The sequence below is a fragment of the Amycolatopsis sp. VC5-11 genome, assembly GCF_037034185.1.
GTDB classification, from domain to species: Bacteria; Actinomycetota; Actinomycetes; order Mycobacteriales; family Pseudonocardiaceae; genus Amycolatopsis; species Amycolatopsis nivea.
Genome location: NZ_JBAGKF010000013.1, coordinates 1 through 115343, shown reverse-complemented (window position 1 = coordinate 115343; position 115343 = coordinate 1). Strand labels below are relative to the sequence as shown.

At 70.2% G+C, this 115343-nt stretch carries 100 protein-coding genes and 2 tRNA genes (1 of these 102 running past the window's edge); 61 read left to right on the top strand and 41 right to left on the bottom strand.

Annotation, left to right across the window (positions count from 1 at the left end):
• Both WA670_RS31375 and WA670_RS31370 read left to right on the top strand, forming a co-directional pair.
• On the top strand, positions 1-366 hold the end of the coding sequence (locus WA670_RS31375) for a fumarylacetoacetate hydrolase family protein (RefSeq protein WP_336159716.1). It extends 555 nt beyond the left edge of the window; 366 of the gene's 921 nt are visible here — the last part of the coding sequence; its start codon lies off the left edge, out of view; the stop codon is at positions 364-366.
• A 174-nt stretch (positions 367-540) separates the two neighbouring features.
• Positions 541-1317: a PE-PPE domain-containing protein gene (locus WA670_RS31370; protein ID WP_336159715.1), complete on the top strand. Its 777-nt coding sequence runs from the start codon at positions 541-543 to the stop codon at positions 1315-1317.
• Between the two features lie 57 nt (positions 1318-1374).
• Here the strand turns inward: WA670_RS31370 and rox are convergent, their stop codons facing one another.
• The 4 genes from rox to WA670_RS31350 form a co-directional block, all read right to left on the bottom strand.
• The gene (gene rox, locus WA670_RS31365; protein ID WP_336159714.1) at positions 1375-2802 is read right to left on the bottom strand and encodes a rifampin monooxygenase; all 1428 of its coding nucleotides are present in this window, start codon (positions 2800-2802) and stop codon (positions 1375-1377) included.
• 176 nt (positions 2803-2978) lie between these two features.
• On the bottom strand, positions 2979-3623 hold the full coding sequence (locus WA670_RS31360; protein WP_336159713.1) for a class I SAM-dependent DNA methyltransferase: 645 nt from the start codon (positions 3621-3623) through the stop codon (positions 2979-2981).
• 52 nt (positions 3624-3675) lie between these two features.
• On the bottom strand, positions 3676-5292 hold the full coding sequence (locus WA670_RS31355; protein WP_336159712.1) for an acyl-CoA dehydrogenase family protein: 1617 nt from the start codon (positions 5290-5292) through the stop codon (positions 3676-3678).
• Positions 5276-5881 carry a TetR/AcrR family transcriptional regulator gene (locus WA670_RS31350; RefSeq protein ID WP_336159711.1) on the bottom strand — a complete coding sequence of 202 codons (606 nt, stop codon included), beginning with the start codon at positions 5879-5881 and terminating at the stop codon, positions 5276-5278. The genes WA670_RS31355 and WA670_RS31350 overlap by 17 nt, the downstream gene beginning before the upstream one ends.
• A gap of 244 nt (positions 5882-6125) precedes the next feature.
• Here WA670_RS31350 and WA670_RS31345 point away from each other — a divergent pair, with 244 nt between their 5' ends.
• Entirely contained in the window at positions 6126-6992 is an 867-nt protein-coding gene (locus WA670_RS31345; RefSeq protein WP_336159710.1) for an LLM class flavin-dependent oxidoreductase, read from the top strand.
• Here WA670_RS31345 and WA670_RS31340 read toward each other — a convergent pair.
• Entirely contained in the window at positions 6989-7582 is a 594-nt protein-coding gene (locus WA670_RS31340) for a hypothetical protein (protein ID WP_205669889.1), read from the bottom strand. The two genes, WA670_RS31345 and WA670_RS31340, sit on opposite strands and share 4 nt — an antisense overlap.
• A 61-nt stretch (positions 7583-7643) precedes the next feature.
• Between WA670_RS31340 and WA670_RS31335 the strand changes: the two genes are divergently transcribed.
• The 3 genes from WA670_RS31335 to WA670_RS31325 all read left to right on the top strand — a co-directional run bounded on the left by WA670_RS31335 (position 7644) and on the right by WA670_RS31325 (position 10567).
• Positions 7644-8354 (top strand): SDR family NAD(P)-dependent oxidoreductase, encoded by a 711-nt coding sequence (locus WA670_RS31335; protein WP_134662723.1) that lies wholly within the window; start codon positions 7644-7646, stop codon positions 8352-8354.
• Positions 8355-9075: 721 nt separating this feature from the next.
• Complete coding sequence (locus tag WA670_RS31330; RefSeq protein WP_134728300.1) at positions 9076-10101, top strand: tyrosine-type recombinase/integrase; 1026 nt, start codon at positions 9076-9078, stop codon at positions 10099-10101.
• 4 nt (positions 10102-10105) lie between these two features.
• Entirely contained in the window at positions 10106-10567 is a 462-nt protein-coding gene (locus WA670_RS31325) for an SRPBCC family protein (protein WP_336159709.1), read from the top strand.
• A 238-nt stretch (positions 10568-10805) separates the two neighbouring features.
• Here the strand turns inward: WA670_RS31325 and WA670_RS31320 are convergent, their stop codons facing one another.
• The 3 genes from WA670_RS31320 to WA670_RS31310 all read right to left on the bottom strand — a co-directional run bounded on the left by WA670_RS31320 (position 10806) and on the right by WA670_RS31310 (position 13056).
• The gene (locus WA670_RS31320) at positions 10806-11714 is read right to left on the bottom strand and encodes a helix-turn-helix domain-containing protein (RefSeq protein WP_336159708.1); all 909 of its coding nucleotides are present in this window, start codon (positions 11712-11714) and stop codon (positions 10806-10808) included.
• A gap of 44 nt (positions 11715-11758) precedes the next feature.
• A complete protein-coding gene (locus WA670_RS31315; protein WP_336159707.1) occupies positions 11759-12580 on the bottom strand; it encodes a hypothetical protein in 822 nt (273 codons plus the stop codon).
• Between the two features lie 95 nt (positions 12581-12675).
• Positions 12676-13056: a hypothetical protein gene (locus tag WA670_RS31310; protein ID WP_051173084.1), complete on the bottom strand. Its 381-nt coding sequence runs from the start codon at positions 13054-13056 to the stop codon at positions 12676-12678.
• A gap of 66 nt (positions 13057-13122) precedes the next feature.
• Here WA670_RS31310 and WA670_RS31305 point away from each other — a divergent pair, with 66 nt between their 5' ends.
• Entirely contained in the window at positions 13123-13899 is a 777-nt protein-coding gene (locus WA670_RS31305) for a glycerophosphodiester phosphodiesterase family protein (RefSeq protein WP_037806670.1), read from the top strand.
• A 40-nt stretch (positions 13900-13939) separates the two neighbouring features.
• On the top strand, positions 13940-14938 hold the full coding sequence (locus WA670_RS31300; protein WP_336159706.1) for a helix-turn-helix transcriptional regulator: 999 nt from the start codon (positions 13940-13942) through the stop codon (positions 14936-14938).
• Here WA670_RS31300 and WA670_RS31295 read toward each other — a convergent pair.
• Positions 14871-15575 (bottom strand): transglycosylase family protein, encoded by a 705-nt coding sequence (locus WA670_RS31295; RefSeq protein ID WP_336159705.1) that lies wholly within the window; start codon positions 15573-15575, stop codon positions 14871-14873. The genes WA670_RS31300 and WA670_RS31295 overlap by 68 nt on opposite strands.
• A 250-nt stretch (positions 15576-15825) precedes the next feature.
• On the opposite strand from WA670_RS31295, the gene WA670_RS31290 reads away from it, so the two are divergent.
• The 3 genes from WA670_RS31290 to WA670_RS31280 all read left to right on the top strand — a co-directional run bounded on the left by WA670_RS31290 (position 15826) and on the right by WA670_RS31280 (position 18584).
• Positions 15826-17226 carry an MFS transporter gene (locus WA670_RS31290; protein ID WP_037806184.1) on the top strand — a complete coding sequence of 467 codons (1401 nt, stop codon included), beginning with the start codon at positions 15826-15828 and terminating at the stop codon, positions 17224-17226.
• A gap of 22 nt (positions 17227-17248) precedes the next feature.
• Positions 17249-18010, top strand: a complete 762-nt coding sequence (locus tag WA670_RS31285) for a thymidine kinase (RefSeq protein ID WP_037806185.1) — start codon at positions 17249-17251, stop codon at positions 18008-18010.
• A gap of 226 nt (positions 18011-18236) precedes the next feature.
• The gene (locus tag WA670_RS31280) at positions 18237-18584 is read left to right on the top strand and encodes an RNA polymerase-binding protein RbpA (protein WP_009078445.1); all 348 of its coding nucleotides are present in this window, start codon (positions 18237-18239) and stop codon (positions 18582-18584) included.
• A 129-nt stretch (positions 18585-18713) separates the two neighbouring features.
• On the opposite strand, the gene WA670_RS31275 is transcribed toward WA670_RS31280, so the two are convergent.
• On the bottom strand, positions 18714-19202 hold the full coding sequence (locus WA670_RS31275; protein WP_336159704.1) for a cupin domain-containing protein: 489 nt from the start codon (positions 19200-19202) through the stop codon (positions 18714-18716).
• A gap of 117 nt (positions 19203-19319) precedes the next feature.
• On the opposite strand from WA670_RS31275, the gene WA670_RS31270 reads away from it, so the two are divergent.
• The gene (locus WA670_RS31270) at positions 19320-20204 is read left to right on the top strand and encodes a LysR family transcriptional regulator (protein ID WP_238606408.1); all 885 of its coding nucleotides are present in this window, start codon (positions 19320-19322) and stop codon (positions 20202-20204) included.
• Here the strand turns inward: WA670_RS31270 and WA670_RS31265 are convergent.
• Positions 20164-21336, bottom strand: coding sequence for an MFS transporter (locus WA670_RS31265; protein WP_336159703.1), 1173 nt, complete (start codon positions 21334-21336; stop codon positions 20164-20166). The two genes, WA670_RS31270 and WA670_RS31265, sit on opposite strands and share 41 nt — an antisense overlap.
• 49 nt (positions 21337-21385) lie before the next feature.
• Between WA670_RS31265 and WA670_RS31260 the strand changes: the two genes are divergently transcribed.
• The 3 genes from WA670_RS31260 to WA670_RS31250 all read left to right on the top strand — a co-directional run bounded on the left by WA670_RS31260 (position 21386) and on the right by WA670_RS31250 (position 23788).
• Positions 21386-21862: a winged helix-turn-helix transcriptional regulator gene (locus WA670_RS31260; RefSeq protein ID WP_336159702.1), complete on the top strand. Its 477-nt coding sequence runs from the start codon at positions 21386-21388 to the stop codon at positions 21860-21862.
• Positions 21863-22364: 502 nt separating this feature from the next.
• Positions 22365-22709: an ArsR/SmtB family transcription factor gene (locus WA670_RS31255; protein WP_037806190.1), complete on the top strand. Its 345-nt coding sequence runs from the start codon at positions 22365-22367 to the stop codon at positions 22707-22709.
• Positions 22706-23788 carry an SRPBCC domain-containing protein gene (locus WA670_RS31250; RefSeq protein ID WP_336159701.1) on the top strand — a complete coding sequence of 361 codons (1083 nt, stop codon included), beginning with the start codon at positions 22706-22708 and terminating at the stop codon, positions 23786-23788. Before WA670_RS31255 ends, WA670_RS31250 begins: the two co-directional genes overlap by 4 nt.
• 7 nt (positions 23789-23795) lie before the next feature.
• On the opposite strand, the gene WA670_RS31245 is transcribed toward WA670_RS31250, so the two are convergent.
• The 3 genes from WA670_RS31245 to WA670_RS31235 are packed head-to-tail and all read right to left on the bottom strand — an operon-like array spanning position 23796 to position 27827.
• On the bottom strand, positions 23796-24563 hold the full coding sequence (locus WA670_RS31245; RefSeq protein WP_037806192.1) for a polyprenol monophosphomannose synthase: 768 nt from the start codon (positions 24561-24563) through the stop codon (positions 23796-23798).
• Positions 24564-24586: 23 nt separating this feature from the next.
• Positions 24587-26215, bottom strand: coding sequence for an apolipoprotein N-acyltransferase (lnt, locus tag WA670_RS31240; protein ID WP_134728292.1), 1629 nt, complete (start codon positions 26213-26215; stop codon positions 24587-24589).
• Positions 26216-26225: 10 nt separating this feature from the next.
• Entirely contained in the window at positions 26226-27827 is a 1602-nt protein-coding gene (locus WA670_RS31235; protein ID WP_336159700.1) for an amidohydrolase, read from the bottom strand.
• A gap of 121 nt (positions 27828-27948) precedes the next feature.
• Here WA670_RS31235 and WA670_RS31230 point away from each other — a divergent pair, with 121 nt between their 5' ends.
• From WA670_RS31230 to WA670_RS31220, 3 genes are all read left to right on the top strand, one after another.
• On the top strand, positions 27949-29340 hold the full coding sequence (locus tag WA670_RS31230; protein WP_037806195.1) for a KamA family radical SAM protein: 1392 nt from the start codon (positions 27949-27951) through the stop codon (positions 29338-29340).
• 858 nt (positions 29341-30198) lie between these two features.
• Entirely contained in the window at positions 30199-31026 is an 828-nt protein-coding gene (gene uppS, locus WA670_RS31225) for a polyprenyl diphosphate synthase (protein ID WP_199817156.1), read from the top strand.
• Between the two features lie 43 nt (positions 31027-31069).
• Positions 31070-31366, top strand: a complete 297-nt coding sequence (locus WA670_RS31220) for a DUF1905 domain-containing protein (RefSeq protein ID WP_336159699.1) — start codon at positions 31070-31072, stop codon at positions 31364-31366.
• A gap of 205 nt (positions 31367-31571) precedes the next feature.
• Here WA670_RS31220 and WA670_RS31215 read toward each other — a convergent pair whose 3' ends face one another.
• From WA670_RS31215 to WA670_RS31195, 5 genes are all read right to left on the bottom strand, one after another.
• The gene (locus WA670_RS31215; protein ID WP_336159698.1) at positions 31572-32348 is read right to left on the bottom strand and encodes a hypothetical protein; all 777 of its coding nucleotides are present in this window, start codon (positions 32346-32348) and stop codon (positions 31572-31574) included.
• A gap of 7 nt (positions 32349-32355) precedes the next feature.
• On the bottom strand, positions 32356-32628 hold the full coding sequence (locus WA670_RS31210; protein WP_134728252.1) for an acyl carrier protein: 273 nt from the start codon (positions 32626-32628) through the stop codon (positions 32356-32358).
• Positions 32629-32651: 23 nt separating this feature from the next.
• Positions 32652-34355, bottom strand: coding sequence for a fatty acyl-AMP ligase (locus tag WA670_RS31205; RefSeq protein ID WP_336159697.1), 1704 nt, complete (start codon positions 34353-34355; stop codon positions 32652-32654).
• 70 nt (positions 34356-34425) lie between these two features.
• Positions 34426-35220 carry a hypothetical protein gene (locus tag WA670_RS31200; RefSeq protein WP_037806263.1) on the bottom strand — a complete coding sequence of 265 codons (795 nt, stop codon included), beginning with the start codon at positions 35218-35220 and terminating at the stop codon, positions 34426-34428.
• 614 nt (positions 35221-35834) lie between these two features.
• Entirely contained in the window at positions 35835-40214 is a 4380-nt protein-coding gene (locus WA670_RS31195) for an RHS repeat-associated core domain-containing protein (RefSeq protein ID WP_336159696.1), read from the bottom strand.
• A gap of 262 nt (positions 40215-40476) precedes the next feature.
• On the opposite strand from WA670_RS31195, the gene WA670_RS31190 reads away from it, so the two are divergent.
• From WA670_RS31190 to WA670_RS31180, 3 genes are all read left to right on the top strand, one after another.
• A complete protein-coding gene (locus tag WA670_RS31190; RefSeq protein ID WP_336159695.1) occupies positions 40477-41301 on the top strand; it encodes a hypothetical protein in 825 nt (274 codons plus the stop codon).
• Positions 41302-41330: 29 nt separating this feature from the next.
• On the top strand, positions 41331-44396 hold the full coding sequence (locus WA670_RS31185) for a BTAD domain-containing putative transcriptional regulator (RefSeq protein WP_336159694.1): 3066 nt from the start codon (positions 41331-41333) through the stop codon (positions 44394-44396).
• An 82-nt stretch (positions 44397-44478) separates the two neighbouring features.
• A complete protein-coding gene (locus tag WA670_RS31180) occupies positions 44479-45693 on the top strand; it encodes a cytochrome P450 (RefSeq protein WP_336159693.1) in 1215 nt (404 codons plus the stop codon).
• Positions 45694-45724: 31 nt separating this feature from the next.
• On the opposite strand, the gene WA670_RS31175 is transcribed toward WA670_RS31180, so the two are convergent.
• From WA670_RS31175 to WA670_RS31155, 5 genes are all read right to left on the bottom strand, one after another.
• Complete coding sequence (locus WA670_RS31175; protein ID WP_134662812.1) at positions 45725-46324, bottom strand: TetR/AcrR family transcriptional regulator; 600 nt, start codon at positions 46322-46324, stop codon at positions 45725-45727.
• Positions 46325-46353: 29 nt separating this feature from the next.
• Complete coding sequence (locus WA670_RS31170; protein ID WP_336159692.1) at positions 46354-47451, bottom strand: hypothetical protein; 1098 nt, start codon at positions 47449-47451, stop codon at positions 46354-46356.
• The gene (locus WA670_RS31165) at positions 47448-48908 is read right to left on the bottom strand and encodes an FAD-dependent oxidoreductase (RefSeq protein ID WP_336159691.1); all 1461 of its coding nucleotides are present in this window, start codon (positions 48906-48908) and stop codon (positions 47448-47450) included. Before WA670_RS31165 ends, WA670_RS31170 begins: the two co-directional genes overlap by 4 nt.
• Positions 48909-49003: 95 nt before the next feature.
• Positions 49004-50212 carry a metal-dependent hydrolase family protein gene (locus WA670_RS31160; RefSeq protein WP_336159690.1) on the bottom strand — a complete coding sequence of 403 codons (1209 nt, stop codon included), beginning with the start codon at positions 50210-50212 and terminating at the stop codon, positions 49004-49006.
• Positions 50209-51711, bottom strand: a complete 1503-nt coding sequence (locus WA670_RS31155) for a peptide MFS transporter (protein WP_238606474.1) — start codon at positions 51709-51711, stop codon at positions 50209-50211. The genes WA670_RS31160 and WA670_RS31155 overlap by 4 nt, the downstream gene beginning before the upstream one ends.
• Before the next feature lie 180 nt (positions 51712-51891).
• Here WA670_RS31155 and WA670_RS31150 point away from each other — a divergent pair, with 180 nt between their 5' ends.
• Positions 51892-52830, top strand: a complete 939-nt coding sequence (locus tag WA670_RS31150; protein WP_275290984.1) for an Lrp/AsnC family transcriptional regulator — start codon at positions 51892-51894, stop codon at positions 52828-52830.
• 47 nt (positions 52831-52877) lie between these two features.
• Here WA670_RS31150 and WA670_RS31145 read toward each other — a convergent pair whose 3' ends face one another.
• Both WA670_RS31145 and WA670_RS31140 read right to left on the bottom strand, forming a co-directional pair.
• Positions 52878-54329: an amidase gene (locus WA670_RS31145; protein WP_238606476.1), complete on the bottom strand. Its 1452-nt coding sequence runs from the start codon at positions 54327-54329 to the stop codon at positions 52878-52880.
• A 57-nt stretch (positions 54330-54386) separates the two neighbouring features.
• A complete protein-coding gene (locus WA670_RS31140) occupies positions 54387-55064 on the bottom strand; it encodes a GntR family transcriptional regulator (protein WP_051728574.1) in 678 nt (225 codons plus the stop codon).
• 227 nt (positions 55065-55291) lie between these two features.
• Between WA670_RS31140 and WA670_RS31135 the strand changes: the two genes are divergently transcribed.
• The 15 genes from WA670_RS31135 to WA670_RS31065 all read left to right on the top strand — a co-directional run bounded on the left by WA670_RS31135 (position 55292) and on the right by WA670_RS31065 (position 69335).
• Positions 55292-56461 (top strand): acyl-CoA dehydrogenase family protein, encoded by a 1170-nt coding sequence (locus WA670_RS31135; protein WP_037806283.1) that lies wholly within the window; start codon positions 55292-55294, stop codon positions 56459-56461.
• The gene (locus WA670_RS31130) at positions 56458-57285 is read left to right on the top strand and encodes an HpcH/HpaI aldolase/citrate lyase family protein (protein ID WP_336159689.1); all 828 of its coding nucleotides are present in this window, start codon (positions 56458-56460) and stop codon (positions 57283-57285) included. The genes WA670_RS31135 and WA670_RS31130 overlap by 4 nt, the downstream gene beginning before the upstream one ends.
• The gene (locus WA670_RS31125; RefSeq protein ID WP_134662821.1) at positions 57282-58430 is read left to right on the top strand and encodes an acyl-CoA dehydrogenase family protein; all 1149 of its coding nucleotides are present in this window, start codon (positions 57282-57284) and stop codon (positions 58428-58430) included. Before WA670_RS31130 ends, WA670_RS31125 begins: the two co-directional genes overlap by 4 nt.
• A 9-nt stretch (positions 58431-58439) precedes the next feature.
• The gene (gene fabG, locus WA670_RS31120) at positions 58440-59174 is read left to right on the top strand and encodes a 3-oxoacyl-ACP reductase FabG (protein ID WP_134662822.1); all 735 of its coding nucleotides are present in this window, start codon (positions 58440-58442) and stop codon (positions 59172-59174) included.
• Positions 59171-60037 (top strand): FAS1-like dehydratase domain-containing protein, encoded by an 867-nt coding sequence (locus WA670_RS31115; RefSeq protein WP_336159688.1) that lies wholly within the window; start codon positions 59171-59173, stop codon positions 60035-60037. The genes fabG and WA670_RS31115 overlap by 4 nt, the downstream gene beginning before the upstream one ends.
• On the top strand, positions 60030-61244 hold the full coding sequence (locus WA670_RS31110) for an acetyl-CoA C-acetyltransferase (protein WP_134728237.1): 1215 nt from the start codon (positions 60030-60032) through the stop codon (positions 61242-61244). The genes WA670_RS31115 and WA670_RS31110 overlap by 8 nt, the downstream gene beginning before the upstream one ends.
• The gene (locus WA670_RS31105) at positions 61241-61693 is read left to right on the top strand and encodes a MaoC family dehydratase (protein ID WP_336159687.1); all 453 of its coding nucleotides are present in this window, start codon (positions 61241-61243) and stop codon (positions 61691-61693) included. The genes WA670_RS31110 and WA670_RS31105 overlap by 4 nt, the downstream gene beginning before the upstream one ends.
• The gene (locus tag WA670_RS31100) at positions 61693-63381 is read left to right on the top strand and encodes a CoA-transferase (protein WP_336159686.1); all 1689 of its coding nucleotides are present in this window, start codon (positions 61693-61695) and stop codon (positions 63379-63381) included. Before WA670_RS31105 ends, WA670_RS31100 begins: the two co-directional genes overlap by 1 nt.
• A complete protein-coding gene (locus tag WA670_RS31095; RefSeq protein ID WP_037806292.1) occupies positions 63378-64190 on the top strand; it encodes an enoyl-CoA hydratase/isomerase family protein in 813 nt (270 codons plus the stop codon). The genes WA670_RS31100 and WA670_RS31095 overlap by 4 nt, the downstream gene beginning before the upstream one ends.
• Positions 64187-65335: a CoA transferase gene (locus WA670_RS31090; protein ID WP_336159685.1), complete on the top strand. Its 1149-nt coding sequence runs from the start codon at positions 64187-64189 to the stop codon at positions 65333-65335. Before WA670_RS31095 ends, WA670_RS31090 begins: the two co-directional genes overlap by 4 nt.
• Positions 65336-65445: 110 nt before the next feature.
• Entirely contained in the window at positions 65446-65667 is a 222-nt protein-coding gene (locus WA670_RS31085) for a DUF6480 family protein (protein ID WP_037806294.1), read from the top strand.
• Positions 65668-65724: 57 nt separating this feature from the next.
• Complete coding sequence (gene cpt, locus WA670_RS31080) at positions 65725-66258, top strand: chloramphenicol phosphotransferase CPT (RefSeq protein ID WP_336159684.1); 534 nt, start codon at positions 65725-65727, stop codon at positions 66256-66258.
• A gap of 68 nt (positions 66259-66326) precedes the next feature.
• Entirely contained in the window at positions 66327-67757 is a 1431-nt protein-coding gene (locus tag WA670_RS31075) for an MFS transporter (protein ID WP_336159683.1), read from the top strand.
• On the top strand, positions 67754-68971 hold the full coding sequence (locus WA670_RS31070; protein ID WP_336159682.1) for an AI-2E family transporter: 1218 nt from the start codon (positions 67754-67756) through the stop codon (positions 68969-68971). The genes WA670_RS31075 and WA670_RS31070 overlap by 4 nt, the downstream gene beginning before the upstream one ends.
• Positions 68952-69335: a hypothetical protein gene (locus WA670_RS31065; RefSeq protein WP_336159681.1), complete on the top strand. Its 384-nt coding sequence runs from the start codon at positions 68952-68954 to the stop codon at positions 69333-69335. The genes WA670_RS31070 and WA670_RS31065 overlap by 20 nt, the downstream gene beginning before the upstream one ends.
• Here the strand turns inward: WA670_RS31065 and WA670_RS31060 are convergent.
• The gene (locus WA670_RS31060) at positions 69332-70090 is read right to left on the bottom strand and encodes an IclR family transcriptional regulator (protein WP_336159680.1); all 759 of its coding nucleotides are present in this window, start codon (positions 70088-70090) and stop codon (positions 69332-69334) included. The genes WA670_RS31065 and WA670_RS31060 overlap by 4 nt on opposite strands.
• 66 nt (positions 70091-70156) lie before the next feature.
• Between WA670_RS31060 and WA670_RS31055 the strand changes: the two genes are divergently transcribed.
• Genes WA670_RS31055 through WA670_RS31040 form a run of 4 tightly spaced genes read left to right on the top strand, consistent with a single transcriptional unit; the run spans position 70157 to position 73964 of the window.
• Complete coding sequence (locus WA670_RS31055) at positions 70157-71299, top strand: cupin domain-containing protein (protein ID WP_336159679.1); 1143 nt, start codon at positions 70157-70159, stop codon at positions 71297-71299.
• Complete coding sequence (locus WA670_RS31050; protein WP_336159678.1) at positions 71296-72126, top strand: fumarylacetoacetate hydrolase family protein; 831 nt, start codon at positions 71296-71298, stop codon at positions 72124-72126. The genes WA670_RS31055 and WA670_RS31050 overlap by 4 nt, the downstream gene beginning before the upstream one ends.
• Entirely contained in the window at positions 72126-72728 is a 603-nt protein-coding gene (locus WA670_RS31045; RefSeq protein WP_336159677.1) for a maleylpyruvate isomerase family mycothiol-dependent enzyme, read from the top strand. Before WA670_RS31050 ends, WA670_RS31045 begins: the two co-directional genes overlap by 1 nt.
• 9 nt (positions 72729-72737) lie before the next feature.
• A complete protein-coding gene (locus WA670_RS31040; RefSeq protein WP_336159676.1) occupies positions 72738-73964 on the top strand; it encodes an FAD-dependent oxidoreductase in 1227 nt (408 codons plus the stop codon).
• Positions 73965-74007: 43 nt separating this feature from the next.
• Here the strand turns inward: WA670_RS31040 and WA670_RS31035 are convergent, their stop codons facing one another.
• Positions 74008-74799 carry an IclR family transcriptional regulator gene (locus WA670_RS31035; RefSeq protein WP_063697846.1) on the bottom strand — a complete coding sequence of 264 codons (792 nt, stop codon included), beginning with the start codon at positions 74797-74799 and terminating at the stop codon, positions 74008-74010.
• 183 nt (positions 74800-74982) lie between these two features.
• Between WA670_RS31035 and WA670_RS31030 the strand changes: the two genes are divergently transcribed.
• The 8 genes from WA670_RS31030 to WA670_RS30995 all read left to right on the top strand — a co-directional run bounded on the left by WA670_RS31030 (position 74983) and on the right by WA670_RS30995 (position 84509).
• Positions 74983-76464: an aldehyde dehydrogenase family protein gene (locus WA670_RS31030; protein ID WP_336159675.1), complete on the top strand. Its 1482-nt coding sequence runs from the start codon at positions 74983-74985 to the stop codon at positions 76462-76464.
• Between the two features lie 23 nt (positions 76465-76487).
• Positions 76488-78599, top strand: a complete 2112-nt coding sequence (locus tag WA670_RS31025; protein ID WP_336159674.1) for a hydantoinase/oxoprolinase family protein — start codon at positions 76488-76490, stop codon at positions 78597-78599.
• Positions 78599-80572: a hydantoinase B/oxoprolinase family protein gene (locus WA670_RS31020; protein WP_336159673.1), complete on the top strand. Its 1974-nt coding sequence runs from the start codon at positions 78599-78601 to the stop codon at positions 80570-80572. Before WA670_RS31025 ends, WA670_RS31020 begins: the two co-directional genes overlap by 1 nt.
• On the top strand, positions 80569-80853 hold the full coding sequence (locus WA670_RS31015; protein WP_134662835.1) for an acetone carboxylase subunit gamma: 285 nt from the start codon (positions 80569-80571) through the stop codon (positions 80851-80853). Before WA670_RS31020 ends, WA670_RS31015 begins: the two co-directional genes overlap by 4 nt.
• A complete protein-coding gene (locus WA670_RS31010; protein WP_336159672.1) occupies positions 80850-81611 on the top strand; it encodes an SDR family NAD(P)-dependent oxidoreductase in 762 nt (253 codons plus the stop codon). Before WA670_RS31015 ends, WA670_RS31010 begins: the two co-directional genes overlap by 4 nt.
• The gene (locus WA670_RS31005) at positions 81608-82291 is read left to right on the top strand and encodes a class II aldolase/adducin family protein (RefSeq protein WP_336159671.1); all 684 of its coding nucleotides are present in this window, start codon (positions 81608-81610) and stop codon (positions 82289-82291) included. The genes WA670_RS31010 and WA670_RS31005 overlap by 4 nt, the downstream gene beginning before the upstream one ends.
• 164 nt (positions 82292-82455) lie before the next feature.
• On the top strand, positions 82456-83136 hold the full coding sequence (locus WA670_RS31000) for a response regulator transcription factor (protein WP_336159670.1): 681 nt from the start codon (positions 82456-82458) through the stop codon (positions 83134-83136).
• Positions 83133-84509 (top strand): sensor histidine kinase, encoded by a 1377-nt coding sequence (locus WA670_RS30995; protein WP_336159669.1) that lies wholly within the window; start codon positions 83133-83135, stop codon positions 84507-84509. Before WA670_RS31000 ends, WA670_RS30995 begins: the two co-directional genes overlap by 4 nt.
• A 129-nt stretch (positions 84510-84638) precedes the next feature.
• Here WA670_RS30995 and WA670_RS30990 read toward each other — a convergent pair whose 3' ends face one another.
• From WA670_RS30990 to WA670_RS30965, 6 genes are all read right to left on the bottom strand, one after another.
• Positions 84639-85136 carry a MarR family winged helix-turn-helix transcriptional regulator gene (locus tag WA670_RS30990; RefSeq protein ID WP_162836055.1) on the bottom strand — a complete coding sequence of 166 codons (498 nt, stop codon included), beginning with the start codon at positions 85134-85136 and terminating at the stop codon, positions 84639-84641.
• 43 nt (positions 85137-85179) lie between these two features.
• The gene (locus WA670_RS30985) at positions 85180-86460 is read right to left on the bottom strand and encodes an MFS transporter (protein ID WP_238606496.1); all 1281 of its coding nucleotides are present in this window, start codon (positions 86458-86460) and stop codon (positions 85180-85182) included.
• Positions 86461-87091: 631 nt separating this feature from the next.
• Entirely contained in the window at positions 87092-87826 is a 735-nt protein-coding gene (pepE, locus tag WA670_RS30980; RefSeq protein WP_336159668.1) for a dipeptidase PepE, read from the bottom strand.
• A gap of 29 nt (positions 87827-87855) precedes the next feature.
• Positions 87856-89145 (bottom strand): M20/M25/M40 family metallo-hydrolase, encoded by a 1290-nt coding sequence (locus WA670_RS30975; RefSeq protein WP_336159667.1) that lies wholly within the window; start codon positions 89143-89145, stop codon positions 87856-87858.
• Positions 89142-90482: a cytosine permease gene (locus tag WA670_RS30970; protein ID WP_336159666.1), complete on the bottom strand. Its 1341-nt coding sequence runs from the start codon at positions 90480-90482 to the stop codon at positions 89142-89144. Before WA670_RS30970 ends, WA670_RS30975 begins: the two co-directional genes overlap by 4 nt.
• Complete coding sequence (locus WA670_RS30965; RefSeq protein ID WP_336159665.1) at positions 90479-91429, bottom strand: DUF1177 domain-containing protein; 951 nt, start codon at positions 91427-91429, stop codon at positions 90479-90481. Before WA670_RS30965 ends, WA670_RS30970 begins: the two co-directional genes overlap by 4 nt.
• Before the next feature lie 104 nt (positions 91430-91533).
• Here WA670_RS30965 and WA670_RS30960 point away from each other — a divergent pair, with 104 nt between their 5' ends.
• The 8 genes from WA670_RS30960 (at position 91534) to mmsB (ending at position 101323) form a co-directional block, all read left to right on the top strand.
• Positions 91534-92328: an IclR family transcriptional regulator gene (locus WA670_RS30960; protein WP_037806323.1), complete on the top strand. Its 795-nt coding sequence runs from the start codon at positions 91534-91536 to the stop codon at positions 92326-92328.
• A gap of 117 nt (positions 92329-92445) precedes the next feature.
• On the top strand, positions 92446-93462 hold the full coding sequence (locus WA670_RS30955) for a LacI family DNA-binding transcriptional regulator (RefSeq protein WP_336159664.1): 1017 nt from the start codon (positions 92446-92448) through the stop codon (positions 93460-93462).
• Between the two features lie 108 nt (positions 93463-93570).
• Positions 93571-95241, top strand: coding sequence for a ribulokinase (araB, locus tag WA670_RS30950; RefSeq protein WP_336159663.1), 1671 nt, complete (start codon positions 93571-93573; stop codon positions 95239-95241).
• On the top strand, positions 95241-95918 hold the full coding sequence (locus tag WA670_RS30945) for an L-ribulose-5-phosphate 4-epimerase (protein WP_037806329.1): 678 nt from the start codon (positions 95241-95243) through the stop codon (positions 95916-95918). Before araB ends, WA670_RS30945 begins: the two co-directional genes overlap by 1 nt.
• Positions 95919-95944: 26 nt before the next feature.
• On the top strand, positions 95945-97450 hold the full coding sequence (araA, locus tag WA670_RS30940; protein WP_037806331.1) for an L-arabinose isomerase: 1506 nt from the start codon (positions 95945-95947) through the stop codon (positions 97448-97450).
• A gap of 17 nt (positions 97451-97467) precedes the next feature.
• Positions 97468-98574: a multiple monosaccharide ABC transporter substrate-binding protein gene (chvE, locus tag WA670_RS30935; RefSeq protein WP_037806333.1), complete on the top strand. Its 1107-nt coding sequence runs from the start codon at positions 97468-97470 to the stop codon at positions 98572-98574.
• Positions 98571-100091: a multiple monosaccharide ABC transporter ATP-binding protein gene (mmsA, locus tag WA670_RS30930; protein WP_336159662.1), complete on the top strand. Its 1521-nt coding sequence runs from the start codon at positions 98571-98573 to the stop codon at positions 100089-100091. The genes chvE and mmsA overlap by 4 nt, the downstream gene beginning before the upstream one ends.
• Positions 100088-101323, top strand: a complete 1236-nt coding sequence (mmsB, locus tag WA670_RS30925; RefSeq protein WP_336159661.1) for a multiple monosaccharide ABC transporter permease — start codon at positions 100088-100090, stop codon at positions 101321-101323. The genes mmsA and mmsB overlap by 4 nt, the downstream gene beginning before the upstream one ends.
• A 44-nt stretch (positions 101324-101367) precedes the next feature.
• On the opposite strand, the gene aztD is transcribed toward mmsB, so the two are convergent.
• Genes aztD through aztB form a run of 4 tightly spaced genes read right to left on the bottom strand, consistent with a single transcriptional unit; the run spans position 101368 to position 105512 of the window.
• Entirely contained in the window at positions 101368-102531 is a 1164-nt protein-coding gene (aztD, locus tag WA670_RS30920; RefSeq protein ID WP_336159660.1) for a zinc metallochaperone AztD, read from the bottom strand.
• A gap of 42 nt (positions 102532-102573) precedes the next feature.
• Complete coding sequence (gene aztC, locus WA670_RS30915) at positions 102574-103473, bottom strand: zinc ABC transporter substrate-binding protein AztC (protein WP_037806341.1); 900 nt, start codon at positions 103471-103473, stop codon at positions 102574-102576.
• Entirely contained in the window at positions 103470-104654 is a 1185-nt protein-coding gene (locus WA670_RS30910) for a hypothetical protein (protein WP_336159659.1), read from the bottom strand. Before WA670_RS30910 ends, aztC begins: the two co-directional genes overlap by 4 nt.
• Before the next feature lie 36 nt (positions 104655-104690).
• Positions 104691-105512 carry a zinc ABC transporter permease AztB gene (aztB, locus tag WA670_RS30905; RefSeq protein ID WP_336159658.1) on the bottom strand — a complete coding sequence of 274 codons (822 nt, stop codon included), beginning with the start codon at positions 105510-105512 and terminating at the stop codon, positions 104691-104693.
• 48 nt (positions 105513-105560) lie between these two features.
• Here aztB and aztA point away from each other — a divergent pair, with 48 nt between their 5' ends.
• The 4 genes from aztA to WA670_RS30885 all read left to right on the top strand — a co-directional run bounded on the left by aztA (position 105561) and on the right by WA670_RS30885 (position 108804).
• Complete coding sequence (aztA, locus tag WA670_RS30900) at positions 105561-106283, top strand: zinc ABC transporter ATP-binding protein AztA (RefSeq protein ID WP_336159657.1); 723 nt, start codon at positions 105561-105563, stop codon at positions 106281-106283.
• A 61-nt stretch (positions 106284-106344) separates the two neighbouring features.
• Positions 106345-106419 (top strand) — tRNA-Thr (locus tag WA670_RS30895).
• A 10-nt stretch (positions 106420-106429) separates the two neighbouring features.
• A tRNA-Asn gene (locus tag WA670_RS30890) sits at positions 106430-106502 on the top strand.
• Between the two features lie 22 nt (positions 106503-106524).
• Positions 106525-108804, top strand: a complete 2280-nt coding sequence (locus WA670_RS30885) for a hypothetical protein (protein ID WP_336159656.1) — start codon at positions 106525-106527, stop codon at positions 108802-108804.
• Positions 108805-108863: 59 nt separating this feature from the next.
• Here the strand turns inward: WA670_RS30885 and WA670_RS30880 are convergent, their stop codons facing one another.
• From WA670_RS30880 to WA670_RS30870, 3 genes are all read right to left on the bottom strand, one after another.
• On the bottom strand, positions 108864-113336 hold the full coding sequence (locus tag WA670_RS30880) for a cation-translocating P-type ATPase (protein WP_336159655.1): 4473 nt from the start codon (positions 113334-113336) through the stop codon (positions 108864-108866).
• Between the two features lie 131 nt (positions 113337-113467).
• On the bottom strand, positions 113468-114331 hold the full coding sequence (locus WA670_RS30875; RefSeq protein ID WP_037806350.1) for an alpha/beta fold hydrolase: 864 nt from the start codon (positions 114329-114331) through the stop codon (positions 113468-113470).
• A gap of 63 nt (positions 114332-114394) precedes the next feature.
• The gene (locus WA670_RS30870) at positions 114395-115330 is read right to left on the bottom strand and encodes an AraC family transcriptional regulator (RefSeq protein WP_037806352.1); all 936 of its coding nucleotides are present in this window, start codon (positions 115328-115330) and stop codon (positions 114395-114397) included.
• Positions 115331-115343 lie beyond the last annotated feature (13 nt).

Here is a 115343-nt window from a genome sequence, read left to right as displayed (position 1 = left end):
CTGGTCACCCCGGACGAACTGGCCGATCGCGACGGCCGGTACGACCTCGCGATGGAGGTCTTCGTCAACGACACCCGCATCGGCGGCGACACGCTCGCCAACATGGCCTGGACGTTCGCCGAGCTGATCTCCTACGCCAGCCGGGGCACCTGGGTCCGGCCGGGCGACGTGCTCGGCTCCGGAACCTGTGGCAGCGGCTGCCTCGCCGAACTGTGGGGATGGCGCGGCGACCGGCAACCGCCGCCGCTGCGCATCGGCGACACCGTCCGCATGACCGTGGAGGAGATCGGCACCGTCCACAACACCGTGGTCGCCGGTCCGCCCCTGCACGACGTGCCCGCCGCCCGGCGCCGAAGCCCGGCTTGAGACGGGTCACTCGATCCGGTGGACTCGGATCCGGCTCCGGTACCGCCTGACCAGCGGCATCGGCGAACGCCCCGGCTCGCGGGCGATCATGATGTCAGCAGGATTTCATTGCTCCTCCGTAGCTTTCCGAACACGTTCAGCAACATGCTGACCATTCGACGCGGAGGGGACCCGATGGGGAAGAAAACCAGGAGGATCGCGCTGATCGGCGCGGTCGTCGCCACGCTCGGCGCGGGATTCGCCAGCGCCACACCGGCGTACGCCGACGACGCGCACTACTACATCCTGATCGGCGGCACCTGCGACGGGAAGGCGTCGGTCTACCGTCCGGAGTGGCTGCAGGGCGGCATCGCGCGGGTCGTCGACTATCCCGCCGGGGCCGCCGGCGCGCCCAACTGCGACCAGACCCCGATGGACCAGAGCGTCGCGATCGGGCACGACCGCGGCCGCCAGGTCGTCCAGGACGCCTACCACGAGAACCCGAACGCCGAGTTCACCGTCGTCGGCTACTCCCAGGGCGCGATCGTGGCGAACCTGGTCCTCAACGACATCGCCGACGACCAGCTCGGCGTCGACAAGGCGAAGTTCAGCGCGAAGCTCTTCGCCGACCCGATGCAGCCGCCCGGCCCGGCCGGAACCGGGATCAGCGCGACGCTCCCGCCGGGCACCGGCCTGCCCTCGCCGTTCGGCGGATACGTGTCGTTCGGCGCGGGCCGCCCGGACTTCACCGGCGTCCGCTCCATCCGCTACTGCATCCAGACCGACGGCATCTGCGATTTCGACCCGATCCAGGCGGCGGGCGGCTACTTCGCCCAGCACTGGTGCTACCAGTGGCCGCGCCCGGCCGACCAGCGGTCGATCATGCAGGACAGCATCGCCGACGGCGTCTACACCAACACGTCGGTGCGGCTGGGCAAACAGGACTGCTGGGGCGGTCCGGTCCATCCGTGACCGCGGCGGGTTTCCCGGCACCCCCAGGGAAGCCGGGAAACCCGCCCCGCTACGTCCTCATCGCTTCGCGCCGAACCATTGCAACAGGTGCTTCTCCAACTCGCCCTGATCCTCGCCGGTCCAGACCACGTGCCCGTCCGGACGCAGCAGCGCGGCGGGCACGTCGAGGTCCTCGCTCACGTCCACGACGCGGTCGACCCGGTCCGCCCAGCCTTCCGCCGACAGCTGCCCGTTCTGGTCCAGCAACAGCCCGCGGCCCTGGTGCATCAGCTCGTACAGCCGCCCTCGCTTGAGCGCCAGGTCCGGCATCCGCCGCCCGAGCAGCGGATGCCCTTCGCCGAAGTCGTAGCGGATGTCGAGCGCGAGCACCTTCTCCAGCAGCAGCCGGTTGACCTCCTCGAAGGCCATCAGCTCGGTCAGCAACCGCCGCATCGCGCGCCCGTCCGGATCGGGCGACATCACCACGGCCTGCGCCCGGACGTTGTCCAGCACCGCGTCCGCGACCGGGTGCCGTTCGGCCTCGTAGGTGTCGAGCAGTCCCTCCGGAGCCCAGCCGTTGACCTCGGCGGCGAGTTTCCAGCCGAGGTTGAACGCGTCCTGGAGGCCGAGGTTGAGCCCCTGCCCGCCCAGCGGCGGGTGCACGTGCGCCGCGTCCCCGGCGAGCAGCACCCGGCCGACGCGGTAGTGCTCGGCCTGCCGGGTCGCGTCCCCGAACCGCGAGAGCCAGCGAGGGGAGTGGACGCCGAAATCCGTTCCGGCGTACTCGCGCAGCTGCTGTTTGACCTCGTCCAGCGTCGGCGTCCGCTCCTCCCGGTCCTCGACCACCCCGGCCGCGGGCACGACCATGCGGAACATCCCGTCGCGCAGCGGCCCGACCCCGAACCACAGCTGCGTCTTGCGGATTTCCATCACCCGCGCGGTGATTTCGGCGGGATCCGCGGTCGCCTCCATCTCGCCCAGCAGCACTTGGCGACGCGCGGGCTCGCCCGGGAACGCGACGCCGAGCGCCTTGCGCACCGTGCTCCGCCCGCCGTCGCAGCCGACCAGATACCGCGCCCGCAGTTCGCTGCCGTCGGCCAGCGAAACGCTTACCCCGTCGTCGTCCTGGCTCAGCCCGACGACTTCGCACCCGCGCCGGATCTCCGCGCCCGCCTCGACCGCGTGCTCGGCCAGCAACCGGTCGGTGATGGGCTGCGGAAGCCCCAGCACGTACGGATGCGACGTGTCCAGCCGCTCCGGCGCGGGCCGCGCGATCCCCGCGAAGAAACCCCCGGCCGGATGCGTCGACCCCTCGGCGAGGAACGGCTCCAGCATCCCGCGCTGGTCCAGGACCTCCATGCTGCGCGAGTGCATCCCCAGCGCGCGCACGTACTTCGGCGGTTCCGCGTCCTTTTCCAGCACGACCACGCGCACCCCGTGCAGCCGCAGCTCCGCGGCCAGCATGACGCCCGCCGGCCCGGCCCCCACCACGATCACGTCCACCATGAACTTTGCGTCCCCTGTACCGGAGCCGCTTCCCGCCCGCGGTATTTCCGCAGGCAGTGGCTCCGGCGGACGATTGTGGAGCACCACCCGGGCCTTGCCGCAAGCCCCGGGGTGCGCTATATGTTGAAGGGGACAGGGAGAAGTCCCTGCCCCCTTCTGTCCCCAGCGGACGTTCCTCAGCCCTCCTTGCGGGCCATCACGTACGCCTGATCGGTCGCCTCGTAGCTCGGGCCCGGCTTGCGCACCAGCCGCGCGTCCACCACGAAACCGGCGTCAGTGAGCAGCTGCGCGACGAAATCCGGATCCAGCCGGTACGCGTCCGCCGCGATGTCGTGGCCGTAGGCGTTTTCGATGCGGCGACGCTGGTTGTCGCCCACCTGGAACGCGGTCAGCAGCCAGCCGCCGGGACGCAGCACCCGCGCGAGTTCCTTGGCCAGCACCGGAAGCTCCTCGGGCGGCGTGTGGATCAGCGAATACCACGCGAGCGCCCCGGCGAGCGAGCCGTCAGCGACATCCAAAGCAGCGAGCGAGCCGACCTCGAAGCGCAGGCTCGGATGCGTCCGGCGGGCGACCTCGACCATCGTGGGGGACAGGTCGACGCCGAAGACGTCCAAGCCCAGCGACGCGAGGTACCCGGTGAGACGGCCGGGCCCACAGCCCAGATCGCCCACCGGCCCCTCGCCGGTCAGCTCCGCGAACGCGCCGAGCATCGTCCGGTCCCACGTGCTCGACTCGAGGAAATCCTTCAGCAGTTCGGCGTACGACTCGGCGACGGTGTCGTACGCGGTCCGCGTCTCGGTTACGTAAACAGGTTCGGTCACGGGCAGGGACAGTAGCCCCCGCCGCCGCGCCCCGTCCGGCGAAACACGCGGACTAGACGCGAGCGCGGGCGATGATCGCGGAAGTGTCGGTTCCAGCGGGCAAAGTACCGAAAGCCAGCCCCCAGTCGCCGCCGAACCGCGTGCCGCAGAACGCGTCCGCCACCGCGCGCGGCGCGTGCCGCACGAGCAGCGAACCCTGCAGCACCAACGCCATCGACTCGACCACCCGCCGCGCCCTGAACTCCAGATCGTCCACATCGGACAGATCCTTCTTGAGCCGGTCGACCGCGTCGTCGAGCCGCGCGTCCCCGCCCGCGGCCTGCTCGACCTCGGCGAAGAACGCGGCCACCGACTCCGGCTGCCGTCCCATCGCGCGCAACGCGTCCAGCGCCGCGACGTTGCCCGACCCCTCCCAGATCGACATCAGCGGGGCCTCCCGGTACAGCCGCGGCATGCCCGACTCCTCGACATACCCGTTGCCGCCAAAGCATTCCAGCGCCTCGGCCGCGTGCATCGGCGCCCGCTTGCACACCCAGTACTTGGTCACCGCGAGCCCGAGCCGCCGGAACGCCTGCTCCTGCTCGTCGTCGCGCCGGTCGCCCGCGGCCGCGAGCCGCATCGACGCCGCCACCGCCGCTTCCGCCTCGATCACCAGGTCCGCCAGCACGTTCGCCATCAACGGCTGGTCCACGAGCGCCTTGCCGAACGCGTACCGGTGCGTCGCGTGGTGCACCGCGCGGACCGCGCCCAGCCGCATCCCCGACGAACTGCCGAGCGCGCAGTCGAGCCGCGTGTTGTTGACCATCTCGATGATCGTGCGGACCCCGCGGCCCTCCTCGCCGACGAGCCAGCCCACCGCGTCGTCGTACTCGATCTCCGACGACGCGTTCGACCGGTTGCCGAGCTTGTCCTTCAAGCGCTGCAACCGGATCGGGTTCCGGCTGCCGTCCGGGAGCACCCGGGGGAGCAGGAAGCAGGACAGCCCGCCGGGCGCCTGCGCGAGCGTGAGGAACATGTCCGACATCGGCGCGCTGGTGAACCACTTGTGCCCGACCAGCCGATAGCTGCCGTCGCCCGCGGGCCGCGCCGCGGTGGTGTTGGCGCGGACGTCCGAACCGCCCTGCTTCTCGGTCATCGACATGCCCGCGATCAGCCCGCGCTTCGTGCCCGGCTCGCGCAACCCGAAGTCGTACTCGGTCGACGCCAGCAACGGCTCGTACTTCTCGGTCAGCTCAGGATTGGCGCGCAACGCCGGAACCGCCGCGTACGTCATCGAAATCGGGCAGGTGTGCCCGGCCTCGGACTGGCTCCAGACATAGAACTTCGCCGCCCGCGCAGCGTGCGCCCCCGGCCGCTCGTCCCGCCACGGCGCGGCCTGCAGCCCGTGCGACACCGCGACCTTCATCAGGTCGTGCCAATGCGGATGGAATTCGACCTCGTCGATCCGGTGCCCGAACCGGTCGTGCGTGCGCAGCACCGGCTCGTTCTCGTTGACCAGCCGGCTCCACTCCTGCACCTGCTCACTGCCGGCGAGCCGCCCGAGCTCGTGCAGCTCGTCGACGACCCACTCCGCCTCGGTGCGCCCGACCGCCTCCGCCAGCGCCGGATCCGCGGCGGTGTCGTGCTCCAGCGGCGGAACCTGATTGACGACCTCATGCGTTGCGGGCATCCGAACCTCCCAGTGACCGCACGACAAACGTGCTCAACTCGCTGACCTCCGCCGACCCGCCGCTGGTCAGCGGGCCGATCAACACCTCCGCCGCGGCGCCGACCAACGCCGCCGCACTGACCGCCGCGTCCTGCGCGGGCAACACCCCGGCGCGGACCCCTTCGGCGACATGCTCGGCGACGACGTCCCGGAAAACCCGCCGGAACTCGAGCCGCTCCGCGTCGATCACCGCGTCCACCGGCTCGGCCAGCAGCGCATACGCCAGCCGCGGCGCCTTCAACGCCCGCAACGCGAAGGTCTCGAACACCGCCACGACGCGCGCGACCGGATCGACCGGGCCCGCCGCCGCGGACCGCACGGCCTCGACCTCGCGCGAGACGACCTGCCGGAAGACCCGCACGACCAGGTCTGCCTTGGTGGGGAAGTGCCGGTACACCGTCCCGACCGCGACCCCGGCCCGCTCAGCGACGGCGGCTACCGAGCAGCCGGAGTACCCGTGTTCGGCGAGCTGCTGCACTGTCGCGTCCAGGATGGTCTCCCGGAGCGCGTCGAGGCGCTCCTGGACTTTGGGCGTTCTGCGGTAGGCCACGGGAAGAAGTGAACCATCGATTCACAACTTGCGTCAACGGTCTCGGGTCGAGCGTCGCGGTCGGCTGCGCGGGAGAGGGGAGAGGTCTGCAGGGAGCACGACCTCGCCGGGGACCCCGAGCCGACCGTCAGGCTCGAACCACGAGGCCACCCGGCACAGCGACGATCCTGCCACCCCCGAACACCCGCCGGACCGGGCTTAATTCGCTTGCCCCGCCAGCACTTTCGCCGGGACCATGCCCGGCATGCGGTTCTCGATCAACATCCCGAACTTCGGCGACTTCGCCGATGCCCGGACCGTGGCGAGAGTGGCGGCAGCGGCCGAACAAGAAGGCTGGGACGCGCTGTTCCTCTGGGACCACGTGGTCCACGACAAGGAACTCCGCCGCGGCCAGCCGTTCGGCGATCCCTGGATGCTGCTGACCGCGGCCGCGCTCGCGACTTCCACGCTCAAGATCGGCACGCTCGTCACCGCGGTGCCTCGCCGCCGTCCTGAGCACCTCGCCCGCCAGGTCGCCACTCTCGACGCGCTCAGCGGCGGACGCGTCATCTTCGGCGCCGGCCTCGGCGGACCGATCCAGGACGAGTTCGGCAGCTTCGGCGAACCCACCGACCCAGTCGTCCTCGCTGAACATCTCGACGAAAGCCTCGGCCTCCTCGACCGCTACTGGTCCGGAAACCCCGTCGACCACGACGGCAAGCACTACCAAGTCCGCACCGTCACCCTCCGGCCCGCCACCGTCCAGCAACCGCGCCCGCCGGTCTGGCTGGCCGCCGTCTGGCCCAACCGCAAGCCCGTCCGCCGCGCCGCGCGCTGGGACGGCGTCGCCCCGCTGTTCAAAAACGCCACCCACGGCGTCGCCCCGGCCGCGGAAGACGTCCGCGACGTCGTGGCCTACGCCCGAAAACACGGCGCGGGGGAGACGTTCGAGTTCGTCGTCGGCGGCGCCTCCCCGGGCGACCCGGCCCGCGCCCGCGACCTGATCGCCCCGCTGGCCGAAGCCGGCGCGACCTGGTGGGACGAACGGCAGCTGATCACCACCAGCGACCTCGACCGTCTCGAACCCACCTTGCGCCGCATCAGCCAAGGCCCGCCAAGGGGAGTGGACTAGACCTCGACCACCAGCACCCGGCTCAACCGCTCCGCCAACGGCCGCACCGACTCCGCCGACACCTCGCCGCCCAGCCCATCAGCCGGAAGGAAACGCACAGTCGTTCCGGTCGTCCCGTCCGACGGCACCGCAACCAGTTCGTCCGCTGGAACGCCGTGGCGATACCGCTGCGTCCACGCGCCCTCGGCCCGCCGGTTCGTGTGCACCAACCACTCGCTCAACGCCGCGACCACCGACATCCCGTACCGCGGATGCCCGTCCGGGAGGGGAGTGGCTGGTGGGGAATCGAAGTACCGGAAGTCTTTCGTCGCCATCACCGGCTTCCGCACCGGCCGCCCGTCGTCGCCTACCGCCATCTGCGTCCCGCGACCGTCGTCCGAAACGGAAACCGAACCGTCCGGGTGAAATTCGACGACCGCCCGGCCCGCGCCGCGATCCTCGGCCTCGTCCGCGGCGTAAGCGAGCACCTCCAGAATCAGATGACACATTCCGGTCGGCGCGTACCGCATGGGGTTCTCCCGGATCAACCGCAAGTGGTCAGGATCGTGATCACGGGACCAGTCGTGCGTCGTCGGCTCAGGCAGCGGCATCTTCCCATCCTGCCACCGGACGGTTGACCTGGTTCGCGCTCCAGCACATACGTTCGCCGCCATGACCACAACACTCATCACCGGTGCCACCAAAGGACTCGGCTACGAAACCGCCCGCCGCTTGGTCGCTGCCGGACACACCGTCTACGTCGGCGCCCGCGACGCCGCCCGCGGCGAACGAGCCGCGGAAGAACTCGGCGCGCGAACCGTCCAGCTCGACGTCACCGACGAAGCATCGGTCCTCGCCGCAGCGAAAACCATCGAGGCGGACGGGGGACTGGACGTCCTCGTCAACAACGCAGGCATCGCCGTCGAACTGAAGAGCGATGGGGAATCGGTCGGAGCAGCGGAAACCACCGCCGACCTGATGCGGGAAACGTTCGAGACCAACGTCTTCGGCGTCGTGCGGGTGTTGCACGCGTTTCTGCCGCTCCTGCAACGATCGTCCGCGCCGGTGGTGGTGAACGTCAGCAGCGCGCTCGGATCGCTGGGCAGGATGACGGACGAGGCAACACACCAGTACGCGTACCCCGGCGTCGCATACCCGGCGTCGAAGGCTGCGGTGAACATGGTGACCGTCCAGTACGCCAAGGCGTTTCCCGGGATCCGCATCAACGCCGTCGAGCCTGGCTACACGCAGACGGACATCAACGGACGCCGCGGAGGACAGCCGGTCGAGCAAGGTGCGGAGATCATCGTCCGGATGGCGCAGATCGGCACCAGCGGACCGACCGGCACCTACACGGACATCAACGGTCCGCTGGTGTGGTGAGCGTCAGTCGGCTTGGCCGACGTCCAGCTGTCAGCACCGCGGTTGCTCGCGAAAGTCATCGGGCACTGACGTACGTACGGGCGAGTGGCGTCGGACGCCGTCTCACCGCTTACTTGACATAATGTACATTATCGGCGTTTCGCTGACCTGCAGATGAGCAGGTTGAGGAGAGGTTTTCTGAGGGCTCTGATGCGCTCGTACGACTTGTCCCTGAACGCATCGACGCGGCGTTCGGGCGCTCGTTGGCTCAGCGGCCTCCTCAGCGCACGTCGCTGAGGAGCTCTCTGGGCCAGACCCGAGGCGAGTCCGCCGGAGGGCAACCCGAGATCCCCGACGGGAACTGCCGTCTCAGTCGCACTTAATTCGTCACCGTGACGAATTAAGTGCGACTGGCAGGACGTTGAGGTTGGAGCACAACAACTTTTCCGAACGCGCTGACGCTGACTCAGGCAGCCGGAAGATCCACTCGACCAGATGAACACGTCGCCGGTCCAGTCCGACGTCAGGCTCAGCCAAGCCGCCGAAGCCAGCCTCAACAGCGAGATTCTGGAGCACGCAGGGCGCTCCGGGACTCGAACGGGCTGATCGGAAAGCGCTGTCCCCCAAGGGGATTCAGCCCCTTCTCAAGCCCGGCAGAACCCCTCCCGCAGCCATGTTTCATGCATAATCGCTATTATGCATCATATATCAGACAACGGGTAGCGTCGAAATTGTCGGTGCTGTGCGGTACAAGATCACTATGCTCGTTTCCGAGGCACAGCAAGCGTTCTTCGCGGCACGGCGGCCGCGCAAGGACTCGCCGCACACCACTGCCGCCTATCGGCGGGACCTCGCCGGGATCACCGCTCTCCTGCTGGCGGAGCTGGGGCGCGACGAGGTGGACGTCGAAGAGCTGACAGCGCCGGTGCTGCGTGCTGCTTTCGGCGCGTTTGCCGATAATCACGCGAAAAGCTCGGTGCTGCGGGCGTGGTCGACGTGGAATCAGTTCCTCACCTTCTGCGTCTCGGACGGACTGCTCCCCGGCAATCCCATGGGAGCGGTCGCGCGGCCCAAGACTCCCCCGCTCACGCCGAAACCGTTGCGGGGCGAGGAAACTCCCGAGCAGCTGCTCACCGCGGCGGCCGACGGTGCCCGGCGCGCGCGGGATCCTTGGCCGGAGAGGGACGTGCTGGTCCTGGCGTTGGGGCTGGTCGCGGGCCTGCGAGCAGCGGAAATGCGTGCGCTCACGCCGCGGTCGGTGGTCGGGCGAGATGGCGAACTGCGGTTGCACGTCCACGGCAAGGGCAGCCGGGACCGGTCGATCCCGGTGCAACCGGCGATGGCGAAACTGATCGAGGACTATCAGGCTTCGTGCCGCCGGCGGTTCACCCGGCAACGATTCCCGGCGAGCGAGCCGCTGCTGCGGGACCGGGCGGGCGAACCGATCGGCCGCGGTGCGCTCGAGTACCTGGTGAAGTCGTGCTACCGATGGGCGGGCCTGCATGACAGGGTGCCGACGGGCGCGAATCTGCACGCTCTGCGGCACACCTTCGCCACGCGGCTGGCCGAAGACGGTGCCACCGCGTCGGAGATCATGTCGTTGCTGGGGCACGCGAGCTTGGCGACGAGCCAGAACTACATCGAAGCGACCGGACGCGAACAGCGAGCGGCCGCCGCGAGCAACCGGACCTATCGGGCGCTCAACGGATTGGCTCGGGACGATGCTCCGCAAGAAGGCACTGTGCGGGAGGCCGATGTGATTGCATGAGCGCGTGACTGACGAACCCTCGCGCGTCGTGCGCGCCAGCCGTGAGATCGAGGCCCCCGCCGAGCGGATTTTCGAGCTGATCGCCGACCCCTCGCAGCAGCCGAGCTGGGACGGCAACGACAACCTGGCCGAGTCGAAGCCGGGCCAGCGCGTCCACGCGGTCGGCGACGTGTTCGCCACGACGCTCACGAACGGCTGGGTCCGGGAGAACCACGTCGTGGAGTTCGAGGAGGCGCGCCGGGTGGCGTGGCGTCCGTCGGAACCGGGCAAGCAGCCCCCGGGGCATCTGTGGCGCTGGGAACTGAACCCGCTCGGCGAGACGCGTACGGAGGTGACGCACACCTACGACTGGTCGAACCTCGACCCGGACGACGCGATGCGGAACGCCCGTGCCCGCACCATTACGGCGGAGAAGCTGTCGGCGTCGCTGGAGAACCTGGCGAAAGCGGCGGAACTTCCGCAGTAATAGGCGGGGTGTCTGGGGCTGCAAGCGAGCCGAGCCCGGAACGGTGGCCCGTCGGCAGTGAGTCGGGCGCATGCTGGCTCGGCTCACTGCCGGGTTGCTGTGCCTAGGAGTAAGGGGGGCGAGGCCAATGATCAGCCTCTCCCCCATGCCCGACACCGCTGACCAGGAGATCCGGCAGCGATCACCGAGAGCTCTCGTAGCTCCTGTGTCAGTGCGTGTTGTCGCGGCTGCCGCTGCACTATCGGTGTGCGCGCAAGGCCGCAGCGAGCCAAGCGAACGCAGGTACGCTACGCGGCTCCGGCGAGCGGTTGTTGATCAGGCTCACCAGCTCCCAGTAGCGTTCGACGCGCGGCTGGGCGACCAGGTCGAGCCATTCGAGCAGCGCCCGCGACTCGCTGGCGCCGAGATCGGAGGGCACGATGCGGTCGAGAATCGCCCGTCCGGCCTCTGATCCCGCTGCGATCCCCTTCTCGACCGCCGGGCCGGCGTGCTTGCGGATCAAGGGCCGGACGTTGAGGCCGAACTCGATGCGGTTGTCGGATGCTCCGCTCAGCACCATCTGGCGCGTGGTGTGCTGGAAGGCGTCGTCGGAGACGAGTTCAGCCAGTTCTATCCAGGCGTCTACCTGAGCGGAAGTCGGGTCGGCGGGCAGCCGCGGCGGCAGCTCTCGCATGAACTCGGCGATGACCAGAGCGTCCGGGTCGTCGACGCCCGCGAAGACGGTGTCGATGAAGCCGTCGATGAGCTGTTGCCGTTCGCGGGCCGGCAGTCGGGCGAGTTCGTGCATCAGGGCGAGCCCTTCGGGTTTGTCGTCCCGGCTGAGGGCGTTGCGCAGGACCGCGCGGTTCAGCCGCAGGAGCTGGATCTGGGCTTCGAGAGCCTCGACGTGGCTCGCGGCGACTTCGGCCAGGGTGGACTGGCGGTCGAGCACGTCCCGTACCGAGTCGAGGCCCAGGCCGAGTTCGCGGAGTGTCTTGACCAGGTGCAGGCGACTTACCGCGTCGGCGGTGTAGAGCCGGTAGCCGCCCGCGGACCGGTCCGCGGGCGGCAGGATTCCGTTGTCGGACCAGAACCGGATCGTGCGGGCGGACAGGCCGGTGCGGCGAGCAACCTCCCCGATGGTGTAGCGGTCGGTCGCCTCGTCCATGGCCTCAATCTGCACCTTCCACCCGCTGGAAGGTCAACTCGAATTCAGGCCGCGGCCGCGCTCCGGGGAAAGTCCTTGCGCTTGATCTTCGCCCTTCGCCCGTCCGGGTGGTGGAACACGATCCCCTCCGCGAGGTGTCCCGGCGAGAATTTGCTGTCCAAAGTGGTCAGGAACTCGCGCAGTCCCTGGTAGCTGCGCGGGACGTCGAGCACCGTGGGCGCTTGGAAGTCGAACGGCACGCACAGGTGGTCCGGCAGCGCCAGCGGGTTGCCCTGGATGCGCGGTCCGAGCGCTTCGCACGGGTGCTCGCCGTCCGGCCAGTGCGAGACGTCGGTGTTTCCCGCGGCGGCGAGGATCCACTTGTCGTCGGCGGACGTTTCGTCGGTGTCGACGTACCAGCCGTCGACGATTCCTTGCTGTTTCTGGGTTTTGCTGGGGTTTCGGCGCTTTTCGACGCGGACCAGGAGGCCGGAGCGGACGGTCAGGCGGACGTTGGTGCCGTCGAGTTTCTCGGTCCCCACTCCGGCTCCGTCGAAGACCCACGCGCATTCGGCGCGGGGCCGGTCGACCACCTGGAAACGCTCGTCGCGTTCGAAGAGCGTGGGGATTTTCTCCATGACTTGGTTGCCTCTCCTGATGTGCCCCAGTAGTTCCTCATGGCTGATGACGCCCTCGGCCAGTCCGCTCGCCAGCGACCGGACGAGGTCTGCCACTGACACGTCCGCTTCGACGGCGACGTGTTTCAGTGCCTTCTTCTCCTCCGGGGAGATCCAGGCGACGAGGCGCGACCAGCCTTCCGGGGGCGTCCAGCGGGCCGGGGCCGCGGGGTTTTTGCGGGGCCTGCCTCGCCCTCGGGGTTCGTCCATGGCGGGAACGCTAGAGCACCGGCGGAGCTTGTGTCAATTGGCATAACAGAAAATAGACAGCAGGTCAGGAGGCACTTTTCAGCTCTAGAACAAGATCAGCGGAGCTGTTCGAGATCCTTCGCCGCCGCGGCGATGTCCTCCGCGAGCTGCCGCAGCTCGCCCGCTGACGCGCCGTCTTGAGCAGCCGTCACGATGTCCTCCGCGGCGCAGCGCAGCTGGAAGAGGCGGTCCTGCAGGGCGGCGATCTCGGTGTCCGACAGCACGACGGCGTCCTCGGGCAGGCCGCTGCGCTGCAGGGCGGTCCGGCGTTCGTAGGCGCGCTGTCGGCAGGACTGCCCGCAGTAGCGCCTGCGGCGTCCGACGTTGCCTGCTTCGGGCAGGCGGCGTCCGCACCAGCCGCAGTGTTTCGGGGCGTTCGTGCGGCGCGGCACGACGCGTTCGTCGCCGGTCAGGGCGTGTTCGGCCAGTTCCCTCACCCGCCGGACTCTAGCTGTCCATCACGTTCTCACGACGGGGCCACACCGATGGCGCAGACTGGAACCATGCGCCCACCGTTTCCGTACCTCGCCGACTCGCTCCCCCGCGCCTTCGCCCACCGCGGCTGGCACATCGGCGACCTGGAGGGGCTGGAGAACTCGCTGCCGGCGTTCCAGCGCGCGGCCGCCGAGGGGTACCGCTATCTCGAGACCGACGTGCACGCCACGTCGGACGGGGTGGTGGTCGTCCATCACGACGCGACGCTCGACCGCACGACCGACGGGCGCGGGGCGATCGCGACCCAGACCTGGGCGCAGCTCAAGGACGTCAAGATCGACGGGCGGGCGCCGTTGTCGCGGCTGGAGGATCTCCTCGAAGAGCTGCCGGAGGCGTTTTTCAACATCGACGTGAAGGCCGACAGCGCGGTGGTCCCGTTCGTGCGGACGCTGCAGCGGACCGGTGCGGTCGGGCGGGTCGCGGCGGCGTCCTTTTCGGACTCCCGGCTGGCTCGGCTGCGGCGGCTGGCCGGGCCGGAACTGCTGACCGCGATGGGGCCGCGGTCGGCGTTCCTGCTGTGGGCGAACGGCTGGGTGCCGCTGCTGCAGATCAGCCGGTTCTCGGCGGGCTGGCTCGCGCAGGTTCCGGTGCGGCAGGGGCCGTTGAAGGTGGTCGACGAGGCGTTCGTGAAGTCGGCGGTGCGGCGCGGGTTCGAGGTGCACACGTGGACGATCGACGACGCGGACGAGATGCGGACGCTGCTGGACCTCGGCGTGCACGGGATCGTGACGGATCGGCCGGATCTGCTGCGCGAGGTGCTGCGGGAGCGGGGTGCGTGGAAGTAGCGGACAGGAGCTGACCGCTACTTGAGGCAGGATCGAGGACGTGCCGAAGACCTCCGCGCGGCTGTTGTCGCTGCTCTCGTTGCTTCAGGCTCGGCGGGACTGGCCGGGTGCGCTGTTGGCCGAGCGGCTGGAGGTCAGTCCGCGCACGGTGCGCCGGGACGTGGATCGGTTGCGGGAGCTCGGTTATCCGATCGTCACGACGAAGGGGCCGGACGGCGGTTACCGGCTGGATGCCGGTGCGCGGCTTCCGCCGTTGCTGTTCGACGACGACCAGGCGGTCGCGCTGGCGATCGCGTTGCAGGCGGCGACCGGGGCGGGGATCGAGGAGGCGGCCAGGCGGGCGTTGCAGACCGTGCGGCAAGTGATGCCCGCGCGGCTCCGGCACCGGGTGGACGCCTTGAGCTTCACCGCCGTCGAACGTCCGGCGCCGAGCGCGGATCCGCACACGCTCATGGCGTTGAGCGCCGCTGTGCGCGCCCGGGAGGTGCTGCGGTTCGATTACGCGCCAACGGATACGCCGCCCCGGCGCGTCGAGCCGCATCATCTCGTCACGTGGGGTCAGCGCTGGTATCTGGTCGCGTGGGATCTCGATCGCGAGGACTGGCGGATCTTCCGGGCGGACCGGATCACGCCGCGCACGCCCACGGGGCCGAAGTTCGCCGAGCGCGGGCTGTCCGATGTCGCGGCGTTCGTGGCCGCGCGGTTCCGCGGGACGGATCTGTCCGGCGAATGGCCCTGCCGCGGCGAGGTGATCCTGCGGCTCCCGGCGACGGAAGCGGCGAGCTACCTGGCCGACGGCGTCATCGAGGCGCTCGGGCCGGACCGGTGCCGGGTGAGCCTCGGCGCCTGGTCGTGGCGCGGGCTGGCCGCCTCGTTCGGCCGGGTCGACGCCGACGTCGAGGTCGTCGGCCCGGCCGAACTGAAGGAAGCGTTCCGGCAGCTCGCCGCGCGCTACGCGGAAGCGGGGCGGGTCAGCGCGGAGCCTTGCCTTCCCACGCGGCCTTCCACGTCTTCGGACCCAGCCGGCCCGAGTCGTTGATGCCGTTGGCGCGCTGCAGGTCCAGCACCGCGGTGCGGGTCTTGTCGTAGTAGCAGCCGGTGCCGGTGAAGCCGTAGCCGAAGGCGTTCATCCGCAGCTGGAACGTGCGCAGTGCGGGCGCGCAGTCGCCGTAGGCGTAGACGAGGCCGGGCCACGCGGGCGTCGCGCCGGGCGGTCCCGGCGGCGGGGCGGGCTGCGGCTTGGGCGCGGGCGGGGTCGGCAGTCCGCCGCCGCCGATGTACGCGGCTTCTTCCCAGGCGGGGACGCGCTTGCTGCGGGCGTCGCCGTCGTTGGACAAGCCGAGCATGCCGCCGCATTCCCAGGGCTGCCAGCCGCGCATCCGGTACAGGTAGAGCGCGCGGTAGTCCTGCTCGCGGGGGCTGGCCTGGTCGGGGCGGCCCTGGCCGCCGACGCTGCGCCAGGTGGGGAGGTCGAACTGGTAGGCGCCGTAGTAGCCGTTGCCGGTGTTGATCGAGTAGCGGCCGCTCGACTCGCACATGCGGAGCTTGGCCCAGGTGCCCGAGGCGGGGTCCGCGGAGGCGGCGCCGGTGACGACGAGTTCCATGCCGAGGACGGCGACGACGAGCAGCAAGGCTCTGGCGGCGGCCCGTCTGGCAGTGCGAACGCGGTTGGTCATGCCACGCACACTAAGCACGTGACCCATCGACCACAAGAGTCACACCACGCTCAGCAGTCTCACATGACACGCCCGGAAATCCCGGCAGCGACACGCCCGGCCCGGCGTGTCGCGCGTTCCGCCGCGCGGCGTGGCGCAAACCGGAAGCGACGAACCGGACACGGTTTGCCCCCTTCGGCGGTACCGGTCGCCCTCGCGGCAGTAATGTCCGGCGCGACCTGGAGATTCGCACCGATTCGAGGAGTCGTGGATGACGCTGGCCGAGACCCGGGACAGCAAGCGGGAACGGTGGGGCTGGTACTTCTACGACTGGGCCAACTCGCCGTTCTATTCGTCGGTCACGACGGTGTTCGGGGCGCTGTACATGAGCACCGTCGCGGCCGCGGACGCGAAGCAGAACATCACCCTTAACGGGGACAGGGCTTGTCTCAACGCGTCCGGGGCGGACGACAAGCTCAACCACTGCGACGTGTCGCTGTTCGGCCTCCACTTCCCCGCCGGTTCGCTGTGGGGCTACCTGCTGTCGGTGGCGACGATCGTGCAAGTCCTGGTGCTGCCGATCGCGGGCGCGGTGGCAGACCGCAGCCGCAACAAGCGCAAGATCCTCGGCGGGTTCGCCGTGCTGGGCGCGGTGGCGTCGGCGCTGATGTTCTTCATGGCCGGTTCGGACTGGCAGCTGGGCGCGGCGCTGTTCATCCTCGCCAACATCGGGTACGGCGGTTCGCTGGTCGTCTACTACTCGTTCCTGGTGGACATCGCGACGCCGGACGAGCGCGACGACGTTTCGGCCAAGGGCTGGGCGTTCGGCTATCTCGGCGGCGGGCTCGCGCTCGCGCTGCAGCTCGCCTTCTACCTCAGCCGCGAATCCCTCGGCATCGACACCGGCCTCGCGGTGCGGATCTGCTTCCTGACCTCGGGGATCTGGTGGGCCCTCTTCACCATCCCGACCCTGCGCCGGCTCCCCCGCGTCCACGTCCCGACCGCGACCGCGCGCGGCGTCTCGGTGCTGCGCGCCGGTTTCCGCGAACTGCGCCAGACGCTCGGCGAGGCGAAGGCGTATCCGCTCACGCTCGCCTTCCTCGGCAGCTACCTGCTCTTCGCGGACGGGATCAACACCGTCGTCACGGTCTCGGCGCAGTACGGGAAGGACGAGCTGCGGTTCTCCGACGAGGTGTTGATCGTCACGGTCCTGGTGATCCAGTTCCTCGCCTACGCGGGCGGCGTCCTGCACGGCCTGCTCGCGCGCCGCCTCGGCGCGAAGCGGACGATCCTGGTCAGTCTCGTGCTGTGGGTCGTGGTGCTGGGCGGGGCGTACTTCGTGCAGCCGAGGCAGCCGTTGCAGTTCTTCGCCGTCGCGATCGGCATCGGGCTCGTGCTCGGCGGGACGAACGCGCTGGCCAGGTCGCTGTTCAGCCAGATGATCCCGGCCGGGAAGGACGCGCAGTACTACTCCCTCTACGTCGTCGGCGAGAAGGGCACGTCGTGGCTCGGCCCGCTGGTGTTCGCCGGCGTCGGGCAGGCGACCGGGTCGTTCCGGCTGGCGATCATCGCGCTCGTGGTGTTCTTCGTGCTCGGCTTCGTGTTCGTCGCGCTGGTGCCGGTGCGGCGCGCGATCGCGGCCGCCGGCAACCGTCCGCCGGAGGTGCTGTGAGGCCCAGATAGGGTCGGTCGTCGTGACCGCTGCAGACGACGTTGTGCTCGACGACCCCACCGACGCGCTTTCCGCGGCCCCGCCCGCCGGGGCCCGGCGCAACGGTCCGGCCCGGGGACGGCTGAAGTTCTGCTACGGCCCGATGGACTGCGGGAAGTCGACGCTCGCGCTGCAGATCGACCACAACCACGCGCGCCAGGGCAGGCGCGGTCTCGTCCTGGTCCGCCACGACCGGTCCGGCGCGCCGCAGATCACCAGCCGGATCGGCATCGCGCGGCGGGCGACCGAGGTCGCGACCGGCACCGACCTGCGGGATCTGGTGCGCGAGCAGTGGGCGAGCGGGCAGCACGTGGACTACGTGATCGTGGACGAGGCGCAGTTCCTCTCCCCCGCGCAGGTCGACCAGCTCGCCGAACTCGCCGACGAGGCGGGCATCGACGTCTACTGCTTCGGCATCGCGACCGATTTCCGCAGCAGGCTGTTCCCCGGGGCCGGCCGGCTGTTCGAGATCGCCGACGAGCTCCAGCCGGTCCAGGTCGAGGTGCTCTGCTGGTGCGGGCTGCCCGGCCGGTTCAACGCGCGGGTCCGCGACGACGTGATTCTCCGTGACGGAGACACCGTTGTGGTGGCAGATACCGAACACTCCGTAGTTGAACCTTCAGCTTCAGCACGGTCTGATGCCGAAACGGTCACGGTCCGTTATCAGGTACTGTGCCGTCGCCACTTCCGCTCGGGGGATCTGGGACCCGCCGCTGCCCAGCACGGTCAGTTACGGTTGTCCTAGAGCTAACCTAACTAGCCCGACTGGGGGATATCCGCACTAAGAAGGCGGTATCCGCGTCACGTCAGAGGGCGAAAAGACTCCCTCTGGAGGAAGCTGAAGACCACGGGTGACGCAGCTCATCGTGAGCAGCGACATGGCGTGCCGGGAATCCCCCGGACGCCTCGTTCGTTGCATAGGGTGAGCATCACCCTGGCTCCACCCGGAGCTGACTGAAAGGAATCCCACTATGGCCGACCGTGTTCTCCGTGGAAGCCGGCTGGGAGCGGTCAGCTACGAGACCGACCGCAATCACGACCTCGCTCCGCGCCGTACCGTGCGCTACTCCTGCCCCAAGAACCACGAGTTCGAGGTGCCGTTCTCCGACGACGCCGAGATCCCGACGGTGTGGGAGTGCCGCCTGCACGGCAGCGAATCCGAGATCGTCGACGGCGGGCAGCCCGAGCAAAAAAAGGTCAAGCCCCCCAGGACCCACTGGGACATGCTGCTGGAGCGCCGCTCCATCCCCGAGCTCGAGGACCTGCTGAACGAACGTCTCGCCGAGCTCAAGGGACGCCGGACCAGCCGGTCCGCTTGAGCCTCGGCCAGTAGCTGGCTCCCACCACCGAACAGGAACGGCCCCCGCGACCTCCCCCCGCGGGGGCCGTTCCGCGTCCGCGGCACCTCTCCGGCGGTGCACGCGTCTCGCCGGTCCGCGCCGCGCGGATCAGGCCGCCGCGTCGGCGCGGGCTTGCCGCCACCGGGGGCTGTCGACGTAGTGGTTGTCGTACTGCTCGGCGGAAGCGGCGATCTCCTTCGGGTCCGCCTCGCCGCGGGCGACGCGGTCGAGCAGCCGGTAGTAGCCGAAGCGGTCCATCCCGGGGGTGAAGGCCACCAGGACGTCGGCGCCGGAGCCCGCGGCCGGGCCGAAGGCGTGCGGGACGGTCGGCGGCACCGCGAGGAAATCGCCGGTTTCCAGGGTGTGCAGTTCGTCGCCGGCCAGGACCTGCAGGGCGCCGCCGAGGACGTAGAAGAACTCGGTCGCGCGGGTGTGGAAGTGCGCGGGCGTGCCGAAGACGCCCTCGTCCAGGGTGGCGCGGTTGGCGGTGAACCGGTTGCCGGTGGCGCCGGAGTCGGCCAGCAGGGCGATCAGGCTGCCGGGAGCATCCGACAGGACTTCGGCCTCGGCGGCGCGGATCAGGGTGGGGTGCGACATCGGTTCCTCCGGGGCAGAGCGGGCTGGACAAGGTCTACTTTTCCGGCGCTGAGCTGGGCGAACAACGGAGAAGTCCGGATCGGTTGATAAGCTCTGGGTTATCGATCGGAGGCGCGGGTGGAACACCGGGACATCGAGGTCTTCCTCGCGCTCGCCGAGGAACTGCACTTCGGCCGGACCGCGGAACGGCTGCGGGTGTCGCAGGCGCGGGTCAGCCAGTCGGTCAAGACGATGGAGCGCCGGATCGGGGCCCGGTTGTTCGACCGCACGAGCAGGCGGGTCTCCCTGACCCCGATCGGCCGCACGCTGGAGGCCGACATCCGGCCCGCCTACCGGCAACTGCTGGCCGGGATCGAGCGCGCGGTCGCGGCGGGACGCGGTGTCGAAGGCGTCCTGCGGCTCGCCTTCGAGGCTCCGGCGGTGGCGAATCTGATCTCCAGCGTCACGGCCGCCTTCCGGGCTCGGTATCCGGGCTGCGAGGTCGACATCAGCGAGGCTCCGTTCGAGGACCCGCTCGCCACGCTCCGTTCCGGCGAAGCCGACCTGGCCGTGGTGCTGCTGCCGGTCGCCGAGCCGTCGATCACGACGGGACCGGTCGTGCACACCGAGCCGATGGTGCTCGCCGTCGCGTCCGGGCATCCGTTCGCGCGCCGGGAGTTCGTCACGCTCGAGGACCTCGGCCGCGACACGGTCCTGCGCGCCGCGCACCCGCCGCCCGCCTACTGGCGGGAGCCGCCCGAGCCGTGGACGACGCCCGCGGGCGTTCCGATCGCCCGCGGGCGCGCCTATCGCACGTTTCAGGAACTTCTTCTGGTCATCGGCGCGGGCGAAGGGATCTGCCCGCTCGCCGCGCACGCCGCGGAGTACTTCGCCCGGCCGGGCATCGCGTTCGTGCCCTTCCGCGACACCCCGCCTGCCCGGTGGGGGCTGATGTGGCGCAGCGCCGGGGAAACCGCGCTGGTCAAGGCGTTCGCGTCGACAGCCGCCGATCACCGGCCCTAGCCCAGGCCCACACCGCGAACGCGAACGCGGCGAACGCCGCGCCCAGCACGGCGGAGCCGGTCCAGCCCGCCGCGGCGAACGCGGTGGTCGTCGCGGTCGCGCCCAGTGCGGAGCCGAGCGAGTAGAAGATCATGTACCCGCCGATGACGCTGCTGGTGCGGTCCGGATGCGCCGCGGTGAGCAGGTGCTGATTGCTGACATGCACTGCCTGCACAGCGAAATCGAGCACCAGCACGCCCAGCCCCAGCAACCACAGCGACGGCTGCCCGACCGCGAGCCAGGACACCGCCAGCAGGACCAGCGCTCCGCCGGTGACCAGGCTCGCGCGTCCCCGGTCGGCCCAGCGTCCGGCGCGGGCGGCCCCGAGCGCGCCTGCCAAGCCGACGAGTCCGAACAGGCCGATCTGCGCGGTGCTCAGGTTCCACGGGTCCGCGGCGAGCGGCAGCGACAGACCGCTCCACAGCGCGCCGAACGACGCGAACAGGAAGAACGCGATCAACCCCCGCGAGAGGAACAGCGGTTCCCGGAACAGCCCGCCGAGCGAGCTCAACACCTGCCGATACGTCGTGTCGGCGCGGCGCGGATCCGGCGGCATCGTCTTCAGCACGAGACCGGCGAGCGCCACCAGCAGCACCGCGAGAGCGACGTAGACGCTGCGCCACCCCCACAGTTCGGCCAGTGCTCCGGCGGCGACGCGGGCGCCGAGAATGCCGATGACGACCCCGGACGTCACGACGCCGAGAGTGCGGCCGCGTTCGTCCGGAGTGGACAGTGCGGCGGCGTAGGCGACCGTCGTCTGCACGACCACCGCGAACAGTCCCGCGAGCACCAGACTTGCCAGCAGCAGCCAGGTTTGGCTTGCTGCGGCGGCCACTCCGGCTCCGACGGCGGTCAGCAGCAGGTGCGCGGCGATGAGTGTGCGCCGGTCGACGAGGTCGCCCAGCGGGACGAGCGCGGCGAGACCGGCGAGGTAGCCGAGCTGTCCGGCGGCGACGATCCAGCCCAGGCCGGCGTCCGGCACGCCCAGGTCCGCGCCGATCTCGGCCAGCACCGGCTGAGCGGCGTAAATGCTCGCGACGGCGACCGCGCACACCGCGGCGAACACCGTCCGGCGGCCCGTGGTCAGGCCCATGAGTCCCCCAATCAGTAGCGAATTGCAACTAATCGCACCGTACGGCAGAATGGTTTCAAAGAGCAACCCATCAAGGAGGCGCGCGAGCGTGGACGGCACCCCGGCCTGGACCGACCCGTCGTGTCCGGTGGCCCGCACCCTCGACCTCGTCGGCGACCGGTGGAGCCTGCTGATCGTCCGCGACGCGATGGACGGCGCGCGGGCGTTCACCGACTTCCAGCAGCGCACCGGCATCGCCCGCAACATCCTCACCGACCGGCTGCGCCGCCTGGTCGAACGTGGCGTCCTCGACCGGCAGACCGCGGAATCCGGCAAACGGCAGGTCTACTCGCTCACGCCGGCCGGCCGCGACCTGTTCACCGTCGTCGTCGCGCTCCGGCAGTGGGGCGAGCGGCACGCCTTCTCCCCCGGCGAAGACCACTCCGTGCTGGTCGACAACGCCGGGCAGCCGATCCCACTGCTCGTGCCGGTCGCCGCGAACGGCGAGGCGGTCGACGTCGAGACGACCTCGGTGCGCAAGAGCTGAATCCCCTGTCAGGAACTTAAGGCTGCGTTGCGTCGGGGCAGCCGAGGCGGGTCTGCCCAGTTCGGAGGTGCTCAGCGGGTGTTGGCGGGCGCCTGGCGGTACGTGAGGGCCTCCCTGAGGGAATCTGATTCCCTCAGGGAGGCCCTCACGTACCTTGAGAAACCGATATGCAGCCGGAAAGCGGGCGTTTCGACGGCTGTTGTGTCTCTTGTGGACGGTCGGCCAGCCGAATCGACGCGGCTGACGTTGCCGGCATGGGGACTTGGCGTCCGTCAAGGACTTTCGGGAGCGTCCTGCTGCCGCTCCCGGCGACCGCCGACCCCGACCAGCCCGTCGATGCGGGCACCGCGCCTCGGCTGCCCCCGGCAATGTCGCCTTAAGCCCCTTGGTATCGGAACCAGATTCCCTCAGAGGTCCCGCACGGACCGCCAGACCCCTTGACCCGGTGCCGCAACGGACTTATTGTCAACGTACTGCTTGATAAAGAGATCGGTTGATAAAGATGTCCGTTGACAACGTCGAGGACCGGCTGGACCGGGCCTTCACCGCGTTGGGCGACCCCATCCGGCGCGCGTTGATCGCCCGGCTGTCGCGCGGCGAGGCGACGGTGAACGAGCTGGCCGAGCCGTTTCCGGTGACGAAGCAAGCCGTGTCGCGGCACGTCCAGGTGCTGGAGGCGGCGGGGCTCATCACGCGCAGCCGCGACGGCCAGCGCCGCCCGTGCCACCTCAACGCCGCCGCTCTCGAAGAGCTGACCAGCTGGATCGACACCTACCGGCTCACCCGCGAACGCGAGTTCCGCCGCCTCGACAGCCTTCTCGAAGAGACCAAGGAGCAGGACCGATGAACCCGACCACCATCACCGCCCAGCCCGGCAGCCCGTTCGTCGAGGTCGTCCGCGAGTTCGACGCGACGCCCGCGCGGCTCTTCCGCGCCTACACCGACCCCGACCTGATCACCCGCTGGCTCGGTCCGCGCGACGTCGAGATGCGGCTCCTCGAGTTCGACCCGCATTCCGGCGGGGCGTACCGCTACGCGCATGTCGATACCGACGGCAGCGAGCACCTCTTCCGCGGCGTCTTCCATTCCGTGGAGAGAGCCGAGCGGATAGTGCAGACTTTCGAGTACGAGGGCGCGCCCGGCCAGGTCAGCCTGGAGACCCTGATCTTCGAGGAACTCGACGGCCGGACGCGGCTGCGAGCCCGGTCGGTGTTCCCGAGCGTCGAGGCCCGCGACGCCATGGTCGCGAGCGGGATGGAACGCGGGATCCGCGATTCGATGGACCGGCTCGGCGAACTCGCGCGCGACGCGGAGCAGCCAGGCACGAGCCGGGTGGTCGTGGACATCTCGATGTCGCTGGACGGCTACGTCACCGGGCCAGGAGCCGATCCCGAACACGGTCTCGGCGTCGGCGGCGAACCGCTGCACGCCTGGGTGTCCGAGCCGACGCCGCGCGATTCGGAGATCCTGCACCGGTCGTTCACCGAAACCGGAGCCGTGGTGATGGGCCGCAGCACCTTCGACGTCGTCGACGGGCCGCAGGGCTGGAACGACGAGATCGGCTACGGCTACGACGAAGACCAGACCGTCGCCCCGCCGGTCTTCGTCGTCACCCACGCACGGCCCCGCGAGGTGCGCCTCGGCGAGCGGTTCCGGTTCGTCACCGACGGCGTCGAGCAGGCGGTCGAGCAGGCGCGCGCGGCCTCGGGCGACAAGGACGTCGTCGTGATGGGCGGCGGGTCGATCGCGTCGCAGGTCCTGTACGCCGGACTGGCGGACGTGCTGCGGATCCACCTCGCGCCGATCGTCCTCGGCGGCGGAACCCCGTTGTTCCCCCAGGGAAATCCCGGGCCGGTGCGGCTGGAGCCGCTCGGTGCGGTGTCGACGCCGGGCGCCGAACACCTCACCTACCGCGTCCTGAAGTAGCCGCCGCTCAGCCCCGGCCCAGCAGCTTCTTCAGCTGGGCCAGGCGGCGCTGCACGCCCCACTCCGCGACCCGGAAGAACGCCTCGGACATGATGCCGCCGCTCATCTTCGACACGCCGATCTCCCGGTCGGTGAAGGTGATCGGCACCTCGACGATGTCGAACCCGGCGTCCGCGGTGCGGCGCGTGAGGTCGATCTGGAAGCAGTAGCCGTGCGAGGCGACCTCGTTCAGCGCCAGCTTCTCCAGCACCGGGCGCCGGTACGCGCGGAACCCGGCGGTCATGTCCGCGACCTTGATCCCCAGCGCGATCCGCGAGTACAGGTTCGCCCCGCGCGAGAGCAGCGTCCGGCGCAGCGGCCAGTTCACCGTGCTGCCGCCGGGCACGTACCGCGACCCGATCGACAGGTCCGCGTCGCCGACCGCGTCCAGCAGCCGCGGCAGGTCCTCCGGCGCGTGCGAACCGTCGGCGTCCATCTCCACGAACGTCGCGTAGCCGCGCTCCATCCCCCAATGGAACCCGGCGATGTAGGCCTTGCCGAGGCCTTCCTTCGCGGTGCGGTGCAGCACGTGCACCCGCTTGTCCGCGGCCGCGCGCTCGTCGGCCAGCTCGCCGGTGCCGTCCGGGCTGCCGTCGTCGACGACGAGCACGTCGACGTCCGGGAGTGCCTTGTGGAGCCGGTCCAGCACCGGGCCGAGGTTGTCCCGCTCGTTGTAGGTCGGGATCACCACCAGCACCGGTTCGATCGTTTCGGCCCCCCGCGGCGCCTGCGCCATCCGTCTCCTCCGCATCCGGCGAGTCAGCCCGCCGCTTCCCCTGCTGTGGTCCCCGTCTTCGCGGCCGTCGCTGCCTCGCCGCGCCGGGTGCGAAAACGGAGCACGAACCCGCCGGCGACACCCGCGATCGCCAACGCCAGCAGTCCGTACTCCGTCCACGCACCGATTCGATCCGACAGCGTAGTCTGCGTGCGCAGCGGCACGCGCCCGACCAGGGCATCCGCCGTGAAAAGCCCGGTCGAGCTGGTGATCGTCCCGTCCGGGGCGACCAGCGCGCTCACCCCGGACACCGCCGACACCACCACCGCGCGCCCGTGCTCGACCGCGCGCAGCCGCGCCATCGCCAGCTGCTGGTAGCTCATCTCCCCCGGCCCGTACCACGCGTTGTTGGTCGGCACGACGAGCAGTTCGCCGCCCGCGTCGGTCGCGTCGCGAGCGGGGCCGTCGAAGGCCGATTCGTAGCAGATGAACACGCCGATCTTGGTGCCCGCGACCGACAGGGCGGCGTTGGAGCCGTCGCCGGGACGCATGTCGCGGGTGTCGTCGATGAACGGCGTCACCAGCCGCGCGACGGCGCGCGCGGGCACGTACTCGCCGAAGGGCACCAGATCCTGTTTGACGTACCGCTGCCCCGGCCCGGTGTTCGGGTCCCAGACGACCGCGGAGTTCTCCGCCGCCCCGTCCGGGGTGCGCACGAGCGCGCCGATGATCGCCGGGGCCCCGAACGCCGACACCACCTGGTCGACGCCCGGGTCGTCGCCGTCGAGCGGGGTCGAGGTTTCCGGCCACAGCAGCAGATCCGGCTTCGGCGCCTGTCCTGATTGGACTTTCTGCAGCAGCCGCGCGCTCTCGGCGAGGGCGTTGGCGCGCAGCACCCCGCGCTGGCCCTGCAGAGCCAGGCCGATGTCCGGCGCGTTGCCCTGCACGGAGCCGACGGTGAGCGAGCCGTCCTGGGCCTCGGTGCCGATCGTCGGCCACACCGCGAGCCCGGCCGCGGCGGGAAGGACGGTGAACACGGCGGGCCAGACCAGTGCGCGGTCCCAGGCTTTGCGCGTGCGCCAGAGCCTGCCGAGCACCGCGGCGAGACCGAAACCGGTGAGCACGACGGCGAAACCGACCAGCGGCGCGCCGCCGACCGACGCGAGCGACAGGAACGCGCCCTCGGGCTGGCTGAACGCGACCCGGCCCCACGGGAACCCGCCGAACGGGAACCACGTGCGCGGCGTCTCCAGCGCGACGAACACCAGCGCGCCCCACAGCGGCGCCAGCGGCAGCCGCGCCACGACCCGGATCAGCCATCCGGCGAGTCCGAAGTAGAGCGACAGCGCGAACGACAGCGCCAGCCACGGCAGCGGCCCGAAGTCGCGGCCGAGGAAGTCCTGCAGCCACACCAGCAGCGGCACGAAGAACGCCATGCCGAACACGAAGCCGTACCCGAACGCGCCGCGGAACGACCGTCCGCGAAGGAGCAGCGCGAACGCGGCGAACGCGATCGGGGCCAGCCACCACAGCGGGCGCGGCGCGAAGCTGAGGTAGTAGCCGTAGCCGGTCGCCGCCGTCGCCGCGACGCGCGCCAGCCAGGGCTTCCACGCCCGCTTTCGCTTGGTCTTGTGCGGAACGCCCGAATCGGCGTCCGCCACGCTCACTGCCACACCCGGAACTCTAAGCGGCCGGTGTGAACTCGTCGTAGATGACCGTGCCGCCGCGGACCGTGCGCAGGCAGCGCGGCAGCGGAGTGCCCGGCTCCAGCCTCGGCAGCGGCGGCACGCCCGAACGCGGATCGGTGGACCAGCGCTGCACTCGGCTGTCGGCGGTGGCGACGACGAGGTCGGCCGCGTCCCAGATCGCGTAGTGCGCGGGCGCGCCCGGGACGAGGCTGCCGGTCACGCCGTCGTTGACGCCCGCCGCGCGGTGTCCGGCGCGCGTGTGGGCGGTGAACGCGGCGCGGGCGGACAGGCGCGCTTCGGGCGTGTGATGGTGCACGGCCGCGCGTACGGAAGCCCACGGGTCGACCGCGCACACCGGGGCGTCGCTGCCGAAGGCGAGCATGACTCCCTCAGCGGCGAGCTGGGCGAAGGGGTTCAGCGCTGCCGCCCGGTCGCCGAGCCGTTCGGAGTACATGCCGGAGGTGCCGCCCCAGGCTTCGTCGAAGAGCGGCTGCACGGACGCGACGACGCCCCATCCGGCGAGTGCGCGCGCCTGCTCCGCGGTGACCATCTCCAGGTGCTCGACCCGGTGGTGCCGCGCCGCGAGGGGACGCTGGCCGACCTGCTTCTCGGCGAGCCGGAACCCTTCGACCACCTCGCCGACGGCGGCGTCGCCGATGACGTGGAAGCCCGCCTGCAGCCCGGCTTCGGTGCAGGCCACGAGATGGTCGGCGATGACCCCGGCGTCGGCGTAGAGGGAGCCGGAGGTGCCGGGCTCGTCGGAGTACGGCGAGGTGAGGGCCGCGGTGCGGGAGCCGAGCGCGCCGTCCACGAAGAGGTCTCCGGCTACGCCGTGCGCGCCCAGGCGGCGGGCGGTGCCGAGGCCGTTCAGCTGGCCCCAGTAGCCGACGACCTCGGGCAGCGTCGGGCCGGCCAGCGCGAGGAGGTCGGCGAAGTCCTCCTCGCCGGAGATGTCCGGACCCGCGCATTCGTGCACCGAGACGATCCCGCGCGCGGCAGCCGTCGTCAGGAACGCGCGCTGGGCGGCCTGCCGCTGCGCTCGGGTGATCGCGTCGCGGGCGGCTCCGCGGACGAGGTGGTGGGCGTCGCGGGTGAGCGGGCCGTCGGCGGACCATCCCGCCTTGGACTCGACGCCCGGCGCGAGTTTCGCGAGCGCGCTCGAGACCAGCGCGGAGTGGACGTCGACCCGGCTCAGGTAGACGGGCGTGTCCCCGGCGGCGTCGTCCAGCTCGGCGCGGCTCGGCAGCCGCTGCTCGGTCCAGGACGACTCGTCCCAGCCGTGCGCGAGCAGGACCTGCCCGGGAACGACGGCGTCGCGCACCGCGGCGAGGAGTTCGGCGGAGCTGCGGACGGCGGTCAGGTCGAGACCGGTCAGGTGCAGGCCCGTCGAGGTGGCGTGTACGTGCGCGTCCACGAACGCCGGCGCGACGAACGCCCCGCCCAGGTCGACGACCTCGGCGTCCGGGTGCAGCGCGCGGGCAGGCGCGTCCTGGCCGACCCACACCACGGTGCCGCCGGAAACCGCCATCGCGGTCGCGTCGGGCGAGGACGGGGTGTAGACGCGGCCGCCGAGCAGGAGCGTGGTGCTGTCGTTCACTCCCCGAGTCTCCCGCCTGGTCCCCCGAGCAGGGCAGACCGGGTCATCGTGCAGAAAGATTTACGGTCGACTAACGTTATGGCAGGATATTTTCACGCGTTCCCGACGACTAGGAGTACAGATGACTGCGATCCAGGAACCTGTGCCGACTGCCGCCGCCTTCGACCAGCCGTACGAGTACGTCCGCGCCGAGTTGGCCGAACCCGACTGGCGCCGCTTCCCCGGCTGGCACGACGTGACCGAAGCAGAGTGGCGGGACGCCCAGTGGCAGCGCGTGCACTGCGTGCGCAACGTCAAGCAGCTGCGTGCCCTCATGGGCGATCTGCTGGAGGACCGGTTCTACGAGGACCTGATCGCCGACCAGCGCGAGATGGCCACGATGTCGATGCTGCTGCCGCCGCAGATGATCAACACGATGGCCCCGCACGCGGGCACCGACCCGGCGAAGGTCACCGAGGCGTTCTACGCCGACCCGATCCGCCGCTACATGCTTCCCGTGCGCAGCGACCGGCACCCGGCGTGGCCCAGCCACCCGCACGCCGAACGCGACTCCCTGCACGAGGCCGAGATGTGGGTGGTCGAGGGGCTCACCCACCGCTACCCGACGAAGGTGCTGGCCGAGATGATCTCGACCTGCCCGCAGTACTGCGGCCACTGCACCCGGATGGACCTCGTCGGCAACTCGACCGAGCAGGTGGAGAAGCACAAGCTCGCGCTCAAGCCGGTGGACCGCCAGGACGCCATGATCGACTACCTGAAGCGCACCCCCGGCGTCCGGGACGTGGTGGTGTCGGGCGGCGACGTGGCGAACGTGCCGTGGCCGCAGTTGGAGTCGTTCCTGATGCGCCTGATGGACATCGAGACGGTGCGCGACATCCGCCTGGCGACGAAGGCCCTCGCGGCGCTCCCGCAGCACTGGCTGCAGCCCAAGGTGACCGAGGGCCTGCAGCGGGTCGCGTTGACAGCGCAGGCGCGCGGGGTGAACCTGGCTATCCACACGCACGTGAACCACGCGCAGTCGGTGACGCCGCTGGTGGCGGAAGCGGCGCGGACGGCGTTGCAGGTCGGGGTGCGGGATGTGCGGAACCAGGGCGTGCTGATGCGCGGGGTCAATGCGACTCCGGCTGCGCTTTTGGATCTTTGCTTTGCTTTGCAGGGTGAGGCTAATATCCTGCCTTACTATTTTTATATGTGCGACATGATTCCGAATGCTGAGCACTGGCGGGTTGCCGTTTGGGAAGCACAGGAATTGCAGCATTCGATCATGGGGTATTTGCCGGGGTATGCCACGCCGCGGATTGTGTGCGATGTCCCCTATGTTGGGAAGCGGTGGGTGCACCAGCTGGCGGAGTACGACCGGGATCTGGGGATTTCGTACTGGACGAAGAATTACCGGACCGGGATCGAGCACGAGGACCCGGAGGCGTTGCAGCGGAAGTACCCGTACTACGACCCGATCCAGACGCTGCCGGAGGCTGGGCAGAAGTGGTGGGCTGACGAGAAGGGTCGCTGAGCCCGAGCGCGCTTGCCGTCACGGGACCCGCGCCCTGCCATAGGCGGACGGTGCCGGGGATGATGACCTCGAACAGGTGCCTGGCCAGCGGTATATCCGCTGGCCAGGCACCTGCCAAAGTACTGCGACGTCGCCGTCGGCGCGTTCCTCACCCGCTGGCCCTCCGTTGACCTCACCGAGGACTGAACTACCGCCAGCCATGACACCGCCGCTGCCAGGCGCCAGTGGGAGTGCCGCGATGCAGCCGCCGAGTCGGGCCGGACAGCAGGTCGGCTAGCGCTGCCGCTACGGGGAATCCGCCTCGAGTACCAAAACCGCCATGTCCAGAAGCCTTTGGCAGTACACGCGACTGTCACCGGCCGATTCGGGGATGGCCCGAATGAGGTCCTGTTCGCATTCGGCGAGAATGTTCCATCTCCGGTCGTCCAGGTGACCTTGTTGCACTAACCATGTGGAGACACAACCGGCTAGGTCCGCGTCAAGCATCGCCAGGTCGAAGCCTGCCGGGAATGGCGCCTTTCTGTGGGCCTCGAAAAGCGTTGCGACTACTGCCAGCCGCTCCGCGAGGTCCAACGGCTTCCTCCCCCTGGCCCGGCGACGCATGCCTTCCAGCCGAGAACCTAAGTGCTCGCGGTCGTTGCGCGCCAGGCAGTAACGCGGACTCCCGGACCCTGCCGATCGCAATGGGCGGCGACAGCGACATTCCCCCGAAGCCTCTGGATGTCGTTCGAACATTTCCTGAGAATTTTGTGGAGAACGGGCCTGCCAGGCAGTCTAAAACCGACCTACGCCGACAATTCTGACATCGTTTCTGCTGCGGGGAACCGCGTCCGCGGAAGGGAAACGGGGTTGGCTACGATGGGAGCGAACCCGCGCGAAACAACGGCGAACGGAGTGCGCATCGTGCTGCCTGGTCCGGTCCAGCGAATCATCTACGGGATTTACACGCACCGGCTGCGGAAACAGCTCGTGGGCGCCGAATTGCCGGGGCACATCGGGATCATCATGGACGGCAACCGCCGTTGGGCTCGGCAGATGGGCATGGCCGACCTCAGCATGGGGCACAAGCGCGGGGCCGAACACGTCGAGACCGTGCTGTCCTGGTGCGAGCGCGCGGGCGTCAAGCACGTGACGATCTACCTCTGCTCGACCGAGAACCTCGCGCGCCGCGACGACGCCGAGGTCTCGTACCTGATGCACCTGATCGAGCAGGTCATCACCGACAAGCTCGCCCAGCCCGACGCGGGGTGGCAGGTGCACGTCGCCGGTCTTCTCGACGCCCTGCCCGACACCACCGCGCATGCGCTGAAGAACGCTGTCGAGGTCACCCGCGACTGCGACACCGGCCACCACATCACGCTGGCCATCGGCTACGGCGGCCGCCAGGAGGTCGTCGACGCGCTGCGTGCCCTGCTGACCGAACACGCCGCGGCCGGGACCCTGAACGAGCTCGCCGACACCATCACCATGGAAGACGTGTCCCGGCATCTCTACACCGCCGGGCAGCCCGACCCTGACCTGGTCATCCGCACCAGCGGGGAGCAACGGCTGTCCAACTTCCTGGTCTGGCAGAGCGCATACTCCGAGCTGTACTTCTGCGACACCTTCTGGCCCGCCTTCCGCGAGGTCGACTTCCTCCGGGCCCTCCGCAGTTACGCGCGGCGGAACCGTCGTTACGGCCGCTGACCGTCCGCGGGTTTTTGTCGGTGCCGCGTGCGAAGCTGAGTTCGTGGAAGTGCACTTCGACGCTGAACTGTGGATCTGGGATGCCCGGCGGACCGAAACCTGGACCTTCGTGAGCTTGCCCGGCGACATCTCGGACGAGATCCGCGAGCTGGGCGGACCGCGCCGCGGGTTCGGATCGAGGCGCGTGCAGGTCCGGGTCGGCGCCACGACCTGGCGGACGTCGATCTTCCCGGACAGCACGCGCGGCTACGTGCTGCCGGTCAAACGCGCGGTGCGCAAGGCGGAGAAGCTCGATCCTGGGGACGTCGCTCAGGTGACCGTGACGGTGCTCGATCTCTGATTTCGGCGGAGCCTGGCTTGATCACTGCGGCGAGCCGTGGAGCGTTGGCCGGGCCGGAAACGGGAGCACGAACTGCAGAGGATGTCCCGCATGGACTCGTGTCGAGCCATGCGGTGCGACGCCCTCGGCCAGGTGCCCGGCTCGGTCTCGGGCGCGCTGACGGCGTTCTCGACAGACCCGCGAGCCGGGCGCGGGTGGGCCAGGTTCAATTGCTCCACGCGGGGCTGTCGTTAGGCGGGTAGGGAGAACTCGAAGCGCCCTTCACCCATTCGTCCACGTCCTGCCGGTCCCAAGCGAGCAGGATCTCGGCGTTGCGGATGCAGAGGCCGTAGTCGAGGTTCCCGAACAGGCGGCTGACCGTCAGGTACTGGTTGAGCTGCTGGTATCCCTTGCCCGTCTTGTATTCCATCTGCACCGTCGTCTGCAGGCGCCCGAGGCGGAGGTTTCCGTTCACCACCGTCAGGACTCCCTGGTGCACGTTGCTGTTCTTCTCCTGCAGCCCCTTGTTCTCCACCGCCAGCTGGCCGATCTTCTTGATGGAGTTGACGATGCCGGTGAGCGTGTCCGGGGTGACCAGCCCGCCTACCAGCTGGGTCACCGCCGAAATGACCGGCGACAGGGAAAGCGACGAGATGGACACGCTGCGGCTGTCTCCGGTGATGCCGGTGAGGAACGGCATGGTGGTGAACTGGTTTCCGAAGACGATCCACCGGAACAGATCGAATATCGTGGACGACTGGTCGAAACGAGCAGAATCCGCGGTCTTGCGCATGATGGTGGCGGCCACCGACTGCCACGAACCGAAGGGGGCCAGCGGTCCCAGGCTGGGCAAGCCGGTGTTGTCTCCGCCGCAGGCGTTGCCGACTCCTGCTTCCTGGTTGAGGTCGCGGCTGTCGCAGCCCAGCACGTCCGGCCTGCCCTCCGCCCACACGGCGATCTCGAACGCTTCCCGCCGCGACTGCTCGTCGCTTGAAGTGCCCACGGCCGGCTCACGACGCTCGCGCGGCGTACTGCTCGCGCGAATCGCAGATCAGGCGCTCGATGTCGTGCACCGTCCGTACCTGCGGGATCGCCTCGAAGCCCAGGTTGACCCGGAAGCCGAGCTCGACCGCGCCCACCAGGCTGAGGACCTTGACGGAGTCGACCCCGGGCAGCTCTGCCACCGTCGTGGTGTCGTCGAGCTCCGCGCCGCCGAGTTCCAGCTTCTCGCGGATCAGGGTGTACAGCTGTTCTCGCTCTCGAGGCGGTAGACGGGTGTCCATGGTTGCTCCTCCCAAAGGGGTGCTCAATGCGCTCCGGAAAGCGCGCCGCGGTGGAGAAATCCCTGCAGATACTGCTGTCGTGTCGTGTTCCGCCGGACCTTGCCGCTGGACGTCTTGGGCAGTTCCCCTGGCGGCACCAGGAGGACGTCGGCCACGGGCAGGGACAGCGTCGTCTGGACGCGGCTGCGGACCCGTCTCGCCACCGCGGTGGCGTCGCCGTCGCGGAGTTCGGCGACGATCACGACCTCCTCGGTCGCCCGGCCGGGCCGGGTGAAGGCGACGACGTTGCCCTTGCGCAAGCCGGGCACCTCGGCCGCGGTCCATTCCACGGTCTGGGGGTCGTGGTTGCGCCCGTTGACGATGAGCAGGTCCTTCTTGCGGCTCGTCACGTAGAGGATGCCGTCCGCCAGGTAACCGCAATCCCCCGTGCGCAGGCCGCGCGGCGTGAAGCTTCGCCGGGTCGCTTCCGGGTCCCCGTGATAGCCCGCTGCCACGCTCGGGCCCTGGAAGACCACCTCGCCGATGTGCCGTTCCGGGAGCGGATTGCCGTCGTCGTCCACGACGAGGACGCGGTGGCCCGCGACGGGACGTCCGCACGGCACGAATGCCACGTGCTCCTCGGAGGCTGACGCTGGCCGTGCGAGGTTGCGCGCGTGGTAGGGCTCTTTTTGGATGACGTCTGGGGCGAGTGGGACTCCGAGCTCGCCGAAGGAGATCGCGAGCGTCGCCTCTGCCATGCCGTAACACGGGATGACCGCCCCCGGACGCAATCCGGCCGCCGCGAAGTGCGTCGTAAAGGACCGCAGTGTCTCAGGGTGGTTGGGTTCGGCACCGCAGCCCACGACTCTCAGGCAGGACAGATCAAGTTTCCGCAGGTCGTCGGCCGGGGTGTGCTTGATCGCCAACGCCAGGCCGAAGTTCGGCGCGAAGGTCACGGTCGCGCGGTGGCGGCTCACCGTTTCCAGCCAGAGCCTCGGCGAGAGCGCGAAGCGCAGCGTCGGCAGGAAGGTCACCGGGCAGCGCGCCAGCAGCGGTGCCAGCACGAAACCGACCAGCCCCATGTCGTGGTACATCGGCAGCCAGCTCACGCCCCGGTCGCGGTCGCGGTCGAGGCGAAGGGCGTCGATGATGGCCGCGCAGTTGGCGAGCGCGCTGGCGTGCGTGACCCGTACTCCCTTGGGGGCCGCCGTGCTTCCCGAGGTGAACTGCAGGAACATCACGTCCTCGGGGAGGATCTCCTCGGGCTGGGGCGCGTTGCGCGGCAAGGGTTCGGCGAAGAGGTCCTCCGGATCGAGGACCTGCATGCCGGCCACAGCGTGCACGAGCGGGTTCAGCAGGTCTGCCAGGCTGCGGGGAATCAGGAGGGCGCGGGCTCCCGCGGCGCGGAGGATGTGCGCGGAGTCCTCGCAGTACGCCTCGAACTTGCCGAGGCCCATCGGCGGGCTCATCGGAACCGGGACGACGCCGACCGAGACCGCGCCCAGGAAAGCGAGGACGAATTCCTGCTGCTCGGGGACGATGAGCGCGACGCGGTCTCCCTTGCGCAGGCCGCTCCGGAGCAGCTGCCGTCCGCGGCGCAGAGCTTCCCGCGACAGTTCCGACCAGCTCGCGAAGTGGTCGTGGGCGAAGGTGAAGCCCCCGTCCGGATGGCCGCGGTTGTCGGCGAGGACTTGCGCAAAGGTCGATGCCGTTGGGCGCTCGGGAGGCCGCGGTTGCGGGAACACCATGGGACCTGCCTGGGATCAGGGGCTCCCGGGGCCGCGACCCCGGGAGCCCGCGGAACACGGACGAATCGGCTCAGTGCTTCCAGGCGGGGCTCTCGTTGGGCGGTTTCGAGGAGCTGGCGGTGTCCTTCTCCCAGTCGTCCACGTCCTGGCCGTCCCACTTGAGCAGCGTGTCGGCGTGGCGCTTGCACTTCTCGAAATCGAGGACGCCGTAGCCGCGGTAGACGTAAATAGTCTGATTCAGCTGCTCGTACCCCTTGCCCGATTTGTACTCCATCTCCACCGCGGTCCGGACGGCTCCGAGGTACAGCGAGCTTTGATGCCGAGACAGGACCCCGACCTGCTGGTTGGAGTTCTTCTGTTTTCTCCCCTCGTTCTCGAGCGCGAGCTGGCCGATCTTCTGGATGGTGGTCACGATGCCTTGGAAGTTCTCCGGCGTCATGATGTTCTCGACCAGGTCCGACACCGCTTCGACGGCCTTTTTCAGCGACGTCTTGCTGATGGAAGCGTCACGGTTGTCGAAGGTGTAGGTGAGGAAGAACGGAATCGTGGAGAATTTCTGCAGGAAAACGCTCCACGCGACCGGGTCGAATTTCTCGCTCCCCGGGTTGAAGCCGCTGAGCGTCACCGCCCGGTGCACGATGGTGCTGCCGACCGACTCCCACGAACCGAACTTCGACAGCGGACCCAGGTCGGGCAGCAGGCTGTTGTCCCCCGCCGCCTTGTTGCCCACGCCCTGGGCGTTGCTGTCCGCGTCGAAATCCTGCAGCGCGGACCTCGCGGCGGCCTCCAGTTCGGGGTACGACGTCTGCCACAGCGCGATCTCCAGGGCCTCCCGGCCCAGGTGCGACTGGCTGATCTCGGTCATGACTGCTCCTTGTCCACGGGTGACGGATGAAATGTTCGCGGCGCGGAATCGCGGAAAACGCAGGGAGGAATATTCCACTGGAACAGCGGGCGCGAACCGGCGAGAATCCAGTGCAATAAACGTGCTGCCAACAGTCGGAGCGGGTGGATCTGCCACGGCAAACGCGGGCGCAGTGGTCTATTCCATGACAACACCTCTCCGCGATTTTCGATCCGCCCGCGCCTCAGCGCCGCGAGGAAACATGCTCCGCCTCCGGGAGAGGCCGGCGAAAGGCCATTGCCACGAATGCCAGGAAAAACATCCGTCCGAGTGCCCGCCGACTACCGGGCATCGCGTCGCCCGGTTTCCCTGCCCCTGGCCGGAATTCATCAGATCGAGCCCCACGCGGGCCGTTCCCCGGCGACATCGCGAGATATCGCTCCGCGAAAAACTCCTCGATCGCGCACGACGGACACCCCGGGCGCACACGCGTAATTCGCTCGGGTTCGAAATGCATATTCCGGCGGGCTCCCCGAATCGGAGCAGGGCCTGCTCCAACCGAGTGGCCCGCCACGGGGCTCACGGGCTCGGCAGACCTCGCGTGCGCGCGGCCCGCCGAGCCCTTCAGCAGCGGCTCAGGTGTGCCCGCCGAGCTGGATCATCTCGACCCGCTTCTCGTCGTCCAGCACCCGGAAGGTCGCGCGCTGCTTCCCGCCGAGGCGGATCTGGAACTGGTTTCCGCTCAGCTGCTTGTAGTTCATGTCGCCCGCTTCCTCGGCGGCCTTCTTCGGATGCCACTTGTTGTTGTGGATGTAGTTCTGGAACGTGTCGAACTTCGCCTGCTCGGCCGCGGTCAGCGGCTGGTTCCCGAACCGCATGTCCTGTTTGCTGAACGTCCACTTGCAGTCGTTGAGGCCGAGCGGGTCGACCAGCAGCGTCGGGTTGCTGACGTACATCTGGGCGTTCGTGCCGCCGGTCAGCCCGACCGGGTCGGCGCTGAGGTAGCGGGCGAGGGCCGGGTCGAAGTAGCGGTGGTAGTTGTAGTGCAGGCCGGTCTCGGCGTCGAAGTACTGGCCGGGGAACCGCAGCGGCGTGACGTCGTCGCCGCGGCCGGATTCCGCGCCCCAGATGGTGCGCGGGCCGCTTCGGGCGACGGAGCCGTCCAGGCCCACCAGTTCGGTCGGCGTTCCCACGAGGTCGGTCACGATCGCGTGGTAGCGGCGGTCCACCACCTGCTGCGGGGTGTTCGCGTCCAGCAGCTTCTCGCCCTGGATCAGCGGCAGGTCCGTCTCCGGTTCGAACTCCCAGTTCCGCAGCCGGCGCAGCCCGCCCGGACCGCGGTGGTGCTCCTCCGCCAGCCGGGACCCGTCCCAGGTGAAGTCGACCTGTTCGACGACCTCGCCGGTGGCCGACAGCCGCTGTTTGGCGGTGCGCCGCCGCATCGCGTCGTAGCGGTAGCGCCAGCGGTGTCCGTCCACTGTGGTCACTGCGACGAGCCGGTCGTCGGCGTTCCATTCGTACTGCGCGGTGCGCGCGCCCGGGCTGATCAGGCGGATCAGCCGTCCCTGCGCATCGTGCTCGTACTGGTTCGCCCCGGCGCGGACGATCCGGTTTCCGGCGAACTCGCGCACGCCGGAGTGCGGACCGCTGACCGCGGACGAGTTCGCCGCGACGACGTTGCCGGTGGCGTCGTAGCGGTAATGCTCGGTCCCGGCCGTTCCGGTGACGCCGGTGATCCGGCCGAGCGCGTCGACGTCGAACCGGCGGGTGCCCGCCAACGCGTCGTCGACCGCCCTGAGCGTGCCGTCCGCCCGGTAGTCGTACGAACGTCGTTGCTGCGCGGCGTAACCGCCCGACAGGGTTTGCGCGGCGAGCGTGCCGACCGCGTTCCAGTGGTGCCGGATGACCGTCGTGCCCCACGAGCGATCGGATTCGCGGCCGAGCAGGTCGCGCCCCAGCGTCATGGCGTGCCCGTCGACCCGCACGCCGACGAGGCTTCCCGCGGCGTCGAAACTCCACTCGCTGGCGGTGCCCGAGGGCAGGATCCGCTTGACCCGCCTGCCGAGCGCGTCGTACTCCGAGCGCAGCGTCCGACCGTTGCAGCTTTCGGCGAGCACGCGCCCGCAAGCGTCGTAAGTCCAGGTCAGCTCCGTGTCGGCGTTGACCGCGCGGACGACCCGGCCCGCTTGGTCGTAGTCGTAGCGGCTCGTGCTGTCGCCGGCCTGCTCTTCGACCAGCCTGCCCAGCGCGTCCCAGCCGAACCGGGTGGTCTCGCCCGCCCCGTTCACGCGGCTGACGAGCTGGCCCGCCGCGTCGTAGGCGTAGCGCAGCACCCGGCCGTCGAAATCGGTTTCCTCGACCAGGTTCCCGGCCGCGTCGTACCGGCAGCGCCAGTAGTTCCCGCGCTCGTCGCGCACGGAGACGAGACGCAATTCGGTGTCGTAGCCGAATTCCAGCCGGGTGCCGTCGGGGCGCACTTCCGCCGCGGGCAGGTCGAAGTGGGTCACCTCGGTGACCGTGGTCTGGCCGAGGGCATCGACATGGGTGCGCAGGTTGCCCTCGCCGTCGTAAATCCACCGTTCGGTAGTTCCGTCCGGCAGGGTCTGCCAGGCCGGTTCGCCGCTGACGGTCCACCCGAGCCGCGTGGCGTTGCCGAGGGGATCCACCACGGCTGAAATACGCCCGAAACCGTCGCGCTCGAACCGGGTGGCGGCACCGGTCGCATCGGTGACCGAGATCGGCAATCCGGCCGCGTCGGTTGTCACGGCGCGAACCCCGCCGAGCGCGTCCGTGATCGACGACAGGTGTCCGTGTTCGTCGTAGCCGTAGCTGGTGGCCTGTCCCGCCGGGTCGATCAGGCGCGTGAGGTTGCCGCGCGCGTCGTACTCCCGTCGGGTGACCGCGCCGTCCGGCTTGATCACCGTCACCGGAAGGCCGAGGTCGTTGTACTCGGACCGGGTCTGCGTACCGTCCGGCCGCGTCACCGCCACCGTGTTACCGGCCTCGTCGTACTCGTACCGGGTCACCCGGCCCAGCGGATCGGTGCGCGCGAGCAGCCGGTCGAACTCGTCCCACTCCGAGCGGGTCTCGTTGCCCGCCGGATCGACCTCGCGCAGGGTTTGCCCGCGTTCGTTGAGGTGGTACGCGGTCTGCTCGCCCAGGGAGTTCGTCCACCGCGTCACGCCGTCCGCGTAGGACAGCGAGCCGCTGAAGAATCCGCCGGAACCTTCAGCTCGCACGACGCGGCCCTCGCCGTCGTAGCTGTAGCGGTACCAGGCTCCGTTGCGGTCGGTCCAGCTCGTCATCCGGCCTTCGCCGTCGTAGGCGAACCGCAGCGGCGCCCCGGAAGCGTTGACCACCTCGGTCAGCAGGCCGTGCCGGTAGCCGTACCGCAGCAGCGGCAGATCGGCGCCGCCGTCGGCACCGCACAGGTGAAACGCGCTGATCAGCCCGTCCGCGGACTCGACCCGCACGCGGTACCCGCCGCTGTGCCGGACCTCGGCGAGCGTGCCGGCGTCGTCGCGGACGAACTCGACGCGGTGCCCGTTGCGATCGGTGATCGCCCGCAGCGGCAGCACCGGGCCGCCGCGGCCGAAGTGCAGCGTCCGGCCCTCGTCGGGGAGAGTGATCGTGTACCCGTCGCCGGTCAGCGCGAGCCGCCGCCGCGGTCCGGCCAGCGGCATGGCCTCCGGCGCCGGGTGCGGGTAGAACAGCAGCGTGCCGTCGTCGGACGCGAAGGACACGCCCTCGTCGTCCACCTCGATCCGCTGGTCCACAGTGGACGCCCAGTTCGGGCCGAAGGACTGCCCCGCCCGATACGACGAGAGGTGCACCCGGCGCAGCACCAGCGGGAGCACGCCCGCCAGTTCGACGTCCGTTTGCGGCAGCACGACGTCGCCGCTGGCCACGTCGATCGGATCGCCGCAGGTGTTCAGGTTCTTGTCCGGCACGCGGTCCTGCTGCGGCCCGCGGCTGTTGTCCCGGATGTTCGAACCGGAGCCGCCGCGCGACCCGGAACCGCCGCCGTGCGAGCCGCCCCCGGACTGCCCGCCGCCGGGAGAGTGCACCGGACCGTCGTTGCCGCCGCCGCGCGTGCCGTCGGTCTCCGGTCCCCGGCCGCCGGAACCGCCTTCGTGCCCGCCGGAGTTCGCCGGCGGCGAATCCGCGCTGGAGGTCGTCGTGCTCTCGTTCTTGCCGCCGCCCTTGCCCGGCGAGCCCTTCGGGGTTTCGATGTCCTTCGGCTTGGGACTCGGCTTCGGCTTGCCGCCCTTGATCCCCTTCAACGCCTTCCCGGCGTCGGCGAACAGCGTCCCGGCCTTCTTCAGCAGCGGCATCAGCGCCTTGAGCGCCTTCACCAGCTTCGTGGTGACCTGGCCGATCTTCGACGCCGTCTTGGCGACCGCGGAGATCACCTGCGGCACGACCCAGGTCATCCCGATCCCGAGCGTGAACACGACCTGCAGCGCCCACGAGATCAGGTGCCCGACGAGGTCGGCGATGGTGTCGCGGACGAGAGACCGGACCGCCGCGACGATCTCGCCCGCGGTCTTCACCCCGCTCGCCGCGCCCTCGCTGCCCTTCTGCGCGCTCGCGATCAGGGCGGAGGTGTCCTCGGCCTTCTTGCGGTAGCTGTCGGCCGCTTCGCCGTGCCAGTCCTGCAGATCCTTCTTGACCAGCTCGGTCAGCTCCGCCGAGACGCTCTCGAGCTCCTTCGCGACGTTGGTCCACGTCGCGGCCTGGGACTTGATCTCGTCCGCGTTGCCGGTGAGCGCGTCGAGAGCTTCCTTCAGCGGACCGACGTGTTCCATCAGCCAGCCGACCCCGGCCGCGAAGATCGCGCCGAACGGGTCCATCACCGCGGTGAGCACGTCCAGCGCGGTCCCCACCGCGCCGATCGCGACCGCGGCCCAGTTCTTGCTCTCGATCGCCTCTTTCAGCCCCGTCGCGTCCTCCAGCAACGGAACCCCGGCCATCGCCGAAGTCTCCTTCACCGGTGCGACCAACGGATTACTCATGCGACGTACAACCCCCTTGCGGCCGGGCCCGATCCCGGCGAACTCCCCCGGAAACCTAGCGGCACCCGGCAACCGTCCGCCCGCGGCACCGCGAGTCCCTGCCCGAACGAAGTCCCGATGTTGCCCGAGCACCGATCCGGTCCGCGCTGACACCGCGCCTGACACAGCCGCCTCCCCGGCGTCTGAGCCGTGACAGCTGCGTGTCCGCCCAGCAGGCGAATGTGGTCACAACAAACCGCCAGACCAGCCAGGGAGACCCGAAATGTCCACGTTCACCACCCCCAACCCCATCACCGCCGCGCTGACCACCGCGGGTGCTCGCGTCCGGATCACCGCGGGCGAGCGCACCGAGACCGTCGTGCGGGTGCAGCCGGTTGACGCGGCGAACTCGACCGACGTGAAGGTCGCCGAGAAGACCAAGGTCGAGTTCGCCGACGGCGTGCTCGCCGTGAAAACCACCAAGTCCGGACGCCAGACCGGTTCCGTCGATATCGCGATCGAACTGCCCGCCGGGTCCAAGCTCGTGCTCAACACGGCTTGGACCGAAGTGCAGGCGGAGGGCACGCTCGGCGACTGCGAAGTCAACATCGGCTCGGGTCAGGTGCAGCTCGACCGGGTCGCCGCGTTGCGCGGGAACCTCGGCGCGGGCGGGCTCGCGGTCGGGCACGTCGGCGGCGACGCGGTCATCGAGGGCAGCGCGGCGGGCCTGCGGCTGGGCGAGGTCGACGGCGAGATCCGGTACCAGGGCACCAGCGGCAAGGTCTGGATCGGCCACGCGCGGTCCGACGTCGACCTCGGCGGGTCGAACGGGAGTTTCGACATCGGCACCGCGGACGGGAGCGTCGTCGCCAAGGCGGCCGACTGCCCGATCCGGATCGGGCGGGTCACGCGCGGCCAGGTGGAGCTGTCGAACGCGGCCGGCGGGATCGAGGTCGGCGTCAGCGCGGGCACCGCCGCCGACGTGGACGCGAAGAGCACGAAGGGCGCCGTGCGCAACACTCTCGGCACGCCGCAGAGCCCGCGCGGCACGATCAAGGTCCACGCCCGCACGCGGCTCGACGACATCGTCGTCTATTCCGCTGCCTGACCACCCGATCGGATGGCAGGATCGGACGGGTGCAGATCAAGATCCTGGGTCCGTTCGAGGTCCGCGACGGCACGACGGCCGAGGTGCCGGGCGCGCGGTTGCGCGGGCTGCTCGTCGCCCTCGCGCTCCGGCCGGGCCAGGTCGTGCCGAAGGCGTCGCTGATCGACTGGATCTGGGGCGAGCAGCCGCCCGCCGACGCCGCGAACGCCTTGCAACGCCTGGTTTCCCGGCTGCGCAAGGCGCTCCCGGGCGCCGTGGTCGAAGGACTGACCGACGGGTACCGGCTGGCGATCGACGCCGACGCGGTCGACGCGGTGCGCTTCGAGCGGCTCGTCGCCCAGGCCCGCGACCACGGGCCTGGGCGGCTGCGCGAGGCGCTGGAGTTGTGGCGCGGTCCGGCGATGCAGGACGTCGGATTGCAGGACAGCGACGCGTTCGACGCGGCGGCCACGCGGCTGGAATCACTGCGGCTGACGGCCATGGAGGACCGGTTCGAAGCCGAGCTCGATCTCGGCGGCGGCGCGGATCTCGTCCCGGAGCTGACCGACCTGGTGGCCGCGCACCCGGTGCGGGAAAGGCTCGTCGCCGCGCTGATGCGCGCGCTCGCCGCCGCGGGCCGCAACACCGAGGCGTTGCAAGCGTTCCAGCGGATCAGGGAAACGCTGGCCGACGAACTGGGCGCCGACCCGTCGCCCGAACTGTCCGCGCTGCACGTCGCGTTGCTGCGCGGCGAGGTCGGACGGCGCGAGGAGAGCCGCAAGACCAACCTGCGCGCCGAATTCACCAGCTACATCGGGAAAGAAGCCGATGTAGCCGCGGTCCGCGACCTGGTTTCGCGGCATCGGCTCACCACCTTGACCGGGCCCGGCGGCTCGGGGAAGACCCGGCTGGCCACGGAAACCGCCCGCACGCTGGTCTCCGGCCTGCACCACGGCGCGTGGCTGGTCGAACTGGCCGCGGTCGGGAGCGGGGACGACGTCGCGCAGGCCACGCTGTCCGGGCTCGGCCTCCGCGACGCGCTGCTCGGGGAAGCGTCCGCCGCGGACCCGGTGGACCGGCTGGTCTCGGCGATCCGGGACCGCGAAACGTTGCTGGTGCTGGACAACTGCGAACACGTCATCGAGTCCGCCGCCGCGCTCGCACACCGGCTGCTCGGCGAATGCCGCGGACTGCGGATCCTCGCCACGAGCCGGGAACCGCTGGGGATCACCGGCGAGGCGTTGTGGCCGGTCGAACCGCTCGCCCGCGCCGAGGCCGTCCAGCTGCTCCGCGACCGGGCGACGACGCGCAACCAGGAGCTCGCCGACGACCGGACGCTGGCCCGCATCTGCACCGCGCTGGACGGGATGCCGCTCGCGATCGAGCTGGCCGCGGTCCGGCTCCGCACGATGTCCGCCGAGCAGCTCGCGGACCGTCTCGACGACCGGTTCCGGCTGCTGACCGGCGGCAGCCGCACCGCTCTCCCCCGGCACCGGACGCTGCGCGCGATGGTCGACTGGAGCTGGGAACTGCTCAGCGACGGCGAACGGCTCGTGCTGAGCAGGCTGTCGGTGTTCGCCGGCGGCGCGAGCCTCGAGGCGGCGGAACGGGTCTGCGCGGGAGAACTGGTCGACGAGTACGAGGTGCTGGACCTGCTCGCCGCGCTCAGCGACAAGTCCCTGCTCGTCGCGTTCGGCGAAGGCGCGCCGCGGTACCGGATGCTCGGCACCATCAAGGAGTACAGCGCCGCGCGCCTCGCCGAAGCCGGGGAGACCGAGCTCGCCCGGCAAGCGCATCTCGCGTACTTCACCGAGCTGGCCGAAACCGCGGAACCCCGCCTGCGGCGCGGCGAGCAGCTGGAATGGCTCACCGTTCTCAAGGCAGAGCACGACAATCTCGTCTCGGCCATGCGCGGCGCGCTCGCCGCCGGTGACGCGCACGCCGCGATGCGGCTCGCCGCCGCCTGCGGCTGGTACTGGTGGCTTGTGGGCCGCAAGGCCGAAGGCATGGAACTGATCGCCGCCGCGATCGGGATCCCCGGCGAGGTCCCCGACGGGACCAGAGCCATCGTGTACGCGCTGACCTCAATGTTCGCCACGTCCGGCCCCGGCGACATGCCGGAAGCCGCGCAATGGATCCACAAGGCGTACGAGTTCGGCAAACACGGCCGGCACCTGCACGCGGCGCTGCGGCTGGTGGTGCCGCTGGAAATGATGCTGCGCGACACGGACGCGCTGCTGCCCGCGTGGGAGTCGCTGCTGGACGACGAGGACCCGTGGGTGCGCGCGTTGTCCCGGCTGCACATCGGGAAACTGCGGATGATGCTCGGCCAGGACTGCGAATCCTGGTTCGACGAATCGCTGGTCGAGTTCCAGGTGCTCGGCGAACGGTTCGGCATCTCGTTCGCGCAGACCGAACTGGCCGGCTGCCTCGCCATGCGCGGCGAATTCGGCGAGGCGAGCGAGCATTTCGACCAGGCGATCGCGGTCGTCGCCGAGCTGGACGCCCTCGACGACATCGTCCAGCTGCGCATGCGGCAGGCGCGGCTGCACTGGCTCGCGGGCGACAAGGACGCTTGCGCCGCCGCGGTCGCCGAGGCGGAAAGACTCGCGGAAGGCGTCACGTGGCCCGGGACGCTGGCGTCGCTCGCCCTCGTCCGGGCGGAACTGGCGCGGTGGAACGGCAACGCGCAGGACGCTTTCGACCAGTTCGGCCACGCGATGAGCCTGCTCGGCGACGAAGCGCAGCAACCACATCTGCGCGCCGCGGCCCACGACCTGCACGCGTGGTTCGCGACCGATCTCGAGGAGGCGCGCGAACACCGTGCCGCTGCTTGCGACGCGGCGGCGGAAACCGGACGCGCGCCGGAGATCGCGCAGGCGGTCGTCGGGGTCGCCGACCTGGCGCTGCGGCGCGCGCAGTACGAGCACGCCGCACGGCTGCTGGCCGCGAGCGCGCAGGTGCTCGGCCGGAAAGACCTGTCGAACCCGGACGTGCCGCGGATCGAGCAGGAGGCGCGCAACCACCTCGGCGACGCGGCGTTCGACCGGGCCGCCTGGGAAGGCGCCGCGGGCGTGTGGACCGACCTGGTCACGGAGCCGCTGACGCGGGCCTGATCCCGTGTCAGCGCCGTGACGGCTCGGTGTCTGGGCGCTCGGAGATCGTGGTGACATCAAGCCACCACGAGAGGACTTCCCGATGAACCAGCAGGTTTCCCCGGTCAACGGCCTGCCGATGGGCCGCGACGCAGGCCCGTTCGACCCGCCGTCGGCGATCACCGCGCTGCGCGAAACCCGCCCGGTCAGCCCGATGCTCTTCCCCGACGGCCACGAGGGCTGGCTGATCACCGGGTACGAGGCGGTCCGGCAGGTCATGTCCGACGCCCGGTTCAGCAACCGCCTCGACCTCGGCGTGGTCCACGTGCCGTACGAGACGCCGGGCATGCCGGTCGCCACCGAACCGTCGCCGCAGATCCCCGGGCTGTTCATCAGCATGGACGCCCCCGACCACACCCGGTTGCGGCGCAAGCTCACCGGCGCGTTCACGGTCAAGCGGATGAAGCAGCTCGAAGACGGGATCATCGCGATCACCGAACAGCAACTGGACGCGGTCGCGCAGCTCGCGCCGCCGATCGATCTCGTGCGGGAGTTCGCGCTTCCCGTGCCGTCGCTGGTGATCTGCGAACTGCTCGGCGTTCCCTACGCCGACCGCGAAACCTTCCAGGCGAACTCGTCGAAGTTCATGGAGCGCGACGTCAACCTCGAAGACAAGATGGCCGCGTTCGGCGCGATGATGGGCTACCTCGGCCAGCTGTGCACGGACAAGCGCGCGGAGCCGGGCGAGGACATCCTGTCCGACCTCGCCCGCGACGAGGACCTCAGCATCGAGGAACTGACCGGCATGGCGTTCCTGCTGTTGCTGGCGGGGCACGAGACCACCGCGAACATGCTGTCGCTCGGAGCCTTCGCGCTGCTCGAGCACCCGACGCAGCTGGCGGAACTGCGCGCCGACCCGACGCTGTTCGGCAACGCAGTGGAAGAGCTGATGCGCTACCTGTCGGTGGCTGACATCTTCTACCGCTACGCCACGGAGGACATCGAGGTCGGCGGCGAGACTATTCCGGCCGGCTCGACTGTGGTCGTCTCGCTGCTCGCCGCCAACCGCGACCCGAAGCATTTCGAGGACCCCGACACGATCGACCTGCACCGCAAGGTCCGCGGGCAGGTGGCGTTCGGCCATGGCGTCCACCAGTGCCTGGGACAGCAGCTGGCTCGCATCGAGATGCGCGTGGGGTTCGAGGGGCTGTTCCGGCGTTTTCCGGACTTGCGGCTCGCGGTTCCGGCTGGGGAGGTGCCGTTGCGGACGAACATGAATATCTATGGGGTGCACGAGCTTCCGGTCACCTGGGGCTGAGCGAGCGCCACGTTCACCATGGCGCCGGGCGTCAGCCGCGCAGTGCCGGGCCGATCCAGCGGCGCACCAGGTCGCGCAGTTCGTCGTCGGTCGCCGGTGGTGTCGACGGGTATTGCAGGAACGACATGAACAGCCGCATCAGGATCTCGGCTAGTTGCTGGAGTTCGGCGTCGGTGTGCACGCCGGCGGCGGACCAGTCGGCCTCGGTGTCGCGCAGGATTCGCGCGCCGAGGGAGAAGGACGGCGGCGTGGCGGTCCCGGCCGTGAAATAGTCGGCTTCCCCGGCCTGCAGGAGCAAACCGAGGTAGGGCTCGTCGGGCAGGCTGCGGACGGCGAACACGACGGACTCGACGGCGATCTCGACCGGGCTGTCGAACGCGGACAGGTGCCGCCGCATCCGTTCGGCGAACTCCTCGGCTCCCGCGTGGGCGACGGCGCGCAGGATTTCGGCCAGGCCGGGAAAGTAGCGGTAGACGGTCTGCCGGGTCACTCCGGCTTCGGCGGCGATGTGGGAGAGGTTGGTCTTGGCCAGCCCGGCGCGGTCGATGCACGCTATCGCCGCCTGCACGATCCGGCGGCGTGCCTCGTCTTCGGCGCCGGGCGGGTCGCCCTGCCATCCGTGGTACCCCATGACCCCATCGTTCCAGACGAGACCGCAGGTCACTGACGGGCGGGGCGAGCGGCGGCCAGCAGCGAACCGGCGGCGAGGAAGCACGCGAGCGCGTACGGTGCGCTCCCGATCGGGGAGCCGTCACTGGTGATGCCGTCCCGGGCTCCGAAATAGCCGGGCAGCGCGCCGATCCAGAACACCGCCATCCCGCCCAGGTAGATCGCGGGGTAGTACAGGGCGAACGCCGACTGCGGTTCGTCCGCGCCGCGCTCGCCGGAGCGCAGCTGTGCCACGACGATCCACGCGCCAGCCACCCAGACGAGGCCCAGTTCCGCGCCAAGCACCCAGGCTTGCGCGACCTGGTTCGGATGGTCGCCGCCGAACAGGCTCGCCGGGAGCCCGGCGACGGCCATGGTGAACGGGGTGAGGACGCCCGCCGCGAGGATGCGCGGAACCAGCCGCCAGCCGCGGCGCGGCCGTCCGTCTCCGGCCGGGCCGCCGGTGAAGCGCACCACGAGGTAGGTCATCGCTGCCATCGAAACCGAAGCGAACAGCAGCATGCTGGTCATCGGAACCGCGGCGAGCGCGGGCTGGTTGACGATGCGGTTGGCCGGGTTCCAGGCCCACCACTTCAGTTGCGGGCCCACCTGGTCGAAGACCTCGTAGAAGACCTGGCAGGCGAACGCGACGGCGACGGAGCCGATCAGCGGGCCGCGGCGGCGGAAGACCCCCAGCGACCGCACCAGTTCGTAGGCGAGCTGGCTGATCACCGGATAGAACGCCACGATGTAAAGCGGCAGCCGGTCCCCCATGAACTGCACGGTGAACCGGTTGTGCGCGAAGATGAATCCGTACAGCCGGTCGAGGCCGAACCATTCGGGGAAGTACAGCGGCGGTTCGGTGACGACGAGATACACCAGCGAAGCCCACCACAGCGCCAGGTTGACCGGGTCGCCCGCGCGATAGCGGCGCACGGCGTGCCAGAGCGCGAACACGGCTCCGCCGACGATCAGCATCTCCAGCAGCGGCATCGTCCAGTGCGCCAGGTCCCACGGCGCCCGGACCGAGACCACCGGGCTGACGTCGTGGCAGTCGAAACCGAGCCGCCGGACGACTTCCTCCGCCTCCGGCCCGCAGCCCGCGCTCATCCCGCGACCGCGGCCGGCGAGTAGTCGGTGGCGGGCGGCTCGGCCTGGGGATCGAAGCCGAAGGGCACCCGGTGCCTGCCCAGCATGGAGCGGACGCAGTAGCGGACCAGCCCGGCGAGCACGCGCGGGGTGCGCATCATCTCGCCCAGCGACTCGTCGAGGTTGAAGACTTTCGCGAAATGCTCGTCGACGACGTCGTCCTCCCGGGCGGCGCCGACGACAAGGCTGAACGCCGGGGCGGAGACAGCCGCGAGGAGGCGTCGTTGCCACCCGGGCAGCCGTTCGGTGCCCTCCGCGCACTCGTAACCGCGGTCGCGGGCCATCGCCAGAGTCCACGGCACCTTGAGAAGGTCGCGTTGCGCCGCAAGGAATCGCGCGCAGAAGCTCGCGTCGAGGTTAGTCGCGCTGGCCAGATGCTCGCGCAGCAGCAGCGCCGAACCCGACGCGGAACTGATGCCCTGCGCGTAGAAGGGATTGAACGCGCAGATCGAGTCGCCGACGAACGCCAGGCCTCGCGGCGGGCTCGTCCAGCGGTCGTAGCGCCGCCACCGGTTGCCGGTGGACCGCGTCAGATGCACCTCCGAGGACGGCGTGCACCGGTCCATCGCCGCGGCGAACAACGGCGTCCGCGTCCTGCGCGCCGATTCGACGAAGGCGTCGGCCGTCCGCGGCATCTCCAGTCCCCACGAACCCATGCAGGCGATGACCCGGTCGCCCTCGATCGGGAAGAAGTTCACCAGGAACTCGTGCTCCGCGGGATGCCCGCCGCGGTCCTGGGTCGGCATCAGCACCAGGTGCCGCCACCACCAGGACGCCGGACGGCTCTCGGGCGGCGGCAGTTCGTACCAGCGCGAGGTGTAGGTGACCTTGGCGTCGAGGGTCCGCACCTCGGGCTCCGCCCAGCCCGCCGCCGCCAGCCAGTTCGCGACGGGCGAGCCGCGGCCCATCGCGTCCACGACGAAGTCGGCGTCGAGATGCTCCTCTCCCCCGGGCCGGGCGATTTCGACACCGGTGACCGCCCCGGGCTCGGTGGCCAGGCCACGCACGGCGACGCGCTCGCAAAGGTCCACATTGGACAGTTCGCGCACCTTGTCCCGCAGCACGCGCTCGATGAGGACGCGCGAGCTGTAGACCATCGTCATCGCACTGCGTTTGCGCGCTGACCAGCCTTCCCGGTCCAGGTAGGCGGCGTCCATCGACGGCATCAGGTGCAGCCCGCCCGCCGCGACGAGGTCGTCCTCGAAACCGGGGAAGAGCGCGGTGATCGCCCGGCGGCCCGAGTTCAGCAGGAAATGCGGGTGCTTGCTCTGCGGCACCCCGCGCCGGTGCTCGGCGCCCTCCGGCAGCTCGTCCCGCTCCAGCACGAGCACCTGATCGAAATACGGGGACAGCGCCCCGGCGGCGCACAGGCCCGCGACGCTTCCGCCGAGGACGACAGCGGTCTTGCCGAGCTTCATCCGAACCAGCTCCGCTCGTCATTCATACAACTTTCGAGATAATGTATGAATGATGGACCGGCGTGTCAATCGGCCTGGTCAGCGACCATCCCCGGCTACCCGCGGTCGGCCGCGTGCACCAGCCGTCCGTCCTGGTACACCGCGAGGATCCGTTTGCCCAGATCCCGCACGTCGAGCGGATCGCCGTCCACGACGACGAGATCCGCGCGCTTGCCGGGAGTCAGCGAACCCAGCGAGGAACCGAGGCCCATCAGGTTCGCCGCCGACAGTGTCGCGGCGTGCAGGGCGTCGGCCGGGCGCATGCCCTGTTCGACAAGGAGTTCCAGTTCCAGCAGGTTCTCCCCGTGCGGGTACAGCGGCGCGTCGGTGCCCATCGCGATCGGGACGCCCGCCTCGACCGCGCGCCGAACGCTGCTTTCGGTGCGTTCCTTGATCTTCTCGACGATGTGGTCGGGATAGCCCGCTGCCCCGGCTTCGACCGCCTGCCGCAGACCGACTCCGGCGCTCAGGGTCGGGACCAGCCAAGTGCCGCGCACGGCCATCATCTCGAGCGTCTCGTCGTCCAGGAAATGGCCGTGTTCGATGGAGCGGACCCCGTTGCGGACGGCTGCCTTCGCCCCGTCGCCGTGAGCGTGGGCCATGACGTGCAGTCCCGCCGCCGCGGCCTCGGTGACCATCATGGCGATCTCGTCGTCCCGGAAATGCGCGATCTTCGGCCCGGCCCCGCCGGACACGACGCCTCCGCTGGTAGCGGCTTTGATGACGTCGGCGCCCGCGCGGACCAGCTCCCGGACCTTGCGCCGGATCTCCTCCGGGCCGTCCACCACCACGGGCGGGCGGCCGGGATGCGGCGGCAGCAGGTCCACCACGCAGGTCGAGGGCCACCACGGGTCACCGTGCCCGCCTGTCTGGCTCAGCATGTTCAGCGAGATCTGCATGCGGGGCCCGGCGATCAGCCCGCGCTCCTGCGCCACGCGCATCCCGAGGTCGGCGCCCGCCGCGTCCCGGACGGTGGTGACGCCCGCGGCCAGCGTCCGCGCCATGTTCCGCGCGCCTTCGTAGAACTGGAGCGAAAACGGCTGTTGCACGCTCTCGAAGAGATCCGAACTCGTCATCGTGAGGTGGACGTGGCAGTCGATCAGGCCGGGCAGCACTCCCCGGCCGGTGCAGTCGACTTCCTCGTCGCCGTCGAGGCCGGTCCCGACCTCGACGATCCGGCCGTTTTCGACCGACACGTCCGCCGAATCCGCGCACCGGGACGTCGCGTCGAAGAGAGTTCCGCCGCGGAAAACAGTGCGCTTCACCGGCCCGCCCCGTTCACGGCCGCCTGGTCCCGGTCCATCGTGGTCCCCCTTCTCGCTGCTTGCTTTCGGATGAGCGGAGCCAGCGCGAACAGCAGCAAAGCCAGCACGACCGCGCCGGCGCCGAGTGCGCCGAAGTAGCCTGCCGCCGAACGGGCGTCGTAGAACTTCACCAACTGGGCGCCGATGCCCTGCCCGGCCGCGTTCGACGACAGCCACAACCCCATCGTTTGCGTCGCGAACGCCGCGGGCGCCAGCCGCGTCGTCGCGGACAGCCCGATCGGCGAGAGGCACATTTCGCCGACGGTGACCACGGCGAGGCTTCCGGCCAGCCACAACGGGTTCGTCTGCCCCGGATGCGCCGCGGGCACCACCATCAGCAGGTACGACAGGCCGGCGATCGCCAGTCCCGCGGCGAATTTGTGCGCGGTCGACGGCGAACGGGGCGAACGGTCCAGCCGCAGCCACAGCATCGCGAACAGCGGCGTCAGCACGATCAGCACCAGCGAGCCGACCGACTGGAACCACGACGCCGGGATCGGGAACCCGAACGCGTCGAGATCGGTGCTTTCGCCCGCGTACTGCGCGATCACCGTCGCGCCCTGTTCCTGGATGCACCAGAACGCGACCGCCGCGACGAACATCGGAATGTAGGCGCGGACCCGGGCGCGTTCGGCCACGGTGGTGCGCGAACTGCGCAGCATGACCGTGAAGTAGCCGACGGGAAGCGCGATCGCCAGCACGCTGATGAGATTGACGGCACTGTCGGCGTCGAGGACTCCGGTGCTGACCGACACCGCCGCCAGCACGGCCAGCAGAGCGATTCCGGCGACGACCGCGACGAGCCGCGACCGCGGGACCTCGGCCAGCCGCAACGGGTTCTTCGGACTGTTGCTCACCGGGTTGAGGCGCCGCTGCGACCGGAGATAGACCACGAGACCGGCCGCCATGCCGATCGCGGCGATCCCGAAACCGGCGTGGTAGTCGTAATCCTGGCCCACCGTGCCGACGACCAGCGGAGCGGCCACCGCGCCGACGCTGATGCCCATGTAATAGATGCTGAACCCGGAGTCGCGCCGCGGATCGCCGGCCGCGTAGAGATCGCCGACCGACGACGAAATCGCCGGTTTCAGCAAGCCGGTCCCGACGGCGATGAAGACCATCGAAGCGAACAGCGCGCCGGCGCCCGCCGGGACGGCCAGGCAAATGTGCCCGCACATGATCAGGAACCCGCCGACGAGAGTGGTCCGGCGGTCGCCGAGCAGCCGGTCGCTGATCCAGCCGCCCAGGATCGCCGCCAGGTAAATCGCCGACCCGTAGACCGCGATCAGCGGCTTCGCGCTCTCCGGCCGCAGGCCGAGGCCGCCGTCGGACAGCCGGTCGGTCATGTAATAGAGCAGCAGCGCGCGCATGCCGTAGTAGGAGAACCGCTCCCACGCCTCGGCGAAGAACAGCCCCACCAAGCCGCGGGGCTGACCGAAGAACGCCCGTTCCTTCCCCATGCCCACCGCACCTTCCGCGTCGACCGCCGCTCCGATGGGAGCAGACGGTACATCTGCCGAATGCGGCAATCAATAGCCGATTCGGCGAGCGAACGCCGATAGTTACGCCGTTTCGTCTTCCGACATGCCTCCCAGTGAGAAGATTCGCCGACCGAGGGGGAATCAGCTAGGTTCTTCCCCGTGCCAGGAAACCCCGACGACGTCGACGAACTGCTCGTCCGCGCGCTGCAACAGGACGGGCGCGCGTCGTTCGAGACGCTGGCCCGGCTGGTCGGGCTCGCCCGCTCCACGACCAAGGCGCGGGTGCAGCGGCTGATCGAGGAGGGCGGGCTCCGGCTGATCGGCGCGATCCATCCGGCGGTGTTCGGGCTCCATCAGCTCGGGCACGTGATCGTCGAGACCGAGGGAGCCGCCCGCCCGGTCGCCGAACGGATCGCGGCGCTCGGCGAAACCTCGTTCGTCACCACGACCGCGGGCCGGTTCGCGGTGACGGCCGAACTGCGCGCCGCCGACCTGGAGTCCTTCGCGGCGGGGCTGGCCCGGGTGCAGGCCGTCCCCGGCGTCCGGGCGGTGCAGACGATCACGTACCTGCGGGTCTGGAAGGACCCCTATTTCCCGCCGGGACCGCTGGAGAGCCCCGGACCGCTCGCGGACCTCGAGCTGGACGACGTCGACCACCTGCTGCTCGCGCAGCTGCGCGACGACGGGCGCGCCTCGTTCGCCGAACTGGCGAAAGCGACCGGCCTTTCCCCGGGAGCCGCGCGGGCCAGGGTGCTCCGGCTGCTCGAGTCCGGCGTCGTCCACATCGGAGCGCTGGTGCGGCTCAGCCGCTCGACGCGCACCCACACCATCGGTTTCGCGGTGCACGCGACCGGCGACACCGAACCGGTCGCCCGCCGGATCGCGGAGTTCGAGAACATCGACTGTTTCGCGACCGGAGTCGGATGGTGCAACGGAATCGGCAGCATTCAGGCGCAGTCCCCGGACGAGGTGCTGGACACGCTCGAACGCCTGCGGGAGCTGCCCGGCGTGCGCGCGATCGAGTCCTGGAGCCACCTGCGGGCGGTCAAGGAGGAGAATGACCGCCCGCTCACCGCCGTCGGCACCGGGCAGGGCTGAGCAGCCCGTCTATCCACTGTGGATGCTCAGAAACCGCTGCCGCTCCATCAGTTCGGCGCCCGGAAGCCCCCGATCCGCTCCTCCAGCAGCTCCGCCAGCCGCAGCGGGGTGCGGTCCTCGAACATCGGGCCGACGACCTGCACCCCTACCGGCAGGCCCTCCGGGGAGAAGCCCGCGGGCATCGCCGTCGCGGGCAGGCCCGGCATGGTCGCCACCCCGGCCCAGACCAGCTGGTCGAAGAACGGGTACTCGACGCCGTCGATGTCGATCCGGCAGGCCAGCAGGTCGGGGTTGTGGTCGTGCGGGAACGCGGGCGTCGGCGTCACCGGGCAGACCACCGCGTCGAACTCGGCGAAGAACTGTCGCCAGCCGTGCCGGTGCAGTTCGCGGCGGTGGTTCACCCCGAGCCAGTCGCGGTGGCTGAGCACCAGGCCGCGCAGGCGCGCCGCGTCCAGGCTTTCATCGGTTGCGCTCAAGGCGGCGGCACGAGTCTGCAGCTCCTCGTAGGCGTCGACCGGGAAGCGCGCGACGGAGCCGGAGAACAGCAGCTGGGTGTAGAGGGTCGCGGCTTCGGCCAGGTCGGGCAGCAGCGGGCTGTGTCGTTCGACCCGGGCGCCGGCGTCGGCGAGTGCGTCGGCTACCCGGTTCACTCCGGCCCGCACCGCGGCGCCGGTCGGGATGAAGGGGTGCTCGTCGAGGATCAGGACGCGGAAGTCGCTCAACTGCTCGTGGCGGGCGGGCGGCAAGGCCAGGTCGTGCGCGACGCCGTAGGTAAGCGGGTCCGGTCCGGCCATGACGTCGAGCAGCATCGCCAGGTCGCGGGCAGTGCGCGCCATCGGCCCGACGACGGCGAGGTCCAGGTCGAGCGGCAAGGGCAGTTCGTTCGGCAGGACCATGCCGCGGTTCGCCACCAGGCCGAGGGACGGCTTGTGCCCGTAGACACCGCAGAAATGCGCGGGGGTGCGCAGCGAACCGCCGATGTCGGAGCCGATGGACAGGGCGCCGAAGCCCGCTGCCAGGGCCGCTGACGATCCGCCGGAGGAGCCGCCCGGAGTGCGGTCGTGGTCCCAAGGGTTGTTGGTGGTGCCGTAGACCGGGTTGGAGCTCTGCAAGCCCTGGAGTCCTAAGGGGACGTTGGTCTTGCCGAGGATGACCGCGCCGGCGTTCTTGAGCAGCGACACCTGGACCGCGTCCTCGGCGGGCATGAAGTCCCGGTGCTGCGGCATGCCCCAGGTCGTGGGCAGCCCGGCGACGTTGTAGCACTCCTTGACAGTCACCGGGATTCCGAGCAACGGCCGGTCTTCGCCGCGGGCACGCGCCCGGTCGGCCTCTTGCGCGGCGATGCGAGCGCGGTCGAAGTCCGGTGTGCAGATCGCGTTGAGTGCTTTGTCTTCCCGCTCGATGCGGGCGATCGCCTCGTCGGTCAGCTCCGCCGAGGTTGTTTCGCCTGCCCGCATGGCGGCCGCGAGTTCTCCGGCCGACTGAAAGTTCCGCTCCATGAATTCGACCGTAACGGGTACCCGGCGGAGCCATAAAACATTAATTCGCGCAACGGGTCAGTGGTCCCAGAATCCCTGTTTTTCCAGCAACGCCACCGCCCGCTCGCCCGCGTCGGCGAGGTGCTTCTCCACCAGGGCGCGCGCCCGGCCCGCCGAGCGGGCGGACAGCGCGTCCAGGATCAGCCGGTGGTCGTCCCGGGCCTTGACCGGCCAGTCCTCGTGTGCCTCGTAAAACCCGTGCGAGACGGTTTTGACGAGGATTCCCAAGAGCGACAGGAGACGGCGCGAGTCGGCGGCGTAATTGATTCGCCGGTGGAACTCGTAGTTCAGCCGTTCCTGCTCGCCACTGTCCACTGCGGACTCCATCCGGTCCGCGAGATCGTGCAGCGCCTGGAGGCTTTCCGGGGAGAGGTTCTTCGCCGCGCGCTCCGCGGCCAATCCGGACACGACGCCGAACACGCGGAAATGGTCCCGGATGTCGTCGCGCGTCATCCGGGCGACGAAGGCGCCCCGGCGGGCGATGTGCTCCACCACGCCCTCGTGGTCGAGCGTGATCAACGCTTCGCGGACCGGGAGTTTGCTGATGCCGAGTTCGTCGGCCAGCGCTTCCTGGTCGATCTTCGCCCCGGCGCGCAGCTGCCCGGAGAAGACCCGCCGCCGGATTTCCTGCGCGGCCATCGCCTTGAGGTTCGCCGGGCCGGTGCGGCGCGGTCCGGCACTCGCGGTCTCGGGCATCGCCACTACCTTCTCCCTCCTCATGCGCGGCTGTATCGGATCAAGTATTACACGACCGGGGCACGCTCGGGCGGCTCTGTCACTCGCGCCCGAAGCGCCCGTCAAACGAAGAAACCGCCGTTGACCTGGGGCAGCATGCGGGCCGAGCGTCGCCCGGGAGTGTGAGCCATTCGATGATTTCTGATAAAGTATTTTCCAGCGAGGCGGTCTGGGTCATAGTGGGAGGCATGGCAGCAGCGGTTACCCCCGAGGACTTCCGGCCCATCCTGGAGCTGGTGCGCGACTTCGTCCGGGCGAAGGTCGTCCCGCGCGAGCAGGAGATCATGGACGGCAACGCCATCCCCGACGACCTGCGCGGGCAGGCCGCCGAGATGGGCCTGTTCGGCTACGCGATCCCCCAGGAATGGGGCGGGCTCGGGCTCGACCTGACCCAGGACGTCGAGCTGGCGATGGAGTTCGGCTACACGTCGCTCGCGCTGCGGTCGATGTTCGGCACCAACAACGGCATCGCCGGACAGGTGCTGGTCGGCTTCGGCACCGACGAGCAGAAGAGCCAGTGGCTGGAGCGCATCGCCTCGGGCGAGGTCGTCGCGTCGTTCGCGCTCACCGAGCCCGGCGCCGGGTCCAATCCCGCCGGGCTGCGCACCAAAGCGGTGCGCGACGGCGACGACTGGGTGATCGACGGGCAGAAGCGGTTCATCACCAACGCGCCGATCGCGGACCTGTTCGTCGTCTTCGCGCGCACCCGTCCCGCGGACGACTCCGGGCCGGGCATCGCGGTGTTCCTCGTGCCCGCAGACACGCCGGGCCTGGAAGTCGGGCCCAAGGACAAGAAGATGGGCCAGGAAGGCGCCTGGACCGCGGACGTCACCTTCTCCAACGTCCGAGTGCCTGCTTCCGCGCTCGTCGGCGGCAACGAGGACGACGGGTACCGCGCCGCGATGACCTCCCTCGCGCGGGGTCGCGTGCACATCGCCGCGCTCGCCGTGGGTTCCGCGCAGCGGGCGCTGGACGAGTCCGTCGCGTACGCCGCTTCGGCGACGCAGGGCGGTCAGCCGATCGGCGATTTCCAGCTGGTGCAAGCAATGCTGGCGGATCAGCAGACCGGCGTGATGGCCGGCCGCGCGCTGGTGCGGGAGACCGCGGCGCGCTACGTGTCCGGTGAGGACCGGCGGATCGGGCCGTCGGCCGCGAAGCTGTACTGCACGGAGATGGCGGGCAAGGTCGCCGACCTCGCGGTGCAGATCCACGGCGGCACCGGCTACATGCGCGACGTGCCGGTCGAGCGGATCTACCGCGACATCCGGCTGCTGCGGCTTTACGAGGGCACCAGCGAAATCCAGCGCCTCATCATCGGCGGCGGCCTGGTCCGGCAGGCGAAGAAGGCACAGAAATGACCAGCCGCGCGGCCACGCGGGCGCGGGAAGCGACAACCCTCCTGTTCGTCCCGGGCGACCGGCCGGAGCGGTTCGGCAAGGCGATGGCGGCCGGGCCGAGCCTGGTCGTGCTCGATCTGGAGGACGCCGTCGCGCCGGAACGCAAGGTGTACGCGCGGGAACAAGCCGTCGCGTGGCTCGAGGAGAACCCCGAGTGCGCGGTGCGGGTCAACGCCGCCGGCACCGCCTGGCACGACGAAGACCTCGCCGTGCTCAGGCGGCGCCGGTGCACCGTGATGCTGCCGAAGGCCGAGCCCGCGACGACACGTGCCGTGGCCGAGCAGCTCGGCGTCCTGCCGGTGGTGATCGCGCTCGTCGAAACCGCGCGCGGCGTGCTGGACGCGCGGGAGACCGCCACCGTGCCGAACGTGCAGCGCCTCGCGTTCGGCAGCTTCGACCTCGCCGCGGAGCTGGGGGCCGATCCGGCGGACCGGGACGCGTTCGTCGCCGCGCGGGGCGCGCTCGTGCTCGCCTCCGCCGCGGCGGGACTGCCCGGTCCGATCGACGGCGTCACCGCGGACCTGGACAACGAGCTGCACCTCACCGACGAAGTCCACTACGCACGGCGGCTCGGCTTCGCCGGAAAGCTGTGCGTGCACCCGAAACAGGTGCCCGTCGCCGCCGCGGCGCTGCGTCCGACGCGCGAGGAAGTCCGCTGGGCGCAGTCGATCCTCGACGCCGGCGCGGACGGCGCGGTCGCGGTGAACGGGCAGATGGTCGACAAGCCGGTGCTGGAGCGCGCCCAGCGCGTCCTCCGGCAGGCACGAGAAGGGAACGGGCGATGACGCTCACCGACGACGAACAGCAGATGGTCGCCCTGGTCGCGGAGTTCGTGGACGAACGGGTCCGGCCCCGGGTCCGCGAGTTCGAAGCCGACGACATCTACCCCGCCGAGTTCATCGACGAGATGAAGAAACTCGGCTTCTTCGGGCTGCTCGTCCCGGCCGAATACGGCGGCGTCGACGTCAGCACCGCCTGTTTCGCCCGCGTCACCGAAGAACTCGCGCGCGGCTGGATGAGCCTGGCGGGCGCGATCGGCGGGCACTCCGTCATCACTTATCTGATCAAGACCTTCGGCACCCCGGAGCAGCGCGAGAAGTACCTGCCAGCCATGGCCGAGGGGCGGATCCGCGCGACGATGGCGCTGACCGAACCCGGCGGCGGCAGCGACCTCCAGGCGATGCGCACCCAGGCCGTGCCGGGCGACGAGGGCTACACGATCACCGGCTCGAAAACCTGGATCTCCAACGCCGCGCACTCCGGTCTGATCGGCCTGCTGTGCGTCACCGACCGCGACGCGAAACCCGCGCACCGCGGCATGAGCGTCCTGCTCGTCGAACCCGGCGACGGCCTCACCATCTCCAAGAAGCTGCCCAAACTCGGCTACCGCGGCGTCGAAGCCTGCGAGCTCGTCTTCGACGGCCAGCAGGTGCCCGCGGACGCGGTTCTCGGCGGCACGCCGAACCAGGGCTGGTCGCACATGATGCGCGGGCTGGAAGTCGGCCGGATCCAGGTCGCGTCGCGCGCGCTGGGCGTCGGGCAGGCCGCGTTGAACGACGCCGTCCGCTACGCCCAGGAACGCGAGTCCTTCGGCAAGCCGATCTGGAAACACCAGTCGGTCGGGAACCTGCTCGCCGACATGGCCACGAAGATGCGCGCCGCCCGGCTGCTCACGGTGGATGCCGCGGAGAAGCTCGACGCGGGCGAACGCGCGGACATGGAAGCCGGGATGGCGAAGCTGTTCGCGTCGGAAACCGCGATGCAGGTAGCGCTCGACGCCATCCGCGTCCACGGCGGCTACGGCTACTCCCGGGAGTACGACGTCGAACGCTACTTCCGCGACGCGCCGCTGATGATCGTCGGCGAAGGCACCAACGAAATCCAGCGCAACGTCATCGCCGCGCAGCTCGTGGCGCGCAACAAGATCTGAGGGAATCCCATGACTCTGCTCAACGGCCGGACCGCTGTCGTCACCGGCGGCGCGCAAGGCATCGGACTCGCCATCGCCCAGTTGTTCGTCGCCCAGGGCGCCCGCGTGGTGCTCGGCGACATCGACGGCGACGCGGCCGCGAAAGCCGCGGACAGCCTGGACGGGGAAGCGGTCGGCGTGGCCTGCGACGTGACCAAGTCCTCCGATGTGGACGCCCTGCTGGCGGCTGCCGCCGAGTCGTTCTCGCCGGTCGACGTGTTCGTCAACAACGCGGGCATCACCCGCGACGCGACGATGCGGACGATGACCGAGGACGAGTTCGACCAGGTGATCTCCGTGCACCTCAAGGGAACCTGGAACGGCACCCGCAAGGCCGCCGCGATCATGCGCGAGCGCAAGAGCGGCGCGATCGTGAACCTGTCGTCGCTGTCGGGCAAGGTCGGCATGGTCGGGCAGACCAACTACTCCGCCGCCAAAGCCGGGATCGTCGGGCTGACCAAGGCCGCGGCGAAGGAGATGGCGCACCACGGCGTCCGGGTCAACGCGATCCAGCCCGGCCTGATCCGCACCGCGATGACCGAGGCCATGCCGCAGAAGGCGTGGGACCAGAAGATGGCCGAGATCCCGATGCGCCGCGCGGGCGAGGTCGGCGAAATCGCTTCGGTGGCGTTGTTCCTCGCGTCCGACCTGTCCTCGTATATGACCGGCACGGTGCTTGAGGTGACCGGCGGGCGGTTCATGTGACCGGCTGGGAACCGCACGCGGTCACGACCGCGGAGCTGGTCGACCCGGCCCCGGTCGCGGCGCTGGCCGCGCTCTTCGACAACGGGCTGCCCGCGCCGCGGCCGGGCGACGACCTGCCGCCGCTGTGGCACTGGGTCGCGCTCCCCCGCTGGCCGGTCTCCTCGGAACTCGGCCCCGACGGGCACCCGGCGCGCGGCACGTTCCTGCCGCCGGTCGACCTGCCGCGGCGGATGTTCGCCGGCGGCGAGGTGAGCGTGCACCGGGCCCCGAAGATCGGCGAGACGGTGACCCGGCGGTCCATTGTGGACTCGGTGACCGAGAAGTCCGGCCGTTCCGGGAAGCTGGTGATCGTCGTGGTGCGGACCGTGCTGTCCGGGGCGAACGGTTCGCCGCTCGTCGAGGAACGGCAAGACCTCATCTATCGCGAAGCGGGCGCGACCACCTCCGAGGCAGCGCCCGTGGAACCTGCGGAGCTCGCGGGAGCCCCGTTCCGCCGCACCGAAGACGGCTGGGACTTCGCTACTGACCCTGCCCTGCTGATGCGCTTCTCCGCCGCCACCGCGAACGCGCACCGCATCCACTACGACTGGCCGTACGCGACCCGGGTCGAGGGCTATCCCGGCCTGGTCGTGCACGGGCCGCTGATGTCGCTCGCGCTGGCCGAGGTGCTGCGCCTGGACTCCCCCGGCGCGCGGGTAACCCGGCTGGCGCACCGCAACCTGGCCCCGCTGTTCTGCGGCCAGCCCGCGCACCTGCGCACCGAACCGCGTCCCGGCGGCGCGACCCTGACCCTCGTCGGGGACGCCGGACCGCGCACCAGCCTCGAAGCCGACTACCACGAGAAGGACACTCCCGATGCGTGACGCCGTCATCTGCGAACCTGTCCGCACCCCGATCGGCCGCTTCGGCGGTTCGCTCAAGAGCGTGCCCGCCGCCGACCTCGGCACGATCGCGCTGAAAGGCCTGCTGGAGCGCACCGGCCTGCCCGCCGACGCGATCGACGACGTCATCCTCGGCCACTGCTACCCCAGCGCCGAAGCCCCCGCGATCGGCCGCGTCGTCGCGCTCGACGCCGGGCTGCCGGTCACCGTGCCGGGCATGCAGGTCGACCGCCGCTGCGGTTCCGGACTGCAGTCGGTGCTGCTCGCCGCGCTCCAGGTGCAGGCGGGCGCGAGCGATCTGATCGTCGCGGGCGGCGCGGAAAGCATGTCCAACACCGTCTTCTACGCCAACGACCTGCGCTGGGGCGCGGGCGGCGCGGGCGTCCACCTGCACGATTCCCTCACCCGCGGCCGCCAGACGCCGGGCGGCAAGCACTACCCGGTGCCCGGCGGGATGCTGGAGACCGCGGAGAACCTGCGGCGGCAGTACGGCATCACCCGCGAGGAACAGGACCGGCTCGCCGCCGCCTCGCATCAGCGGGCCGTCGCCGCGCAGCAGTCCGGGGTGTTCGCCGAGGAGATCGTCCCGGTGCCGGTCGAGACGCGGAAGGGCACCGTCGTCGTGGACACCGACGAGCACCCGCGGCCGGACACGACCGTCGAAACGCTCGCCAAGCTGCGGCCGGTGCTGGGCAAGCAGGATCCGGAGGCGACGGTCACCGCGGGCAACGCCAGCGGCCAGAACGACGCCGCCGCGGTGTGCGTCGTGACGACCCGCGAACGCGCCGCCGAACTGGGCCTGCGCCCGCTCGTGCGGCTGGTCTCGCACGGCGTCGCCGGGGTCGAGCCGAAGGTGATGGGCATCGGGCCGGTGCCCGCTTCGGCGCTCGCGCTGGAACGCGCCGGGCTGAAGATCTCCGACATCGACCTGATCGAACTCAACGAGGCGTTCGCCGCACAGGCGCTGGCGTGCACCCGCGAATGGGGCTTCGGCGAGTCCGACTTCGACCGGCTCAACGTGCACGGTTCCGGGATCTCGCTGGGCCACCCGGTCGGCGCGACCGGCACCCGGATTCTCGCCACCATGGCGCGGGAAATGCAGCGCCGCGAGGCCCGGTACGGGCTGGAGACCATGTGCATCGGCGGCGGGCAGGGCCTGGCCGCGGTGTTCGAGCGGGTCACGGCATGACCCGCGTTTTCGGCTCGGCGGACGAGGTGCGGGCCGCGATCGGCGAGGAGATCGGGCCGACCGGATGGTTCGCCGTCGACCAGGCGCGGATCGACGCCTTCGCCGAGGCCACCGGCGACCGCCAGTGGATCCACACCGATCCCGAGCGGGCCGCGAACGGGCCGTTCGGGGCGACGATCGCGCACGGGTTCCTCACGCTTTCGCTCATCCCGTACTTCAGCGCGCAGCTGGTCCGGCTCGATTTCGGATCCGCGCGGATCAACTACGGGCTGGGCAAGGTCCGCTTCCCGGCGCCGGTTCCCGTCGGGTCACGGCTGCGCGCGAGCGCGTCGTTCGCCGAGGTGAAAGACGGCGCCGCCGGGGTCACCGTGACCACGCGGTACACGGTGGAACTCGAAGGCGCGGCGAAACCGGCGTGTGTCGCCGAAACTTTGGTGGTTGTGGCCTGATGACCGAGTTCTGCCAGCTGGACGAAGCGGTCTCGCGCCATGTGCGCGAGGGCGACGCGCTGCACGTCATCCTGGGGCACAGCCGCTGGAGCGCGCTTGTCCGGGAGATCGCGCGGCAGCACTGGCATCGGCCGTCGCGGTTCACGCTGATCATGGCGAGCCTGTCGTCGCTCGGCGCGGTGCTGTTCCGCTCCGGGTGCGTGGAGAAGGTCGTGACTGTCTACTCGGGAGACTCGTTTCCCGTCTTCACGCCGAATCCGGTGTTCCAGCAGGCGTACGCGGACGGTTCGGTCGAGGTCGAGAACTGGTCGTTCCTGAGCTACATCCAGGGGTTGCGCGCCGCGGCCACCGGCGTGCCGGCCGTGGTCACCGGCTCGGTGCGCGATTCTTCGATGGCTGAGAACCCCGGTTACGCGGAGGTCGACACGCCGTTCGGCCGCGTCGGGCTGGTCGCGCCGATCACCCCGGACGTTGCGATCGTGCACGCCGCGGTCGCCGACCGGCAAGGCAATCTGGCCATCGCGCCGCCGATGTTCGAGGGGTCGATCGGCGCGTTCGCCGCGCGGCGGGGAGTCCTCGCGACGGTGGAGAAGGTCGTTGACGACCTGCGGCCGTGGGCTTCGTTCGTCCGTGTTCCGGCGCACCGCGTGCTGGCCGTGGTCGAGGCTCCGTTCGGCGCTCATCCCGGCGGGGTCTTCCCCGGCAGCGAGAACGCTCGGCTGCCCGTCGACGGTTACGCCGAGGACGTCGAGTTCTGGATCGCCGCCCGGGAAGCCAGCCGTTCGGCGGACTTCGACGACTGGATCCGCGAATGGATCCTCCTCGACCACGACGCTTACCTGGCGAAACTCGGTCAAGCGCGGCTGGATCGGCTGACCCGCACGCTCGGGCAGCCGACCCCGCCCACCGGCCGCGGCGACCACACCGGACCGGTGACCCGGCCGGAACGCGCGGCGACCTGGCTCGCCGCACTCGTCCGGTCGCGGATCGCCGAAACCCGAGCCGACGGCGTACTGGCCGGCGCCGGGCTCGCGAACCTCGCCGCCTGGGTGGCCGTCGAACAGGCGAAGGCGGACGGGCACGAGGTCGCGCTCGCGGCCGAACTCGGTCTGTGGGACTACTCCCCGACGCCCGGCGACCCGTTCATCTTCAGCTTCGCCAACTTCCCGTCGTCCTCGATGCTGCTCGACACCGAGCAAGCGCTCGGGACGCTCATGAACGGCCCGGCCACGAATTCGATCGCCTGCGTCGGAGCGGCGGAAATCGACCGCCGCGGCAACATCAACACCACCCGCATCGACGGCGGCCCGTACCTCGTCGGTTCGGGCGGCGGCAACGACGTCGTGACCGGCGCCGACGAGACGTACGTCGTCGGGACGATGAGCCCGCGGCGGTTCATCGAAAACTGCAGCTACGTCACCAGCCCCGGCGCGCGGGTCCGGGCGGTCGTCACCGACCTCGGCATCCTGACCCCGCGCGACGGCGAACTGGTGCTCACCGCGATCGCGCCCGGCCCGGAACCGCTGGCCGACCGCGTCGCGCACGTCCGCTCGCGCTGCGGCTGGGACCTCGCGGTGGCGGACGACCTGAGCGAACTGCCCGAGGTGACCGCGGACGACGTCGAGCAGTTGCGGAAATACGACCGCGAGGGCTTGTTCCTCGGCGACGGCAGGAAAGGAGCGGCATGAGTCGCTACGCACAGTTCGAGAACCTGCGGGTCGACGGCCCGGACGAGGACGGCGTCGTCGAACTCGTCCTCGACGCCCCGAATCTCAACGCGGTGAGCGAAGCCGCGCACGCCGATCTCGCCGACGTCTGGCGCGAGTTCGACCGCGACCCGGCGGTGAAAGCCGTCCTGCTGCGCGGCGAAGGCAAGGGTTTCTCCGCCGGCGGATCCTTCGACCTGGTCGAAAAACTCGCCACCGACTTCGAAGCGCGCTCCCGCACCATGCGCGAGGCCCGCGACCTGGTCTACAACGTGATCGACTGCTCGAAGCCGATCGTCTCGGCGATCCACGGCCCCGCCGTCGGCGCCGGACTCGTCGCCGGAGTGCTCGCGGACGTCTCCGTCGTCACCGCCAACGCGAAGATCATCGACGGCCACACGCGGCTCGGCGTCGCGGCGGGCGACCACGCGGCGGTGTGCTGGCCGCTGCTGTGCGGGATGGCGAAAGCCAAGTACTACCTGATGACCTGCCGCCCGCTCAACGGCGCCGAAGCCGAGCGGATCGGCCTGGTGTCGCTGTGCGTCGAGGACGAAGCCGAGCTGCTGCCGACCGCGCGGGAGATCGCGCACGAACTGGCATGCGGCGCGCCCACCGCGATCCGGTGGACCAAGCAGAGCCTCAACCTCTGGTACCGCCAGCTCGCGGGCGCGATCTTCGACTCCTCGCTGGCACTGGAGTTCTACGGCTTCGGCGGCCCCGAAGTGCACGAGGGCCTGGCCTCGCACCGCGAACGCCGCAAGCCGGACTTCTCCCGGGTGCACGACGCATGAACCCCGCACTGCTGGCGGGATTGCGGGTCGTCGAGCTGTCCGCCTACGTCGCCACGCCGCTGTGCGGGCTCACGCTCGCCCAGCTCGGCGCGGACGTCGTACGAGTCGAACCGCTCGGCGGAGCCGCCGACCGCACGCGCTGGCCGTTGTCCGACTCCGGGACCAGCCTGTACTGGTCCGGGCTGAACAAGGGAAAGCGCGCGGTCGCCGTCGATCTGGAGTCCGAAGTGGACCGTCGTCGGGTCGCCTCGCTGATTCTCGACGGCGGCCCGTGCGCGGTCGTCACGAACACTTCGCGGCACGCCGATCTCGGGTACGAAGCGCTGAGCGCGCAACGGCCGGACCTCATCCACGTCCTCCTGGACGGCCGAGCCGACGGCGGTGCCGCGGTCGACTACACCGTGCAGGCCGCGACCGGCTTCCCGCTGCTCACCGGCACCGGGTCCGAGCCGGTCAACCATGTGCTGCCTGCCTGGGACGTCTGCGCCGGACTGTATCTCGCGGTGGGCCTGCTGGCCGCCGAACGGCACCGGCAAGTCACCGGCCGCGGCCGATCGATCCGGGTCGCGCTGGAGGACGTCGCCCTCGCCACCGCCGGGAATCTCGGCTATCTCGCCGAAGCGCAGCTGACGGACCATTCGCGGACCAAGTCCGGCAACGAGATCTACGGGACCTACGGCGACGATTTCGAGACCGCCGACGGTGTCCGCGTGATGATCGTGCTGCTCACCGAACGGCACTGGCAGAAAATGCTCGCCGCGACCGGGCTATCCGACGCCTTCGCCGGATTGAGCGAAGCGCTGGGGATCTCGTTCGCCACCGAGTCCGACCGGTACCGGCACCGGGACGTGATCACACCCTTGCTGGCGCGGTGGTTCGGGCAGACCTCCTACGCGGAGGTGGCGGAAGTGCTTACGCGGCACCGGATTCTGTGGGAGCGCTACCGCAGCTTCGCCGAACTCGGCCGGGACGGCGGGGCGGCGCTGCGGGAGCTGGCTCTCTTCGGGAGGGTGGACCAGCCTGGGGCGGGGACGCATTGGGCACCGAAGTCTCCTGTGCAGGTGGACGGAGCGCGGCTCGATCCTCAGCCTGCGCCGGAGGTCGGCCAGCACAATGCTGCGGTGCTGCCTCCGACTCAGACATAGCTGTCGCCTGCCGTGGGCGCCCTCCCGTTCGACCGGGGGCGAACGCACGTTTATCCCCGTCCGATGCGGCAAACCCTCCGGTGACCGCACCGACGACGAGGAGACCGGACATGACCGCACCCGGGCCCGAACCGGACGACGTGCCGGGTCTCGAACCGGGCGGCTCCGTACCGCCCGGCGATACCCCGCCCGACGCCGGGCAGACTTCGGGGCTCTCGCATCCGCAGCCGATGCCGTCGCGCAAGCTTCCCGCCCGGTGGCTTGCCATCGTGGCGATTCTGGTGCTGGTGGTGGCCGCGTTCTTCGTGCTGCGCGCTGTCGATTGGTTGTAGGGCAGCGTTCGGGGAAATTCGCTTCTAGCGTTGCTGCGGTGTCTCTACTGTGCCGTGGTGACGACTAATGTGATCATGCTCAACGGCGGTTCCAGCTCGGGGAAGTCCGGGATCGCTCGGTGCCTGCAGGCGGTTCTGCCGGATCCGTGGCTGGCCTTGGGGACGGACACACTAGTTCAGGCGATGCCCGCGGCCATGCGGGCTTCGAACGCCGGGATCGAGTTCGCTCCGGACGGCCAGGTGCTCGTCGGGCCGGAGTTCCGCGCGCTCGAAGCAGCATGGATCGAGGGGGTCGCCGCGATGGCTCGCGCGGGTGCCAGGGTCATCGTCGACGAGGTGTTCCTCGGCGGAACGGAGTCGCGAAACCGGTGGCAGAAGGCGTTGGGCGGCTTGCGGGTGCTGTGGGTCGGCGTCCGCTGCGACAGCGCGGTCGCCGCGGGCCGTGAGGTCGCCCGAGGCGATCGGGTCATCGGCATGGCGGCGGCCCAGGCGGAGATGGTCCACCGGGGCATGGTCTATGACCTGGAGGTGGACACCACGCGTACCGAGTCTCTGGAGTGCGCCCGGACGATCGCCGCGCAGGTCGGCTGACTGGCCCGTAGCAGCCGAGCGGTTTGCGAGTGATCTCCGCCGGGAATTCGCGCCGCGAGGTGATCGACGTGGTGCGAACCGATGTGCCGGCGAGGATGGACCGGCTTCCTTGGTCGTCGTGGCATTGGCTGATGCTCGTCGGGCTGGGCACGGTGTGGATCCTCGACGGGCTCGAGGTGACCATCGTCAGCGCGCTGTCCGACCGGCTGACCGAACCCGGCAGCGGGCTCGTGCTGTCCGAGACCCAGGTCGGGCTCGCGACCTCGTGCTACGTCACCGGCGCGGTCTGCGGTTCGCTGGTTTTCGGGTATCTCACCGACCGCTGGGGCCGGAAACGCCTGTTCCTGCTGACCCTCGGCCTCTACCTCCTCGCCACCGTCCTGACCGCGTTTTCCTTCGCCCCATGGTGGTTCTTCCTCATGCGGTTCCTGACCGGCGCGGGCATCGGCGGCGAGTACGCGGCGATCAACTCCGCGATCGACGAACTCGTGCCCGCCCGCTGGCGCGCCACGGTGAGCCTCGCGGTCAACGGCTCCTACTGGTTCGGCGCGGCGGGCGGTGCGGCGCTCAGCCTGGTGCTGCTCGACGTCGGCCTGATCCCGGCGTGGCTCGGCTGGCGGCTGGCGTTCGGGCTGGGTGCGGTGCTCGGCCTGCTCATCCTGATTGTCCGCCGCACCGTCCCGGAAAGTCCGCGCTGGCTGTTCACGCACGGCCGTGCCGAGGAGGCCGACCACGTCGTCACCGGCATTGAAGACCGCGTCCAGAAAGCGACCGGCGAACGGCTCGAACCGGTCGACGACACCATCGAGGTCGAGGAGCGCACGCGCACCAGCCTGACCGAGGTCGCGGTGACGCTCGTGCGGAGCTACCCGAGACGGACGTTGCTCGGGCTCGCCCTCTTCGTCGGGCAGGCGTTCCTGTACAACGCCGTCTACTTCACCCAAGGCCTGGTACTGAGCCGGTTCTTCGGCGTTTCCAGCGGATCCGTCGGGCTCTACCTGGTGCCGCTCGCGGCGGGCAGTTTCGTCGGCCCGCTGGTGCTCGCCCGGTTCTTCGACTCGATCGGCCGCCGTCCGATGATCGTCACCAGCTACCTCGGCTCCGGCGTGCTGCTGGTCGGGACCGGGCTGCTGTTCCAAGCCGGAGTGCTCTCCGCGGTCACCCTGACGATCGCCTGGTGCGCGGTGTTCTTCCTGGCTTCGGCCGGAGCCAGCTCCGCGTACCTCACGGTGTCGGAGATCTTCCCGCTCGAGGTGCGCGCGTTGGCGATCGCCATCTTCTACTCCGTCGGCACCGGCCTCGGCGGGATCATCGGGCCGGTGCTGTTCGGCAGCCTGGTCGAAACCGGCGTCGTGGGGAACGTCGCTTTCGGCTACTACCTGGGCGCGGGCATGATGATCGCGGGCGGCCTTGCCGAGGCGGCGCTGGGGATCCGGGCTGAACGGCGCTCGCTCGAATCGGTCGCCCAACCCTTGTCGGCCAAGGCGGCGACGGGATGAACGCCCCGGCGCGCAAGATCGCGGGCGCGAACCGCCGTCGACGCCGGGACGCCGCCGACGCGGTGCCGTGGTCGCTCCGGGTCGCGGCGGCAGCCAGCTGGCGGTTCCTGGTCGTCCTGACCATGCTCGGGGTCATCGCGTGGACGCTCGGCTACCTCGCGCAGGTCACCGTCCCGATCGGGATCGCCCTGCTCCTGTCGGCATTGTTCGCGCCGCTGGTGGAGCGGCTGGTGCGCTGGCACGTGCCGCGCGCGCTGGCGACGCTCGTCGCGATCGTCGTCGGGCTCGCCGTCCTCGGCGGGGTTCTCGCGCTGGTGATCACCACGGTCACCGCGAGCCTTCCGCAGCTGGGCAACCAGGTCGGAGCCAGTCTGGCGCGCATCAACAACTGGCTCCAGCACGGTCCGCTGCACCTGCCGCAGGTGCAGCAGCTCCTCGACAAGGCGGTCAGCGCGATCCAGGGCAACACCGCCGAACTCACCAGCCGGGTGCTCTCCACCGCGGCGACCGTCGGCGGCGTGCTGACCGAGATGCTGCTGACCCTGTTCGTGCTCGTTTTCTTCCTGTACAGCGGCAATCAGGTGTGGCACTTCCTGCTGCGGATCGTGCCGGTCTCGCTTCGCGACGAAATCGACGTCGCCGGCCGCCGCGGGTTCGCCTCGCTGGTCAGCTACGTGCGCGCGACCGTCGCCGTGGCCTGCGTGGACGCGGTCTGCATCGGCGTCGGCATCTGGCTGGTCGGGGTCCCGCTCGCGGTGCCGCTGGCGGCGCTGATCTTCATCGGCGCGTTCGTGCCGATCATCGGCGCGGTGGTGACCGGCGCGGTCGCCGTGCTGATCGCCCTGGTCGCCAACGGATTCGTCGCGGCGGGCATCGTGCTCGCGATCGTCGTCGCGGTGATGCAGCTCGAAAGCCATGTCCTGCAGCCCTTCCTGCTCGGCCGCGCGGTCCGGCTGCACCCGCTGGCCGTGGTGCTGGGCATCGCGCTCGGCCTCGAGGTCGCCGGGATCGTCGGGGCCCTGCTCGCGGTGCCGATCCTCGCCGTCGCCAAGGCCGCGTTCGGGTCCCTGCTGCGCGACCCGCATCTGGACCCGGTCGGCATCGACCCGCTGCAGCCGGCCAACGCCCGCACGACCGGACGATCAAGGGTTTCGGCCGTGCGGAGGCGGGTAACCGCACGTCGGAGGGACTCTGATGACGAGCTTGATCACTGACAGCGCAGACGGCACGGCACCGCGGCGAGGACCTCTCGAACGCGGGTTTCCGCTACCCCGGTCCGCACCGCCGACGGTTTCCTCGACGCTGCACCGGCTTTCCTCGATGGCGTCCTTGCGCGCGTGGGAACAGCGCTCGACGCCCGCGCTGATGCACCAGGCGATCCTGGACGGCGTGAACGCTCGCCACGCCGCCGAAGCAGCGCACCTGAGCGTCGAGGAAGCACACGTGCGGTGGGGTGATTGGGCGGCGAAACAGCTGGCCCCGCAGCGTCCCGGGGTCGCGGCAGAGCTGCCGGTGCAGCAATTCCTCAACGTGCACGCGGCTTTCGCGGCGGCACTCGCCGGAGAAGACCCGCGTTAACCGCGCAGGTCCGTCTCCAGCGCCGCCGCGGTCGCACGCAACGACGCGACCAGCGTCGGCAGCTGGTCTTTCCGGTACCGCACGCTCGGCATCGACACCGACAACCCGGCGACGACCACCCCATCCGCTCCGCGCACCGGCACGCCGACCGCGACCACTCCCCGTTCCGACCGGCCCTGGTTCAGCGCGAAGCCGCTGCGCCGCACGCGCGCCAGGTCAGCCCGCAATTCCGCCGGGTCCGGCCGCTCGCCAGGCTTGTCGACCGCGTACAGTTCCTCCACCTGGTCCGGCGGCAGCTCGGCGAGCAGCAGCAGACCGGCCGTCGTCTGATGCACCGGGAAAACCATCCCTTCGCGTGAACCTACCCGCAGTGCCTGCGAGCATTCGACGCTCGCGATGAACCGGGCCGTGTCCCCGGTCCGGACGGTCAGGTTCACCGACTCGTCCAGCAGGTCCACCAGCCGCCGCAGGTGCGGAAGCGCCGCCGCGCGCAGCTTCGACGCGGCCGACTGCGAATGCGCGGCCAGCTCCAGAACCGGGCCGACCCGGTAGGCGCGGTTGGCGTCCTGAACGGCGAAATCGCGGTAGACGAGCATGGCGAGCAGCCGGTGCGCGGTCGAGGGCGCGACGCCGATCCGCTCGGCCACCTCGGAGACCGTCAACGGGCCTTCGAGCTGCAGCATCGCCGCGATCCGCAGGGCGTTGTCGACGCTCGCCACCGCGTACGGCGGCGGGGCCTTGAACCGTTTGTCCATCGGGGCTGCCTTTCCGCACACCAGAATCCCGTTTTCCGCAGACCGGGACGCGCCCACCATAACCCCATGACCAGCACTCCAGCGCGAACTCCCGTTCAGCTCGCCGCGGTCGACGCACCGGACCAGCCCGCGGTCACGCCCGCGCTGCGCGACCTCTACCGCGGCTTCGAACAGGAGCTGCTCGTTCCGTTGTGGACGGAGATCGGCGACCTGATGCCCGCGCACCCGCGCTCGCGGGCGGTGCCGCACCGGTGGCAGTGGGCGAACCTGCTCCGGCTCGCCGAGCAGGCGGGCGAGATCGTGCCGGTCGGGCGCGGCGGCGAACGGCGCGCGATCGCGCTCGCCAACCCCGGCCTCGGCGGCCGTCCATTCGCGACTCCGACGCTGTGGGCGGCGATCCAGTACCTGATGCCCGGCGAGGACGCGCCTGAGCACCGGCACACGCAGAATGCGTTCCGGTTCGTCGTCGAGGGCTCGGGCGTGTGGACGGTCGTCGGCGGCGACGCGGTTCCGATGCGCCGCGGCGATTTCCTCCCGCAGGCGGGCTGGAACTGGCACGCGCACCACAACGCCACCCGCGAGCCGATGGCCTGGCTCGACGGCCTCGACATCCCGTTCCAGTACGGCATCGACGCGCAGTTCTTCGAGTTCGGCCGCGAAGCGATCAGCGACGAAGAGCGGATCACGCCCGAACGGTCCCGTGCCGAACGGCTATGGGCGCACCCGGGCCTGCGGCCGCTGGCTGTCGGCTCTGTCGCGCCGGGTTCGCCGTTGCTGGCGTACAAGTGGGAGCACACCGACGCCGCCCTGCGGGACCAGTTGCAACTGGAGAAAGAGGGCTACGGCGGAACAGTCGAGCCAGGTCACGCGGCGGTCCGGTTTTCCAACCCGCACAACGGTTCCGACGTCCTGCCGACCGTCCGCGCCGAGTTCCACCGCGTGGCCCGGGGCACCGAGACCGCGCCCGTGCGCGCGACCGGCTCGTCGGTCTGCCAGGTGTTCGACGGCTCCGGCACGGTGACCGTCGGCGACACCACATGGGCGGTTTCGCGCGGGGACCTGTTCGTCGTCCCGTCGTGGCAGCCGTTCTCCGTGAAGTCGGAGGCCGGCGCCACCGATTCCGACTCCGCTGCCCTTGATCTGTTCCGTTTCTCGGACGCGCCCGTCTTCGAGGCGCTCCACCTCGACCGTCAGGAGACCCTCCGATGAAGCTCGCCACCCTCCGCGTCGACGGCGGCACGCGCGCCGTCCGCCTCGACGGAGACGTCCTGGTCGACCTCGGCTCCCCCGATCTCGGCGCGCTTTTCCCCCAGGACGGCTGGGAAGCGCACGCCGCCCAGGCGACCGGCCGGACCTGGCCCGCCGAGGGCGCGGACCTCGCCCCGGTCGTGCCGCGTCCGTCCAAAGTGGTCTGCGTCGGGCACAACTACACCAACCACATCAAGGAAATGGGCCGCGAGCTGCCCGCGTACCCGACGCTGTTCCCCAAGTTCGCCGACACCCTGACCGGCCCGGCGGACCCGATCGTCAAGCCGCCCGAGACCGACGCGCTCGACTGGGAGGTCGAACTCGTCGTCGTGGTCGGCAAGACCGTCCGGCGCGCGAGCGAGGACGAGGCCGCCGCGGCGATCGCCGGGTTCACCGTCATGAACGACGTCTCGGTCCGCGACTGGCAGTTCCGCACCGTCGAGTGGACGCAGGGCAAGATCTGGCAGTCCTCGACGCCGGTCGGCCCGTACGTCGTCACGCCGGACGAGGTCGGCGGCGTCCGGCCCGCGCTCGAGGTGAAGACCACTGTGGACGGTCGCGTCATGCAGCACGACGACACCGGCACACTGCTGTTCGACCCGGTGCACCTGGTGCAGTACATCTCCACGATCGTCCAGCTCAACCCGGGCGATCTGATCGCGACCGGCACGCCCGCCGGGGTCGGCCACGCCCGCGATCCGAAGATCTACCTGACCGGCGGCGAAACCGTGGTCACCGAGGTCGCCGGGATCGGCGCGTGCGTGAACCAGATCGTGAAGGAATCCTGATGGCACCCGGCGACGCGCGGAACTGGGTCTCGTTCGGGACCGAGCTCTTCCTCACCCACGCGAAAGACCTGTCCGGACCGAGCGCGCTCCCCCGGTGGTCCCGCAAGCACCTCGCCGCGCACGTCGCGGCCAACGCGGACGCCCTCGGCAACCTCGTGCACTGGGCGCGGACCGGCGAGCGCACCCCGATGTACGCCTCGCCGGACCAGCGGAACGCCGATATCGAAGCGGGCTCGCAGCGGTCCGAAGCCCAGCTCACGTCGTGGCTGCGGGATTCGGCGCGCTCGCTGGAATCCGCGATGGCCGCGTTGACTCCGGAACAGTGGCAGGCCGAAGTCGTCACCGCGCAGGGCCGGACGGTTCCCGCCACCGAAATCCCGTGGCTCCGGGCCCGCGAGGTGTGCGTGCACGCCGTCGACCTCGGCACCGGACTGGCGTTCGCCGACCTGCCGGAGGCGTTCCTGTCCGCGCTCGTCGCCGAAATCCAGGCCAAACGCGGTCTCGACGCGCTGCCGGACGGTCCGCTGCCCGACGTCGCGGCGTACCTGGCCGGGCGGCCGCATTCGCTGACCGGGGTCCCCGACCTCGGCCCCTGGTTGTGAGGAGATCCCATGGACACCCCTGACGTGCTCGTCGTCGGCGGCGGGATCGGCGGGCTGAGCACCGCGTTCGCGCTGTCCCGGCTGGGCCTGCGGGTCCGGGTGCTGGAGCAGGCGAAGGAATTCGGCGAGGTCGGGGCCGGCATCCAGCTCGCGCCCAACTGCACCCGGATCCTCGACGCCTACGGCCTGCTCGACACCGCGAAGGCGCGCGGCGTCGTCCCGGACCGGATGGTCATGCGCGACGCCGTCGACGGCCGCGACCTGACCGCGCTCGACCTGCGCGACCTCGAACGCCGCTACGGCTTCCCGTACCTGGTCATCCACCGCAGCGACCTGCACCGGCTGTTCCTCGACGCCTGCCGCGACGCGGGCGTCGAACTCCTCACCGAGCAACGGATCGTCTCGTACACGCCGGACCCCGCGACCGCAGTGACCGACGACGGCACCGTGCACACCGCGCCGGTCGTGATCGCCGCTGACGGCCTGCACTCCGTCGCCCGGAAGCACTTCGCGGACGACCAGCCCGTCTCGTCGGCGTACGTCGCTTATCGCGGCACCGTGCCGATCACCGAGGTCGGCCGTCCGGTCGATCTGTCGGAGGTCGTGGTGTACGTCGGGCCACGGTGCCACTTTGTCCACTATGGACTACGCGGCGGCGATTTGCTCAATCAGGTAGCCGTTTTCGAGTCTCCGAAGGCCGTGGCAGGCCTCGACGACTGGGGCACGCCGGACGAGCTGGACACCGCCTTCGCCGCCACGTGCGACGAGGTGCAGGCCGGGATCCCGCGGATGTGGCGGGACAAATGGTGGCGGATGTACGACCGCAACCCGATCTCCACCTGGGTCGACGGCCGCCTCGCCCTGCTCGGCGACGCCGCGCACCCGCCCCTGCAGTACCTGGCCCAAGGCGCGATCATGGCCATCGAGGACGGCTGGGTGCTGGCCGAGCACATGAAGCGGCTGGGCGATTGGGACGGTGCACTGGCCGCGTACGAGGCGGTCCGGACGGAACATTGCCGCCGGGTCGTGCTGACCGCCCGGGCCTGGGGAAACCTGTGGCATCTGGACGGTGTCGACCGCGAGCAGCGCAACACTTTGCTGCGGGCCCGCGCGACGGACGATTACGCGTTCACTGACTGGCTCTACGGGCCGACAGCCCTGTTCCCCGAGGACGAACCGGCGATGTTCGAGCCGGTCCCGCTGTCCAGCGCGGACAAACTCACGTCCACCCGATGACCACGACCGGCGGTGAACAACCCGTTCACCGCCGGTTTTTCGTTCAGACCAGCTTCTCCGCCAGCCGACGGCAGCCCTCCACCAACGCGACCGCGTGCTCGTCCCGCTGCGCCTTCGTCATCCGCCCGGTCGGCGCGGCGACGCTCAATCCGCCCAGCAGCGGACCGTCCGGACGGGCCACCGCGCAGCCGATCGAGCTGACGCCGTCCTCGCTCTCGCCGGCGTTGAGCGCGTAACCGCGCCGCCGGATCCGTTCGATCTCGGCCAGCAGCGCGCTGCGGCTCGTCATGGTCTTCGTGGTGACCTGGCCCAGGACGTCGTCCGGGTAGCGCTGGGCGATCTGGTCGTCGGGCAGGTGCGCGAGCATCGCTTTGCCGAGGCTGGTCGCGTGCGCCGGGAGCGTGCGGCCGACGCGGCCGGACACCCGCAGCGCCCGGTCGCTCTCGATCACGTCGAGGAAGCGGACCTGATTGCCCTCCAGGGAACCGAGGTGCACGGTCTCGCCGGTGGTTTCGGACAGCCACTGCAGCACCGGCCGCGCGACCGCCCGCAGGTCCATCTGGTTCACCACGGACAGTCCGATTTCGACCAGCGCGGGCCCGGCGCGGTAGACGCGGCTGGCCGGGTCCTGATCGACGAATCCGTGGTGGACGAGCATCGCCATCAGCCGGTGCGCGGTCGACTGCCCGACCCCCAGCGCGTCCCTCGCGTCGGACAGCCGCAGCTCCCGCGTGGCGCTGAACATCCGCAGCAGCCGCAGCGCGCGGTCGACGGATTCGATCGGGTACTGGGGCGCGGGCCGCGCGGGACCGGCTTCGGCAGCGGATGTCTGCATAGCAGACATGGTATCTGGACCAGGGAGTTTACGGGTGCTTCCGGAGAGAAAACTTGGCACGATTTCTGGAGAAAAGAATCAGAGTCCGCAGACTAGACTTCGGGCCGGGTCGCGGGGTTAGCATGAGCCGACGGCACGCGGGGCTCCAGGTCCCCGCGGGACTCAGGAAGCGCAGGAGCGACGATGCTCGAAGCACATTCCGGCCCGGAAATCCCGACCCGGGTCGCCGAACTTCTCGACCGCGAGTGGCGCCTGCTCATCGACGGCAAACTCGTCCCGGCGCGGTCCGGCGCCACCTTCTCCCGGGTGTCCCCTTACACGGGCACGGCGATCGCCGAGGTCCCCGACGCGGGACCCGACGACGTCGAGGAAGCGGTGCGCGCGGCGGCCGACGCGAGGGCGGTCTGGCGGGACACTCTGCCCGTCGAGCGGGCGAAGCTGGTCGCCGAACTGGCCGACGCGATCGAACGCCACGGCGAGGAACTGGCCCTGCTCGACACCGTGGACGCCGGTTCGCCGATCTCGAACTCGCGCGTCGACGTCGGCGTGACGGTGGCGCAGCTGCGCATGTTCGCCGGGCAGGCGCTGGAGCTGAAGGGCACGACGGTGCCCGCCAGCACGGCACTGCACGTGACCACTCGCGAACCGGTCGGCGTGGTCGCGCGGATCGTGCCCTACAACCATCCGCTAATGTTCGCGGGCAAGATCGCCGCGCCGCTGGTCGCGGGCAATCCGACGATCCTCAAGCCGCCGGAGGCCGCGCCGCTGTCCGCGCTGCGGCTGGCCGAGCTGGCGAAGGACATCTTCCCGCCCGGCGTGCTCTCGGTGCTCGTCGGCGACGGGCCGGCGGTGCCGGACGCGCTGGTGCGGCACCGGCACGTGCGGCGGATCGGGTTCATCGGGTCCGAACCGACCGGACGCGCCATCCAGCGCGCGGCGGCGGAGAGCGGCGTCAAGGACGTCAGCCTCGAACTCGGCGGCAAGAACGCCATGGTGGTGTTCCCCGACGCGGACCTCGAAGCGGCGGCCGCCGGAGCCGTGCTCGGCATGAACTTCACCTGGTCCGGACAGTCCTGCGGGTCGAACTCGCGGCTGCTGGTCCACCAGGACGTCCACGACGCGCTCGTCGCCCGCGTGGTCGAGCTGATCGAAGCGCGCCGCATCGGCGATCCGTTCGACGAGCGCACCGAACAGGGCACGATGATCAACCGGGCGCAGTACGAGAAGTCGTTGTCCTACATCGACATCGCGGTGTCCGAAGGCGCGAAGGTCGCGACCGGCGGCGGCCGCCCGGCAGGCGTCGACCAAGGCTTGTTCGTGGCTCCGACGGTGTTCACCGGCGTGCGCCCGGACATGCGGATCGCCCGCGAGGAGGTGTTCGGGCCGCTGCTGTCGGTCATCCCGTTCGCCGACGAGGCCGAAGCGGTCCGCATCGCCAACAGCGTCGACTACGGGCTGACCGCGAGCGTCTGGACCTCCGACGTCACCCGGGCGCACCGCGTCGCCCGCGCGTTCGAGGCCGGGTTCGTCTGGATCAACGGCTCGTCCCGGCACTTCCCCAACGTGCCGTTCGGCGGCGTGAAGGGATCCGGCGTCGGCCGCGAGGAAAGCCTCGAAGAACTCCTCAGCTACACGGAAACCAAATCCATCAACGTCATGTTCTGACCATCGAAGGCAAAGGGGCCCTCATGGCGTACGTCATCGGCATCGACACCGGCGGAACGTTCACCGACGCCTTCGTCGCCGACCAGCACAACCGGCTCGCCGCCGCCAAAACCCCGTCCACTCCCCCGGATTTCGCGACCGGCTTCCTCACCGCGATCGACGAGCTCGCCGCGGAACTCGGCATCCCGGTCCGTGAACTGCTCGCCAACACCGATTACGTCGTGCACGGCACCACTTCCACGCTGAACGCACTCGTGACCGGGGACGTCGCGCAGGTCGGCTTCCTCACCACCCGCGGACATGCGGACTCGATCAGCATCATGAACCTCGAAGGCCGCTACGCCGGTCTCGGGAGCGACGACATCCAGCACATGGCCCGCACGGCGAAGCCCGCGTCTCTGGTGCCCCGGCACCGGATCCGCGAGATCGACGAGCGCGTGGACTACCAGGGCCGCGTCGTCGTCCCGCTCGACGAGGACGGCGTCCGGACCGCGGTCCGCGAACTGCTCGCCGACGGCGCCGAGGCGATCGCGGTGTCGTTTCTCTGGTCGTTCCGCAATTCCGCGCACGAGCAGCGGGTGCGCGAGATCGTCCAGGAGGAAGCGCCGGAGGTGTACGTGGCGCTGTCCAGCGAGGTCAGCCCGCGCATCCGGGAGTACCCGCGCAATGTCACCACGATCATGAACACGCAGGTCGGCCCGCGGCTGGGCAGCTACCTGAGGCCGCTCGAAGCCGAACTGCGGGAGCGCGGGCTCACCGGCGCGCTGCTGGTGATGCAGGGCTCCGGCGGCTGCGTTACGGCCGCGGACGCGCCGGCGCACGCGATCACCACCATCGGTTCGGTGCTCACCGGCGGTGTCGTCGGCTGCACCCGGATGGCCGCGTCGCTCGGCCACGACAAGGTGATCTCGACCGACATGGGCGGCACGACGTTCCTGGTCGGGCTGGTCGTCGACGGCAAACCCGTGACCACCACGAGCACGATCCTCAACCAGTACACGATCAGCACGCCGATGGTCGACGTGCACACCATCGGAGCCGGCGGCGGTGCGATCGCCTGGGTCGACCCGGGCGGCAACCTCCGCGTCGGGCCGCGCAGCGCGGGCGCCCGCCCCGGACCGGCCTGTTACGGCGAGGGCGGCTGGGAGCCGACGGTCACCGACGCCGACCTCGTCCTCGGCATCATCAACCCGGACAATTTCCTGGGCGGGCGCAAGAAACTGGACGTCCAGCTGTCCCGGGACGCCATCGACAAGGTGGTCGCGACCCCGCTCGGCATGTCCGTCGAGGACGCGGCCGCGGCGATCTACGCGATCCAGAACGCCCAGACCGCCGACCTCGTCCGCAAGGTCGTGGTCAACTCCGGCCAGGACCCGCGCGACTTCACCCTCTACGCGTTCGGCGGCGCGGGCCCGATGCACTGCGCGAGCTACTCGTCCGACCTCGGCGTCAAGGAAGTCGTGGTCCCGCTCGGCTCCACCGCGGCGGTCTTCTCCGCCTACGGCCTCGCCGCCTCGGACATCGTGCTGACCGCGGAACAGTCGCAGCCGGTCGCGATGCCGGTGCCGGCCGAGACCGCGAACGAGGTGTTCACCGGCCTGGAACGGGAACTGGAACGCCGGTTGGCCGAACAGGGCCTCACCTTCTCCGCGATCAGCTACGAACGCGAAGCCGACATCCGCTACACCATGCAGCTCGCGGAGGTCGCGACCCCGGTACCCGGCGGCGAGCTGACCGACGAGTCGGTAGAGCAGCTCGGCCGCGACTTCGAAGCGAGCTACGAAGCGTTGTACGGCAAGGGATCCGGCTTCCCGGACGCAGGCCTGCAGCTGATCACCTACCGCGTCCGCGCGACCGGGATCCTGCAGATCCAGCCGGAACTGCCCGAACACGGCACCCTGCCCGGCAAGCCCGCCACGAGCGGCGAACGGGAAGTCCTGCTCGACGTCCGCGCCGGACGCCAGCCCGCCGCGATCTACGACTACCGCGCACTCGGCGCCGGCCACGAGATCGAAGGCCCCGCCGTCGTCGAAGCGCCGACCACCACCGTCGCCCTCCCGCCGGGCACTCAGGCCGCTGTGGACCGTCTCGGCAACCTCGTGATCCGTTTCCCCGAACGGAAGGAACACTCCTGATGGCTGTCATCCCCGTCGCCGGATCCGAGCGATTCGTCCAGTCCGGCGCTCCCCTCGACCCGGAAGCCCGGTTCGGCGACCTGAAACTGCACCGCGTCGACTCCACCGACGTCGACGCCCTCACTTACGAGGTCGTCCGGCACCGCTTGGTCGCCATCACCGACGACATGGGCGACGCGATCAAGCGCATGTCCGGCTCGGTCGTCGTGACCGACTGCAACGACTTCGGCGCGGGCATCATGGACGAGACCGGCGAAACCGTGCAGGTCGGGCTGTACAACATGCAGCTCGGGTCCGCTTTGGACATGGCGGTGCGCTGGACGCTCGAGCATCGCGCCGAGAACCCGGGAATCGCGCCGGGCGACCAGTTCCTCCTGAACGACCCGTGGATCGGCGGCGGGCTGCACCAGAACGACGTCACCGTCCTCGCCCCGCTGTTCTACGACGGCCAGCTGTTCTGCTGGACCGGCGCGGTCGCGCACCAGGTCGACCTCGGCGGCGTGTCGCCGGGCAGCTGGTCGGTCGAGGGGCACGACGTGTTCTGGGAGGCGCTGCCGATCCCGCCGGTGAAGATCGTCGAAGGCGGCACGCTGCGCTCGGACATGGAGGACATGTACCTGCGGCGGTCCCGCGTGCCGAGGCTGGTCGGGCTGGACCTGCGGGCGAAGATCGGCGCGAACAACGTCGCGCAGGACCGGCTCACCGCGCTCATCGACAAGTACGGCCCGGACACCGTCAAGGCCGTGATGAAGAAGATGATGGGCGACGCGGAAGCCCAGCTGCGCACCAAGCTGCGGGCGCTGCCGGACGGAACGTGGTCGGCGGTCGCGCACCAGGACGGCGCGCGGGCGGGCGACCGGGACATCCACAAGATCGTCGTCGCGATGTCCAAACAGGACGACACCCTGACGTTCGATTTCACCGGCACCGACCCGCAGGTCGACGGGATCATCAACTGCACACTCGCCGGGCTGCGCGGCGGCATCCTGCCGATCCTGCTGACCATGCTGTGCCCGGACATCTCCTGGTCGCCGGGCGGGATCTACCGGTGCGTCGAGATCGTCAGCGAACCCGGGACGATCAACAACTGCACCTTCCCCGCGGGCATCGGGAAGGCGTCGGTCAACTCGGCCTGGTCCACGCAGAACGCGGTCTCCGAAACCGTCGCGCAAATGCTGAGCACGCACGCCGAACTCAGCCGGTCGGCGATGAGCGTCTGCTGCGGCACCTGGGATCTCACCCTGCTGGCCGGCGTCGACCAGCGCGGCGGCGGCTTCGCCACGATGCTGTGCGACGCGATGTCCGGCGGCCTCGGCGCGAAGGTGGACGGCGACGGCGTCGACACCGGCGGCGAGAACTGCATTCCGATGGGCCGCATCGCCGACATCGAGATCAACGAGTTCAGCTTCCCGATGCTCTACCTGTGGCGGCGCGAGGAAGTCGATTCCGGCGGACCGGGCCGGTGGCGCGGCGGCGTCGGAGCGTCGAGCTGCTTCATCCCCTACGACTCCCCCACCCGCAGCGTTCATCTCGTCGTCTCCGCGAACGGCAAGGCGGTCCCGCAGGCTCCCGGCATTTCCGGCGGCTATCCCGCGGCCACGCAATGGGATGTCCTCGTCCGCGACACCACCGTCCGCGACCAGCTCGCGAACGGCCGGATCCCGCAGACGATCGACGACCTGCGCGGCCGCGCGGACACCCTCCCGCCGCACCTGGAAACCGACCTCGCCGAAGCGGACGTCTACTTCACCCATTGGCAAGGCGGCGGCGGAATCGGCGACCCGCTGCACCGTGAACCCGAACGCGTCGCCGCCGACGTCCGCGACGGCAAGGTGTCCGCGATCGCCGCGCTCGACGTCTACGGCGTCGTGCTGGACAACGGCGCGCCTGACCTCGCGGCTACCGCGGCGCACCGCGACCGGCTGCGGTACGAGCGCGCCGGGCTCACGCTGCCGGAAGGAGCGCACCAGTGAACCTCGACCTCAACCTCCGCGTGGACGACGCGACCGGCGCGGTCGTCTGCCGCCACTGCTCGGCCCGGATCGGCGACACCACCGCCGAACCGATGGCGCACGCGCTGCGCCACGAACGGCCCTCGACCGACGCCGGACCGGGTGTCCACGCCGATCCCGCCGCGTTCGTCGACCGGGAAGTCCTGCTGCGCCAAGCGTTCTGCCCCGGCTGCCTGACGCTGCTGTCCACCGAGATCGTCCCGGACGGCGAACCCTCCTACCGAAGCTGGAGCCTGACATGACCCTCAACGGACTCGCCGGAAAGGTCGTCGTCGTGACCGGCGCGGCCCAAGGCATCGGCGCGGCTTACGCCCGCCGGCTGGTCTCCGAAGGCGCGACCGTGGTGCTCGCCGACCTCAACCTCGAGGGTGTCCAAGCCACCGCCGTTTCCTTCGACGGTCCCGGCAAAGCCAGCGCGTACGCCCTCGACGTCTCCAGCCGCGCCAGCTGCACCGAGTTCGCGGCGCAGCTCACCGAGGCGCACGGGCGGGTCGACGGCCTGATCAACAACGCCGCGATCTTCTCCACCATCAAGATGAAGCCGTTCTGGGAGATCACCGACGAGGAATGGGACCGTCTGATGGCGGTCAACCTGCGCGGCCCGTGGCTGCTCGTGTCGGCGCTGCTCCCGCTGCTCCAGGCTTCACCGTCGGCAAGCGTCGTCAACATCGGCTCCGACGCGGTGCAACTCGGCCGCCCCGGATACCTGCATTACGTCGCCAGCAAGGGCGGTGTGCACGGCATGACCTTCTCGATGGCACGGGAACTCGGCGAGTTCGGCATCCGGGTCAACACCCTGTCGCCGGGCCCGGTCTACACCGAAGTCGCGCGGGAAACCGTGACGCCCGAACAACGCGAGGCCATGCTGCGCGCCCAATCGCTGCACCGCCCCGCCGGGGCCGACGACATGACCGGGCTGGCCGCGTTCCTGCTCAGCGACGACGCGGGCTACCTGACCGGCCAGACCCTCAGCGTCAACGGCGGGCTGGTGCACCGATGAGCACGCAACAGGAACTCGTCGCGCTGTCGTCCCGGATCCTGGCCACCGCAGGACAGGGCGACCTCATCTGGGGCCACGTCTCCTGCCGCGACGCTGACGGACGGGGCGTGTGGATCAAGTCCGCGGAATGGGGCATGGAGGAGGTGACGCCGGAGCGGGTGCAGCTCGTCAACGCCGACGGCGAGGTCGTCTCCGGCACCGGGCCGCGGCACAGCGAATACCCGATCCACACCGAGGTCATCGCCGCGCGGCCGGACGTCAACGCGGTGGTGCACACGCACGCCCCGCACGCCGTCGCCCTCGCCGCGACGGGACAGGAGCTGCGGCCGGTGAGCCATGCCGCGAACCTGTACGTGCCGCCCGAAGTGCCGCGCTACACCGAGACCGCGGATCTGATCCTGACGCCGGAATTGGGCAAGTCCCTGGCCGCGGAACTCGGCGATGCCCGGGCGGTATTCCTGGTGAACCACGGAATCGTGGCGGTCGGCGATTCGGTGGAAAGCGCGACCGTCGCCGCGGTGGTGTTGGAGCGGGCTTGTGAACAGCAGTTGCTGACCCAGTCCTTCGGCGGATGGCCTAGCTGGTCGCCGCCGGAGGAGTCACATGCGAAGCGGGAGCACATCTATCACCCGCGTGCGGTGCAGGCGGTGTGGGATTACCTGGTGCGGCAGCTGCCGTGAGGTCGTGAGTGGCGATGCCGGTTCTCACCGGCATCGCCACTCACGACACCCCCACCGAAAACCCCACTGTCCGCCCAGATTCGCACAGGAATCCGCACCCCGCCTGCCCTTGCCGCGGTAGGGAACAATTTCTAGGGCAGGTTCCGCGGCGGAGGGGCGGCTCGATGACGGTCCGAGTCTTGCTGGTCGAGGACGACGCACTGATCAGCGAAGCGCTTTCGCTCGCTCTCGCGGACCAGGGCTGCTCGGTGACCCAAGCCGCGTGCGGCGAGGACGCGTTGGCGATGCTGGAATCGGTGCGCGTGGACGTCGTCCTGCTCGACCTGATGCTGCCGGGCATGGGCGGGCTCGCCGTCTGCAAGGAACTGCGCGTGCGCGGGGATCTGCCGGTTATCGTCATCACCGCCCGGGCCGACAGCCAGGACGTCATCGCCGGGCTGGAAGCCGGTGCGGACGACTACGTGACCAAGCCGCTGGTCGCCGGCGAGCTGGCGGCCCGCATCCGCGCGTTGTTGCGCCGCGCGGCGCCGGTTCGCAGGTGTTGTCTCCAGGTCGGCGATCTGCTGCTGAGCACGCACGACGACTCCGTATCCCGCGAAGGCGTCCCCATTCGCCTTACCCGTACCGAATTCCGCCTGCTGGCCGAATTGGCCGCCGCCGACGGAGAGGTTGTCACGCGGGAGCAGTTGCTGCACCGGATCTGGGGGCGCGACTACTTCGGTGGCACGCGGTTGCTCGACGTCCACATCCGGCGATTGCGGCGCAAGGTCGAGCCGAATCCCGATTGTCCGCGTCTCGTGCTCACTGTCCGGGGAATCGGCTACCGTGCCGAGCCCCGGCCGTGATCCCCGCTTCCGTGTCCCGGGTTTCCTTGCGCTGCCGGGTTTCCGCGGCGTTCGGGCTCGGGCTGCTGGTGGTGGTCAGCGCGTTGTCGGCGGCGACCTGGCACCTCGCCACCGACTACCTGCTCAACCAGCGCCAGCAGAGCGCCGACCGCCATTCCCGGATCAACGCGCGGCTGGTCGAGAACGAGGTCCGCGACCGAACCGGCGGTCTCGGCGAACTGCTGTCCGGCCTCACCTCCGGGCCGAATTCGACGATCCTCGTGGCCCTGCCCGGCGGCTGGCACACCGCCGGACGCCCGGTCGGCCCCGCGGACCTCCCGCCCGGCCTGCTCTCCCGCGCCCGCCCCGGCGCGCCCGCGCACGAGCGGTTCACCGCCGACGGGATCCCGGTCCTCGCGGTCGCGCAACGACTCGCCCGGTCGAACGGCTACTACGTCGAACTGCATCCACTGCTCGGGCTCGAACGGACCTTCCGCAACCTGCGCATGATCCTCGTGGCGGGCACCGTGGCGTGCGGGCTGTTCGGCGTCGCACTCGGCGCGTGGGCGGCCCGGCGCGCGCTCCGTCCGCTCGCCGCGTTCACCGAAACCGCCGCCCGCATCGCCCGCGGCGACCTCCGCGCCCGGCTGCCCGAACAGGCCGGACCCGACCTCGCCCCGCTCGCCGCGACGTTCAACTCCACCGCCGACGCACTGGAACAACGGGTCCGCCGCGACGCCCGGTTCGCCGCCGACGTCAGCCACGAACTGCGCTCCCCGCTCACCACGATGACGTCCGTCGCGGAAGTCCTCGAACGCCGCCGCGACGCGATGCCCGCGCCCGCGCAGAAGGCGTTGCAGCTCCTGCTCGCCGAACTGCGGCGGTTCCGCGGCATGGTGCTCGACCTGCTCGAGATTTCGGCCGTCGACCAAGCCGACCATGGCGAGGAACGCGAACTGGTCGACCTCGGCTCGCTCGTCCGCAGCGGCGTCGCGAGCAGCCCGGCCCCGCGCCCGACTCTCGACCTCGCCCCGGACCCGCTGCTGGTAGCCGCGGACCGGCGACGCCTCGACCGGGTATTGGCGAACCTCCTCGACAACGCGGCCCGCTACGGCGGCGGCGCGGTCCGCGTGGCCGCACATGCGAGCAACGGCGTGGTCCGGCTGGAAGTGGACGACGCGGGCGCCGGGGTGCCCGCCGAACTCCGGGAACGCATTTTCGAGCGGTTCTCCCGAGGGGTGCACGCCGGGCGGCGGGATCCCGATTCAGGGACCGGTCTGGGATTGGCGATCGTCGCGGACCACGTCCACCGCCACGACGGACGGGTGTGGGCGGAGGAACGGCCGGGCGGCGGAGCGCGGTTCGTCGTCGAACTCCCCCAAGCACCCGGGTGACTCGTCAAGCCAACTCGACCAGCAGCGCGGCATGCTTCGGGCGCGTCAGACGGCAGGGTCGGGCGCACGACTGAGCGAAGGCCCTGGGCTCTTTGCACCGCACCGGGTTGCTTGCCTGCCTGCCCGCGGTCAGTTATCGCGCCGGACCGCGCTTTCCAGCAGGGCCAGCGCCCGTTCGATGTCCTTCCGATCCGCTTCGTCCAGGTTGGCGAGGAGCGATTCCTCGCGCTCGAGATGTCCTTCGAGGACCCGGTCGATGAGCTTGCGGCCAGCCGCGGTCAGTTCGGCGTAGCTGACCCTGCGGTCGCCACGGTGGTCGCGGCGGCGGATCAGCCCGTCGCGTTCGAGCGCGTCCAGCCGTCCGGTGAGAGCGCCGGACGTGACGAGCGCGGAGGCGGCCAGCTCGGACGGCGTCTTCCGGTAGGGACGCCCGGCCCGGCGGAGGTTGCACAGGATGTCGAACGCGCCCGGGGTCAGGCCGTGCGGGGCCAGGTACTCGCGCAGTCCGCCGGCGGCGAGGTCGGCGATCCGGCGGACCCGGCCGAAAATCGCGATCGGCGAGGCGTCCAGGTCCGGGCGCTGCCGCGCCCAGTCCGCCACCACCTGGTCGACCGGGTCCATCGTCATCGGCTCCTCGTTCCGCGGGATGCGGACGGAGCCTATCCGCGTCCTAACGGGACTGCGCCGCGGGCTGACCGGGCGCGGCGGGTGCTTTCCCGGCCGGAGCGCGGCCGCGGAGCAGCACGACCGCACCGACCAGCGTGAGCAACTGGGTCGCGGCGAGCAGGGCGTACCCGGCGGCGAACCCGTGGTCGCCGCCCGCCGCGATCGCCACGCCCATCAAAGTGGGAAGCAGCGCGGACACCAGATTGCCGACCCCGTTGATCAAGCCGTAGGCGCTGCCCACCGCGCCCGCCGGCGCGTACTGCTGCACCAGGGTCGGGATCGCCGGTCCTTGCAGGCCCCAGAACGCGTTGGCGAGGATCAGCGTCGCCGCCGCGAGCCAGCGCGAATCGGCGAAGGTCACGGCCGTCGCGCACAGCGCGGTGCCGACGCTGCCGATGACCAGCACGAGCGGCGCCCGGCGGGCCGGCATCCGGTCGATGAGCCATCCGCCGAGGAACCCGGACCCGAGGCTGACCACGAACGGCAGCGCCGACAGCGCGCTCATCTGCGCCAGCGAGAAATGCCGTGCCTGCAGCAAATACGACGGCAGCCACGACGTGCTGCCCCACAGATAGCCGAGCGTCGCCACCTCGATCAGCAGGATCCAGCCGAGCTTGGGCGTGCGCAGCGCCCCCGCGAACCGCCGCAACGCCGGTTCCCGGACCGCCGTCCGGCGGCGCGACGCCCGGACGAACACCGCGACCAGCGGCAGCCCGACCACGAGATTGAGCGCCGCGAGCAGGAGGAACGAGCCGTGCCAGCCGAAGTGCACGAGGGCGAAGGTGATCACCGGGATGCCCAGCGCCGTGCCCAGCGAAACGCCCATCGAGCTGACCGCGTTGGGCTTGCCCCACGCGCCTTCGGCGAAATTGTCCTTCACGTACATGGTTTTCAGCGAGAACAGCGGCCCCTCGCTGGCCCCGAGCAGGAACCGCAGGGTCAGCAGCAGCATCGCGCTCCCGGCGTACGGGGACACGAGGGTGAACAACGCCCAGCACCCCAGGCTGACGAGCAATCCGCGCCGCACCCCGAACACCGCTTCGTACCAGGGCGTGATCAGCATGGCCGCGATTCCGTAACCGGCCAGGAACAGCGTCATCAGGGCGCCTTGCGCCGCCCGGTTGCCCGCGATCCCGAAGTGCCGCGTGAAGGCCGGATCGGTGATCAGCACGGACACGTTGACCCGGTCGATGTAGGAGATCGCCACGACCGCCAGCAACGCCAGCACGCCCAGCCACGCGGTCATCGGCGCGCCGGGACGCCGGTCTTCGGTCGGCAGAGTCACCGCGGTTCCTTTCCGGGCCGGACCATCGCGAGGCGGCCCGGACCGCGCGGACCCGCCGCGCCGCCAGACCGGCCGCCTCGGCCGGCGGGGTCGCCCGGAAGTATCTTTGTCCTAAGATGCTTGTGTCAAGCTATCTCGCCAGAGTCCTCTCCCCGGCCCAGCGCCGTGACCGTACGTGAAGGGCCCCTTGAGGGGAATGAGATTTTGCGCCAGGGACCCAAGGCGGCGCCGTGGATGCGGCTGAGGCGAGCCTGCCCAGGCCGAAGGTCCTGAGTGGCTGCGATCCGTGAGGGTCGCCTTGAGGGAATCAGATTCCCTCAAGGCGACCCTCACGGACCTGAATAACCCGTCACAGAATCGCAAAACGGGCATTTCGGCGGCTGTTGCGTCTCTTGTGGACGGTCAGCCGGGCCGAATCGCGGCTGACGTCGCCCGGCACGGGACTCGGCGTCCCGCCAAGCGCTTTCGCGAGCGTCCTGCCGCCTCCCCGGCGACCGCCGACCCTGGCCAGCCCTTCGACGCGGGCACACGAGCCCCGGCTGCCCCTGCGGTGTCGCCTTAAGCCCCTTGGCATGGGAAATCAGATTCCTTCAAGGGGCCCTTCACGGACAGTTGCCGGGGTGCCGGGCGATCAGCCCCACACCGGTTCGCGCGCCGGGGCGAGCAGATCGCTCACGTCGCCGGAAAGGTCCTCGCCCGGCAAGCCGCGCCGGAACAGCCGCCCGGCCGCGCCGCCGCTCGTGGACACGCCCGCGAGTTCCGCCCAATCCCCGCGCACGCGCAGCCAGGTGCCCTCGCGCAGGCCGAGCACCGGGATGTCGTTGCACTCGTGGAATTCCGCGAGCCGCTTCTCCCGCGTCTCGCCCATGTGCGTGCTGCCCGGATCGGGGTCGACGTAGTGCGGGTTGAGCTGGAACGGCACCAGGCCCAGCGAAGTCAGGCTCGGCGGTTCCACGATCGGCATGTCGTTCGTGGTGCGCACCGTCGGCCCGGCGATATTGGTTCCCGCGCTGGCACCGAGGTAGGGCATTCCCTCGGACACCCGGTCCCGCAACGGTTGCAGCAACTCGCGCCGGTACAGCTCGGCCAGCAGGCGGAACGTGTTGCCGCCGCCGGTGAACACGGCCTCGGCGGAACGCACCGCGGCGACCGGGTCTTCGGCGGTGTGCAGCCCGCGCACCCGCACCCCGAGCGGTGCCGCGGCGGCGGCGATGCGCTCGGTGTAGCCGTCGTGGTCGGCCAGCGCGAAGGGCACGAACAGCAGCTCGGTGCGTCCGTCCAGCACCTCGGCCACCGCGTCCAGCGCGTGTTCCAGCGGCTGGTGGCCGTGGTTGGTCGAATTGGACAGCAACAGCAAGTCAGTCACGCGATTCTCCTTGGTTCGCCCGCCATTGTTCAGCAAGTCCGCAGCAGCCGGTCGAGGACCCGGACGGAGAACCGCAGAGACTCCAGCGGGACGCGTTCGTCCACGCCGTGGAACAGCCGGTTGTAGGGCAGTTCCGGCGGGACGCGCAGCGCCTTGAACCCGAAGCCGCGGATGCCGAGGCCGGACAGCGCCTTGTTGTCGGTGCCGCCCGCGTTGCAGTACGGCGTGGGGTGGCCGTCTGGGTCCTCCGCGGTGATCGCGGCGCACATGGCGTCCACCAGAGGGCCGTCGAAACTGCTTTCCATGGCGATGTCGCGGTGGATGAACTCGCGGCGCACCGAAGGCAGCAGCAGCTCGTCGATGGTGTCCAGCAGTTCCTTCTCGTACCCGGGCAGGAACCGGCCGTCGACCGCGGCGGTGGCCCGGCCGGGGATGACGTTCACCTGGTACCCGCCGGAGATCATGGTCGGGTTCGCCGAATTGCGCAGGATCACGTTCACCAGGTCGGCCACCGGGCCCATCCGCGCCAGGCTTCCGTCCACATCGGACGGATCGAACGGGACGCCGAGCAGTTCGCCGGCGCGTTCCAGCAGCGCCCGCACCGGTTCGATCAGCCGGACCGGGAACCGGTGCCGCCCGATCCGGGCGAGCGATTCGGCGAGATCGGTGACCGCGTTCTCGTCGTTCGGCGAGGAGCCGTGCCCGGCCCGGCCGGTGGCGGTCAGCCGCAGCCACGCCTGCCCGCGCTGCGCGCACTCGATCGGATACAGCCTGCTGCCGTTGCCGAGGTCGAACGACACCCCGCCGCCCTCGGTGATCGCCTCGCCCACGCCGTCGAACAGGTCCGGGCGGTGCTCGGCCAGCCAGTGCGAACCGAACTTGCCGCCGCCCTCCTCGTCGGCGAGGAAGCCGAACACGATGTCCCGCGCCGGTTTCTCGCCGGTGCGGCCGAACTGCCGCGCCAGCGCGAGGATCGCCGCGTCGAAGTCCTTCATGTCGATCGCGCCGCGGCCCCACAGCATGCCGTCGGCGATCTCGCCGGAGAACGGCGGGACGCTCCACTCGTCGGCGTCGGCGGGCACCACGTCCAGGTGTCCGTGCAGAAGCAATGCGGGACGCGACGAGTCCACACCGGACACTCGCGCGAACACACTGGCCCGCCCGGGCGCGCTTTCCACCAGCGTCGGTTCCAGCCCGGCGTCGGTGAGCTTCTCCGCGACATACTCGGCAGCGGGCCGTTCGGTCGCGCCCGGGTTGGACGTGTCGATCCGGATCAGGTCCCGGCAGAGGTCGACCACCTCGTCCTGTGCGCTGGTCACCGCCCCACCTCCTCCAGTTCCGCCGAGCCCACCGGCCGGATCAGCCCGGCGCGGCCCAGCACCGTGTACAGGATCGCGGCGGTGAGCAGCGAGTTGAGCGCGGGGATGCCCCAGTGCACGAACTCGCCGACGCAGAACGCCGCCGCCCACACCGCGAGCGTGGCGGGCACCCACACCGGCATCGACGCCGGGACCCGGCCGGCGGCCCTGGTCTCCCGCAGCGGGGTGGAGAGGCCGCGCACCAGGAAGTACTCGGCCACGATGATGCCGCCCACCGGCGGGATCGCGACGCCGAGCACGGACAGGAACGCGGTGAAGTGCTGGAGGAACCCGATCGCGGACAGCACCGTCCCGGCGATGCCGATCACCAGGGTGACGACACCGCGGTGCAGCGGGCGGCCGAACACGGTCCGCACGAAGTTCACCACGCCCAGCGAAGAGCCGTAGAGGTTCCAGTCGTTGATCTTCGCGGTCGCCAGGACCACCACGATCAGCCCGACGAAGCCCGACGTGGACAGCACGATGTGCGTGACGTCGGAACTGCCGACCAGGTGCCCGAGCAGCACGCCGGTCATGCCGACGATGTACTCGGACAAGACCATCGACGCGGAGCTCTGCAGCAGGACGTGCCAGCCCTTGCGGTTGAACCGGGTCATGTCCGGGGCGACCACGGCGCCGGTCATGTAGCCGCCCGCGATGATCGTCGCCGCGGCCGGGATGGAGATCGCCGTCGCGGTCGGCGCGGCCGACATCAGCGCGCCCACCGAGTGGTCGGACAGGGTCGAGATGACGCTCCAGGCGACGAGGCCGAAGAACAGCGGCACCGCGATCTTCGCCAGCCACATCATGTACTTGAAGCCGTAGATCACCAGCAGCGTCAAGACGACGCCGGACACCGCGCACCACAGCCACGGCGGACCGCCGACGAGGGCGTGCATGCTCTTGCCGAAGATGCCGTTCTGCACGCCGAACCAGCCCACCAGGCTGATCGCGATCACCAGGCTCACCAGCGCGGACCCGTTGCGGCCGAAGCCGGTGAACCGGGTCAGCATGGTCATGGTGAGCCCCTCGCGCTGGCCGGCGAGGCCGATCAGGAAGATCACCACCTCCAGGATCACCGCGCCGAGGGTGAACGCCCAGAACGCGTCGGAGAACCGCATCCCCACGCCGAGCGTCGCGCCGAGCACGAACTGCGACAGCGAGCCGGACTGCGCGAGCCACTGCAGCAGCATCGAACCGAAGCCGTAGCGGGCGTTTTCGGGGACGCGGCGCAGCGAGTAGTCGTCGTTGCCGATCCGTTTCTTGGCGTGTTTCGCGGTTTTCGTCGCGGTGCTCATCCGGCCACCTCCGTGCCCAGCGTCTGCAGGTGCGCCATCGAGCCGTAGCGGGCTTGCAGAGTGGCGAACTCTGCCTCGTCGTGGAAATGCAGCGCGCCCGTGCCGAACTGCTTGGCGACCTCGACCGCGTAGCGCGCGGCGGCCGCGATGTCCGTCTCGTGGCTGGCGCCGGTCGCGCAGCCCGCCACCGTCGCCGCCGACGTGATCGCCAGCCCGACGACCGGCGCGTCCGTCGCGGTCGCCGGCTGCAGGATCGAGTTCAGGTGATAGACGCCGTTGCCGTACGGGGTGATGTCCTGCGTGGTGATCGGGTAGGTCACCAGCGGCGCTCCGGTCACCGCCTCCAGCAGTTCGCCCAAGCCCTCCGAGACCCGCAGGATGTAGCCGCTGCGCACGGTCGGGGAAAGGGCGAGCCCGCGGTGGTTGATCACCCGGTTGCCCTTGGTGGTGTCGATCGACAGCACGGCGGCCATCTCGTCGGACAGCTCGTAGCTGTTCATCGTGGCGATGTCGACCGGCGAGTTCATGAACGGCACCGGATCGTGCGGCAGGGTCGGCGCGTCCGGGCAGACGTGCGTCCCGATCAGCACGTCGCCGGCCAGCACGTCCCCGCGAGCCCGCATGGACAGCAGCTTGGCCGCGGCGGCGAGCGCGGCGGCCGCACCGTCCCCGTCGGACACGAACCCGGTCACTTCCGGCCGGGCGCCGACCCCGCCGAGCCGCCCGACGACACCGAGCGTGGGCGCGTCGCCACCCGCGGTGCGGCCCCGGCTGCCGGACACGCGCACCCGGACGAAGTCGGTCTTCCCGGCCGGACCGGGCACCGTCGTGATCTCCGCGCCGCTGCCGTCCGCGCCGGCGACGGCGTCGAGGTAGGCGACGACCTCTTTCCCGGTCACCGCCGGGTCGTCGAGGATTTCGAGCAGTTCCAGGACGTGTTTGAGCATGTGGTTCCTCTGGAGTATTCAAGGCCGCCGGGGATTGGTCCGACCAGATTCCGTCCGGGCGCCCCGGCATTGCCAGCATTTCCCGTTATTCGCACAATGGCTGGATGCCGGACCCCGACGACCGCACCACCCCGCCCGGCCTGCCGCAGACCGCGGACCGCGCGCTGCAGGTCCTGCTCGCGTTCGACCGCGCCCGCCCGGAATGGGGCGTCACCGCGGTGGCCCGCGAGTTCGGGCTGCACACGTCGATCGCCCAGCGGCTCCTGGCCGTGCTGGCCCACCGCGGTTTCCTCGTCCGCGACGACAGCACCCGCAAGTACCGGATCGGCCCGGCCGCACTGCACCTGGGCCGGATGTGGGACCGGGCCGGGGCGCTGGACCTGCTGGTGGTCCCGGTCCTGTCCGACCTCGCCGCCCAGACCGGACACGCCGCCCTGCTGTCCCTGCCCGACGGCGCGCACACCCGATGCGTGCTGGCCGCGGAAGGCGCGGACGGACGGCTGCGCGGCTACTCACTGGTCGGCGAGCTGTACCCGGCGCATGCGGGGGCGACGAGCAAGGCTTACTTCGCGTTCCTGTCCGAAGAGGAACGCGACCGGTTGTTCGCCGACCGGCCGATGGCCCGGTTCACGCCGGATACGGTCACCGATCTCGCCGTGCTCCGCGAACAACTGGCCGAGGTCGCCGAGCGGGGTTGGGCGTTCACCACCGGCGAGTACGACACCGGGGTGGCGACGCTCGCCGTGCCGGTGTTTTTGCGCGGAGAACCGTACGGGAGCTTGTCTGTCGGTTGGTCTGCTTCCCGCTTTCAGCATGACCCGGAGCAGTGGGTGGATCTGTTGCGGCGAGGGGCGGAGTTGATCGAACTGCGGCTTTCGCGGCCGGTTCCGCGGCGGTGAGACGCCGCCCCGTCGACACCAGTCCCACACCAAGTTGCGAAGAAAGCCTTGACCAGCCGCCTGTTATCGCTAACATTGCCATGCTCACGCCGCGAACTTCAGCGAGGAGGTGCGGGGATGCCCACCGACGGTCCCACTGCCAAACGCCAGCCCGGGCTTGCCGAAGTGGCCGCCATGGCGGGTGTTTCGCACATGACTGTCTCCCGGGTCGTCAACGACACCGGGACGGTTCGCGCGGAGACGCGGGCCCGGGTGCTCGCCGCGGTGGAGGAGCTGGGGTACCGGCCGAACTCGGCGGCCAGGACGTTGGCGACCGGGCGGTCGAGCATTCTCGGCGTCGTCGCGCTGGAGTCCAATTTGTACGGTCCGGCGAGCACGCTGTACGGCATCGAGCACGCCGCTCGCGAGGAGGGTTACGGGGTCACCATCTCCAGCGTCAGCCGGCCGCGGCGGTCGACTTTCGCTGAGGCGGTGGACAATCTGCGGCGGCAGGCGGTCGGCGGGATCGTGGTGATCGCGCCGCACGTCGCGGCCGGCGAAGCGTTGCGACAGGTGACCGGCGACATCCCGATGGTCGCGGTCGGCGGCGGCGAATCCGTTCCGGTGCCGGTGATCTCGGTCGACCAGTACGACGGGGCCCGCCGGGTGACCGAGCATCTGCTGTCGCTCGGGCACGAAACCGTGTGGCACGTCGCCGGGCCGGAGGACTGGCTGGAATCGCTCGAACGCGAGCGCGGCTGGCGGGAAGCGCTCGAGCGGCGCGGAGCGCAGGTGCCACCGCCGTTGCGCGGGGATTGGAGTCCGCGTTCCGGCTACGACGCCGGACGCCGTCTGGTCGCCGAAACCCGACCCGACGCGGTGTTCGTCGCGAACGACCAGATGGCACTGGGCGTGCTGCGCGCGTTCGCCGAGGCGGGCATCTCGGTGCCAGGCGAGGTGCGCGTGGCCGGGTTCGACGACGTGCCGGAGGCGGCGTACTTCAGCCCGCCGCTGACCACCGTCCGGCAGGACTTCATCGAGGTCGGGCGGCGGACGTTCCGGCTGCTCGTCGAACGCATGGAAGGCGGCGACCCCGGCATCCGCCATCTCGTCGCACCCGATCTGATCGTCCGGGACAGCACCGGGCCCCGGTAGCAGCACTGCACGACCGCACACAAGCAAGCGATCACCCTTCAAATGTTAGCGCTAACAGTCGAGCGGCAGCCCGTCGCGCGGCGTGGAGTCCGGAAGGAAATCCCTCCAGTGCCAGCAGATTCCCTCGTCGTCGGCATCGACTTCGGCACGCTCTCCGGACGCGCCGTGGTGGTCCGGGTGCGCGACGGCGCCGAACTGGGGACCGCCGTGACCGAATACCGGCACGGGGTCGTCGACGACCGGCTTCCCGCCACCGCCGAGGAGTTGCCGCCGGGCTGGGCGCTGCAGGTTCCGTCGGACTACGTGGACGTCCTGCGCACCGCCGTGCCCGCCGCGCTGGCCGAAGCGGGCGCCAACCCGCAGGACGTGATCGGGATCGGCACGGATTTCACCGCCTGCACGATGATCCCGACCACCGCGGACGGCACTCCCCTGTCCGAACTCCCGGAGTTCACCGGCAATCCGCACGCGTACGTGAAGCTGTGGCGGCATCACGCCGCGCAACCGCAGGCCGATCGCATCAACGCCGTGGCCCGCGAACGCGCTGAGCCGTGGCTGCCGCGGTACGGCGGATTGATCTCGTCCGAATGGGAGTTCGCCAAGGCGCTGCAATTGTTCGAGGAAGCCCCCGAGGTCTACCGGGCCATGCAGCATTGGGTCGAGGCGGCGGACTGGATCGTCTGGCAGCTCACCGGGACTTATGTCCGCAACGCCTGCACGGCCGGCTACAAGGGGATCTACCAGGACGGCCGCTACCCGGGCCGGGAGTTCCTCGGCAGCCTCAACCCCGGCTTCGAGTCCTTTGTGGAGGACAAGCTCGACCATCCGATCGGGCAGCTGGGCTCGCTCGCCGGGAAGCTCAGCCCGGAAGCCGCGGCCTGGACCGGGCTGCCCGCCGGGATCGCGGTCGCGGTCGGGAACGTCGACGCGCACGTCACCGCGCCGGCCGCGCAGGCCGTCGAGCCGGGCCAGATGGTCGCGATCATGGGCACGTCGACCTGCCACGTCATGAACGGCGCCGACCTGCGCGAGGTCCCGGGCATGTGCGGGGTCGTCGACGGCGGCATCGTCCCCGGGCTCTGGGGTTACGAGGCAGGACAGAGCGGAGTCGGCGACATCTTCGGCTGGTTCGTCGACCACTGCGTCCCCCAGTCCTATTCGGACGCCGCGCGCACCGAAGGGCTCCACGAGTTTCTGACCGGGCTCGCGGCGCAGCAGGAGATCGGCGAGCACGGACTGGTCGCGCTCGACTGGCACAGCGGCAACCGGTCGGTCCTGGTCGACCACGAGCTGTCCGGCGTGCTCGTCGGGCAGACGCTGAGCACCCGGGCCGAGCACGTGTACCGGGCGCTGCTGGAGGCCACCGCGTTCGGCACCCGCAAGATCATCGAGACCTTCGAGGCCGCCGGGGTTCCGGTCACCGAGCTGATCGTCGCGGGCGGGCTGACCAAGAACCCGTTGCTGATGCAGATCTACGCCGACGTCACCGGACTCCCGCTCTCGGTGATCGGCTCGGCGCAGGGACCCGCGCTCGGCTCCGCGATCCACGCCGCGGTCGCCGCCGGCGCCTACCCCGACGTGCGCGCGGCCGCGGCGGCGATGGGTTCGGTCCAGCGGATGGCGCACCAACCCGTGCTGACGAACGTGTCGGCCTACGACGAGCTGTACGCGGAATACACCGCGCTGCACGACTATTTCGGCCGCGGCGGCAACGACGTGCTGCACCGTCTCGCCGCGCGCCGCCGCGAACTGGCCACTGTCGCGAAAGGACAGAACTGATGACGCTGACCGCCCAGGCGCGCGGGACGATCGCGGAGCTGCGGGAATCCGTCGCGCGGCTGCACAGCGAGCTGACGCGCAACGAGCTGGTCGTCTGGACCTCGGGCAACGTGTCGGCGCGGGTGCCCGGCGAGGACCTGATGGTGATCAAGCCGTCCGGAGTGTCCTACGACGACCTGAGCGCCGACACCATGGTCGTCACCGACCTGCACGGCGAGCTCGTGCACGGCGAACTCGCCCCGTCGTCGGACACTGCCGCGCACGCCTACGTGTACCGGCATCTGCCCGAGGTCGGTGGGGTCGTGCACACGCATTCGACCTACGCGACGGCCTGGGCCGCGCGCGGCGAGCCGATCCCGTGCGTGCTCACGATGATCGCCGACGAGTTCGGCGGCGAGATCCCGGTCGGCCCGTTCGCGTTGATCGGCGACGACTCGATCGGCCGCGGCATCGTGGAAACGCTGCGCGCGACCCGCTCCCCCGCCGTCCTGATGCGCAACCACGGCCCGTTCACCGTCGGCGCGACCGCGCGGGACGCGGTAAAGGCCGCGGTGATGGTCGAGGACGTGGCCCGCACCGTCCACATCGCACACCAGCTCGGCACGCCCGTCCCGCTCTCGGGAACCGACGTCGACCGGCTGCACGCGCGCTACCAGAACGTCTACGGGCAGCGCTGAAAACCCTGAGCCAGCAAGGAGAACAGATGATTTTCGCGACCAAGCCGCAGGTGTGGTTCCTCACCGGCAGCCAGGCGCTCTACGGCGAGGAGACCCTCGACCAGGTCGCCGGGCAGTCGCTGCGGATCCGGCAGCTGCTGGCCGATTCCGGCGGGCTCCCGTGCGAACTGGTCGGGAAACCGGTGCTGACCGAGTCCGCCGGAATCCGGCAGGTGCTGCAGGAGGCCAACGCCGACCCCGCGTGCGTCGGCGTGATCGCGTGGATGCACACCTTCAGCCCGGCGAAGATGTGGATCAGCGGACTCGACGCGCTGCGCAAACCGTTGCTGCACTTGCACACCCAGCTCGACGCGGCGCTGCCGTGGGCCACGCTCGACATGGACTACATGAACCTCAACCAGGCCGCGCACGGCGACCGGGAGTTCGGGTTCGTCCAGACCCGGCTCGGGATCCCGCGCAAGACGGTCGCCGGGCACGCGGCCGATCCGGCGGTGGTCGCCCGGATCGACGCGTGGGCGCGCGCGGCGATCGGCGCGGCTCACCTGCGGACGCTGAAACTGGCCCGGTTCGGCGACAACATGCGCGACGTCGCGGTCACCGAAGGCGACAAGGTCGAGGCAGAGCTGCGGTTCGGTGTCTCGGTGAACACCTACGGCGTCACCGAACTCGCCGAACGGGTCGACGCGGCCTCCGCCTCGGACGTCGACAGCCTGGTCGCGCAGTACGCCGACGAGTACGCGCTCGCACCGGAGCTGGCGCGCGCCGGTGAGCGGCACGAGTCGCTGCGCTACGCCGCGCGGATCGAACTCGGCTTGCGGTCCTTCCTCTCCGAAGGCGGGTTCGGCGCGTTCACCACGAACTTCGAGGATCTCGGCGGGCTTCGCCAGCTGCCGGGACTGGCGGTGCAGCGGCTGATGGCCGACGGCTACGGCTTCGGCGGCGAAGGCGACTGGAAGACGTCCGCGCTGCTGGCGTCGGTGAAAGCGATGGGCCGGGGCTCGAACCGCGGAACGTCCTTTATGGAGGACTACACCTACCACTTCGGGCCTGGCGAACCGAAGATCCTCGGCGCGCACATGCTCGAGGTGTGCCCCAGCATCGCCGCGGGCAAGCCGTCGTGCGAGATCCACCCGCTCGGCATCGGCGGCCGCGAGGACCCGGTGCGGCTGGTCTTCGACGCCGCGGCCGGTCAGGGCACGGTGCTGGGCCTGATCGACCTCGGCGACCGGTTCCGCCTGGTGGCCAACGAAATCGACGTCGTCCCGCCCGACGAACCGCTGCCGAACCTGCCGGTGGCCCGCGCGGTGTGGAAGCCCGCGCCGTCGCTCGCCACGTCCGCGGAAGCGTGGATCACCGCCGGCGGACCGCACCACACCGTCCTCACCCAGGCAGTCGGCACCGAGACCGTCCGGGACTTCGCCCGGATGCTCGACGTCGAACTGCTCGTCATCGACGGAAGCACCACCACCGCGGACTTCGCCGACCGCATCCGCTGGAACCAGGCCTACCACCGGCTCGCCCAGGGTTTCTGAAAGAAGGAGAACGAACAATGAGGTTCATTCGAGGAATCCGCACCGTCGCGGCGACGGCCGGGGTCGCGGTGCTCGCGTTCGGCGCCGCCGCCTGCGGGTCCAGCGCGAAGACCGTCGACCAGCAGGCGGGCGGATCCGCCGGCGCGCTGGTCGGCGTGACGATGCCGACCAAATCGTCGGAGCGCTGGATCCACGACGGGGACAACATCAAGGCCGCGCTGGAGAAGCTCGGCTACCAGGTCGACCTGCAGTACGCCGAGAACGACATCCCCACCCAGGTCAACCAGATCGAGAACCAGCTGACGAAGGGCGCGAAACTGCTCGTCGTCGCCTCGATCGACGGCACCGCGCTCACCACCCAGCTGCAGGAGGCCGCCGACCGCAAGGTCCCGGTGATCGCCTACGACCGGCTCATCCGCAACTCGACCGCCGTGGATTACTACGCCACCTTCGACAACTTCAAGGTCGGCGTCGAGCAGGCGAACTCGCTGCTCAAGGGCCTCGGCGACGGGCCGGGCCCGTTCAACATCGAACTGTTCGGCGGCTCGCCGGACGACAACAACGCGACCTTCTTCTACAACGGCGCGATGTCGGTCCTCAAACCGCTGATCGCGAGCAAGAAGCTGGTGGTCAAGAGCGGTCAGGTCGACTTCGCGCCGACCGCGATCCTGCGCTGGGACCCGGCCACCGCGCAGCGCCGGATGGAAGACCTGCTCACCAAGACCTACACCGGCGGCGCGAAGGTCCAGGGCGTGCTCTCCCCCTACGACGGCCTCTCGATCGGGATCCTGTCGGCGCTCAAGAGCAACGGCTACGGCACCGCCGGCCAGCCCTACCCGGTCGTCACCGGACAGGACGCCGAAGTCGCCTCGGTCAAGTCCATCATCGCGGGCGAGCAGTACTCCACCGTCTTCAAGGACACCCGCAAGCTCGCCGACGTCACGGTGAAGATGGCCGACTCCGTCCTCAAGGGACAGAAGCCCGCGGTCAACAACACCACCGACTACGACAACGGCAAGAAGGTCGTCCCGTCCCAGCTGCTGCAGCCGGTCGTGGTGGACAAGTCCAACTACCAGAAGGAGCTGCTCGACTCCGGCTACTACACGGCGGGCCAGCTGAAATGACCGAACTGCTCGGCATGCGCGGGATCACCAAGACCTTCCCCGGCGTCACCGCGCTGTCCGACGTCACGCTGTCGGTCCGGCGCGGGGAGATCCACGCCGTCTGCGGCGAGAACGGCGCCGGGAAGTCCACCCTGATGAAGATCCTGTCCGGCGTCCACCCGCACGGCAGCTACGACGGCGAGATCACCTTCGACGGCCAGGCCTGCGCGTTCGGGTCCATCCGCGACAGCGAACGCCGCGGCATCGTGATCATCCACCAGGAACTCGCGCTGTGCGGGCAGCTTTCGATCGCCGAGAACATCTTCCTCGGCAACGAACGGGCCCGGCGCGGCTGGGTCGACTGGAACCGGACCAACCACGAGGCCGCCGACCTGCTGCGCCGGGTCGGGCTGCGCGAGAACGCCGTCACGCCGGTCAGCGAACTCGGCGTGGGCAAACAGCAGCTGGTCGAGATCGCCAAAGCCCTGTCCAAGCGCGTCAAACTGCTCATCCTCGACGAGCCGACGGCCGCGCTCAACGACGACGATTCGGCGCATCTGCTCGGGTTGCTGCGCGAACTGCGGGACGACGGCGTCACGTGCGTGATCATCTCGCACAAGCTCGGCGAGGTCACCGCGATCGCCGACACCGTCACGATCCTGCGCGACGGCAAGACGATCGAAACGCTCGGCGCCGCCGGGCTGAGCGAGGAACGCATCATCACCGGCATGGTTGGGCGGGATCTCGAACACCGCTTCCCGCCGAGGGAACCGGACATCGGCGAGGAGGTGCTCCGGATCGAGGACTGGACGGTGCACAGCCCGAACCAGCCCGGCCGGGTCGTCGTGGACGGGGCGAACCTGACGCTGCGCCGCGGCGAGATCGTCGGGCTCGCCGGGCTGATGGGCGCGGGCCGCACCGAACTCGCGATGAGCGTCTTCGGCCGCTCGTACGGCACGAACATCTCGGGGCGGCTGGTCAAGGACGGCAAGGAGATCGCGCTGCGGTCGGTCCGCGACGCCATCCGCAACGGCATCGCCTACGCCACCGAAGACCGGAAGCTCTACGGGCTCAACCTGATCGACGACATCCAGCGCAACACCTCCGCGGCGGGACTGCCCTCGCTCTCCCGCCGCGGCTGGGTCAACGAGCACACCGAACACGACGTCGCGCTCCGGTTCCACCGCGATCTCCGGATCAAGGCGCCGTCGGTGCGCAGCGTCACCGGGAAGCTGTCCGGCGGCAACCAGCAGAAGGTCGTGCTGGCCAAGTGGATCTTCACCGACCCGGACGTGCTGATCCTCGACGAGCCCACCCGCGGCATCGACGTCGGCGCGAAGTACGAGATCTACACGATCGTCTACGAGATGGCCGCGCAGGGGAAAGCGGTCCTCGTCATCTCCTCGGAACTCCCCGAACTGCTCGGCCTCTGCGACCGCATCTACACGCTCTCCGCGGGCCGGATCACCGGCGAGGTCGCCCGCGCCGACGCCACCCAGGAACTGCTCATGCGACACATGACGAAGGAACGGCCATGACCACCGCCAACCCCGTGCGGCCAGCCGATCCGGCCGCCCCGCCCGCCGGGCGCAGCCCCCGGCGGATCTCGATCAACCTCCGCCAGAGCGGCATCTACGTCGCGTTCGCGCTGATCGTCGTGCTGTTCGAGGTGATCACCGGCGGCGCGCTGCTCGAACCGCAGAACATCTCGAACATCATCGTCCAGAACTCCTACGTGCTGATCCTCGCCATCGGGATGATCCTGGTGATCATCTCCGGGCACATCGACCTGTCCGCGGGCTCGGTGGTGGCGATGACCGGCGCGGTCGCCGCGGTCCTCACCGTGAATCTCGGGCTGCCCTGGCCGCTCGCGGTCGTGCTCACCCTCGTCGTCGGCGCGGTGATCGGCGCCTGGCAGGGATACTGGGTCGCGTACTTCGGCATCCCCGCGTTCATCGTGACCCTGGCCGGGATGCTCGCCTTCCGCGCGCTCACCCTCACCGTGCTCGGCAACCAGGGCATCGGCCCCTTCCCGGACGCGATCCGCACCCTGTCCAACGGCTTCACCGGCGGATACCTCGGCAACATCGGCCTCGGCCCGCTCGGCGGCGCGGACCTGGTCAGCCTTCTCGCCGGGGTCGTCGTGGTGGCCGGAATCGTGCTCACGCAGTGGCGCAAACGCGCCGCCCGGCTCGGCTACGGCCAGGAAGTCGACCCGTTCCCGCTGTTCGTGCTGAAGATCGCCGTCGCCGCCGTGCTGGTGCTGGCCGTGGTCGTGCAGCTGGCCCGGTTCCGCAATCTGCCGTGGGTGCTCGTCCTGCTCGCGGTGCTCGTGCTCGGCTACTCGCTCGTCGCCGGGAAATCCGTGTTCGGCAGGCACATCTACGCCATCGGCGGGAACCTCCAGGCCGCGACGCTGTCCGGGGTCAAGGTCAAATCCGTGACGTTCTGGGTGTTCGTCAACATGGGCGTGCTCGCCGCGCTCGCCGGCATCATCTTCGCCGGACGGCTCAACCAGGCCGGGCCCACCGCGGGCGTCAACTTCGAACTCGACGCCATCGCCGCCGCGTTCATCGGCGGCGCGGCGGTCCAGGGCGGGGTCGGCAAGGTCGTCGGAGCCATCACCGGCGGCCTGATCATGGCGGTGATCAACAACGGGATGTCCCTGATCGGGGCGCCCAGCGAACGCGTCATGCTCGTCAAGGGCGCGGTCCTGCTCGCGGCGGTGGCTTACGACATCTGGACGAAGCGCCGCGCTGCTGCTCGCTGACTCGTGGCTGGTGGGCGACATTTTGCCGCCCACCAGCCACTTGCTCAGCTTTCCGCGACGACTCCGCTGAGTTCGTTCGGCACCCCAGGAAGCGTGCCGGTCGCGGTCTTCTCCCCGGTCCCGAGATCGACCGCGTGGACCTCCTTCTTGCCCGGATCCGTCACATACGCCGTCCCGCCCCGGACGAACAGCGCCGGACGCGGCTGCTGCCATTCGAGCGGCTCCTGCCACGAGCCGATCACCGGGATCGTCCGGGTCACGCGAGCCGCGGCAGGGTCGATCACGTGGATCTTTCCGTCGGCGCCCAGCACCAGGCCCTCGCCCTGCGGGCCGCGGGCCAGGGAGCGGAAGGTGTAGCTGGTGCCGAGGTCCACGTGCCGCAGGCTGGCCTTCTCGGTGTCGATCAGCGACACCCGCGTCGGCCGCTCCAACTCCGCGTCCTTGTCGGTTTTGTAGTCTCCCAGCGTGATCGACGACTGCGGGGAGCCGGCCTGATTGCCGATGCGCCCGTATGCGTCCGGGCTGGTCACCTTGGTGATCTTGCCCGCGCGGTAGATCAGCGCGCCGGTCTCGCACCCGACGACAACAGTCTCGCCCCGCGCGGTCGCTTCGCCGTGCACGCCCGGGCATTGGTCGTTGCGCGCGATCTCCTTGCCGTCCTTGTCCCGCACCGCGATGCCGTTCCGGGCGTCCTCGTTGCCGGTCGTGGCGACCAGTTCGCCGTTGGCCAGTTCGACCGCGACGCCGTGATGCGGTTCCGGGGTTTTGTGCTGCGGTGCGGGCGGTTTCCCGGTCCCGAGCGTCGCCGGGTCGAGCACCGTGATCTCGCCGGTGCCATCGGAGAAGAGCACCGTTTTTCCTGCGTGCCGCACCACGTGTCCCGGCTTCGGGGCGCGGATCTCGGTGTCGGTCAGCGTCGCGCCCGCCGCGTCGAGGAGCCGGAATCCGGTGGCCGTGGACACGATCAGGTGCCGGTCGTTGCCGGCCGGGTTGAGGCGGTTGAAGCCGGGCAGCGGGAGGTCCTTGACGACCTTCAGGGTCTTCCCGTCCAGCAGCGAGATCCCGCCGTCGTAGGTGATCGCGACCGGATCGGCGACCGTCTGGGGCGCTGCTGCCGGTGGCTGCTGCGGGGATCCGCAGGCGGTCACCGTCAGCAGCCCGGCCGCGGTGAGAGCGGCGCAGGCGGTTCGGTAGGGCGGCACTGGCATATCGTTCTCCTTGGTGGGGATGGGTTTTCTCGGTGTCGAAGATCAGGGCGCGGCCAGGCCGTCGACGATCGCGTCGGTATTGGCGCGCATCATCTCCAGGTAGGTCGCCGCGCCTTGGCCGGGTTCGCTGAGAGATTCCGAGAACAGCGACTTCACCCGCACCCGCACGCCCGCCTGGTCGGCGAGCACCCGCGCGAGGCGGTCCGGCTGGGAGGAATCGGCGAAGACCGCCGGGACCCCGGCCGCGCGCACCGCGTCGGCCAGCGACTTCAGGTCGGACGCGCTGGGCGAGGCGAGCGTGGTGCCGCTCGGGATCACCGCGCCGACGACCTGGAAGCCGAACCGCTGGGCCAGGTAGCCGAACACGTGGTGGTTGGTGACCAGTTTCCGGCGCTGCGGCGGGATTTCCGCGAACCGGCGGCGCATCGTGTCCTCGAGCGTGCCGAGCTCCTGCCGGTACCGTTCGGCGTTGGCCCGGATCACGTTCCCGTCCACTCCGGACACTCGCGCGACGATCTGCTCGGCGATCACCGGCACGGCGCCGCGGACACGGCCGGGATCAGTCCAGAAATGCGGATCCGGACCGCCGTGGGCCGCGTAGCTGATCGGGTCGACCCGCTCGCCCACTGCCAGCGCCGGGACCCCGTTGCGCTCGGCCGCCTGGACCGTGCGCAGCATGCCTTCCTCGAGCCCGAGTCCGTTGTAGACGATCAGCCCCGCGTGTTCGACCTCCGCCGCCTGCTGTGCGGAAATACCGAAGGAATGCGGGTCGGCGTTCGGTTTCATCAGCACCGTCACACCCGCCTGGTCGCCGACGATGCGGCGGGTGATGTCGCCGAGGATGTTCGTGGTCACCACCACCGAGCCGCCGCTCGCGCCCGCGCCGGAACAGCCGGACACCACCAGGAGCGCGGCGACCAGCAGGGCCCGGATTCTGCTCATCGGCCGGTCTCCACGACGTAGCTGGCCTTGCCGGGAACGGTAAGCGTCCGGGCTCGGCGGAGGTGGTCGTTGTAGTCGATCTCGTAGATCTCGCCGGAGGACGGGTTGTTGACGTAGGCGCGGGTCGCGTCGACCTGGATCGCCGGGGTGACCGGGCCATTGACCGCGGGCAGCAACGGGACTTGCGCCTGCTGCGCCCCGGTGGCTGGGTCGAAGGCCCGCAACACGCCGTCCCGGGTCAGCACCAAGACCGGCGCGTCCTCGCCGACAGCGTTCAGTGCGGCGACCGGCCCGGTCTCGATCCGGGACCACTTCCGGGCCCGGACGTCCAGTGCCCACACCGCGTCAGTCCCGGCCGCGGCGGCGAGGGTCGTGCTGCCGGGCCGGTGCGCGAACCTGGAGGCGCGTTCCTCCTTGCCGACCGGTCGCGGGTAGGGGATCTTCTCCCCAGCGAACGTCCCGTCCTTCTCGGTGACCAGCAGCGCGCCGTCCGCGCAACCGAAGACGACGCCCCGCCGCGTGACGGCCGCACCGCCCAGTTCCGGGCACGGCTGGGCGATCTCCGCGACCTGCTTGCCCTGCCGATCGTGCACCCGCACGCCATCGGCAACCGAGGCCAGCACGCGTTCGCGATAGGGCACCGCTACCCCGGCATGCGGACTCCGCGTGATTGTGCCGAGTTCGGCGATCGAGCCGCGGTCCAGTTTCGCGCGGTCCAGCAACTTGGCGGTTCCGTCCGGAAAGGACAGTGCAGTGACCGCGGGATCGCTGTATGCCGCCAGCAGCCGCTGCCCCGGCGCGGTTCCGGTCTCGCGCACCGCGGCGCGGTAGTAGTGCACGTGATCGCCGTGGTCGACCATCCACGCGCCGCTGTCGATGACGCGGACCCCGTCGGCGCGGCCGGTGAGGTAGCCGAACCGGCCGTCCCCGGCGATCGCGTGCGCGCCCTGCACCGTTCCGACCGGCGTGACTTGCTCGGTGATCAGGTCGAGCACGTGCGCCGCACCGGTCGAGGCGTCGGCGACGACCAGTCTCGACTGCGCCTCGGCGGTTTCCTCCGCTCCCTCGACGTAGCCGTGCGGCGTGGCGGCGGATTGCTCCGCCGGATCGTGCCCGCAGGCGGCCAGCAGCGCCGCCACGGCCAGCACGCCCGCCGCCCGGCGGACAGAAGATGTCGTCATGCGTCCTCGATTTCGGTTGTCGGACAACGGATTCGTTCAGCGACGGCGGCCGCGGACGGCGGACAGCAGGGCGGAGAGGAAGAACAGCGCGATCGCGGCGGCGGCGATGCTGGCTCCCGCGGCGGTGCCCCAGTGCCAGGACACGAGCAATCCCGCGACCGTCGACAGGATTCCCAGCAGCGCGGCGAGCACCATGACCGTCGTGATGCGCCGCGCCCAGAACGTGGCCGCGGCCGCCGGGCCGATCAGCAACCCGAACGCCAGCAAGGTGCCGACAACCCGGAACGACGCGACCACGGTCACGGTCACCAGCGCCAGCACCAGCGCGTTCGCGAGACCTGGCCGCAACCCCAGCGTCTGGGCCTTGCGGGCATCGAAGGCGACGGCGGCGAACGGGCGGTACCCGAGAAGCGACACCGCGGCGACCAGCCCCAGCGCGATCGCCAGGACCAGCAGATCGCCCGTGCCGACGGCGAGCACGTCGCCGAAGAGGAACCCGGTGAGGTCGACCGCGAACGACTGCGAATGCGACACGATGATCACGCCGGCGGCGAGCATCCCCACGAACAGCAGCCCGATCAGCGTGTCCTGCGACAACCGCCGCGACCGGCCCAGCACGGTCACTCCCCCGGCCATCACCGCGGCGCTCAGCACCGCGCCGAGCAGCGGGTTCACTCCCGCCAGCGACGCGATCGCCACGCCGGGCAGCATCCCGTGCGACAGCGCCTCCCCCAGGAAAGCCATCCCGCGCAACACCACCCAGGTGCCCGCCAGCGCGCACATCACCGACACGAGGACCCCGGCGACGAGCGCGCGCTGCACGAACGACACGTCGAAGGGGGTCAGCAACCAGGTCACGGCGCCACTATAGTGGAAATGGTTTTCATTCTCTTTAAGGGGGCTTTGGTGAACCTTGCCGAACCGGCCGTCACCTTGCGGAACGTCCGCGCGGGCTACGGGTCGCACGAGGTGCTCGGCGGGATCACCGCCGAGCTGCCCGCGGCGCGGAGCACCGCCGTCGTCGGGGCGAACGGGGCCGGGAAGTCGACCCTGCTCAACGTGATCGCCGGAATCCAGCCGATCAGCTCCGGCACGCTGCACCGCACCAGCCGGTTCCGCACCGCCTACGCGACCCAGTACAGCGAGGTGTCCGGCGAACTCCCGATCACCGTCCGCGCCACGGTGACCATGGCCCGCTGGGCCCACCGCGGCCCGTGGCGCAGGCTCACTGCCCGGGACCGGACCGTCGTCGAGGATTGCCTGGAGCAACTGGACATCGCGTCGATCGCCGACCAGCCGCTGGGCACTCTCTCCGGCGGCCAGCGGCAACGGACGCTCGTGGCCCAAGCCCTTGCCCAGCAGTCGGATCTGCTGCTGCTCGACGAACCCGCGGCCGGTCTGGACCTGCACGCCCAGACCCTCATCGACGACGCGCTCGACGCGACGGTGCGCGGCGGGACGACCGTTGTCCGCATCACCCACGACCTCACGGTTGCCCGCCGCGCGGCCCACTGTCTGCTGCTGCGCGACGGGCGGTTGCTTGCCGAAGGGCTGCCGTCCGCAGTGCTCACCTGGGACCGAGTGGCCGCAGGGTGGCGCCTGCCGGATTTTCCGGACACCGCAGAGTAAGCCGGAATTTCGGTGGCGGCGCTGTCCCGCCGCGACATAGGATTTCGGACGCGGGGAACGGCATGGAGTAGATCAGCGGCAGATCACCCGGCTCGTAACCGGGAGGGCGCGGGTTCGAGTCCCGCCTCCATGTCCATCCCCCGCTCCTTGGAGTAGTTCAGCAGGCAGAACACCCGGCTGTTACCCGGGAAGGCGCAGGTTCGAATCCTGCCTCCAAGTCTTGACCACAGGGGGAATCCACATGGGACACACCGCGTCGCCGGGGTACGCCTACAGGCAGCTCGAACGGGCTGTGCGCACCGCCTTGTCCGCGAAGGACGGCGGGACGCGCCGTCGTGCGCGGGCGAAGGCCGACCGGTGGCAGGACGTCCTCACGGGCATGGCCACCGGTTCGCTGCGGATCGGCTCGCGGGTCCCGGTCGCGGGCGCTCCGGCGTGGGTGACCCTCGAAGTCGTGCACGGCGGGTTCGCCACCGGCCGGTTCCTGGCCGAGGTCCCGCTGTCCCCCGCCGAGGCCGCGCTGTGCCCCGACGGACCGGGCCGGACCGACCGCGAACGGCTCAACCTCTGGTACCTCACCGACGCCGGGCTCGCCGCGCTGCGCGGCATGCTCGCCACCGAGTCCTACCGGATCGACGTCCCGGAGGACGCCGCGCTGCCGACCGTCGCGTGGCTGCTGGAGCACGGACACGCCGAAGCTGCGCTCGACCTGATCGCCGAACTGCGGCCGCACCTGCATCGCCTGCGCCTGGCCCCGCTGCCCGGCTCGGCGCCGCGACCGGCGGGCGCACTGGTCCGGCTGAGCACGGTCGGCGAGGTCCGGGAATCGCTGCGGTCCGCGAGCACCCCGCCCGCGATCAAGGCGATGCTGGAAACGCTGACGGTATGGCACCCGCTGCTCGACCGGCTGGTCGCGCTGTGGTGCGACACCGTCGAAGGCGAACTGCCGCGGCTGGACGAAACCGGCGTCACCGGCGGCTGGCCGTGCCGTACCTGGCCGGAGGACTGGCAGCAGCGTCGCGCCGAATGGCTCGAGGATTACGCGAGCGCGCGCTTCCGGCACACCGCGTCGGGAGTCCACGTCCACCCGAAGAGCAACTTCACCCGGCTGTACCGCGCGTTGCGGGCGTGCGAGCACGACAGCTCGGACCTGACCGGCCGGGACGTCGGCTGGATCCGCCGCGCCCTGGCGAACACGATCACCAAGCACGGCGAGCCGGGCTCGGAACCGCGGGCGGCGCTGCGAGCGCTGCAGGCCTCGGTCGCCGCGCGGCCCACGCACGCCGAACTCGCCGCCGCACTGGCCGAACGACTGGACCGCTTCCCGGCCGACGGCGGGCTGCCGTCGATCGAGCCGGTCGCCGGGGACGCGCCGGCGCACCTGGTCGCCAAGGTCGCCCGCGCGCTGGAGGCGCCGATCGAGGAACTGGTCGCGCGGAAGGTGATCACGTCGGCGGACGTCCTCGCGACGGTCCTGCCGCAGATCACCGCGCAACTGCTGGCCGCGAACTTCGACAACGAGCAGCTTTCGACGCTGTACGCGCAGACCTACGCGGCCTTCCGCCGTCGCCGCAGTTTGCTGCTGCTCGACCTGGAACACCAGGTCCGGATCGAGGAACTCCCCTGGGTCCACGCGCTCGACCGGCTGCGAACGCGGCGTCCGGACGCCACCCGGGCGGCCCGCCAGACGCTCTCCCAGACGGTGCTGCTGGCGCTCAGCGCGTTCCCGCAGGCGATCCTGCCGAACACGCTGGTGCGCGAACTGGGCGCGCTGGCGAAACAGGCCGGGCTGCCGATGCCGCTGGTCGAGGAGGTCGCCGCCGACATCTTCATGGGCATGTTCACCGCGAAGTGGCGGACGGCAGCGGAACTCACGAGCCGCACGATGGCGGGCACGCTCTACGCGCGCTACTACGACCTGCCGGAATCCTGGATGTCGGAGCCGCGCCCGCGCCGGTTCCGCGCGCTCTCCAAGGGCACGGCTAACGACTTCGCCGACCTGTGCGTCGAGCGAGCCGGCGGAACCCGCCCGTCGTGGCGGCTCCGCTCGGTTGCGGTGAACGGCACGGTGCTGGAGCAGAGCCAGATTCTCACGACGCAGAACCTGGCAGTCCTGGTGCACACCCTCGATCTGCGGAAGCGGCTCCAGGCGTCGGCACCTGAACTGGCCGCCGAGTCGCTGACATGGACGGTGATCCGGCTGGCGACGCGCACCGACCACCACCACGCGGCCCTGCACGCGGTCAAGAACGCGGCCTACGCCTGGCGGCAGGCGCTGTTCTTCCTGAGTTTCTGCGACGTCGAAACTCAGCGCGCGACCGTCCACGAGCTCGCCGAGCAGGTGACCCGAGCGGGCCTGGCCGAACGCTTCACCCCGGCCGTGACCGGCTTGGCACACGTGGTGGAAGGCGGCCGGTTCACTCCGGAGGGCCGGATCGGCGGCGGGAACGGACGGCGTTTTCTTGGGTGGACTACGGGAAAGCACTGGTGCCTGCCCGAGGTCCGAGCGGTGCGCGGTTAGGGAGACGGGACGCGGCACCAAGCCGACAGCCGTGACCGTCCACTCCGGACAGTCTCAGCTCACCGGGTCGCGGTCGGCAGCCTCGCCGCGACCCGGGATACGACCGACTCCACCACCGGCAGCATCGGCGGCGCGAACTTCGCCACCACGATGCCGCCGCCGACACCCGCCCACGCCACCGGGCCCAGCGGGGTGCAGCCGAAGAAGTGGCTCACCACCGGCGTCTGCACCACCGCGAACAGCACCGCCGCCGAGCCGAGGCTGGTGGCCAGGACCAGCGGGCTGTGCTCGCGGCCGGACAGGGTCTGCACCAGCTGCGCTCCGACGAGGCCGCACAACGACATCGTGCTGGTGCGGCGCGCGGTGCCCGGCGTCCAGGTGCCGGCCAGCCACGCGGTGGTCGCTCCCAAAGCCGTGACGACGCCCCGGTCGCGGATCTGCCGGGTCAGCGGCGCGCCGAGCGACCCGGTGCCCACGTCCTCTCCGGCGTCCGGCGCGGCGCTGGGGGTGACCGAGATGGCCATCGCCGGGAACATGTCGGTCAGCAGGTTCACCAGCAGCAACTGCCGCGTGGACAACGGTGAAGCCCCGGACAGCAGCGTGCCCAGCACGGTGAACCCCACCTCGCCCGCGTTGCCGCCGATCAGGATGCTGATCGCGTCCGCGACGCTGCGCCACAGCGCCCGGCCTTCGTCGACCGTGTCGGCCAGCACCCGAAGATCGCCGTCGGTCAGCACGATGTCGGCGGCGTTGCGCGCGGCCGCGGATCCGCGTGCGGCCAGCGCGATGCCCGCGTCGGCGGCCCGGATGGCGGCGGCGTCGTTCGCGCCGTCGCCGACCATCGCCACGACCCGGCCCGCTGCCCGCAGCGCCTCGACCACCTGCAGCTTCTGCTCCGGTGCCACCCGGGCCACCACTCCGGCCTCGCGCAACAGGTCCGCCCGGCCGGCCCGGTCCAGCGCCGCCAGTTCCTGCCCGGTGACGACCGAGGTGTCCTCGGGCCAGCCCAATTCGACGGCGACGGCCAGGGCGGTGCGCGGATGATCCCCGGTCAGCACCACCGGGTTCACGCCCGCCGCGCGAAGCCCGGACACCATCGGCGCCGCGCTGGGCCGCGGGCTGTCCGCCAACGCGAGCAAACCGATGAACTCCAAGTCCGCCAACGGTTTCTCGACGGCCTCGGGCAACCCGTCCGGACCCACGGGCCGGCGAGCCACCGCCAGTACCCGGAGGCCGGAGCCAGCCAGTGATTCCGCCCGCGCAAGGACATCAGCCGGGGCGTCCGGGCAGCACGGGAGCACTACTTCAAGCGCTCCTTTGACCACCAGCCAACCGGTCTCGCCCTCGACGCCCGCCGCGGCCGCGTAGCCACGGCTCGCCTCGAACGGCAGGCCAGCGACCTGCTGCCAATCCTCACCAGGCGGCGACGCGGCGAGCACCGCGGCGTCGGTCGCATGCGCGTGCTTGGCTCGGGCACTGTCCTCTTCGGACGGACAAGCCCGCGCCCCGGCCCGCAACACCTGCGTCGCAGCGTCGGATCCCGCTGCTCGCTCCAGCGGCAGAACCTCGCCACTTGCCGTCGCGACCTTGATGACCTTCAGCTCGTTGGTCGTCAGCGTGCCGGTCTTGTCGAAACAAACGGTGTCGATCCGGCCCAGCGCTTCCAGCGTGCGCGCGGAGCGAACCAGCACGCCCCGGCGGCTGAGCCGGCGCGCGGCAGCCATCTGCGCGACCGTGGCGACCAGCGGAAGTCCTTCTGGCACAGCGGCAACCGCGACCGCGACACCTCCGCTGACCGCCTCGCGAACCGTTCGCCCGCGCAGCAACGACAGACCCGCGACGGCGACTCCGCCAGCCAGCGTCAGCGGCAGGGCCTTGCTGGTCAGTTCCCGCAGCCTCGCTTGTACCCCGGCGGCCGGCGCGGTGCGGGACGCCAACGCCACGGCGCGCCCGGCCTCGGTGCGGTCGCCAGTGTCCGCGACGATCGCCCGAGCCGACCCCGCGACCACGGTGGTTCCTTCGAAAACCATGCACCGGCGGTCCGCGATGTCCGAGGCCGGGGTCGGCGCGGTTTGTTTCGGCACCGGCAGGGATTCCCCGGTCAGCACCGATTCGTCGACCTCGAGGTCGTGCAGCCGCACCAACCGCGCGTCGGCGGGCACGACGTCGCCCGCTCGCAGTTCCACCAGGTCACCCGGCCGGAGGTCGGTTGCGTCCACCGCTTCCGGTTCGGCGTCCGAGGAGGCCAGGCGACGAGCCTGCTGAGTCTGAGTCGCCGCGAGGCCCGCCAGAGCCTGCTCCGCGCGCAAGCCCTGCACCCCGCCGACGAGCGCGTTGGCCCCCATCGCGGCCAGCACCAGCAGCGCGTCCACAGTGGATCCGAGAATCGCGGACGCGGCGGCTCCGACCGCGAGCACCGGAGTGAGCGGATCGCTCAACTCGCCGCGCATCGCGCCGACCAGACGAAGCCCAGTCGCCACCGGCGCGGTTCCGGGCAATTCGGCGGCCTCCGCGGCCAAGTGCTGGGCGCGCTCGGGCAGACCGGCGCGGCGAGATCGGCGGCGACGCGGATCCGAGGCCAGCTTGCGCAGCACTTCCTCCAGCGGCAACGCGTGCCAGGCGACTCGCGGCCGCGGTGCCGGAGCCGTTTCCGCGGCCATGGCGACGGCGCTCTGCCATCCCGCGGCCAGTGCGACGCCGGTGGCGAGGTTGACCGGACTCAGCCGCGCCAGCGGCGACAACAGACGCCGCCACTGCCGGTGCCCGTCCGTGGCGACCACCAGACCGGACAAAGCCGCAGCGGCCTCGGCGCAGGTCGTCGCCCGGTCGCCAGCGGCACGCGCACTGCGCACCGCGCGCATCAAACGCCAGACTCCCGCCAAGCCACTGATCGACAGCAAGTCAGCGGCCCACACCGCGGCATCGCATCCGTGCGCGACCGCGACCGCGAGATCGCCGCGCAGCAGGCCGTCCAGCACTTCCTCCCGGGCAGACGCGTCCGCGCTCGGCGGGACGCGGACCAGGGTCAGCACGACATGGCCGTCTTCCTGGCACCCGGTGACGACGTCGGCCATCGCGCGATCGGTGACGACCTCGTCCGCCAGCGCGGCCTCAGCGCCCGGAGAGCTGCCCTGAACAACCACGATCCGCAGACCGGCTTGCCCGGCCGCGTCCAGCACGCTCTCCGCCAGCGGATCGGGCACCCATCCGACGAGCACCGTTCCGACGTCCACGCCGTCGGCCGAGGCGATCATCAACCCGGTCTCGGCATCGGGATCGTCGGGCGCCGGCCGCAGCCGCACGGAGCTGTCTTCGCCGTCCACCGCGTGCAAGGCCGCTTGCCACAGCCTGCCTTCCGCCCACTCGGTGGCAGTGGGATGGGCCTCGAGCACCGTGCGCTGGTCGCCGCACAATGCGTTGCTGTGCACCACAAGGGTGTCGGCCGCTTGCAGCAGCCGGAGCCGGTCTGGATTCCGGACGAGCACCCCCTCGCGCGCGAGGGCGAGTCCGGTGCCCGAAGCGTAGGCAGTCCAGCCGTAGCGAGCGGGTTTGGGTGAACTGGCAAGGATCGCCGAACTGGCCTGGCTGAGGTCGCGTTTGAACAGCACGGTCGCCCCCGCGCCGACGAGGCCGCCGGTCAGCGCGGTCTTGGCGTAGTCGGTGACCGGATCCGGCGGGGCCGGCCTGCGTTCGGGCCGGGCGGTCGGACAGTCGCGGTCGGGCACGCACAGCCGGTCGCAGGACCGTTCGAACGCGACCACCTGCGCCACCGCGTCCGCGAGCTGCCCGGCGCGCAGCAGCACGTCGAGGGCGAGGTCGGCGGGTGACTTCCCGATGCCGTGCAGCGCGGCGTTGGCCGTGGCGACCGCCAATTCGGCACCAGGCCGGCCGAGCCTGGCGCGCAAGAAGTCTTGTGCGAGCGGATGTTCCCGCACCGCAGTGAGCGCGGCGGACAGCACTTGCGGAGGACGGCGGAGCCGCAGGGGCGTGGCAGCCGTCGCCATCGCGAGCCCGGCGCCGCTGATCGCCAGCGCGGCAGCCTGCGTCTGGACCGCGCCGAGATCGCCGGGATGGGCGGACGCTTCGTCCGGGGAGCCAACGGAAAGCCCGTGTTTCCGGGCGCGGGCCGTCACGGCGGCCACCAAACGGTCGCTGGCCGCGCCTTCCGCCATCGTCAGCACCATCCGGGACAGACCGGCGTCCCAATAGGCGGCGAGGACGTCGGGCCGAGCCATCGCCTCGCGGACCAGCTTGCGCACCACGCGTCCGAACCGGCTCGCGTCGCCAGTGGATTCCGGCCGGAGTCCGACGTGGAGCTTCTGCCCGTGCCGCCACACCGCCTCGGTTCCCTTGGCCCCATGGACAACAGCATCGCGCAACACGCGCGCGGCACAGGTCGTGGCGCGGACGCTGGCACCCGCTCCGGTCGTCACGGCATCGGTTCCGAGGCTGACCGCCTCGACGGCCACACCCGCGACCTGTCCCGCCCCGCGGAACGCACGCGACACCAAGGAGGACAGATTTCCCGTCATGCTCTCGTCATCCTCCGCGCGCCGACCCGCTGCCCTCGAATTCCTTCCATCGCAAGCACGGTCCTGATACCCGGTGGAGAGCGAGGCAAACACCCGGACGAGGGAAGCTGGCGCGCGGAACGGACCAGCGGCTACCGCAGGAACCGGACCAGCGTTTCCGAGAGCTGATCCGGATTTTCCTCGGCCATGTGGTGCCCGGACTCGATGCGGGCGGACGTCAGCTCGCCGCTGACCCACGACCGCCAGATACCGGCCGGATCGCCGTAAAGATCCTCCATGTCGTCCCTGACGGACCAGGCGACGAGGGTCGGACAGGAGATGACGCGCTGTGCCGCCCGGTCCGCCTCGTCATGGGCGCGATCGACGGTCAGCCCGGCGCGGTAGTCCTCCAGCATGGCCCGCACGGTGGCCGGATCCGCGACCGCGCGCGTCATGTCGAGATAGTTCTCGCGCCCCATGGCTTTCTCATTTGGCCGGTACCAGGCAAGGGGATCCGCCGTGATCACCCGCTCCGCGTGCGGGGAGGCGCCGAGGAAGAACCAGTGCCACCACGCCGTGGCGAACTTAGTGCCCGCGCGTTCGAGCGCCTCGAGGATCGGCACACTGTCGAGGACGCCGAGACGGGACACCGAATCGGGATGGTCCAGCGCGGTGCGGTAAGCGACGTAACTGCCGCGATCGTGTCCTACGACGGCGAATCGGCGGTGGCCGAGGCTGCGCATCAGAGCCACGATGTCCGCTGCCATCGCACGATCGCAGTAGACCTCGTGGTTTTCGTCGGGATCGGGTTTGGCCGACCGGCCGTACCCGCGCAAATCCGGGCACACCACGGTCAATCCCGCCTCGGCAAGCTGGGGAGCTACCCGGTACCAAGTCGTATGCGTCCGGGGATGCCCGTGCAGCAACACCACGGGCGGTCCTTCCCCGCCGCTTCGCCCGTGGATGGTCACTGAGTCGCTGACGGAGACGTCCCATTCGGCGAAGGTGTCGAACACGCTTCCACTCTCGCACCGCCGAGACCCGCTCGCGCGCTGGTGCGCCTCGCTCCACCGGAAGACTCAACGAGCCTGCGAAGGCGACTCCCCATAACGCCGCCGAAACGCCGCCGCGAACCGGCTGGCGCTGGAAAATCCCCACCGCGCCGCGATCTCGCTCACCGAGAATTCCGGGTGCTCTTCGAGATCCGCGCGCGCATGCTGCAACCGCACCCCGACGAGATGCTCCGTCGGCGTGCAGCCGACCCATTCCCGGAAGCTCTCCTGCAACCGGCGAACCGTAGTCCCGGCGACGGCAGCCATGTCCGCCGCCGTCCACGCCCGGGCCGGGTCGGCGCGCACCGCGTCGACCACTCGCGTGATCGCGCGCGGACGCGGCGGCGGGACGCGGCCGGTATCGGGGCAGCCCGCGAGGAGGAATCCGGCCGCGACCGCTCCGGCCAGCTGTTCCCGGACGATCGGCTGGTCGCTGAACAACGAGCCGTCGCGCATCTGCGACGAAAGACCGGCGACGAGATGCCGCCAGTCGCGCGCGGGACCGTGCTCCAGCGGCAACTGGTCCGGGAGCGCACCGGCGACGCGGACGGTCCCGGCGCCGACGACCCGTTCGACCTCGCGGTCCAGCCAGTCCCGGTCGAATTTGACGCCCAGCACGGTGCAGGTCGCGTCCCAGTGGGTGATCAGCGAAGGCGTGTCCGCCCGGAAGACGGTCGCCTGTCCCGGCACCGACGTCACCGAACCGTGCCTGCCACGGCTGGCGAGATGACCGGTCAGCGGCAGGTTGACCTCGTACGCGGACGGGTAGTCGCAGGCGATCTCGACGTCGGCTCCCCATCCGACGTACCCGATCAGCACCGGGCCGAGGTCCAGCGTCCGCAGGGTCAGCCGCGGCTCGCGGCCGCCGCCGAGCGGCGTCAGCTGATGCGGAAAGTAGGCGTCGGCCACCGACTTCGAGACTCGCTCCCAGTCCCGCGGCGCCGCACCACGGCGTGCGGACATGGACGCATGCTAG

Excerpts from the sequence above, each read along its gene's own strand:
- WA670_RS31370 (WP_336159715.1), top strand. The coding sequence starts at position 541 with ATGGGGAAGAAAACCAGGAGGATCGCGCTGATCGGCGCGGTCGTCGCC.
- rox (WP_336159714.1), bottom strand. The coding sequence starts at position 2,802 with ATGGTGGACGTGATCGTGGTGGGGGCCGGGCCGGCGGGCGTCATGCTG.
- WA670_RS31355 (WP_336159712.1), bottom strand. The coding sequence starts at position 5,292 with ATGCCCGCAACGCATGAGGTCGTCAATCAGGTTCCGCCGCTGGAGCAC.
- WA670_RS31345 (WP_336159710.1), top strand. The coding sequence starts at position 6,126 with ATGCGGTTCTCGATCAACATCCCGAACTTCGGCGACTTCGCCGATGCC.
- WA670_RS31340 (WP_205669889.1), bottom strand. The coding sequence starts at position 7,582 with ATGCCGCTGCCTGAGCCGACGACGCACGACTGGTCCCGTGATCACGAT.
- WA670_RS31335 (WP_134662723.1), top strand. The coding sequence starts at position 7,644 with ATGACCACAACACTCATCACCGGTGCCACCAAAGGACTCGGCTACGAA.
- WA670_RS31320 (WP_336159708.1), bottom strand. The coding sequence starts at position 11,714 with ATGGACGAGGCGACCGACCGCTACACCATCGGGGAGGTTGCTCGCCGC.
- WA670_RS31315 (WP_336159707.1), bottom strand. The coding sequence starts at position 12,580 with ATGGACGAACCCCGAGGGCGAGGCAGGCCCCGCAAAAACCCCGCGGCC.
- WA670_RS31305 (WP_037806670.1), top strand. The coding sequence starts at position 13,123 with ATGCGCCCACCGTTTCCGTACCTCGCCGACTCGCTCCCCCGCGCCTTC.
- WA670_RS31295 (WP_336159705.1), bottom strand. The coding sequence starts at position 15,575 with ATGACCAACCGCGTTCGCACTGCCAGACGGGCCGCCGCCAGAGCCTTG.
- WA670_RS31290 (WP_037806184.1), top strand. The coding sequence starts at position 15,826 with ATGACGCTGGCCGAGACCCGGGACAGCAAGCGGGAACGGTGGGGCTGG.
- WA670_RS31280 (WP_009078445.1), top strand. The coding sequence starts at position 18,237 with ATGGCCGACCGTGTTCTCCGTGGAAGCCGGCTGGGAGCGGTCAGCTAC.
- WA670_RS31275 (WP_336159704.1), bottom strand. The coding sequence starts at position 19,202 with ATGTCGCACCCCACCCTGATCCGCGCCGCCGAGGCCGAAGTCCTGTCG.
- WA670_RS31265 (WP_336159703.1), bottom strand. The coding sequence starts at position 21,336 with ATGGGCCTGACCACGGGCCGCCGGACGGTGTTCGCCGCGGTGTGCGCG.
- WA670_RS31260 (WP_336159702.1), top strand. The coding sequence starts at position 21,386 with ATGGTTTCAAAGAGCAACCCATCAAGGAGGCGCGCGAGCGTGGACGGC.
- WA670_RS31255 (WP_037806190.1), top strand. The coding sequence starts at position 22,365 with ATGTCCGTTGACAACGTCGAGGACCGGCTGGACCGGGCCTTCACCGCG.
- WA670_RS31250 (WP_336159701.1), top strand. The coding sequence starts at position 22,706 with ATGAACCCGACCACCATCACCGCCCAGCCCGGCAGCCCGTTCGTCGAG.
- WA670_RS31245 (WP_037806192.1), bottom strand. The coding sequence starts at position 24,563 with ATGGCGCAGGCGCCGCGGGGGGCCGAAACGATCGAACCGGTGCTGGTG.
- WA670_RS31230 (WP_037806195.1), top strand. The coding sequence starts at position 27,949 with ATGACTGCGATCCAGGAACCTGTGCCGACTGCCGCCGCCTTCGACCAG.
- uppS (WP_199817156.1), top strand. The coding sequence starts at position 30,199 with ATGGGAGCGAACCCGCGCGAAACAACGGCGAACGGAGTGCGCATCGTG.
- WA670_RS31210 (WP_134728252.1), bottom strand. The coding sequence starts at position 32,628 with ATGGACACCCGTCTACCGCCTCGAGAGCGAGAACAGCTGTACACCCTG.
- WA670_RS31205 (WP_336159697.1), bottom strand. The coding sequence starts at position 34,355 with ATGGTGTTCCCGCAACCGCGGCCTCCCGAGCGCCCAACGGCATCGACC.
- WA670_RS31200 (WP_037806263.1), bottom strand. The coding sequence starts at position 35,220 with ATGACCGAGATCAGCCAGTCGCACCTGGGCCGGGAGGCCCTGGAGATC.
- WA670_RS31195 (WP_336159696.1), bottom strand. The coding sequence starts at position 40,214 with ATGAGTAATCCGTTGGTCGCACCGGTGAAGGAGACTTCGGCGATGGCC.
- WA670_RS31190 (WP_336159695.1), top strand. The coding sequence starts at position 40,477 with ATGTCCACGTTCACCACCCCCAACCCCATCACCGCCGCGCTGACCACC.
- WA670_RS31180 (WP_336159693.1), top strand. The coding sequence starts at position 44,479 with ATGAACCAGCAGGTTTCCCCGGTCAACGGCCTGCCGATGGGCCGCGAC.
- WA670_RS31175 (WP_134662812.1), bottom strand. The coding sequence starts at position 46,324 with ATGGGGTACCACGGATGGCAGGGCGACCCGCCCGGCGCCGAAGACGAG.
- WA670_RS31170 (WP_336159692.1), bottom strand. The coding sequence starts at position 47,451 with ATGAGCGCGGGCTGCGGGCCGGAGGCGGAGGAAGTCGTCCGGCGGCTC.
- WA670_RS31165 (WP_336159691.1), bottom strand. The coding sequence starts at position 48,908 with ATGAAGCTCGGCAAGACCGCTGTCGTCCTCGGCGGAAGCGTCGCGGGC.
- WA670_RS31155 (WP_238606474.1), bottom strand. The coding sequence starts at position 51,711 with ATGGGGAAGGAACGGGCGTTCTTCGGTCAGCCCCGCGGCTTGGTGGGG.
- WA670_RS31145 (WP_238606476.1), bottom strand. The coding sequence starts at position 54,329 with ATGGAGCGGAACTTTCAGTCGGCCGGAGAACTCGCGGCCGCCATGCGG.
- WA670_RS31140 (WP_051728574.1), bottom strand. The coding sequence starts at position 55,064 with ATGCCCGAGACCGCGAGTGCCGGACCGCGCCGCACCGGCCCGGCGAAC.
- WA670_RS31135 (WP_037806283.1), top strand. The coding sequence starts at position 55,292 with ATGGCAGCAGCGGTTACCCCCGAGGACTTCCGGCCCATCCTGGAGCTG.
- WA670_RS31130 (WP_336159689.1), top strand. The coding sequence starts at position 56,458 with ATGACCAGCCGCGCGGCCACGCGGGCGCGGGAAGCGACAACCCTCCTG.
- WA670_RS31125 (WP_134662821.1), top strand. The coding sequence starts at position 57,282 with ATGACGCTCACCGACGACGAACAGCAGATGGTCGCCCTGGTCGCGGAG.
- fabG (WP_134662822.1), top strand. The coding sequence starts at position 58,440 with ATGACTCTGCTCAACGGCCGGACCGCTGTCGTCACCGGCGGCGCGCAA.
- WA670_RS31110 (WP_134728237.1), top strand. The coding sequence starts at position 60,030 with ATGCGTGACGCCGTCATCTGCGAACCTGTCCGCACCCCGATCGGCCGC.
- WA670_RS31105 (WP_336159687.1), top strand. The coding sequence starts at position 61,241 with ATGACCCGCGTTTTCGGCTCGGCGGACGAGGTGCGGGCCGCGATCGGC.
- WA670_RS31100 (WP_336159686.1), top strand. The coding sequence starts at position 61,693 with ATGACCGAGTTCTGCCAGCTGGACGAAGCGGTCTCGCGCCATGTGCGC.
- WA670_RS31095 (WP_037806292.1), top strand. The coding sequence starts at position 63,378 with ATGAGTCGCTACGCACAGTTCGAGAACCTGCGGGTCGACGGCCCGGAC.
- WA670_RS31090 (WP_336159685.1), top strand. The coding sequence starts at position 64,187 with ATGAACCCCGCACTGCTGGCGGGATTGCGGGTCGTCGAGCTGTCCGCC.
- WA670_RS31085 (WP_037806294.1), top strand. The coding sequence starts at position 65,446 with ATGACCGCACCCGGGCCCGAACCGGACGACGTGCCGGGTCTCGAACCG.
- WA670_RS31070 (WP_336159682.1), top strand. The coding sequence starts at position 67,754 with ATGAACGCCCCGGCGCGCAAGATCGCGGGCGCGAACCGCCGTCGACGC.
- WA670_RS31065 (WP_336159681.1), top strand. The coding sequence starts at position 68,952 with ATGACGAGCTTGATCACTGACAGCGCAGACGGCACGGCACCGCGGCGA.
- WA670_RS31060 (WP_336159680.1), bottom strand. The coding sequence starts at position 70,090 with ATGGACAAACGGTTCAAGGCCCCGCCGCCGTACGCGGTGGCGAGCGTC.
- WA670_RS31055 (WP_336159679.1), top strand. The coding sequence starts at position 70,157 with ATGACCAGCACTCCAGCGCGAACTCCCGTTCAGCTCGCCGCGGTCGAC.
- WA670_RS31050 (WP_336159678.1), top strand. The coding sequence starts at position 71,296 with ATGAAGCTCGCCACCCTCCGCGTCGACGGCGGCACGCGCGCCGTCCGC.
- WA670_RS31045 (WP_336159677.1), top strand. The coding sequence starts at position 72,126 with ATGGCACCCGGCGACGCGCGGAACTGGGTCTCGTTCGGGACCGAGCTC.
- WA670_RS31040 (WP_336159676.1), top strand. The coding sequence starts at position 72,738 with ATGGACACCCCTGACGTGCTCGTCGTCGGCGGCGGGATCGGCGGGCTG.
- WA670_RS31035 (WP_063697846.1), bottom strand. The coding sequence starts at position 74,799 with ATGCAGACATCCGCTGCCGAAGCCGGTCCCGCGCGGCCCGCGCCCCAG.
- WA670_RS31030 (WP_336159675.1), top strand. The coding sequence starts at position 74,983 with ATGCTCGAAGCACATTCCGGCCCGGAAATCCCGACCCGGGTCGCCGAA.
- WA670_RS31025 (WP_336159674.1), top strand. The coding sequence starts at position 76,488 with ATGGCGTACGTCATCGGCATCGACACCGGCGGAACGTTCACCGACGCC.
- WA670_RS31020 (WP_336159673.1), top strand. The coding sequence starts at position 78,599 with ATGGCTGTCATCCCCGTCGCCGGATCCGAGCGATTCGTCCAGTCCGGC.
- WA670_RS31010 (WP_336159672.1), top strand. The coding sequence starts at position 80,850 with ATGACCCTCAACGGACTCGCCGGAAAGGTCGTCGTCGTGACCGGCGCG.
- WA670_RS31005 (WP_336159671.1), top strand. The coding sequence starts at position 81,608 with ATGAGCACGCAACAGGAACTCGTCGCGCTGTCGTCCCGGATCCTGGCC.
- WA670_RS31000 (WP_336159670.1), top strand. The coding sequence starts at position 82,456 with ATGACGGTCCGAGTCTTGCTGGTCGAGGACGACGCACTGATCAGCGAA.
- WA670_RS30990 (WP_162836055.1), bottom strand. The coding sequence starts at position 85,136 with ATGACGATGGACCCGGTCGACCAGGTGGTGGCGGACTGGGCGCGGCAG.
- WA670_RS30970 (WP_336159666.1), bottom strand. The coding sequence starts at position 90,482 with ATGAGCACCGCGACGAAAACCGCGAAACACGCCAAGAAACGGATCGGC.
- WA670_RS30965 (WP_336159665.1), bottom strand. The coding sequence starts at position 91,429 with ATGCTCAAACACGTCCTGGAACTGCTCGAAATCCTCGACGACCCGGCG.
- WA670_RS30960 (WP_037806323.1), top strand. The coding sequence starts at position 91,534 with ATGCCGGACCCCGACGACCGCACCACCCCGCCCGGCCTGCCGCAGACC.
- WA670_RS30955 (WP_336159664.1), top strand. The coding sequence starts at position 92,446 with ATGCCCACCGACGGTCCCACTGCCAAACGCCAGCCCGGGCTTGCCGAA.
- WA670_RS30945 (WP_037806329.1), top strand. The coding sequence starts at position 95,241 with ATGACGCTGACCGCCCAGGCGCGCGGGACGATCGCGGAGCTGCGGGAA.
- araA (WP_037806331.1), top strand. The coding sequence starts at position 95,945 with ATGATTTTCGCGACCAAGCCGCAGGTGTGGTTCCTCACCGGCAGCCAG.
- chvE (WP_037806333.1), top strand. The coding sequence starts at position 97,468 with ATGAGGTTCATTCGAGGAATCCGCACCGTCGCGGCGACGGCCGGGGTC.
- mmsA (WP_336159662.1), top strand. The coding sequence starts at position 98,571 with ATGACCGAACTGCTCGGCATGCGCGGGATCACCAAGACCTTCCCCGGC.
- mmsB (WP_336159661.1), top strand. The coding sequence starts at position 100,088 with ATGACCACCGCCAACCCCGTGCGGCCAGCCGATCCGGCCGCCCCGCCC.
- aztD (WP_336159660.1), bottom strand. The coding sequence starts at position 102,531 with ATGCCAGTGCCGCCCTACCGAACCGCCTGCGCCGCTCTCACCGCGGCC.
- aztC (WP_037806341.1), bottom strand. The coding sequence starts at position 103,473 with ATGAGCAGAATCCGGGCCCTGCTGGTCGCCGCGCTCCTGGTGGTGTCC.
- WA670_RS30910 (WP_336159659.1), bottom strand. The coding sequence starts at position 104,654 with ATGACGACATCTTCTGTCCGCCGGGCGGCGGGCGTGCTGGCCGTGGCG.
- WA670_RS30885 (WP_336159656.1), top strand. The coding sequence starts at position 106,525 with ATGGGACACACCGCGTCGCCGGGGTACGCCTACAGGCAGCTCGAACGG.
- WA670_RS30880 (WP_336159655.1), bottom strand. The coding sequence starts at position 113,336 with ATGACGGGAAATCTGTCCTCCTTGGTGTCGCGTGCGTTCCGCGGGGCG.
- WA670_RS30870 (WP_037806352.1), bottom strand. The coding sequence starts at position 115,330 with ATGTCCGCACGCCGTGGTGCGGCGCCGCGGGACTGGGAGCGAGTCTCG.